Annotated in this window: 106 protein-coding genes and 2 tRNA genes (2 of these 108 running past the window's edge); 53 read left to right on the top strand and 55 right to left on the bottom strand. The window is 67.1% G+C overall.

Translation table 11 applies throughout. The features are described 5' to 3' along the window. Positions 1–404 carry the 3' portion of an arsenate reductase (glutaredoxin) gene (arsC, locus tag BM365_RS17465; protein ID WP_093490710.1) on the top strand. The gene continues 16 nt to the left of window position 1, outside the view, so only the last 404 of its 420 coding nucleotides appear in the window; the start codon falls outside the window, past its left edge; its stop codon occupies positions 402–404. A gap of 47 nt (positions 405–451) precedes the next feature. Continuing rightward, positions 452–1561: a sterol desaturase family protein gene (locus tag BM365_RS17460; protein ID WP_093490709.1), complete on the top strand. Its 1110-nt coding sequence runs from the start codon at positions 452–454 to the stop codon at positions 1559–1561. Between the two features lie 174 nt (positions 1562–1735). Here BM365_RS17460 and BM365_RS17455 read toward each other — a convergent pair whose 3' ends face one another. After that, the gene (locus BM365_RS17455; protein ID WP_093490708.1) at positions 1736–2371 is read right to left on the bottom strand and encodes a glutathione S-transferase family protein; all 636 of its coding nucleotides are present in this window, start codon (positions 2369–2371) and stop codon (positions 1736–1738) included. A gap of 53 nt (positions 2372–2424) precedes the next feature. Further along, the gene (locus BM365_RS17450; RefSeq protein ID WP_093490707.1) at positions 2425–3942 is read right to left on the bottom strand and encodes a fumarate hydratase; all 1518 of its coding nucleotides are present in this window, start codon (positions 3940–3942) and stop codon (positions 2425–2427) included. A gap of 114 nt (positions 3943–4056) precedes the next feature. Between BM365_RS17450 and BM365_RS17445 the strand changes: the two genes are divergently transcribed. From BM365_RS17445 to BM365_RS17415, 7 genes are all read left to right on the top strand, one after another. Continuing rightward, complete coding sequence (locus tag BM365_RS17445) at positions 4057–4944, top strand: RNA polymerase sigma-70 factor (protein WP_093490706.1); 888 nt, start codon at positions 4057–4059, stop codon at positions 4942–4944. Positions 4945–4987: 43 nt separating this feature from the next. Further along, positions 4988–5428, top strand: a complete 441-nt coding sequence (locus BM365_RS17440; protein WP_093490705.1) for a carboxymuconolactone decarboxylase family protein — start codon at positions 4988–4990, stop codon at positions 5426–5428. A gap of 45 nt (positions 5429–5473) precedes the next feature. Continuing rightward, positions 5474–6118, top strand: a complete 645-nt coding sequence (locus BM365_RS17435) for a trimeric intracellular cation channel family protein (protein WP_093490704.1) — start codon at positions 5474–5476, stop codon at positions 6116–6118. Positions 6119–6226: 108 nt separating this feature from the next. Further along, positions 6227–7312, top strand: coding sequence for a sensor histidine kinase (locus tag BM365_RS17430; RefSeq protein WP_158253507.1), 1086 nt, complete (start codon positions 6227–6229; stop codon positions 7310–7312). 3 nt (positions 7313–7315) lie between these two features. Then, the gene (locus tag BM365_RS17425; protein WP_093490702.1) at positions 7316–8164 is read left to right on the top strand and encodes a LytR/AlgR family response regulator transcription factor; all 849 of its coding nucleotides are present in this window, start codon (positions 7316–7318) and stop codon (positions 8162–8164) included. 319 nt (positions 8165–8483) lie between these two features. Then, on the top strand, positions 8484–11570 hold the full coding sequence (locus tag BM365_RS17420) for an efflux RND transporter permease subunit (RefSeq protein WP_093490867.1): 3087 nt from the start codon (positions 8484–8486) through the stop codon (positions 11568–11570). Between the two features lie 21 nt (positions 11571–11591). Further along, positions 11592–12692, top strand: coding sequence for an efflux RND transporter periplasmic adaptor subunit (locus BM365_RS17415; RefSeq protein WP_093490701.1), 1101 nt, complete (start codon positions 11592–11594; stop codon positions 12690–12692). A gap of 8 nt (positions 12693–12700) precedes the next feature. Here the strand turns inward: BM365_RS17415 and BM365_RS17410 are convergent, their stop codons facing one another. Beyond that, positions 12701–14197 carry a S8 family peptidase gene (locus BM365_RS17410; protein WP_093490700.1) on the bottom strand — a complete coding sequence of 499 codons (1497 nt, stop codon included), beginning with the start codon at positions 14195–14197 and terminating at the stop codon, positions 12701–12703. A 68-nt stretch (positions 14198–14265) separates the two neighbouring features. Here BM365_RS17410 and BM365_RS17405 point away from each other — a divergent pair, with 68 nt between their 5' ends. The 4 genes from BM365_RS17405 to BM365_RS17390 are packed head-to-tail and all read left to right on the top strand — an operon-like array spanning position 14266 to position 18196. Continuing rightward, positions 14266–16128 (top strand): ABC transporter ATP-binding protein, encoded by a 1863-nt coding sequence (locus BM365_RS17405; RefSeq protein WP_093490699.1) that lies wholly within the window; start codon positions 14266–14268, stop codon positions 16126–16128. Positions 16129–16152: 24 nt separating this feature from the next. Next, a complete protein-coding gene (locus BM365_RS17400) occupies positions 16153–17358 on the top strand; it encodes a PQQ-dependent sugar dehydrogenase (RefSeq protein WP_093490698.1) in 1206 nt (401 codons plus the stop codon). A gap of 2 nt (positions 17359–17360) precedes the next feature. Beyond that, positions 17361–17753, top strand: coding sequence for a hypothetical protein (locus tag BM365_RS18210; protein WP_233210843.1), 393 nt, complete (start codon positions 17361–17363; stop codon positions 17751–17753). Beyond that, on the top strand, positions 17750–18196 hold the full coding sequence (locus BM365_RS17390; protein WP_093490697.1) for a PaaI family thioesterase: 447 nt from the start codon (positions 17750–17752) through the stop codon (positions 18194–18196). Before BM365_RS18210 ends, BM365_RS17390 begins: the two co-directional genes overlap by 4 nt. A 657-nt stretch (positions 18197–18853) precedes the next feature. Here BM365_RS17390 and BM365_RS17385 read toward each other — a convergent pair. Both BM365_RS17385 and BM365_RS17380 read right to left on the bottom strand, forming a co-directional pair. Continuing rightward, on the bottom strand, positions 18854–19651 hold the full coding sequence (locus BM365_RS17385; protein ID WP_093490696.1) for an amidohydrolase: 798 nt from the start codon (positions 19649–19651) through the stop codon (positions 18854–18856). A gap of 18 nt (positions 19652–19669) precedes the next feature. Then, on the bottom strand, positions 19670–20821 hold the full coding sequence (locus BM365_RS17380) for a pyridoxal phosphate-dependent aminotransferase (protein WP_093490695.1): 1152 nt from the start codon (positions 20819–20821) through the stop codon (positions 19670–19672). Positions 20822–20856: 35 nt separating this feature from the next. Between BM365_RS17380 and BM365_RS17375 the strand changes: the two genes are divergently transcribed. The 15 genes from BM365_RS17375 to BM365_RS17305 all read left to right on the top strand — a co-directional run bounded on the left by BM365_RS17375 (position 20857) and on the right by BM365_RS17305 (position 32305). Next, the gene (locus tag BM365_RS17375; protein WP_093490694.1) at positions 20857–21399 is read left to right on the top strand and encodes a DUF3293 domain-containing protein; all 543 of its coding nucleotides are present in this window, start codon (positions 20857–20859) and stop codon (positions 21397–21399) included. Positions 21400–21516: 117 nt separating this feature from the next. Further along, positions 21517–22161, top strand: a complete 645-nt coding sequence (gene ccmA, locus BM365_RS17370; protein WP_093490693.1) for a heme ABC exporter ATP-binding protein CcmA — start codon at positions 21517–21519, stop codon at positions 22159–22161. Beyond that, on the top strand, positions 22158–22844 hold the full coding sequence (gene ccmB, locus BM365_RS17365) for a heme exporter protein CcmB (RefSeq protein WP_093490692.1): 687 nt from the start codon (positions 22158–22160) through the stop codon (positions 22842–22844). Before ccmA ends, ccmB begins: the two co-directional genes overlap by 4 nt. Before the next feature lie 15 nt (positions 22845–22859). Beyond that, positions 22860–23618 carry a heme ABC transporter permease gene (locus BM365_RS17360; RefSeq protein ID WP_093490691.1) on the top strand — a complete coding sequence of 253 codons (759 nt, stop codon included), beginning with the start codon at positions 22860–22862 and terminating at the stop codon, positions 23616–23618. Continuing rightward, positions 23615–23782: a heme exporter protein CcmD gene (gene ccmD / locus BM365_RS17355; protein WP_093490690.1), complete on the top strand. Its 168-nt coding sequence runs from the start codon at positions 23615–23617 to the stop codon at positions 23780–23782. The genes BM365_RS17360 and ccmD overlap by 4 nt, the downstream gene beginning before the upstream one ends. A 4-nt stretch (positions 23783–23786) precedes the next feature. Continuing rightward, positions 23787–24251, top strand: coding sequence for a cytochrome c maturation protein CcmE (gene ccmE / locus BM365_RS17350; protein ID WP_093490689.1), 465 nt, complete (start codon positions 23787–23789; stop codon positions 24249–24251). Between the two features lie 57 nt (positions 24252–24308). Then, complete coding sequence (locus BM365_RS17345) at positions 24309–26249, top strand: heme lyase CcmF/NrfE family subunit (RefSeq protein ID WP_093490688.1); 1941 nt, start codon at positions 24309–24311, stop codon at positions 26247–26249. Then, complete coding sequence (locus tag BM365_RS17340; RefSeq protein ID WP_093490687.1) at positions 26246–26842, top strand: DsbE family thiol:disulfide interchange protein; 597 nt, start codon at positions 26246–26248, stop codon at positions 26840–26842. Before BM365_RS17345 ends, BM365_RS17340 begins: the two co-directional genes overlap by 4 nt. Then, a complete protein-coding gene (locus BM365_RS17335; protein WP_093490686.1) occupies positions 26839–27297 on the top strand; it encodes a cytochrome c-type biogenesis protein in 459 nt (152 codons plus the stop codon). Before BM365_RS17340 ends, BM365_RS17335 begins: the two co-directional genes overlap by 4 nt. After that, positions 27297–28307 carry a tetratricopeptide repeat protein gene (locus tag BM365_RS17330; protein ID WP_093490865.1) on the top strand — a complete coding sequence of 337 codons (1011 nt, stop codon included), beginning with the start codon at positions 27297–27299 and terminating at the stop codon, positions 28305–28307. Before BM365_RS17335 ends, BM365_RS17330 begins: the two co-directional genes overlap by 1 nt. 49 nt (positions 28308–28356) lie before the next feature. Next, complete coding sequence (locus tag BM365_RS17325; protein ID WP_093490685.1) at positions 28357–29289, top strand: endonuclease/exonuclease/phosphatase family protein; 933 nt, start codon at positions 28357–28359, stop codon at positions 29287–29289. Between the two features lie 27 nt (positions 29290–29316). Further along, positions 29317–30429 carry a homoserine O-acetyltransferase MetX gene (locus BM365_RS17320; RefSeq protein WP_093490684.1) on the top strand — a complete coding sequence of 371 codons (1113 nt, stop codon included), beginning with the start codon at positions 29317–29319 and terminating at the stop codon, positions 30427–30429. Positions 30430–30527: 98 nt separating this feature from the next. Continuing rightward, positions 30528–31115, top strand: a complete 588-nt coding sequence (locus BM365_RS17315; RefSeq protein ID WP_093490683.1) for a cysteine dioxygenase family protein — start codon at positions 30528–30530, stop codon at positions 31113–31115. Between the two features lie 59 nt (positions 31116–31174). Further along, a tRNA-Leu gene (locus BM365_RS17310) sits at positions 31175–31260 on the top strand. A gap of 178 nt (positions 31261–31438) precedes the next feature. Then, positions 31439–32305 carry a class I SAM-dependent methyltransferase gene (locus tag BM365_RS17305; RefSeq protein WP_093490682.1) on the top strand — a complete coding sequence of 289 codons (867 nt, stop codon included), beginning with the start codon at positions 31439–31441 and terminating at the stop codon, positions 32303–32305. Between the two features lie 131 nt (positions 32306–32436). Here the strand turns inward: BM365_RS17305 and BM365_RS17300 are convergent, their stop codons facing one another. Next, positions 32437–33372 (bottom strand): SDR family oxidoreductase, encoded by a 936-nt coding sequence (locus BM365_RS17300; RefSeq protein ID WP_093490681.1) that lies wholly within the window; start codon positions 33370–33372, stop codon positions 32437–32439. A gap of 584 nt (positions 33373–33956) precedes the next feature. Between BM365_RS17300 and BM365_RS17900 the strand changes: the two genes are divergently transcribed. Beyond that, positions 33957–34289 (top strand): hypothetical protein, encoded by a 333-nt coding sequence (locus BM365_RS17900; protein WP_139227454.1) that lies wholly within the window; start codon positions 33957–33959, stop codon positions 34287–34289. Positions 34290–34395: 106 nt separating this feature from the next. Here the strand turns inward: BM365_RS17900 and BM365_RS17290 are convergent, their stop codons facing one another. From BM365_RS17290 to BM365_RS17255, 8 genes are all read right to left on the bottom strand, one after another. Next, positions 34396–35289 carry a hypothetical protein gene (locus tag BM365_RS17290; protein WP_093490679.1) on the bottom strand — a complete coding sequence of 298 codons (894 nt, stop codon included), beginning with the start codon at positions 35287–35289 and terminating at the stop codon, positions 34396–34398. Positions 35290–35570: 281 nt separating this feature from the next. After that, a complete protein-coding gene (locus BM365_RS17285) occupies positions 35571–36263 on the bottom strand; it encodes a hypothetical protein (RefSeq protein ID WP_093490864.1) in 693 nt (230 codons plus the stop codon). A gap of 151 nt (positions 36264–36414) precedes the next feature. After that, positions 36415–36684: a hypothetical protein gene (locus tag BM365_RS17280; RefSeq protein WP_093490678.1), complete on the bottom strand. Its 270-nt coding sequence runs from the start codon at positions 36682–36684 to the stop codon at positions 36415–36417. Positions 36685–36858: 174 nt separating this feature from the next. After that, positions 36859–38028: an acyltransferase family protein gene (locus BM365_RS17275; protein WP_093490677.1), complete on the bottom strand. Its 1170-nt coding sequence runs from the start codon at positions 38026–38028 to the stop codon at positions 36859–36861. Positions 38029–38037: 9 nt separating this feature from the next. Then, positions 38038–38724, bottom strand: a complete 687-nt coding sequence (locus BM365_RS17270; RefSeq protein ID WP_093490676.1) for an ABC-2 transporter permease — start codon at positions 38722–38724, stop codon at positions 38038–38040. Next, positions 38721–39605 (bottom strand): ABC transporter ATP-binding protein, encoded by an 885-nt coding sequence (locus BM365_RS17265; protein WP_093490675.1) that lies wholly within the window; start codon positions 39603–39605, stop codon positions 38721–38723. Before BM365_RS17265 ends, BM365_RS17270 begins: the two co-directional genes overlap by 4 nt. Then, on the bottom strand, positions 39602–40024 hold the full coding sequence (locus BM365_RS17260) for a GntR family transcriptional regulator (protein ID WP_093490674.1): 423 nt from the start codon (positions 40022–40024) through the stop codon (positions 39602–39604). Before BM365_RS17260 ends, BM365_RS17265 begins: the two co-directional genes overlap by 4 nt. 307 nt (positions 40025–40331) lie before the next feature. Next, positions 40332–41321, bottom strand: coding sequence for a cyanophycinase (locus BM365_RS17255; protein WP_158253506.1), 990 nt, complete (start codon positions 41319–41321; stop codon positions 40332–40334). Positions 41322–41568: 247 nt separating this feature from the next. Here BM365_RS17255 and BM365_RS17250 point away from each other — a divergent pair, with 247 nt between their 5' ends. Next, on the top strand, positions 41569–42264 hold the full coding sequence (locus BM365_RS17250) for an aspartate/glutamate racemase family protein (protein WP_093490672.1): 696 nt from the start codon (positions 41569–41571) through the stop codon (positions 42262–42264). 5 nt (positions 42265–42269) lie between these two features. On the opposite strand, the gene BM365_RS17245 is transcribed toward BM365_RS17250, so the two are convergent. The 5 genes from BM365_RS17245 to BM365_RS17225 all read right to left on the bottom strand — a co-directional run bounded on the left by BM365_RS17245 (position 42270) and on the right by BM365_RS17225 (position 48879). Further along, positions 42270–43355, bottom strand: a complete 1086-nt coding sequence (locus BM365_RS17245) for a PepSY-associated TM helix domain-containing protein (protein WP_255412343.1) — start codon at positions 43353–43355, stop codon at positions 42270–42272. A gap of 53 nt (positions 43356–43408) precedes the next feature. Then, a complete protein-coding gene (locus BM365_RS17240; protein WP_093490670.1) occupies positions 43409–45478 on the bottom strand; it encodes a TonB-dependent receptor domain-containing protein in 2070 nt (689 codons plus the stop codon). A 95-nt stretch (positions 45479–45573) separates the two neighbouring features. Next, positions 45574–47721, bottom strand: a complete 2148-nt coding sequence (locus tag BM365_RS17235) for a TonB-dependent siderophore receptor (RefSeq protein ID WP_233210842.1) — start codon at positions 47719–47721, stop codon at positions 45574–45576. A gap of 142 nt (positions 47722–47863) precedes the next feature. Continuing rightward, positions 47864–48235, bottom strand: a complete 372-nt coding sequence (locus tag BM365_RS17230; protein WP_093490669.1) for a YciI family protein — start codon at positions 48233–48235, stop codon at positions 47864–47866. Between the two features lie 83 nt (positions 48236–48318). Beyond that, positions 48319–48879: a dihydrofolate reductase family protein gene (locus tag BM365_RS17225; RefSeq protein WP_093490668.1), complete on the bottom strand. Its 561-nt coding sequence runs from the start codon at positions 48877–48879 to the stop codon at positions 48319–48321. A gap of 252 nt (positions 48880–49131) precedes the next feature. On the opposite strand from BM365_RS17225, the gene BM365_RS17220 reads away from it, so the two are divergent. The 5 genes from BM365_RS17220 to BM365_RS17200 all read left to right on the top strand — a co-directional run bounded on the left by BM365_RS17220 (position 49132) and on the right by BM365_RS17200 (position 53691). Continuing rightward, a complete protein-coding gene (locus tag BM365_RS17220; RefSeq protein WP_093490667.1) occupies positions 49132–51720 on the top strand; it encodes an ATP-binding protein in 2589 nt (862 codons plus the stop codon). 101 nt (positions 51721–51821) lie between these two features. Then, positions 51822–52187, top strand: coding sequence for a DUF4242 domain-containing protein (locus BM365_RS17215; RefSeq protein ID WP_199186245.1), 366 nt, complete (start codon positions 51822–51824; stop codon positions 52185–52187). Positions 52188–52247: 60 nt separating this feature from the next. Continuing rightward, on the top strand, positions 52248–52520 hold the full coding sequence (locus tag BM365_RS17210) for a DUF4242 domain-containing protein (protein WP_093490666.1): 273 nt from the start codon (positions 52248–52250) through the stop codon (positions 52518–52520). Positions 52521–52534: 14 nt separating this feature from the next. Continuing rightward, on the top strand, positions 52535–53269 hold the full coding sequence (mddA, locus tag BM365_RS17205) for a methanethiol S-methyltransferase (protein WP_093490665.1): 735 nt from the start codon (positions 52535–52537) through the stop codon (positions 53267–53269). Between the two features lie 158 nt (positions 53270–53427). Beyond that, positions 53428–53691, top strand: a complete 264-nt coding sequence (locus BM365_RS17200) for a hypothetical protein (RefSeq protein ID WP_093490664.1) — start codon at positions 53428–53430, stop codon at positions 53689–53691. A 33-nt stretch (positions 53692–53724) separates the two neighbouring features. On the opposite strand, the gene BM365_RS17195 is transcribed toward BM365_RS17200, so the two are convergent. Continuing rightward, positions 53725–54648, bottom strand: a complete 924-nt coding sequence (locus tag BM365_RS17195) for a LysR family transcriptional regulator (RefSeq protein ID WP_093490663.1) — start codon at positions 54646–54648, stop codon at positions 53725–53727. A gap of 103 nt (positions 54649–54751) precedes the next feature. Between BM365_RS17195 and BM365_RS17190 the strand changes: the two genes are divergently transcribed. The 6 genes from BM365_RS17190 (at position 54752) to BM365_RS17165 (ending at position 60465) form a co-directional block, all read left to right on the top strand. Beyond that, on the top strand, positions 54752–55501 hold the full coding sequence (locus tag BM365_RS17190; protein WP_093490861.1) for an SDR family oxidoreductase: 750 nt from the start codon (positions 54752–54754) through the stop codon (positions 55499–55501). 94 nt (positions 55502–55595) lie between these two features. Next, on the top strand, positions 55596–56525 hold the full coding sequence (locus tag BM365_RS17185) for an alpha/beta fold hydrolase (protein ID WP_093490662.1): 930 nt from the start codon (positions 55596–55598) through the stop codon (positions 56523–56525). 111 nt (positions 56526–56636) lie between these two features. Continuing rightward, positions 56637–58874, top strand: a complete 2238-nt coding sequence (locus BM365_RS17180) for a CocE/NonD family hydrolase (RefSeq protein WP_093490661.1) — start codon at positions 56637–56639, stop codon at positions 58872–58874. A 155-nt stretch (positions 58875–59029) separates the two neighbouring features. After that, on the top strand, positions 59030–59254 hold the full coding sequence (locus BM365_RS17175; protein WP_093490660.1) for a hypothetical protein: 225 nt from the start codon (positions 59030–59032) through the stop codon (positions 59252–59254). Beyond that, positions 59251–59784: a nuclear transport factor 2 family protein gene (locus BM365_RS17170; protein WP_233210841.1), complete on the top strand. Its 534-nt coding sequence runs from the start codon at positions 59251–59253 to the stop codon at positions 59782–59784. The genes BM365_RS17175 and BM365_RS17170 overlap by 4 nt, the downstream gene beginning before the upstream one ends. Positions 59785–59907: 123 nt before the next feature. Next, positions 59908–60465, top strand: a complete 558-nt coding sequence (locus BM365_RS17165; RefSeq protein ID WP_139227453.1) for a hypothetical protein — start codon at positions 59908–59910, stop codon at positions 60463–60465. Positions 60466–60480: 15 nt separating this feature from the next. On the opposite strand, the gene BM365_RS17160 is transcribed toward BM365_RS17165, so the two are convergent. Next, positions 60481–60912, bottom strand: a complete 432-nt coding sequence (locus BM365_RS17160; RefSeq protein ID WP_093490658.1) for a nuclear transport factor 2 family protein — start codon at positions 60910–60912, stop codon at positions 60481–60483. Positions 60913–61082: 170 nt separating this feature from the next. Next, positions 61083–62318, bottom strand: a complete 1236-nt coding sequence (locus BM365_RS17155; protein WP_093490657.1) for an HD-GYP domain-containing protein — start codon at positions 62316–62318, stop codon at positions 61083–61085. Between the two features lie 102 nt (positions 62319–62420). On the opposite strand from BM365_RS17155, the gene BM365_RS17150 reads away from it, so the two are divergent. The 3 genes from BM365_RS17150 to BM365_RS17140 all read left to right on the top strand — a co-directional run bounded on the left by BM365_RS17150 (position 62421) and on the right by BM365_RS17140 (position 64943). Beyond that, positions 62421–62825: a GFA family protein gene (locus BM365_RS17150; protein ID WP_093490656.1), complete on the top strand. Its 405-nt coding sequence runs from the start codon at positions 62421–62423 to the stop codon at positions 62823–62825. A 129-nt stretch (positions 62826–62954) separates the two neighbouring features. Beyond that, a complete protein-coding gene (locus BM365_RS17145; protein WP_093490655.1) occupies positions 62955–63650 on the top strand; it encodes a TetR/AcrR family transcriptional regulator in 696 nt (231 codons plus the stop codon). Between the two features lie 81 nt (positions 63651–63731). Further along, complete coding sequence (locus BM365_RS17140) at positions 63732–64943, top strand: NAD(P)/FAD-dependent oxidoreductase (protein ID WP_093490654.1); 1212 nt, start codon at positions 63732–63734, stop codon at positions 64941–64943. 187 nt (positions 64944–65130) lie between these two features. Here BM365_RS17140 and BM365_RS17135 read toward each other — a convergent pair whose 3' ends face one another. From BM365_RS17135 to BM365_RS17105, 7 genes are all read right to left on the bottom strand, one after another. Further along, entirely contained in the window at positions 65131–65568 is a 438-nt protein-coding gene (locus BM365_RS17135; protein ID WP_093490653.1) for a hypothetical protein, read from the bottom strand. A gap of 3 nt (positions 65569–65571) precedes the next feature. After that, entirely contained in the window at positions 65572–65775 is a 204-nt protein-coding gene (locus BM365_RS17130) for a PspC domain-containing protein (RefSeq protein WP_093490652.1), read from the bottom strand. 39 nt (positions 65776–65814) lie between these two features. Beyond that, positions 65815–66198, bottom strand: a complete 384-nt coding sequence (locus BM365_RS17125; protein ID WP_175502106.1) for a YfeK family protein — start codon at positions 66196–66198, stop codon at positions 65815–65817. Then, positions 66195–67265: a class III poly(R)-hydroxyalkanoic acid synthase subunit PhaC gene (locus BM365_RS17120; RefSeq protein WP_093490651.1), complete on the bottom strand. Its 1071-nt coding sequence runs from the start codon at positions 67263–67265 to the stop codon at positions 66195–66197. The genes BM365_RS17125 and BM365_RS17120 overlap by 4 nt, the downstream gene beginning before the upstream one ends. Continuing rightward, entirely contained in the window at positions 67262–68689 is a 1428-nt protein-coding gene (gene phaE, locus BM365_RS17115) for a class III poly(R)-hydroxyalkanoic acid synthase subunit PhaE (RefSeq protein ID WP_093490650.1), read from the bottom strand. The genes BM365_RS17120 and phaE overlap by 4 nt, the downstream gene beginning before the upstream one ends. 70 nt (positions 68690–68759) lie before the next feature. Then, complete coding sequence (gene pssA, locus BM365_RS17110; protein ID WP_056881239.1) at positions 68760–69374, bottom strand: CDP-diacylglycerol--serine O-phosphatidyltransferase; 615 nt, start codon at positions 69372–69374, stop codon at positions 68760–68762. A gap of 196 nt (positions 69375–69570) precedes the next feature. After that, complete coding sequence (locus BM365_RS17105; RefSeq protein WP_233210840.1) at positions 69571–71406, bottom strand: D-(-)-3-hydroxybutyrate oligomer hydrolase; 1836 nt, start codon at positions 71404–71406, stop codon at positions 69571–69573. Between the two features lie 131 nt (positions 71407–71537). On the opposite strand from BM365_RS17105, the gene BM365_RS17100 reads away from it, so the two are divergent. Both BM365_RS17100 and BM365_RS17095 read left to right on the top strand, forming a co-directional pair. Further along, entirely contained in the window at positions 71538–72305 is a 768-nt protein-coding gene (locus tag BM365_RS17100; protein ID WP_093490649.1) for a 3-hydroxybutyrate dehydrogenase, read from the top strand. Between the two features lie 10 nt (positions 72306–72315). Continuing rightward, positions 72316–72981, top strand: a complete 666-nt coding sequence (locus BM365_RS17095; protein ID WP_093299330.1) for a response regulator — start codon at positions 72316–72318, stop codon at positions 72979–72981. 497 nt (positions 72982–73478) lie between these two features. Here the strand turns inward: BM365_RS17095 and BM365_RS17090 are convergent, their stop codons facing one another. The 3 genes from BM365_RS17090 to BM365_RS17080 all read right to left on the bottom strand — a co-directional run bounded on the left by BM365_RS17090 (position 73479) and on the right by BM365_RS17080 (position 79696). Next, the gene (locus BM365_RS17090) at positions 73479–73967 is read right to left on the bottom strand and encodes an NUDIX hydrolase (protein ID WP_093490648.1); all 489 of its coding nucleotides are present in this window, start codon (positions 73965–73967) and stop codon (positions 73479–73481) included. A 55-nt stretch (positions 73968–74022) separates the two neighbouring features. Beyond that, positions 74023–77364: a hybrid sensor histidine kinase/response regulator gene (locus BM365_RS17085; RefSeq protein WP_093490647.1), complete on the bottom strand. Its 3342-nt coding sequence runs from the start codon at positions 77362–77364 to the stop codon at positions 74023–74025. 112 nt (positions 77365–77476) lie between these two features. Continuing rightward, positions 77477–79696 (bottom strand): TonB-dependent receptor, encoded by a 2220-nt coding sequence (locus BM365_RS17080; RefSeq protein WP_093490646.1) that lies wholly within the window; start codon positions 79694–79696, stop codon positions 77477–77479. Positions 79697–79866: 170 nt separating this feature from the next. On the opposite strand from BM365_RS17080, the gene BM365_RS17075 reads away from it, so the two are divergent. The 4 genes from BM365_RS17075 to BM365_RS17060 all read left to right on the top strand — a co-directional run bounded on the left by BM365_RS17075 (position 79867) and on the right by BM365_RS17060 (position 85838). Then, positions 79867–81270: a GntP family permease gene (locus BM365_RS17075; RefSeq protein ID WP_093490856.1), complete on the top strand. Its 1404-nt coding sequence runs from the start codon at positions 79867–79869 to the stop codon at positions 81268–81270. A 98-nt stretch (positions 81271–81368) separates the two neighbouring features. After that, complete coding sequence (locus BM365_RS17070) at positions 81369–83243, top strand: DUF1800 domain-containing protein (protein WP_093490645.1); 1875 nt, start codon at positions 81369–81371, stop codon at positions 83241–83243. 9 nt (positions 83244–83252) lie between these two features. Next, positions 83253–84734: a DUF1501 domain-containing protein gene (locus tag BM365_RS17065; protein ID WP_093490644.1), complete on the top strand. Its 1482-nt coding sequence runs from the start codon at positions 83253–83255 to the stop codon at positions 84732–84734. Between the two features lie 75 nt (positions 84735–84809). Beyond that, positions 84810–85838 carry a hypothetical protein gene (locus BM365_RS17060; RefSeq protein ID WP_139227452.1) on the top strand — a complete coding sequence of 343 codons (1029 nt, stop codon included), beginning with the start codon at positions 84810–84812 and terminating at the stop codon, positions 85836–85838. A 13-nt stretch (positions 85839–85851) separates the two neighbouring features. On the opposite strand, the gene BM365_RS17055 is transcribed toward BM365_RS17060, so the two are convergent. Then, positions 85852–86994, bottom strand: coding sequence for an NAD-dependent epimerase/dehydratase family protein (locus tag BM365_RS17055; RefSeq protein ID WP_093490642.1), 1143 nt, complete (start codon positions 86992–86994; stop codon positions 85852–85854). Positions 86995–87520: 526 nt separating this feature from the next. Here BM365_RS17055 and BM365_RS17050 point away from each other — a divergent pair. The 3 genes from BM365_RS17050 (at position 87521) to BM365_RS17040 (ending at position 90667) form a co-directional block, all read left to right on the top strand. Further along, positions 87521–88396, top strand: coding sequence for a hypothetical protein (locus BM365_RS17050; RefSeq protein ID WP_093490641.1), 876 nt, complete (start codon positions 87521–87523; stop codon positions 88394–88396). 76 nt (positions 88397–88472) lie between these two features. Continuing rightward, a complete protein-coding gene (locus tag BM365_RS17045) occupies positions 88473–89513 on the top strand; it encodes a Gfo/Idh/MocA family protein (RefSeq protein WP_093490640.1) in 1041 nt (346 codons plus the stop codon). Then, on the top strand, positions 89510–90667 hold the full coding sequence (locus BM365_RS17040; protein WP_093490639.1) for an NAD-dependent epimerase/dehydratase family protein: 1158 nt from the start codon (positions 89510–89512) through the stop codon (positions 90665–90667). Before BM365_RS17045 ends, BM365_RS17040 begins: the two co-directional genes overlap by 4 nt. Positions 90668–90689: 22 nt before the next feature. On the opposite strand, the gene BM365_RS17035 is transcribed toward BM365_RS17040, so the two are convergent. From BM365_RS17035 to BM365_RS16930, 22 genes are all read right to left on the bottom strand, one after another. After that, positions 90690–91016: a hypothetical protein gene (locus tag BM365_RS17035; RefSeq protein ID WP_093490638.1), complete on the bottom strand. Its 327-nt coding sequence runs from the start codon at positions 91014–91016 to the stop codon at positions 90690–90692. Positions 91017–91049: 33 nt separating this feature from the next. Next, positions 91050–91328, bottom strand: coding sequence for a hypothetical protein (locus tag BM365_RS17030; protein ID WP_093490637.1), 279 nt, complete (start codon positions 91326–91328; stop codon positions 91050–91052). A 101-nt stretch (positions 91329–91429) separates the two neighbouring features. Beyond that, the gene (locus BM365_RS17025) at positions 91430–92695 is read right to left on the bottom strand and encodes a CynX/NimT family MFS transporter (RefSeq protein ID WP_199186259.1); all 1266 of its coding nucleotides are present in this window, start codon (positions 92693–92695) and stop codon (positions 91430–91432) included. A gap of 143 nt (positions 92696–92838) precedes the next feature. Beyond that, positions 92839–94947, bottom strand: coding sequence for a polyribonucleotide nucleotidyltransferase (gene pnp / locus BM365_RS17020; RefSeq protein WP_056881227.1), 2109 nt, complete (start codon positions 94945–94947; stop codon positions 92839–92841). 184 nt (positions 94948–95131) lie between these two features. Continuing rightward, positions 95132–95392, bottom strand: coding sequence for a 30S ribosomal protein S15 (gene rpsO, locus BM365_RS17015; RefSeq protein ID WP_093490636.1), 261 nt, complete (start codon positions 95390–95392; stop codon positions 95132–95134). 153 nt (positions 95393–95545) lie between these two features. After that, positions 95546–96499: a tRNA pseudouridine(55) synthase TruB gene (gene truB / locus BM365_RS17010; protein WP_093490635.1), complete on the bottom strand. Its 954-nt coding sequence runs from the start codon at positions 96497–96499 to the stop codon at positions 95546–95548. A 120-nt stretch (positions 96500–96619) separates the two neighbouring features. Beyond that, the gene (gene rbfA / locus BM365_RS17005; protein ID WP_093490634.1) at positions 96620–96991 is read right to left on the bottom strand and encodes a 30S ribosome-binding factor RbfA; all 372 of its coding nucleotides are present in this window, start codon (positions 96989–96991) and stop codon (positions 96620–96622) included. 2 nt (positions 96992–96993) lie between these two features. Beyond that, positions 96994–99642 carry a translation initiation factor IF-2 gene (infB, locus tag BM365_RS17000; protein ID WP_093490633.1) on the bottom strand — a complete coding sequence of 883 codons (2649 nt, stop codon included), beginning with the start codon at positions 99640–99642 and terminating at the stop codon, positions 96994–96996. Between the two features lie 92 nt (positions 99643–99734). Continuing rightward, the gene (gene nusA, locus BM365_RS16995) at positions 99735–101246 is read right to left on the bottom strand and encodes a transcription termination factor NusA (protein ID WP_093490632.1); all 1512 of its coding nucleotides are present in this window, start codon (positions 101244–101246) and stop codon (positions 99735–99737) included. Between the two features lie 3 nt (positions 101247–101249). After that, a complete protein-coding gene (gene rimP, locus BM365_RS16990; RefSeq protein ID WP_093490631.1) occupies positions 101250–101861 on the bottom strand; it encodes a ribosome maturation factor RimP in 612 nt (203 codons plus the stop codon). 178 nt (positions 101862–102039) lie between these two features. Next, positions 102040–102116: transfer RNA gene (locus tag BM365_RS16985), tRNA-Met, on the bottom strand. A 126-nt stretch (positions 102117–102242) separates the two neighbouring features. Continuing rightward, a complete protein-coding gene (gene nuoN, locus BM365_RS16980; RefSeq protein WP_093490630.1) occupies positions 102243–103706 on the bottom strand; it encodes an NADH-quinone oxidoreductase subunit NuoN in 1464 nt (487 codons plus the stop codon). A 9-nt stretch (positions 103707–103715) separates the two neighbouring features. After that, the gene (locus BM365_RS16975) at positions 103716–105227 is read right to left on the bottom strand and encodes an NADH-quinone oxidoreductase subunit M (protein WP_093490629.1); all 1512 of its coding nucleotides are present in this window, start codon (positions 105225–105227) and stop codon (positions 103716–103718) included. Between the two features lie 58 nt (positions 105228–105285). Continuing rightward, positions 105286–107505 carry an NADH-quinone oxidoreductase subunit L gene (gene nuoL, locus BM365_RS16970; protein WP_093490628.1) on the bottom strand — a complete coding sequence of 740 codons (2220 nt, stop codon included), beginning with the start codon at positions 107503–107505 and terminating at the stop codon, positions 105286–105288. A gap of 16 nt (positions 107506–107521) precedes the next feature. After that, positions 107522–107827 (bottom strand): NADH-quinone oxidoreductase subunit NuoK, encoded by a 306-nt coding sequence (gene nuoK / locus BM365_RS16965; protein ID WP_056881218.1) that lies wholly within the window; start codon positions 107825–107827, stop codon positions 107522–107524. Next, the gene (locus tag BM365_RS16960) at positions 107824–108477 is read right to left on the bottom strand and encodes an NADH-quinone oxidoreductase subunit J (protein WP_093490627.1); all 654 of its coding nucleotides are present in this window, start codon (positions 108475–108477) and stop codon (positions 107824–107826) included. The genes nuoK and BM365_RS16960 overlap by 4 nt, the downstream gene beginning before the upstream one ends. Positions 108478–108487: 10 nt before the next feature. Further along, positions 108488–108976: an NADH-quinone oxidoreductase subunit NuoI gene (gene nuoI, locus BM365_RS16955; RefSeq protein ID WP_056881216.1), complete on the bottom strand. Its 489-nt coding sequence runs from the start codon at positions 108974–108976 to the stop codon at positions 108488–108490. A 3-nt stretch (positions 108977–108979) separates the two neighbouring features. Then, positions 108980–110071, bottom strand: a complete 1092-nt coding sequence (gene nuoH, locus BM365_RS16950; RefSeq protein WP_093490626.1) for an NADH-quinone oxidoreductase subunit NuoH — start codon at positions 110069–110071, stop codon at positions 108980–108982. Then, positions 110068–112302 carry an NADH-quinone oxidoreductase subunit NuoG gene (gene nuoG / locus BM365_RS16945; protein WP_093490625.1) on the bottom strand — a complete coding sequence of 745 codons (2235 nt, stop codon included), beginning with the start codon at positions 112300–112302 and terminating at the stop codon, positions 110068–110070. The genes nuoH and nuoG overlap by 4 nt, the downstream gene beginning before the upstream one ends. Beyond that, a complete protein-coding gene (gene nuoF, locus BM365_RS16940) occupies positions 112299–113669 on the bottom strand; it encodes an NADH-quinone oxidoreductase subunit NuoF (protein ID WP_093490624.1) in 1371 nt (456 codons plus the stop codon). The genes nuoG and nuoF overlap by 4 nt, the downstream gene beginning before the upstream one ends. A gap of 4 nt (positions 113670–113673) precedes the next feature. Beyond that, the gene (nuoE, locus tag BM365_RS16935) at positions 113674–114201 is read right to left on the bottom strand and encodes an NADH-quinone oxidoreductase subunit NuoE (RefSeq protein WP_093490623.1); all 528 of its coding nucleotides are present in this window, start codon (positions 114199–114201) and stop codon (positions 113674–113676) included. Next, a protein-coding gene (locus BM365_RS16930; protein ID WP_093490622.1) for an NADH-quinone oxidoreductase subunit D crosses the window boundary here: on the bottom strand, positions 114198–115343 show its 3' portion. The gene runs 159 nt beyond the window's last position; 1146 of the gene's 1305 nt are visible here — the last part of the coding sequence; its start codon lies off the right edge, out of view — the gene reads right to left on this strand; it ends in the stop codon at positions 114198–114200. Before BM365_RS16930 ends, nuoE begins: the two co-directional genes overlap by 4 nt.

The following is a 115343-nucleotide window of genomic DNA, read 5'->3' as shown; positions in this document are numbered from 1 at the left end:
TCTACCACAACCCCGCGTGCGGCACCTCGCGCAATACGCTGGGGCTGATCCGCAACGCCGGTATCGAGCCGCAGATCATCGAATACCTGCAGATGCCGCCCGACCGCACCACGCTGGTGTCGCTGATCGCAGCCATGGGTACTTCCGTGCGCGAGGTAGTGCGTACCAAGGAGACGCTTTACTCGGAACTGGGCCTTGCCGACGCCGATGATGCGGCGCTCATCGACGCCATGCTGGCCCATCCGGTGCTGATCAACCGCCCGATCGTGGTCACCGCCCTGGGCACGAAGCTGTGCCGCCCTTCGGAAGCGGTGCTCGACATCCTGCCGCAACCGCAGCGCGGCGCTTTCAGCAAGGAAGACGGCGAAGCGGTCGTGGACGCGGCCGGAAACCGCATCGTCTGACGTAAGATCGGGCGCAGGACCTGTTTCGCCTGCCAAGGAAGCCCTCCATGTCGCGCCCGCGCCGTTCGTTCTTCGCCTATGCCTCCGCCCTGTTGGGCGTGCTCAGCCTGATGGCGGTGCTGTGCTTCCACTATCCGGAACTGCTGACCAGCAAGGAGTTCCGCGCGGCCTACAACGAAGAGTTCGCCCGCCACCTGCTGCTCGTCGGGCTCGTTGCGGCGTTCGTGCTGGGCACCGTGGCCATCCTGCGCGACCGCAACAAGCGCATCGCGCTCATCGGTGTCGGCGGTGCCACGCTGGCGGTGCTGCTGGGCGGCACCAACGTGCAGTTCGACGCCATCGGCAAGACGCCGTACTCGCTGGGCCTGGACTGGTTCGTGATCTCGCTGTTCTTCTCGGCGCTGGTGTTCGTGCCGCTGGAACACTACCTCGGCAAGCGCCGGATCTCGCCGCTGCGTCCCGGCTGGCGCACCGACGTGACGTACTTTTTCATGAGCCACATGCTGGTTCAGTTCATCCTGATCCTGGTGACGGCCTCCACCTCGACCATCGCCGGCCTGGCCGCGTTCCCCGCCTTGAAGGACGCCATCCAGTCGCTGCCGGTCTGGGCCCAGTTCCTGATCGCCGTGTTCGTCGCCGACCTCGCGCAAGCGCTGCTGCACCGCGCGTACCACAACATTCCGTGGCTCTGGCGCTTCCATGCCGTGCACCATTCCAGCCGCGAGATGGATTGGCTGGCCGGCTCGCGCATCCATATCGTCGAGATCGTGCTGACCCGCAGCGCGGTGCTGTTGCCGCTGCTGGTCCTCGGCTTCTCGACGCCGGCGGTGAATGCCTACGTGATCCTGGTGGGTCTGCAGGCGGTGCTGGCGCACGCCAACCTGGGCATCCGCTTCGGCTGGCTCGAATATCTGTTGGTGCTGCCGCGCTACCACCACTGGCACCACGCGCGGCACAAGGACTACCTGGACGTGAACTACGCCATTCACCTGCCGCTGGTGGACATGTTGATGGGCACGTTCAAACTGCCGCCCAAGCAGGAAGCGTGGCCCGAAGAATACGGCGTGATGAAGCTCGAAACGGTTCCGCGCGGCATCGTGCGCCAGCACCTGATGCCGTTCCAGGGCGGCCGGAAGTTCGACGAGTACGTGGACTGAGAGAGCATCGTGCCCCATGTAGGAGCGACGTGAGTCGCGACCGCACGCCAAGGACGGGCAGGAACACAGCTCCAGGCGCTGTATTTCAGGCGCACCCCGCTCGTGGCCTCGGCTTCATGCGATTTCCCGGTCCGCGGTCGCGACTCACGTCGCTCCTACAGGGGCGACCCCCCGTCAGGTCCAGTCCGTCAATCCTTCCCGCGCATAGACGTCCTTGAAACTCGGCAGCGCCTTCATGCGCTGTGCGTAGGCCTGCAGCGCTGGCCAGGTATCGGTGGGCTTGGGCATGTTGCGCGACCAGCGCATCAGCATCGTCAGCAGGAAGTCGGCCGCGGTGCGCTGAGTGCCCAGCAGGTAAGGCCCATGCGCTTCGAGATGCTCGGCGACCTGTCCCCACGCCTTTTCCAGCTTCGCCCGTGCGTGCTGCTGGGTGGCCTCGACATTGGCTTCGCCGGCGATCTCGTCGGAATAGAACCACGCGCGGTACGCGGGCATCAGCGTGTTGGCGCAGAACAGCATCCAGCGGTAGTACTGCGCACGCTGCGTGCTCGCCACCGCAGGCGCCAGTTCGGCACGCGGATGCGTATCGGCGAGATGCATCAGGATCGCGGCCGTCTCGGTGATCACCTGCCCGTCCATCACCAGCGTGGGCACCACGCCAGCGGGGTTGAGCTTCAGGTACTCGTCGGATTTCTGGTCGCGCTTGTCGAAGTCCAGTTCATGCAGCTCATGCGGGATGCCCAGCTCGATCAGCAGCCAGTGCACCACCAGGCTGGCGGTACTGCGGGAGTAATACAACGTCGTCGTCATGCATCGGCTCCTGGAACTCACGGCCCTCGCCTGGCAGGCGAGGGAGACAGCGCTTATGCCACCACCACCGGAATCTTCCCGATCCGCGCCTGCCACTCCTTCGGGCCGGTCTGGTGCACCGAGGTGCCTTGCGAGTCGACGGCGACGGTCACCGGCATGTCCTGCACGGTGAACTCGTAGATCGCTTCCATGCCCAGGTCGGCGAAACCGACGACCTCCGCCGCTTTGATCGCCTTGGAGACCAGGTACGCCGCGCCGCCGACCGCCATCAGGTAGGCCGACTGGTGCTTCTTGATGGCCTCGATCGCCGCCGGACCACGCTCGGCCTTGCCGACCATGCCCAGCAGGCCGGTCTGCGCCAGCACCTGTTCGGTGAACTTGTCCATGCGGGTGGCGGTGGTCGGGCCCGCCGGGCCGACGACTTCATCGCGCACGGGATCGACCGGACCGACGTAGTAGATGAAGCGACCCTTCAGATCGACCGGCAGTGCCTCGCCCTTGTTGAGCATGTCGACCATGCGCTTGTGCGCGGCATCGCGGCCGGTCAGCAACTTGCCGTTGAGCAGCAGGACCTCGCCCGGCTTCCAGTTGGCGACGTCCTCGCGGGTCAGCGTGTCGAGATCGACGCGACGGCCCTTCGACGCGTCGTAGGTCAGTTCCGGCCAGTCCTCCAGCGACGGCGGGTCCAGCATCACCGGGCCGCTGCCGTCGAGGGTGAAGTGCGCGTGGCGCGTGGCGGCGCAGTTCGGGATCATCGCCACGGGCAGGTTGGCCGCGTGGGTCGGGTAATCCTTGACCTTGATGTCGAGCACGGTGGTCAGGCCACCCAGGCCCTGCGCGCCGATGCCCAGAGCGTTGACCTTCTCGTACAGCTCCAGGCGCAACTCTTCGGCGCGATTGGACGCGCCGCGTGCCTGCAGGTCGGTGATGTCGATCGGCTCCATCAGCGATTCCTTCGCCAGCAGCATCGCCTTCTCGGCGGTGCCTCCGATGCCGATGCCGAGCATGCCCGGCGGGCACCAGCCGGCGCCCATCGTGGGCACGGTCTTCAGCACCCAGTCGACGATGGAATCTGACGGATTGAGCATCGCGAACTTCGACTTCGCTTCCGATCCACCGCCCTTCGCGGCGACGATCACGTCGACGGTGTTGCCCGGCACGACCTTGACGTTGACCACGCCCGGCGTGTTGTCCTTCGTGTTGGTGCGCTTGCCGGCCGGGTCGGCCAGCACGCTGGCGCGCAGCTTGTTGTCCGGATGGTTGTAGGCGCGGCGCACGCCCTCGTGGACCATGTCCTCCACGCCCATCGTGGCGTCGTCCCAGCGCACGTCCATGCCGATCTCGAGGAACACGGTGACGATGCCGGTGTCCTGGCAAATCGGGCGGTGGCCTTCGGCGCACATGCGCGAATTGATCAGGATCTGCGCGATGGCGTCCTTCGCGGCCGACGATTCCTCGCGGTCATACGCGGACGCGAGGCTCTTGATGTAGTCGACCGGGTGGTAGTAGCTGATGTACTGCAGGCCGTCGGCGATGGACTGGATGAGGTCTTCTTGCTTGATCGAGGTCATGGGACGTGAAGCCGGGGGCTGCCGGTGGGGTAGCGGGCGGAAGCGCCCATTTTAGGCCAAAGTGACTCCTTGCCCGGCTGTCACGCCACGTCGCCCTGCCCCGTCTTTGGTCGCATGAACGCCGAAAACACCTTCGAAACCCACCGCTCCCGTCTTTTCGGGCTCTCCTACCGGCTACTGGGCAGCCGCAGCGACGCCGAGGATGTCGTCCAGGACACCTGGCTGCGCTGGCAGCAGACCGACAAGACCGGCATCCGCGACCCCGAGGCGTGGCTGGTCACCGCCGCCACCCGGCTGGGCATCGACCGCCTGCGCGCGGCGCGCGTGCAGCGCGAGCACTACACCGGCCCGTGGCTGCCCGCGCCCTCGGACATCGACGAGGCCCCAGGCCCGGAGCGCACCGCCGAAGTCTCGGAACAGGTTTCGCTGGCCTTCCTGGCCGTGCTGGAACGGCTGGGCCCGGAAGAGCGCGCCGCCTTCCTGCTGAAGGAAGCCTTCGACTACGACTACGCGCAGATCGCGCCCCTGCTGGGCCAGAGCGAGGCCAACTGCCGGCAGATGGTCCATCGCGCGCGCGAACGCGTGCAGGCCGGCCGGCCGCGTTTCGAGGTGCCGCCGGAGAACCACCGACGCCTGCTGGAGCGCTTCATGGACGCTGCGCGCCGCGGCGACCAGCCCGCGATCACCGCCTTGCTGCGCGAGGACGCGCAACTGGTCTCCGATGGTGGCGGCAAGGGACAGGCCGTCATCCGTCCGTTGCTGGGCGCGATCCGGATCGCGCGGTTGTTCTGGGCCGCGTATCGCCGGCAGGACCCGGCCATCGCCTGGCGCATGGGCACGGCCAACGGCGAACCGGCGATCCTGCGCTACCGCGATGGGGTGCTGGTCGCGGTGATCGTGGCGATGAGCGACGGCGAGCGCATCAGCGAGATCTTCACCGTCGCCAATCCGGACAAGTTGGGCACGGCTGTCACGGCGAAGGACGGTGGCGCGTCCTGGTAGTGAAGGTGGCCGGTGTGGCCGCCATTGAGGCACTGCCATGAGCATGAAGTTCCATCGCGTCGACTATCCCAAGCATGTTCCCGAAGCCTTCCGCGGCCTCTACGCCACCAGCACGGCCGTCCACAACGGCGTGCTGGGAAAGGAGTTCCTCGAACTCATCTTCCTGCGCGTCTCGCAGATCAACGGCTGCGCCTACTGCATGGACATGCACAGCAGCGCACTGGTCAAGGCCGGGGTGGAGTCGCGCAAGCTGCACACGCTGGCCGGCTGGCGAGACAGCCGTTTCTTCGATGCCCGCGAAGGCGCGGCACTGGCCTGGGCAGAGCAGCTGACCACCTTGCCCTCCGGCGCACCGGCCGACAGCACCTATGAGGCGCTGAAGGCGCATTTCGACGAACAGGGCATCGCCGAGCTGACCATGGCGGTGGCCACGATCAACGCCTGGAATCGCCTGGGCGTGGGGATGCAGCCGATCCTGGCCTGATCCGCAGCGCTCGCCGGCCCAGTGCGTGGGCGGCACAATACGGGGATGGATACCCTGGTGCTCATCCTCGACCTGGTCGGCACGTTCGTGTTCGCGCTCAGCGGCGCCATGCTGGGCGTGCGCCGCCGCCTGGACATCTTCGGCGTGCTGGTACTGTCGTTCCTCGCCGCGACCGCGGGCGGCATCACCCGCGACCTGCTGATCGGCGCCACGCCACCGGCCGCGCTCAGCGACTGGCGCTATCCGGTCACCTCGCTGGCGGCGGGCGTGGTGACGTTCTTCCGGGCCTCGCTGATCGAGAAGCTGCACCATCCGGTGCGGCTGTTCGATGCAATGGGCTTGGCGCTGTTCGCGGTCGCCGGCACGCAGAAAGCATTGGAGTACGGCATCGCCCCGCCGATGGCGGCGGCGATGGGCATGCTGACCGGCATCGGCGGCGGCATCGCCCGCGACCTGCTGTTGGCCCAAGTGCCGCTGGTGCTGCGCGCCGAACTCTACGCCGTGGCCGCGCTCGCCGGCGCCTCGATCGTCGCCGTGGGCTACTGGCTGATGCTTCCGCCCCTGCCCTGCGCGCTGGTCGGCGCGGCGGTCTGCTTCGGCCTGCGCATGGCCGCGATCACCTTCGGCTGGCATCTGCCGGTGGCGCTGCAGTCCGGCGGCGACGGCGAACCACCCGGCCCGCTGCGCTGAGCTCCGTCCCCGTGCGCCCAAGCGTGCACGGGGGCCGATGAGCCGTGCCGCATCGCGGGGTGCATGGCCTTAGCATGGCGGTATCTGCGTCCGTCCCCGTCCACCGCCATGGCCATCGCTGCATCCCATTCCCTCGACATGCCCCGCCAGCAGGCCTTCTGGCTGCTGCATCTGGGCGGCTGGGGCGCCTACTTCGCGCAGGGTTGCCTGTATGCGGTCGCGCACGGCAAGCCCTCCGGATACTGGGTGGTGCCGCTGACGGCGACGATCACCGGCGCCGTGGTCACCCTCGGGCTGCGCTACCTGCTGCGCGCCTGCTGGGGGCTGCCACCGCGCCGTCTGCTGGCGGTGATGATGCCGGCCATCCTGCTCAGTTCGGCGGTCATCGATTTCGTCACCCGCGAGGCGCTGGTCGATTTCTGCGAAACCTGCCGGCCCTCCACCCGCCTGGAATTCCTCGCGTACTCGCTGGGCTACATCTACGTGGTGCTGGCCTGGGTGGGCGCCTACATGGGCATCAAGTACTACCGCCAGCTGCAGGGCGAAACCCAGCGCGCGCTCGCGGCACGCAGCATGGCCCACCAGGCGCAGTTGAAGATGCTGCGCTACCAGCTCAACCCGCATTTCCTCTTCAACACGCTCAACGCGATCTCCACCCTGATCCTCGATCGCGACAACGCCACCGCCAATCGCATGGTGCAGGGGTTGTCGTCGTTCCTGCGCCATTCGCTGGACAACGATCCGATGCAGCGGGTGACGTTGCGCCAGGAACTGGACGCGTTGACGCTCTACCTGGACATCGAGAAGATCCGCTTCGCCGAGCGCCTGCGCATCGAGACCGATATCGACGAGGACTGCTGGCGCGCATTGCTCCCCAGCCTGCTGCTGCAGCCGCTGGTCGAAAACGCCATCAAGTACGCCGTCGCCAAACAGGTCGCCGGCGGCCTGCTGCGCATCGAAGCCCAACGCGATGGCGAGCAGTTGGTACTGCGCGTGATCGACGATGGGCCGGGTTGCAGCAGCCTGGAGGGCAGCGAACTGCCGCCGGGCAAGGGTGTGGGCCTGCGCAACACGCGCGAACGCCTGCACGTGCTGTACGGCGACACCGGCGGTTTCTCGGTGCGCAATCGCGAACGCGGTCTGGAAGTGTCGCTGCGCCTGCCCTTCGAAACCTCGCAGACGCTCGGGGACTGACGCATGGATGCTTCCACCCGATCGGACCCTGCTCCCCGCCTGCGCGCCCTCATCGTCGACGACGAACCGCTCGCGCGTCGCGGCCTTGAAATCCGCCTCGCCGCGCATCCCGACATCGAGATCGTCGGCCAGTACGGCGACGGCGCATCGGCCATCGCCGGCCTGCGCGAGCACCGCCCGGACCTGATGTTTCTCGATGTGCAGATGCCCGGCCTGGATGGTTTCCAGACGCTGCGGGCGATCCCCGCCAGCGAGATGCCGCTGGTGGTGTTCGTGACCGCCTACGATCACTACGCGATCCGCGCGTTCGAGGCGTCGGCCACCGACTACCTGCTGAAACCGGTGGAAGATTCGCGGCTGGCCCAGGCGCTGGCCCGCGTGCGCCAGGCACGCGCCCAACGCGAAGCCAGCGGCCACTGCGCCCACCTGCTCGGCCTGCTGGGCGAACTCAGCGGCCGTCCGCCGCTGGACCTGGATGAGGCCCTGAAGGCGGACGCGCTCGACCTGCTGCGCCGCGAGGAGAAGCTCGCCGTGCGCGATGGCGGCCGCACCGTGCGCGTGGACCTGCACAGCATCCGCTGGATCGATGCCGCCGGCGACTACATGTGCATCCACGTGGACGGCGACGAAGCGAACGGCACCACGCTGATCCTGCGCGCGACGATGCGCGAACTGGAGAAACAGCTGGACCCGCAGCGCTTCCCCCGCATCCACCGCTCCACTATCGTCAACGCACGCCGCGTGGTGGAAATGCGCCCGCACACCAACGGCGAGAGCTTCCTGCGCCTCGACTGCGGCCAGGAATTGAAGCTGTCGCGTAGCCATCGCGACAAGCTGGCGGTGTTGCTCTAAGCGTGTGCCGTTCTGTAGGAGCGACGTAAGTCGCGACCGTGTAGCCAGAACCTCACCAAGCCAGGCCTCGTGCGAGGCGCTAATGGCGACAGGATGTTGCCTGCTCGCTGCGGCATTCATGACCTTCAACTCGTGCGGTCGCGACTTACGTCGCTCCTACGACAGCATTCGATGCGCGTAACGAAGATTCTCAGGACTCGGTTCGTCGTCGTGCATCCACCACTCGCCGCAATGCGGCTTACCGCATGACTTCCGGGCCATAACGCCGCTTGTCACTGCGCGCATCGTGCGCACCGCCGACCACCACGCGGAACGTACGATGAAACTCACTGACGCCTCACTGCGCAATCCCGCCGCCGTCGCCGTGGTGGTGGCGATGGTCTGCGCATTCGGCCTGCTGAGCCTGGGCAAGCTGCCGCTGCAGTTGTTCCCGGACATCGAGCGCCCGCAGATGTCGATCCAGACCGGTTGGCGCGCGGCTTCGCCGCAGGAGATGGAATCCGAGATCGTCGAGCCAATCGAAACGGTGATGCAGGGCCTGCCCGGGCTGGAGGAGATGACCTCCAACGTCAACGCCGGCAACAGCTTCATCAACCTGACTTTCGCCGTGGGCAGCGACATGGACGCGATGCTGGTGGAAGTGCTCGCGCGGATGAATCGACTGCAGCCGCTGCCGCGCGATGCGACGCCCCCCGTGGTGCAGGCCGGCGCGGACAACGCCAACAACTCGCTGACCTACTTCTTCGTGCAGAAGCTGCCTGGCACGCGCGGCGACATCCTCGACTATCGCCAGCTCATCGAAGACCGGATCGTGCCGCGGCTGACGTCCGTCGATGGCGTGGCCGGCGTGGAGATCAATGGCGGTGCAGAAGAGGAGCTGACCATCACCCTGGACCTGTCGCGGGCCGCGGCACTGGGCATCCAGATCCCGGAGGTCGCCGCCGTCGCTGCGCGTGCCACCGATGTGTCGGGCGGCGTGGTGGAAGCCGGTCGCCGCGAGTATGTGCTGCGCTTCGCCGGTCGCTATTCGCCCGAGGCGCTGGGCAACCTGATCCTCGCCTGGCGCGATGGCCGGCCGGTGCGCCTGGCCGATGTCGCCACGGTCGAGGTCAAGCGCCCCGAGCAACGCTTCTTCGCCTACCAGAACGGCAATCCGGCGATCGGTTTGCGCATCCTGCGCGAGAGCGGCGCCAACGTGCTCGACACGCTGGACGAAGTGAAGCAGGTCGTCGCCGACGTGCGCGAGCAAGAACTCAAGCCACTGGGCCTGGACATCGCCCAGAGCTTCGACGCGTCGGTCTTCATCAACCGCGCCCTCGGTCTGCTGTCGGGCAGCCTGACCGCGGGCGTGCTGCTCGCCGTGGGCTGCCTCTGGTGGTTCCTGCGCGATGTGCGCGCCACCGCGCTGATCGCGTGTGCGATTCCCATTTCGCTGCTCGCCACCTTCATCGTGCTGCAGCTGACCGGGCGCAGCCTCAACGTCATCTCGCTGGCCGGCCTCGCCTTCGCCGTGGGCATGGTGATGGACGCCGCCGTCGTCGTTGCGGAGAACATCGTGCGCCTGCGCGAGCAAGGCCTGTCGGCCACGCATGCGGCGCTGGAAGGCACGCGGCAGGTCGGCGGCGCATTGGTCGCGTCCACGCTGACGACGGTGGCGGTCTTCCTGCCGGTCATCTTCATGGACGACGTCGAAGGCCAGCTCTTCGCCGACCTCGCGCTGACCATTTCCATCGCGGTGGGCATATCGCTGCTGATCGCCGTCACGGTGCTGCCCGCCGCGGCCGGCAGTTGGCTGCGCACGCGGCCTGGCGAGGAAAACCAGCATCGCTTCTGGTCGCGGCTCAGCGACTGGGCCTTGAAGACCACCGAAGGCCGGCCGCGCCAGCTCGCCTGGGTCGGCGGCCTGGTCCTCGCACCCGCCCTGCTTGCGGTAGTGCTGATGCCGCAGATCGACTACCTGCCGCCGGTGAAGCGCGCCGCGGTGGACGCCTTTTTCAACTTCCCGCCGGGGATGAGCCCCGAACGCGTGAACCGCGAGATCGCGCCCGTATTGCTGGAACGGATGCGCCCGTACATGGAGGGCGAGAAGGGACCGCAGCTCAGCAACTGGTACCTCAACCTGTGGCCGGGCGGCGGCACGCTGGGTGCGCGCGTGGTGGACCCGGACGACATCGGCGAACTCGAGCGCATCGTGCGCGACGAGATCGTGGTCGGCTTCCCCGATACGCGCGCTTTCGCCAGCGAAGGCGAACTGTTCGGCAGTTTCGGTGGCTCGGCGCGCGCCATCGCCATCCACCTGCAGCACAGCGACGGCGATGCGCTGGCGCGTGCGGCGGAGGCGGGACGAAAAGCATTGTCCGAGCGTTTCGCCGGCGCCAACGTGCAGGCCTGGCCCAATGCCGACGGCGGCACCCCGGAGCTGCGCGTCAATCCCGACGACCGGCGCCTGGCCGAAGTCGGCTGGCGGCGCCCGGAGCTGGGCACGGTGGTGCGCACGCTGGGCGACGGCCAGTGGCTGGGCGAGCATTTCGATGGCGACCGCCGCCTGGCGATCATCCTGCGCAGCAACGGTGAGGACGACATCGCGCGCTTGGGCGATGCTCCGCTGGCCACGCCGCAGGGCGGCGTGCTGAGCCTGGCCGATCTGGCGCAGGTGGATACCGTGCTGGCGCCGAACCAGCTGCGCCGCATCGATCGCCGTCGCACGGTCACGCTTACGGTCGATCCGCCCGCGGCGATGTCGTTGGAAGAAGCGCTGGACATCGTCAACGAGGAGATCGTGCCGACCCTGCGCGACAGCCTGCCGCCGGATGCGGCCATCCGCATCTCGGGCAGCGCCGACCGGCTGGGCGAGGTGGTGCGCAGCATGGGCATCAACTTCGCGATGGCGCTGGTCGTGCTCTTCATGCTGATGGCCGCGATGTTCCGCTCACTGCGCGACAGCGCTTTCGTCATGGCCACCCTGCCGATGGCGGTGCTGGGCGGTGTCGCCGGCCTGCGCGTCCTCGACCTGGTCGCCGGCCAGACGCTGGATCTCCTGTCGATGATCGGTTTCATCATGCTGCTGGGCATGGTGATCAACAACGCCATCCTGCTGGTCGCCCAGACGCGTGAAGCGCAGGCCGACGGTGCATCACTGGACGACGCGCTCAAGCAAGCGCTCGAACAACGGCTGCGTCCAATCCTCATCGCCGCCCTGACCGGTGTGCTCGGCGCGCTGCCGATGGCGATCAATCCGGGGCCCGGCGCGGTGATCTATCGCGGACTGGCCGCGGTGTCGGTCGGTGGCGTCGCGCTCAGCCTGCTGTTCACCGTGGTGCTCGTCCCTGCGCTGTTGCGCCTGGCTGGCCGCACCGCGCCACGCTTCATGGCGGAAGACCTGCCGCTCCCCCATCCCGTTTCCTGATCCCCTGCTCCGGAGAACGACATGCGTACCTTGCACAAATCCCTCATCGCCCTCGCGCTGGCCGGCGTCCTCGCCCTCCCCCTGCTCCGGCTGGACGCCGATGCCAGCGCCCCTCCTGTTGCGGCGGATGCGCCGCCCGCCATCGTCAGTGTCGCGCCGGCGGTGCGAACCGATTTCGCGCCGCGCCACTGGTCGCCCGGCAGCATCATCAGCCGGCAGGACGCACGGGTGGCGAGCGAGTTGGAAGGTCGTGTGCTGCAGGTCGCCGAGGTCGGACAGCGCGTGCGCGCCGGTCAGGCGCTGGCGGTACTGGACGACACCGCACTGCGCCTGCGCGAGCGCGAGAGCGAAGCCGACCTCGCCCGCATCCAGGCCCAGCTCGATCTCGCCGCGCGGCAGGAGCAGCGGTACGCCCAGCTCGCCGCGCAACAGAACATCGCGCGCGCGCAATACGAACAACTGCGCGCCGACCGCGACGTGCTGGCGCAGGACCGCGCACGCGTGCAGGCACAGCTCGCGCAACTCCGCCACCAGCGCTCGCAGATGGTGGTGCGTGCGCCGTTCGACGGCATCGTCGCCGAGCGGCATACCCAACGCGGCGAGTACCTGGTGACCGGTGCGTCCGTGGCGCGATTGGTGGACACCGCGGCGCCGGAAGTACGCGTGCGCGCCCCGGTGGACCTGGCCCGCCACCTGGAGCGCGGCACCCTGGTGCGCGTGCGCAGCAACGGCGCCGAGCGCGACTATCCGGTGAGTGCATTGGTCCCGGTCGGCGATGAAGCCTCGCGCCAGCTCGAACTGCGGATCGCCGTGCGGGACCTGCAGGCCCCGGTGGGCACCGCGGTGGACGTCGGTCTGCCCAGTGCGGAAACCCGCAGCGTGGTCGCCGTCCCGCGCGATGCGGTCATCCTGCGCCGCGAAGGCGACTTCGTCCTGCGCGTGGACGCCGCCGGGAAGGCAGAACGCCTGGCAGTGAAGACCGGCGCGGCGGTGGACGACCTGGTCGAAGTCAGCGGCGACGTACGCGCCGGCGATCGCCTGATCGTGCGCGGCGGTGAACGCGTCGAGCCCGGCCAGGCGGTGTCCGTGCAGTCGCTGGCGATTGCGCTGGCGATGCGCTGACGCGAGCGTCAGCGCTCGAGCACGCGGGCACGGCTGGGACGCGGCGGCGCACGCCCTTCGCCCGGCACGCGCAGTACCGGAATCGTGGCAGCAGGCGACGTTGGCGCGGGACGCGAGGGAATGAGCGGCTGCGAGCCGTTCATGCGGACGAGGAATCGCGCGGGATCGAGGATTTTCGCCGCATCCAAGCAATCCAGGAACGGATACTGCCCCCCCGAAGCGGCGTCGTTCAGTCGCAACGGCGACAGCTGCATGACCGCCATGCGTTGATACGGCGTGGCCAACGGCGCCGCTTGGTGCAGAGCCGCCGCGCAGGCGGCCACCATCGGTGCGGCCTGCGACGTGCCGCCATAGGACGAGAGGCCACCGTTCAAACCGGTCGACTGGACGAACGCACCCGCGGCGAACAACGCCGTCGTCGTGCTGCGATTGCTGAAGCAGGTCGGCTGCCGCGGTGATCGCGAAGTCTCCGTGCATCCCAGGAAGGTCGTCGACCCCGCCGTCATATCCCAGGTCGCCGCCACACCGAGCACATTGCTCAAGCAGGCCGGCGCGGCCATCCGTTGCAGATCGCCCTGGTTGCCGCTGGACGCCACCACGACGGTGCCCTGCGCGTTCAGCGTATCGACGGCGCTTTTCAACGCGGTGAGGTAGGACGCCGACGCATCGCAAGCGCCTGCAAACAGATCCCAAGTGCCCAGGCTGAGGTTGACCACGGTGGTGTCGGGATGTTGGGTCGCGATCCAGTCCAGCGCGGCGACCACGTCCGAGGTGCAGCAGAAGCCGTTGCCGCCATCCATCACCTTGATGGCGACCAGCTGCGCGGCCGGCAGCGCGCCGCGGGGCGCGACATTGCCGGCGCCGACCATGATGCCGCTGACGTTGGTGCCGTGGCCATGATCGTCTTCTGCAGCGCCTGCACCCGACTGCGTGGCCTGCCCGTTCGGACAACACCCGCCGCTGCCGGAAAGCCGCGAGCAGAAGCATTGCTGGGCCACCACGCGCGGGGCCAGATCCGGGTGATCCGTATCCACCCCGGTATCGACGACCGCGACCTTGATGCCGGTGCCATCGAGTCCCACGCCATGCAACAGGTCCACCCGGTTGAGCACGGAACTTTCGTCCGCCGCGACGGCGCCGCCGGTGCCTCCCCGGTCCACGTCCACCTTGCGCACCCACACATTGCGTTCGAGTCGGCGCAGGACATCGGCGTCGGCCTCGATCACCAGCGCGGGCACACGCGCGAAGCGCCGATGTAGCCGGTATCCGGCGGCCGGCAAGGTGCCGAGCACCGCATCACCCTGGCGGCGCAAGCGCTGTTCCTTCGCGATGGTCAGGTTGCGCGGCGTCCCCGCCGCACCCGCCCCGACGTCATCCATCAGCACCACGACACGCGCACGCCCCTGCTGTTGCGCCACCTGCTTGGCCTGGAACGACACCTTTTCCGTGGCGACCGCCTGCGCGCCCGCCAACAGCAGGCACGCCATCACGACGAGCTTCTTCATCTCGACCCCCTGTGAGTTGGGCTAGATTACCCGCTTCGCGGCATCGCCGCTGGCCAGCGCCACCCCCGATGCCGTCACCGCGCAACGCTCGAGCCACCGGACCCAACCTGCGCGAACGCTTCGATGCGATGCGCAACCTGGCGCCTTTCCTGCGACAGATCTGGCAGACCAGCCGCACGCTGACCCTCGCCAGCCTCGGCCTGCGCGTCGTGCGCGCGTTGATGCCGGTAGCCACGCTGTACATCGGCAAGCTGATCATCGACGAAGCGATCCGCCTGGTCGGGCTGGGCCTGGGGTTCGACACGCTGAGCGACGCGTGGCGCAGCGGCCAGCTCGACACGCTGCTGGGATTGCTCGCGCTGGAATTCGCGCTCGCCATCGTCTCGGACCTGTTGGGCCGGCTGGTGAGCTACGCCGATGCGCTGCTGTCGGAACTGTTCACCAATGCCACCAGCATCCGCCTGATGGAGCACGCGGCACAGCTGGACCTGGAGGACTTCGAGGACCCCGACCTGCAGGACAAGCTGGACCGCGCGCGCCGGCAGACGATGGGCCGCATGAACCTGATGAGCCAGCTGTTCGGTCAGGTGCAGGACGCCATCACCGTCGCGAGTTTCGCCGCCGGCCTGCTGGTGTACGCGCCATGGCTGATCGCGTTGCTGGCGCTGGCGCTGGTGCCGGCCTTCGTCGGCGAGGCGCATTTCAACGCGTTGGGCTATTCGCTCAACTTCCAGTGGACGCCCGAGCGTCGCCAGCTGGAATACCTGCGTCAGATGGGCGCCAGCGTGGAAACGGCGAAGGAGGTGAAGATCTTCAACCTCCACCGGTTCCTGATCGACCGCTACCGCGCGCTCGCCGAGAAGTTCTTCGCCGCCAACCGCGCGCTGGCGCGCCGCCGCGCGCTCTGGGGCGCACTGCTGGCAGGGCTCGGCACGCTGGGCTACTACGTGGCCTATGGCTACATCGCGTGGCGCACCGTACGCGGCGATTTCAGCATCGGCGACCTGACTTTCCTCGCCGGCAGCTTCCTGCGCCTGCGTCAGTTGCTGGAAGGCCTGTTGATCGGCTTCTCGCAAGTCGCCGGACAGGCGCTCTATCTGGACGATCTGTTCTCGTTCTTCGAGATCGAACCCGAAATCGCCTCGCCCGCGGATCCCGTCCCGGTGCCTCGGCCGATCACCCGTGGCTTTGTGTTCGAAAACGTCGGCTTCCGCTATCCCGATGCCGAGCGCTGGGCCGTGCGGCACCTGGATTTCGAACTGCACGCGGGCGAGGTGCTGGCGCTGGTGGGCGAGAACGGCGCCGGCAAGACCACGCTGGTGAAGCTGCTCGCGCGCCTGTATGACCCGGACGAGGGCCGCATCCTTCTCGATGGGCGGGACCTGCGCGAGTACGACCTCGACGACCTGCGCGCCAACACCGGCGTGATCTTCCAGGATTTCGTGCGCTACCACCTGACCGCGGGCGAGAACATCGGCGTCGGCCGCATCGAGGCGATGCACGACCAGGCGCGCGTGCGCGCCGCCGCCGCGCGCGCGATGGCCGACGAGGTGATCGAGGGGCTGCCGCGCGGTTACGACCAGCTCGTGGGTCGCCGCTTCAAGGACAGCGTGGATCTTTCCGGCGGACAGTGGCAGAAGATCGCCATCGCGCGGGCCTACATGCGCGATGCGCAAGTGATGATCCTCGATGAACCGACGGCTGCTCTCGATGCGCGATCGGAGTTCGAGGTCTTCCAACGCTTCAAGGAATTGTCGGACAATCGGACCGCCGTGCTGATCTCGCACCGTTTTTCCAGCGTCCGCATGGCCGATCGCATCCTGGTGCTCAATGAAGGCCGGCTGGAAGCCAGCGGCACGCATGAGCACCTCATGGCCCAGGGTGGTCGCTATGCGGAACTGTTCGAACTGCAGGCCGCCGGCTACCGCTGACCTTCCCCCACAGGAGACACGACGTTGCGCCACGTTCCCCACCGACTCGCCACCGCCCTCCTCCTCGCGCTGCCGTTGGCCGCGTGCAATTCCTCCGCCAAGAGCGATGCCGAAGCCAAGGCGCCCGCAGCGGCACAGGCCGCACCCGCCAGCCAGCCTGCGCAGACGCTGACCAGCGCCAAGGGCCAGATCCGCGTCACCCAGGTGGCGAGCGGGCTGTCCCATCCGTGGTCGCTGGCCTTCCTGCCGGACGGCGGCATGTTGGTCACCGAGCGCAGCGGCGCACTGCGCCGCGTCGGCACCGACGGCGCGGTATCCGCCCCGATCACGGGCGTGCCGAAGGTGTTCGCCACCGGCCAGGGCGGCCTGCTCGATGTGGTACTGGCGCCTGACTTCGCCAGCACACAGCGCATCTATCTCAGCTACGCCGAACCCGGCGACAACGGCACCGCCGGCACGGCGGTGGCCTACGGCACGCTGGCCGGCGATGCGCTCACCGACGTCAAGGTGATCTATCGCCAGGAGCCGAAAGTCGACGGCCCGAACCATTTCGGCTCGCGCCTCGTATTCGACGGCCAAGGCCATCTCTTCATCAGCCAGGGCGAGCGCAACAAGCGCGCGATGTCGCAGGAACTGGACAAGCTGCAGGGCAAGCTCGTGCGCCTGAACCTGGATGGCAGCGTGCCGCAGGACAATCCCTTCGTCGGCAAGAGCGGCGCACGCCCGGAAATCTTCAGCTACGGCCACCGCAACATGCAGGGCATGGCGCTGGACCCGCGCACCGGTAAGCTCTGGCAGAGCGAGCATGGCCCACGCGGCGGCGACGAGATCAACCTGCCCGAGGCCGGCAAGAATTACGGCTGGCCGATCATCACCTACGGCATCAACTACTCCGGCCAGCCGATTCCCGAGGCGGAAGGCAAGGCGAAGGACGGCATGGAACAGCCCTTCCACCTGTGGGAGAAGTCGCCGGGCGTGTCCGGCATGGCGTTCTACACGGGCCAGCCGGACAGTCCGTGGAACGACAGCGTGTTCCTCGGTTCGCTGGCCGAGCGCAACCTGATCCGTCTGACCCTGCAGGGCGACACGGTGCTGGGCGAGGAGCGCCTGCTCAACGAGATCGGCGAGCGCGTGCGCGATGTGCGCGTCGGCCCCGATGGCAACGTCTACGTGGTCACCGACGAAGAAGACGGCAAGCTGCTGCGGATCGAACCGCCGAAGGCGCCGTGACCATGCGCCCTCTGATTCGCACGACGGCACTGTTCGTCCTTGCCATGGCGGCGGCCACCGCCGCGCACGCGCAGTCGCCCACCGACTACACGCAGGCCAAGCAGCGCGCCGATGCCGATGAAGCCTCATTGCCGGCGGCCACCTCGCAGGCGATGCGCGATGCGCAATCGGGCGTACTCGGCGATGCGATCGCCGAATGCGCCACGCCCAACGCCGACACCGCGCCGTTCGTGATCGTGGCCGAGCTGGATGCCGGCGGCGCCGTTCGCCGCACCTGGCGCGACGGCGCCACGCCGCTGGCGATCTGCGTGCAGAAGCAGATCAACCACAAGACGCTGGCCGCCCCGCCCCGCGCTCCGTTCTATACGTCCTTCGAACTGAGCTTCACGCCATGACCGACGCCGCCGACATCAACGCCCTGCTGCGTGCGCGATTGCCCGCGGGCGTGCCGTTGCAGATTCCGCCGCCCTGCCTGGTCGACATGCAGGGCGAGCCGGTGGAGTACGTGGAGGGCCAGTCGCTGGCCATGCGTTTCCCGGTGCTGCCGCGCTACCAGAACCCGATCGGGCACATGCAGGGCGGTTTCATCGTCGCGGCGCTGGACAACACGCTGGGTCCGTTCTCGTACCTGATCGCCCCACCCAGCGTGACGACGTCGCTCAATACGCAGTACCTGCGCCCGGTGACGCAGGAGATGCCGCACATCACCTGCCATGCGCGGTTGGTGGAGCGCACGCGCAATCAGTTGTTCCTGGCCGGCGAGGTGCGCGACGACGCGGGTCGGGTGCTGGCGATGTGCCAGGCGGTGTGCCAGATCCTGCCGCAGAAGGCGGGCTGAGCGCGCGACATCGACGTGCGACAGCATCGCCGCTGTCATGAGCGTGATGTGCACAGGATTGCGTGAACGCATTGGGTTCACGCCTCTTGCGGTTGAACCCATGGAGACTGGTCATGGCGCCGCTCGCCGCGGAGGCCTTCTTTCTTTGCTTGTGCAAAGAAAGAATCAAAGAAACACACCCCAGGCGGCACGCCCTGCGCTTCGCTCCGGGTTCGCGAGCGATCCGGGAATTTTCGTAAGACACATCCATGTGCCATACGAAAACGCCGCCCATCCGGGGCGGCGCCCTGCGGGTTTTACCCGGCCCACTCGCCGTGCCTCATGGGGGCCCGAAAACTGGAGCAAGGGCAAAGGCGCGCGTCGATTCTTCAGTCGCGGCTCTCGGGGCCCCTGAGGTCCGGCAGGCACGGCGGGTCAAACCCCGAAGGGGCGGCGCACAGGACGTGCGCCGTTTTCGGCCGGGGCAGGATGCCCCGTCCGAAAATTCCCGTCGTGACTGCGCACCCGCCGCGCAGCGGTGGGCGGACCGCCGGGGTGTGCTTTCTTTGCTTACTTTCTTTGCACAAGCAAAGAAAGTAAGGCCTCCGCGGCCAGCGGCACCATTCGGACTTGCCGACCAACGCGACGCCGCAGGCCCCGAAAACCCGCCGTAGCAGCTCAGCGCAACTCGAACCGATCCGCATCCAGCATCGCCGGGAACTTCTCCCGATGCGCCGCCAACGCCGCCGCCGAGATCGTCGACGTCGCCACCCCCTCGCCCGCCGGCAACTCCACCACCGGCTGCCCCAGGAAATCGATCACCGCACTGTCGCCGCTGTACGCGTGCCCGTTGCCGTCCGTGCCCGCACGATTGACCGCCGCCACGTAGCACAGGTTCTCGATCGCACGCGCCCGCAACAGCGTCTTCCACGCGTAGGCGCGCGGCGCCGGCCAGTTCGCGACGAACAACTGCAGATCGAAATCCAGCTGCCCCGGCCGCTCCACGTCGTACCGGTTGCGCGCGAACACCGGGAAGCGCAGGTCGTAGCAGACCAGCGGATTGATCCGCCAGCCCTTCCATTCGAGCGTCAATCGCTCGCTGCCTGCCGCATACCGCATGTGCTCGTTGGCATAGCGGAACAGATGGCGCTTGTCGTAGTGCTGCAGATCGCCGTCGGGCGTGGCAAACAGCAGGCGGTTGAACACGCCTTCCGCCGTGCGCAGCTGCACGCTGCCGGTGATCGCCGCATTGAGCGTCGCCGCCTGCTCGCGGATCCACGCCACCGTGGCGCCGTCCATGCCTTCAGCTTGGTCGATGGCCTCGTTGCTGAAGCCGCTGGTGAACGTTTCCGGCAGGACGACCAGATCGGTCTGCCCCGCGAGCGGCGCGATCAACGCCCCGTAGTAGTCGCGGTTACCCGCCGGATCGTGCCAGCGGGTCTCGCCCTGGACGAGGGAAATGCGGAGGTCCTGCATCTGTGTCTCCGTATCCGCTTACAGCGTCTTCAACCGCGCGATCGCCGCATCCAGCGTCGCCTCGTTCTTCGCGAAGCACAGCCGCGCCAAGCGTTGGCCGGTCGGCGGCGTTTCGTAGAACGGGGACAGCGGGATCGCGGTGACGCCATGCTCGACGGTCAACCACTTCACGAACTCGGCATCCGGCAGGTCGCTGACCGCCGAATAATCGACCAGCTGGAAATAGCCGCCAGGCACCGGCAGCGGCACGAACTTCGTGCCCAGCAGCTGCTCGCGGAAACGGTTGCGCTTCTCCTGGTAGAACGCGCCCAGTTGCTCGTAGTGCTCCGGTTCCTGCCGGATCATCGCGGCGAACGCGTGCTGTGCCGGCGCGAACGTGCAGAACACGTTGTACTGGTGGACCTTGCGGAACTCCGCGCTCAGCGCCGGCGGCGCGATGGCGTAGCCGATCTTCCAGCCGGTGCAGTGGTAGGTCTTGCCGAAGCTGGAGACGACGAACGCGCGTGCGGCCAGTTCCGGATACCGCAAGATCGATTCATGGCGGCGGCCATCGAACACGATGTGCTCGTAGACCTCGTCGGAAATCAGGTAGATGCCGGTGCCTTCCAGCAATGCGGACAGCGCACGGATATCGGCCTCGTCGAACATCGCACCGGACGGGTTGTGCGGGCTGTTGACGATCAGCATGCGCGTGCGCGGGGTGATCGCGGCGCGCACGCGGTCCCAGTCCACCGCGAAGGTCTGCGGGTCCAGCGGCACGTGCACGGCGCGCGCACCGGCCAGGTCGATCGCCGGTTCGTAGCTGTCGTAGGCCGGGTCTAGCACGATGACTTCTTCGCCCGGGCGCACCACGGCGTGGATGGCGTTGAACAGCGCTTCGGTCGCACCGCTGGTCACGGTGATCTCGGTGTCCGGGTTCACCTCGCGGCCGTAGCAGCGCAGCACCTTCTCGGCGATGGCCTGGCGCAGCGGCGCCACGCCCGTCATCGGCGCGTACTGGTTGTGACCGGCGCGCATGGCGGCGTCGAGTTCGTCCACCAGCCGCTGCGGCACCGCGAAATCCGGGAAGCCCTGCCCCAGGTTGACCGCGCCGTGCTCGGCGGCGAGCTGCGACATCACGGTGAAGATGGTGGTGCCCACCTTGGGCAGCTTGGTCTGCGGCTGGAACATCCCGGTTCAGATACTCGGCGGAGGGGGAGCACGGAGTGTACGCGCTCGACGTTACGCGCGATGATGCGGCCATGGCCGAACACAGCGTTCCTGCCGACGGCACCGCGAACGGGGAAGTCCCCGATGCCGAGCGCGCGCGGCTGGCGATCGCCTGGGCCGCGGCGCACTATTTCGTCACGATCGGCCGCAAGGAATGGCTGTTCTGCACCGGCCTGTCCGCCCCCGAGGTCGAACGCCAGGTCATGGCGGACCGCTATCTGTTCATCACCGCGTGGAATCCCCCACCCGGCGAGGCGTCGCGCGCGGACAACGACGCCGCGCAGGCCCGGCTGGAAGCGCGCGTACAGACGCTTGGGTTGACGCTGCATCCGGCCCTCGGCTGCGACAACCGCGGTGGCATGGTCGAATACGGCTGCCTGGTGCTGGACGCCACGCTGGCCCAGGCCGACGCGCTGGCTCGGGAATTTGGCCAGGGCGGCACCCTCTGCTGGAGCGCGGGCGAACCGGTCCGCCTGCGGATGATGTGGCCGCGCCCGGCCGGTGCCGACGGCGATCCACACACGGACTGGGTGGGCTAAGAAGGGGCCCCGCGGGGCGCGACCGTATGTCGCAGGCGGCCTGACGGGTGACACCGTTTAGAATGGGCGGCTGAGCCCCAGGACACCCCAGCCTCCCGCCCGGGAACGCCCGATCCGATGACCGACGCCGCTCCTTCCCATCCGCCGTTGCTGGCCGCCCAGGGCCTGGCGTTCTCGCGCAACGACGAGCCGGTGTTCGGGCCGCTGGATTTCGCCGTGGACGCGGGCGAGGCCCTGCTGGTGCAGGGAGGCAATGGCGTCGGCAAGACCACGCTGCTGCGCGTGCTGGCCGGCCTGCTGCGCGCGGATGCGGGCCATATCGACATCGATGGCCATCCCGCTGGCCCCGCACGCCGCGCCCACGCCATGGCCTATTTGGGCCACCTGCCGGCGCTGAAAGGCGACCTGAGCGCGCTGGAGAACCTCAACTTCCTCTGCGGCCTGCACGGGCGGCGCGCACGCCAGATGCCGGGCAATGCGCTGGCCATGGTCGGCTTGGCCGGCTACGAGGACGCCCTGGCGCGGCAGCTCTCCGCCGGCCAGAAGAAGCGCCTCTCGCTGGCCCGCCTGTGGCTGTCGCCCTCGCCGCTGTGGCTGCTGGACGAGCCCTACGCCAACCTCGACCTGGACGGCATCACCCTGGTCAACCGGATGATCTCCGCGCACCTGCGTGATGGCGGTGCCGCGCTGGTCACCACGCATGGCGCATATGCCGCCCCGCCGGTGCAGACCCGCATGCTGCTGCTGGAGCGCCCCGCATGAACCCGGCGCCTTCGCTCTTCCAGACCGCCCGTGCGCTGATCGTGCGCGACGTGCAGTTGCTGTGGCGCCGCCGTGGCGATGCGCTGCAGCCGGCATTGTTCGCCCTGCTGGTCGTCGTGCTGTTCGCTCTCGGCCTCGGCACCTCGCCGCAGGCCTTGTCGAAGGTCGCGCCCGCCGTGCTGTGGGTCGCCGTGCTACTGGCCGGCCTGCTGTCGCTGGACACGCTGTTCCGCGGCGATGCCGAGGACGGTTCGCTCGAACAATGGATCCTCGCCCCCGTGCCGCTGGCCTGGCTGGTGTTGGTGCGCGTGCTGACCCACTGGGCCACCACCGCCCTGCCGCTGGTGCTCGCCGCGCCGTTGCTGGGCGAGATGCTGCACCTGCCGCGCAGCGACCTGCCGATGCTGCTCGCCACGCTCGCGCTGGGCACGCCGCTGCTGAGCCTGCTGGGTGCGGTGGTCGCCGCCCTGACGGTCGGCATGAGGCGCTCTGGTATCCTTGTGGCTCTGCTGGCGCTGCCGCTGTACGTGCCGGTGCTGGTGTTCGGCGCGGGCGCCGTGGCCGCCAACGCGCAAGGCCTGGATGCCTCCGGCGCCCTCCTCTGGCTGGCCGCCGGCCTGCTGCTGTCGTTGCTGCTCGCCCCGCTGGCCGCCGCCGCGGCGATCCGCATCGCCCTGACCTGAAGACCGACGCTGCGCATGAATCCACTCGTCCGCTGGTTCCACCAACTCGGCTCGCCGCCCTACTTCGACCGCTTCGCGGCGCGCTGGACGCCGTGGTGCTACCTCGCCGCCATCGTGCTGCTGGGCGTGGGCCTGTGGCAGGCGCTGTTCGTGGCCCCGGCCGACTACCAGCAGGGCGACAGCTTCCGCATCCTCTACATCCACGTGCCCAGCGCGTGGATGAGCATGTTCGTGTTCGGCCTGATGGCGTTCTACGCGGCCATCGCGCTGATCTGGCGGATCAAGCTGTGTGAGATCCTCGCGATGGCGTGCGCGCCCACCGGCGCAGCGTTCACCGTCATTACCCTGGCCACCGGCAGCATCTGGGGCAAGCCGATGTGGGGCACGTGGTGGGATTGGGACCCGCGCCTGACCACCGAACTCATCCTGTTGTTCCTCTACCTCGGCGTGATGGGCCTGTACGGCGCCATCGACGACCGCCGCAACGCCGCGCGCGCCGCCGGCCTGCTGGCCATCGTCGGCGTGGCGATCCTGCCGGTGATCCGCTACTCCGTGGTGTGGTGGAACTCGCTGCATCAGGGCCAGACCATCCGCGTGTTCGGCGAGTCCAGCATGGACAGCAGCATGGTGCTGCCGCTGGTGCTGATGGTGGTGGCCACCAAGTTCTGGTTCGCCGGCTCGCTGCTGGCCCGCGCACGCGCGGACAACCTGCGCCGCGAAGCCGGCAAGGACTGGGTCGCCAAGCTTGCCGCCGCCAAGGGAGCCACGCCGTGAGTTACCTGGAATACGTCATCGGCGCCTACGCCGTGTTCGCCCTCGTGCTGGCGTGGGATTTCCTCGCGCCGCGCCTGCAGGTGCGCCGCGAACTGCGCGCCGCCCGCCTGCGCGCATCGCGCGAGACCCGCCGCAACGCCGCCCCCGCCGACCTGGAACGCTGACCGCATGAATCCCGTCCGTCGCCGCCGCCTGCTGTTCGTGCTGCTGGCCCTGCTGGTCGCCGGTGCCGCCACCGCGCTGATCGCGATGGCCCTGCAGCGCAACGTGGCCTACCTCTACACCCCGGCCGAAGTGCTGCGCGGCGATGCCAGCGAACGTGCCCGCTTCCGCCTCGGCGGCATGGTCGAAAAGGGCTCGTTCAAGCGCGAGACCGGTTCGCTGGTGTCGCAGTTCCGCGTCACCGACGGCGATGCGCAACTCACCGTGCGCTACGAGAAGATCCTCCCGGACCTGTTCCGCGAGGGCCAGGCCGTGGTCGCCACCGGCACGATGCAGGACGGTGTGTTCGTCGCCGAAGACGTGCTGGCCAAGCACGACGAGACCTACATGCCCAAGGAAGTCGCCGACAAGATGGGCAAGGCGCACCAGAAGCACGACGTGCAGGCCGCACCGACGGGGCCGGCGAATTGATCCGGGCCTCCGTCGCCCATTTCCTTCCCGCATCCGGCGGGAAGCACGGGACTCACCATGCTGCCTGAACTCGGACAAATCGCGCTGATCCTCGCGCTGCTCACCGCCGCGCTGCAGGCGCTGTTGCCGCTGGCCGGCGCGCACCGCGGCAAGGCCGCGTGGATGGACATCGCGCGCCCGGCCGCCTATGCGCAGTTGTGGCTGGTGATGCTCACCTTCATCGCGCTGACCGTCGCGTTCGTGCAGCAGGATTTTTCGGTGAAGTACGTCGCCGACAACTCCAACTCGCTGCTGCCGATGGTCTACCGCTACACCGCCGTGTGGGGGTCTCACGAAGGTTCGCTGCTGCTGTGGGCGCTGGTGCTGGCGATCTGGACGGGCGCCGTGGCGCTGTTCTCGCGCGGACTGCCGGACGTGGTAATGGCGCGCGTGCTCGGCGTGATGGGCGTGGTCGCGGTCGGCTTCCTCGCCTTCCTGATCTTCACCTCCAACCCCTTCATCCGCCTGCTGCCGTCGCCGGGCGAAGGCCGCGATCTCAACCCGCTGCTGCAGGACCCGGGGATGATCATCCATCCGCCGCTGCTGTACGTGGGCTACGTAGGCTTCGTGGTGCCGTTCGCGTTCGCGATCGCCGCGCTGCTCGATGGCCGCGTGGATGCACGCTGGCTGCGCTGGACGCGTCCGTGGACGAACATCGCCTGGGGCTTCCTCACCCTCGGCATCGCATTGGGCAGCTGGTGGGCGTACTACGAACTGGGCTGGGGCGGCTGGTGGTTCTGGGATCCGGTCGAGAACGCCAGCTTCATGCCGTGGCTGGTCGGTGCGGCGCTGATCCATTCGCAGGCGGCCACCGAGAAGCGCGGCACCTTCCGCGGCTGGACGCTGTTGCTCGCCATCGCCGCGTTCTCGCTGTCGCTGCTGGGCACGTTCCTGGTGCGTTCGGGCGTGATCACCAGCGTGCACGCGTTCGCCGCAGACCCGAGTCGCGGCGTGTTCATCCTGATCTTCCTCGGCATCATGATCGGCAGCTCGCTGCTGCTGTACGCGTGGCGCGCGCCGCAGCTGGCCGATGAGGCATCGGAGAAGTCGTACTTCGCGGCGAACTCGCGCGAAACGCTGCTGCTGGCCAACAACCTGCTGCTGACCGCCGCCTGCGCGATGATCCTGCTGGGCACGCTGTATCCGCTGATCGCCGATGCGCTGGACCTGGGCAAGATTTCGGTCGGCCCGCCCTACTTCAGCCTGTTGTTCATCGTGCTGATGGCGCCGCTGGTGGCGCTGGTGCCGTTCGGCCCGCTCACCAAGTGGCAGCGCGACAAGGCCTCCCGCCTCGGCGCGATGCTGCTGCCGTGGGCGCTGTTGGCCATCGTGCTGGCGGTGGTCGCGTACTTCGTCGCCCCGCAGGGCAAGCTCAAGGCGGCCGCCGGCATCCTCGGCGCGGCATGGGTCGGCCTGGGCACCGTGCGCTTCATCTGGTCGCGCCTGCGCGCCAATGGCCGCTTCACCCCGGAAATGCTCGGCATGACGCTCGCGCATACCGGCATCGCGGTGTTCCTGGTCGGTGCGTTGCTGGTGGAGGCGCTCAACGTGCAGCGCGAACTGGCGGTGAAGCCGGGCCAGACCGTCGAGGTCGGCCGCTGGGGCTTCCACTTCCAGGGCGTCGATGAAACCCAGGGCCCCAACTACCTGTCCGACCGCGGCCACGTGCAGGTCCTGCGCAACGGCACGCCGGTGACGCTGCTGCATCCGGAGAAGCGCGCGTACGCCAGCGGCGGCCAGGTGATGACCGAAGCCGGCATCCGCCCGGGCGTGCTCGGCGATGTCTACGTCGCCATCGGCGAGCCGCTCGGCGATGGCGCCTGGTCGCTGCGCGTCCACATCAAACCCTTCGTCCGCTGGATCTGGCTGGGCGCGGCCCTGATGGCGCTGGGCGGCTTCGTCACCGCCGCCGATCGCCGGTTCCGGAACCACAAGACATCCGAGGCGCGCCCCGCATGAACAACGCTTCCGAACTCCCGCCGTCGCCGCCGCGTTCGCGTGGCGCACTGACCTTCGCGCTGGTCATCATCGGCCTGTTCTTCGTCGGCCTGATGGGCCTGCTGTACTACGGCGTGAAGCAATCCGACCGCGCCGGCCGCGATGCGCTGCCCTCCACGCTGATCGGCAAGCCGGCGCCCGCGTTCGATCTGCCGCTGCTGCACGAACCCGCCAAGCGCGTCACCAACGCCGACCTCGCCGGCCAGGCGTACGTGATGAACGTGTGGGGCAGCTGGTGCCCGGAATGTCGCGTCGAGCACCCGGTCCTCACCCAGTTCGCGCTGACCAAGCGCGTGCGCTTCATCGGCTACAACCTCAAGGACGAGCGCCCGGACGCATTGCGCTGGCTGGAGCAGTTCGGCAATCCCTACATGATGGTGCTGGCCGACATCGAAGGCCGCACGGCGATCGACTGGGGCATTTCCGGCGCGCCCGAGACCTTCCTGGTGGACGGCAACGGCATCGTGCGCTGGAAGCACGTCGGCGCCATCGACCAGGCGACCATCGACCACCAGCTGATTCCCGCGCTGGAAAAGATCGAAGCCGGCCGATGAGCGCCTCCCCCGTCCTCCTGGTGCGCGCCTTGCTGCTGGCCCTGCTGGTCGCCGTCGCCGCGCCGGTCTTCGCGCAGGTCAGCGATCCCACGCCGCTGCAGTTCCGCGACGATGCCGAGGAAGCCCGCTTCCACAGACTGACCGCCGAACTGCGCTGCGTGATGTGCCAGAACCAGTCGCTGGCCGATTCCAACGCGCAGATCGCCCATGACCTGCGCCGCGAAGTGCTCGACCTGATGCGCCAGGGCAAGGACGACGCGCAGGTGAAGCAGTTCCTGGTGGACCGCTACGGCGAGTTCGTGCTGTACAAGCCCGACGTCGCCCCCGGCACCTACATCCTCTGGTTCGGTCCGCTGTTGCTGCTGCTCGCCGGCGGCGTCTGGGTGGGGCGCATCGTCGCGCGCCGCGCGAAGCAGCCGGCCCCGACCACCGACGACACCGACCAGGAGTGGTGATGACCACCTTCGTGATCCTCGCCATCGTGCTGTCCCTCGCTGTGCTGCTGGCCGTGCTGTGGCCGTTGTGGCGCAAGGCCAAGCCGCTGGTGATCGGTGGTGTGGTCGCGCTCGGCATCGCCACGTTCGCGCTGTACCGCGTGATCGGCACGCCCGCCGCGCTGGAACCGCAGGCCACCGCCCCCGGCCCGGCCACGCTGGAAGAAGCCATCGGCCAGCTCGAAGCCGAACTGAAGAAGAAGCCGAACGAACCCGAGGGCTGGCGCCTGCTCGGTAAGTCCTACGCGGCGCTGCAGCGTTATGGCGATGCGCAGAAGGCGTTCGAGCGCGCGGTGCAGTTGATGCCCGACGACGCCGACCTGTTGGTGGAAGCCGCGCAGGCCCGCCTGTTCAACAACGCCGACCGCAAGCTCGATGCGCAGGCGATGGCGCTGCTGGACCGCGCGCGCCAGATCAATCCGGGCCACCAGCGTGCCGCGTGGTTCGTCGGCCTGGCCCAGCGCCAGGAAGGCAAGCCCGCCGAGGCCGCGAAGACCTGGGAGCCGTTGCTGGCCCAGGTGGATCCCAACACCGCCGCCACGCTGCGCACGCAGATCAACGAAGCGCGCGCCGAAGCCGGCCTGCCGCCGCTCGCCGATGCCGCGCCCGCGGCCGACGCATCGCCTGCGCTGCTGACGGTGACGGTCGACCTCGCACCTGCCCTGAAGGACAAGCTGGCGCCGGGCGATACGCTGTTCGTGTTCGCACGCCAGGTCGGCGGCCCGCCGATGCCGGTCGCGGCCAAGCGCCTGCCGGTGGCGGCATTCCCGATGACGGTCGCGCTGAGCGACGGCGACAGCCCGATGCCGACGCTGAAGCTCTCGCAGCTACCGCAGGTGCAACTGGTGGCGCGCATCTCCAAGGGCGGCGCCGCCACCGCGACCGCCGGCGACCTGGAAGCCACCGCCGTCACCGCCGACGTGAAACCCGGCAACGCCTACATGCTGACGATCGACCGCGTGGTGCCGTAAGCGGCTGCCTTGCCTACGCGCCCACGATGATCTGCCTCTTCGCTACGGCATGAATCGCGCGCGCGTCGTATCCCGGCTCATACCGTGGATCGCTGCGGCCGCGATGTTGGGGTTGCTGCTGCCGCTGCAGCGCGCAGCGTGGCCGGGCCAGGGATCTTTCGCGTGGGCCGTGGATCTGTTCGCGCACTGGCAGCCGCTCTACGCGGTGGCGTGGCTGCTCGCCTGCCTGCTCGGTGCGCTGCGCGACAAACGCTGGCTGATCGGCTTGCCGCTGGTGGCTTTGCCGTGGTTGACCGCGAGCCCCGCTGCGCCGCACGCCGATGGATCACCGGATCTCGTAGTGACGGTCGCGAACGTCAACATCCGCCAGCGCGATCCTGACGCCCTGTTGGCCTGGCTGCAGCGTTCGCCCGCCAACGTCGTGGTGCTGACCGAGCTCTCGCCGGACTACGCCAAGGCGTTGGAGACACGTCGCTTCGGCGGATTCCCGCACCAGGCGCTGCATCCTCTGGCCTCGCCTCCCGGACTGGGCATCCTGTCCGACCGACCCTTGCGCGATGTGCGCGTGCTGGCCGATTCGCTGGGTGCCTTGAGGATGGAGGCCACGCTGGATGTCGATGGACGTGCCGTCCAGTTCATCGCGGCGCATCCGAAGCCACCGATGGCCACCCGCAAATTCGTCGCACGCGACCGACTGCTGCGCACGCTGGCGGCGCAAGCGTCGCGCCAGCCGACGATCGTGGCCGGCGACCTCAATGCAACGCCCTGGTCGAGCGCCCTGCGGGATCCTCGCATGCGTCCATTGACGCGCATCACCGGTTGGGCACCCACCTACCCCAGTGAGGGACACGGCTTCCTCGGCGTGGGCATAGACCACGTACTGGTGTCGTCGTCGTTCGCGGGCACCGGCGCCGAACGCGGGCCGGACATCGGCTCGGATCATCTGCCCGTGCGCGCCGGGCTGCGCTGGCGGGGCGAATAGCGGCGCCCGGATCGCTACACTTGGCGGATGACCGAATTCATGCCCCCTGGCACCCGTTTCCATCCCCTGTCCTCGCCGTTCCGCATGAAGCGTGGCGGCGAGCTGCACGGGGCGCGTGTGGCGTACGAAACCTGGGGTTCGTTGAACGAACGCCGCGACAACGCGGTGCTGATCGTCACCGGGCTGTCGCCCGACGCACATGCCGCGCGCAATCCCGGCAATCCGGAGGAAGGCTGGTGGGAGCCGATGCTGGGCCCGGGCAAGCCGATCGACACGGATCGGTGGTTCGTCGTCTGCGTGAACTCGCTCGGCAGCTGCAAGGGTTCCACCGGACCGGCCTCGATCAATCCGGATACCGGCGCGCTGTACCGCCTCGACTTCCCCGAGCTGTCGGTGGAAGACGGCGCGAATGCGGCGTTCGACGTGGTGCGCGGGCTGGGCATCGAGCAGCTGGCCTGCATCATCGGCAATTCGATGGGCGGCATGACGGCGCTGGCCTACCTGCTGCTGCATCCGGGCGCCGCGCGCACGCACATCAACATTTCCGGCAGTGCGCAGGCGCTGCCGTTCTCCATCGCGATCCGTTCGCTGCAGCGCGAGGCGATCCGCCTGGATCCGCACTGGAACCACGGCCAGTACGACGACGACACCTATCCGGAATCCGGCATGCGTATGGCGCGCAAGCTGGGCGTGATCACCTACCGCTCGGCGCTGGAGTGGGATGGCCGCTTCGGCCGCGTGCGGCTGGAATCGGACCGTCCCGACGAGGAGCCGTTCGGCCTGGAGTTCCAGGTAGAGAGCTATCTGGAAGGCCATGCGCGCCGGTTCGTGCGCCGCTTCGATCCCAACTGCTATCTCTACCTGAGCCGATCGATGGACTGGTTCGACCTGGCGGAGTACGCGGACGGAGGCGTGGAAAAGGGCCTGGCCAAGCTGCGCGTGCAGCGGGCGCTGGCCATCGGCGCCACCACGGACATCCTGTTCCCGCTGCAACAGCAGCAGCAGATCGCCGACGGGCTGGCCGCGGGCGGTGCGCAGGCGGAGTTCCTGCCGCTGGAATCGCCCCAGGGCCACGATGCCTTCCTGGTGGACTACGACCGGTTCGGGCCGGCGGTGCGGGACTTCCTGGCGGGGATCTGACCCCCCGCTTCAGGAAAAGCAGACCATTTCCGCACCGCACGACGTCCTCCCCCGCCCGGGCGGCTAAAATGGCCCCACTTCCTGACCCGGGCCATGCCATGACCCTCGATTTCCCCGGCGCCGACAAACTGGTCGCCTCGCTGGATGCTGCCGTTGCCCTGGGCGACGACCGCGCCATCACCGATGCGCTGCGCAAGTCGCTGTGCGAACTGATCTGCGACGAGGACGTGCGCCTGCCGGCCTGCGTGCTGGAGCCGATCTCCGACCATTACGCGCGCCGCGAGCTGTACACCAGCCCGGAGCACGGTTACAGCGTCATCGCGATGACCTGGGGCCCCGGCCAGGGCACGAAGATCCACGATCATTCGGGCATGTGGTGCGTGGAAGGTGTGTGGCGCGGCCGGCTGGAGATCACCCAGTACGAGTTGGCCGAGCACGACGAGGTGCGCTACCGCTTCATTCCGGCTGGCACGATCGAGGCCGGCACCGGCTCGGCCGGCAGCCTGATCCCGCCGCACGAGTACCACACCATCCGCAACCCCAGCGACAAGGCGGTGGCGGTCAGTCTGCATGTCTACCAGCGCACGATGGTCCGCTGCGGCATCTACACGCCGGAAGAAGACGCGGGCACCAGCGGCTGGCAGCGCCGCGGCGAGCGCCTGTTGGGCACCGACCAGGTCAATTGAGCCGCGTGCGCCCCCGCTCTGTCGGCGAGAGGCCTTGCTCGGCTATACTTCGCGTCCGCGCCGGAGTGGCGGAATGGTAGACGCAGCGGACTCAAAATCCGCCGCCCTTAAAAGCGTGTGGGTTCGAGTCCCACCTCCGGCACCAAGATCAAACCCTGGACCTCCAGGGTTTTTTCGTTTGTGGGGCCATGCGTTGCAACTTGACCCCCGTCCTGCTCCAACCCGTGCTCGCCGTAGCAGTTGGCGAGGCCCCAATCGAGCATCGAGGCATCATGCGCTCGGACACGTGATAACCTCGCGGCCCCAATAAGGAAACGGTGCGCATGGACTACGCATACCAGGATGTTCAGCTCCCCTCCGAATCTGACCGTGACGCACTTCACGGTGCGCTCGCTACGCTGACAATCGGCAATGCCGACCCTTCGGGAATGCGCGGCTATCTCGATTCGGACTTCCTGCGGTTTCTGTACACCCTGGCGATCACGCCCGATGTGGCTGGGCGCGCGCTCGAGATCGGCTCCAATCCCTATTTCATGACTGCGCTGCTGCGCATGCACCGCCCAGGACTGGCGCTGGACGGCGTCAACTACTTCCCCAGTGAGCCGGCGACCTTCCAGCAGGACGTGCGCTGGGTCGATGGCCAGCAGCAATGGAGCGAGGTCTTCCACAGCTTCAACACAAACCTCGAGGCCGACCAACTCCCGGTCGAAGACGGCGCCTATTCGCTCATCCTGTTCTGTGAGGTGCTGGAGCACTTTACGAACGATCCGATGGCTGCCCTGCGCGAACTGTCGCGCGTGCTGCAGCCGGGTGGGCAGTTGGTGCTGACGACACCGAACGTCGCGCGTTTCGACAACGTGCGCGCAATGCTCGAGGGCTGGAGTATCTATGATCCCTACTCCGGCTATGGCCCCTACGGACGTCACAACCGCGAGTACACGCGGCATGAGTTGCATGAGCTGATGATGCACGCCGGGTTCGAGGCTGAGGTGTCGTTTACCTCCGATGTGCACCTCAACCGCGGCGGCAAGGTAGCCGACGCGGTGATCGTCGAGTTCCTACGCAACACGCCGAACCGCGAACACGATCTGGGGCAGTACCTGTTCACCCGCTGGCGGAAGGTTCGCGAACCATCGCCCGGACTGCCGCGCTGGCTCTACCGCAGCTACCCGGACTCCGCTCTCGCGTAGGACTTGTTGGGTCGTCGCTACCGTGCGTCGATCCGCGGCCCCGTGGTCGGCCTTGGCATGGCGATCCTGCCGCGAACAAAGGGGACATATGGTCCCTTTGTCGCGCGCCGCGAATCCAGGCCTTCTGCGTGCTACGCGCCTTGCGCCTTCCGACCTCCAAACCTGCCACCCGTTAGGCCCTCCGATACCTGCCACAAGCGCTCGGCGACACCGAGGTCCTCTGCTTGCGCAGGCACGCTGGCCGCGGTTGGGCGGCCGCGCGTCTCGCCCAATCTGTCGGGTCCGTAGTAACCGCCCGCCTGCGCCGTCGGCGCTGTTGCGGCGTACAACGGCGGCAACGCGCCCCGTTCGGCGGGTTGAAACAGAAACCACAGGTATCGTCGGGCCAGCGCCTGTGGACTGCTCGGGCCGGCGCCGTTGGGGAGCAGATCCGTGCGCGCGATGCCCGGATGCGCGGCGACGCTCTGGATACCCCACCCTTCCCTCGCGCTCCGGCGCTGCAGTTCGAACGCGAACAGCAGGCATGCCAGCTTTGACTGGCTGTAGGCGGTCATGGGTACATAGCGACGATACGATTGCAGATCGTCGAAGTCGATCACACCGCTGCGCGCTGCAATGCTGGACAACGACACGACCCGGGCACTGCGTCCCTCGCGCAGCAAAGGCAACAGCCGGGCCGTGAGTGCGAAGTGTCCAAGATGGTTCGTACCCATCTGCAGTTCGAAACCATCGGCGGTTTCCTTCCGCTGAGGTGGCGTCATCACTGCTGCATTGTTGACCAGCAGGTCCAGGCTGCCATGCGATCGCAGCAGCGTCTCGGCGAAGGTCTCGATCGACTCCAGGCTGGCGAGGTCGACGGCACCGAAGCGCACCCGGGCCCTGGGCAATGATCGGCTTATCTGCGCGATGGCAGCCGCGCCCTTGGCTGCATTCCGACCTGCCACGATGACGGTGGCGCCCGCGTGAGCCAGTGCCTTGGATACGTGAAAGCCGATGCCGCCTGTACCGGTGACGAGGACGGTTCGCCCGACCTGCGATGGAATATCGGATGTGTTCCAACCTGCCATGAAGGTGCCTTGTTAGGGGGAGACGCAGGCACACAAAAAACGCGATGCCTGCCATGCGGCGCAGCGCAGAAGGCAGAAAGCTTCCCCGCAATCACCGCGATGCAGTGTCGCGGCGCGACTTTAAGAAGCCTTTAAAGCATGCCGGGACGATCCAGCATCGCTCGATGGATATACGTGCGATGTTGGCAGGGCGCTGCTTGCGCGCGATATCGCAACCCGCGCGCAAGAGAAGGGAGGCGCGCTGCGCCCCCTCCTTGAAAAGCCATGGTCGTGCGGCAGGACCGTAGGCCCCGCCGACGCATCCTTCGGGATTCGCCACTTCGTACCGGGGCAGCGCCGCAGGTCAAGTTCGCGACTATCGACTCGTCGCCATGGGAGATATCGCGTTCACCACCATAGGGAAATGGCCCCGCCAGACGTCTACCTTGATGATGGGGCGCAGTTCGCGGCCCGTGCACTGTCGAACGATGATCAAAGACCACCCGAATCCGTACCTCCAGGCCTCGCTCCGCGAGCTATCCGCCGCCCTGGATCGGTGTGCACGTCAACTGCATGCGGCGAGTGGGAACGTAGTGCGCGAGGACATGGAACACCTGCTCCTCGCCGCCGCCAAGCGCCTCGCCCCCAAGGACAGCAACCCAGGAGAGCCGGTCAAACGCGTACATGCGGGTGCGGAGGTCCTTCCAGACTTCTGGTCGCGCTACGAACGTGAGAAGCGCGCAATGCGCTGGCACCTGTTCCACCAAGCCGCCGAGGCCGCCGGACTCACGCCTGCGGACTTCGGCGAGTACCTCACTCTGACGGGGCGGCCGTTAATGGATCGGGTTCTGGAAAGCGAGGAAGGCTACCGCGAAGCCCTGGATTGGATCGAAGAGGCCCGTCGCGTAGGTGGCCGGGCCTCTCGCCAAGCTGAGTAAGACTACACAGCCCTATACATGGGGCTCATGAAGTAAAGCCTCACCCCGGCCGTCCGCGTCGGGTCAGAAGCGGACGCTCCAGCTCACGCCTGACACCTGCGTATCCTCACTCCATCGCAGCGTTTGGCGCGTGCTCGGCATCCAGTACGCGATCTGGGCTCAACACCGTGAAAGCCGCGTCGCGCGCGGGGAGCTTCCTGACGAAGTTTGCGACGTCCCGCGGCACGCGCTCGAACGACAAGGCCACGACGCCGTCAGCATCGGTAGCGCCGTGTAGCTCGATCACCGGACGAAGATCAGACCAGGGAACCAACACCCTGTCGGGCCTTGAACGCAGGAAGGACCGCGGCGCGAGCTCCTCCCTCACCACGAGAACATAGTCCGTCGGCGCGGATTCGAAAGGGATACCGTCTGGCCAGACCATCATGCTGCCGACCTGCCCTTCGACGCGCGCATACATGCGCGTAGGCACGAAGCGATCTATGCCACGCTGCTCCAGCGCGGCTTCCCGCTGCGCCTTGTGGAGATTCCACTGCCATGTCCGATGAATCTCGGACTGCGGGAAAAGTCCGCCATGCTCATCGACCCCGTGTTCCTCGATGACATGGCTGATGGCCCACGCGTTGGCGGCGTTCCATCCGGACAAGAAACCATCGACGCTGAAGTCGCCCTCGCCCATGCCATGGGCCTGCAGATCCAATACAACGAGGTCGAATGCCCGCACCAATGCCGTCAGGTGCGGCGCGGCCTCCAACGCAAAGGTCGAGGGCCTGAAGAAATTGAGGTTGAACCCGATGGGGTAGCTGGACTCAGCCCCTTCATCCTCGTCCTGCAGTGCACCGATCTGCCAGCCGAAGGAGAAATACGTTCCCGTTGCTTCGTTCTGATATGCCACCTCGGCATCGTCAACCTGAAACAATGGATTCTGTGCGAAGTAAGCCTCGAACGCGGCACGATCCAATGAACCGTTGCGAGGTTTGAAATAGAGGTCGTAGCTCATGGAGGCGACTCTAAGCCATGGATGCCTTAGCCGTCACCAGGTCCATAGGCTGCCGCGAACCACGCACCTACGTACTACCTATGGCGCGCCATGTCGGCGCGTAGGGCGGCCGGATGCAGGCTCGGCACGCGCCCCTATCGGCCGCGATGGCGTGCCAATGACCAATGCATGCGACGCCCCTCTTCGCGCACACAAAAAAGGGAAGCGCGCAGCGCCTCCCTCCATGAATCCGTATAACGCAGCCATCGTGCGGCAGGCCGCGGGCTACGCTGACGCGCGCGTCACTTGCGGGCCGAGCGTCCGCGCTTCTTGCCGGCGTTTGCCGCCGAGTCCGCGCGACTCTGCGCGAACTCCGGGAAGGTTTCCTCGATCGAGTCCTTGTCCGGGAGGATGTAGAACACTCCGCCCTTCTCGAACGTCGGCTGCATGATCTGCTCGTAGAACGCCGGCGCCACGTTGATGCAGCCGTGCGTGATGCGATTGTCGTCGGGGGTGGGCGATGCGAGGCGTTCCACGCGCTTCTCGGCCGGCACACCGGTGGCGGTCGGATGGATCGAGACCGCAGACTCGTAGTCCACCCACAGCACGCGACCGGCGTCGATGGACGGACCGAATCCGCCCACGAAGCGACCTGCGGGGGTCGTGCGATCGCGGCCCGGGATCTCGCGCAGCGCAAGACCGGCTACGCCGGGCGCTGTGTGGTCGCCGACCGCCGATCCGAAGAGTCCGGGGGCTGCGCCGCGAGGCCGGCCGTCGCCGCCGAATACCAATATCTGCGCCGCCGCCTTGTCGATGATGGCGAACGGATAGCCCTGGCTGTCTTTCGTCGCGACGATCCAGCCCGCGAGCGCGATCACGGTGTCGGATACGTCCTGCCCTTCTGGCAACTGGTCGGCGGCTGCGGCCGCTTCTTGCTGGGCGTCACGCTCGGCCTTGGGTGCCGCGGCGCTCGCGAACGCCAGCGTCAGCAGCAGCGCGCCGGAAGCGGCACGGATCGCAGGATGTAGGCAGGTACGAATGGCGCAGTTCCTCACAACAAAAACCACTATCAAAAGAGAGCCCGGCGGCCAGGAGCGGCCGCCGGGGTCCGGGTCTCACGATTCCTCACGAACCGTGCAAGCGCGATCAGCCGCGCGGCACGCGGCGCGGGGCCGATTCCAGCTGGCGCACGCGACCTTCGATCTGGTCCAGGCGCTGGTTGGCCTGCTGCGCCGACTGATTCGCCGCATCGGCGCTCTGCGCCGCACCCTGCACCTTCGTGTCGAGCTGGTCGAGGCGCGAGTTGATGCCTGCGAACTCGTCGTCATAGGTGGCGCAGCCGCTGAGCGCCACGCCTGCCACCATCGCCACACCGAGCACACGCGCCGTCGTCATAAATCGCTTGTTGGTAAACATTCCAATCCTCCTTCGTCTGGGAGCTGGGAATATAGACGTGTTTCCGGCCGGTGCTGCAACGTACCTTCAGCCAAGATTGGCGTACGTGCAGGCAGCGTGAAATTGCAGGAATATTTGCGTATTCCCTGCGAATCCATTGATTCAAACACATGGAAACACAGGCGTGATTGGCGATCACACCGTATCCGTGCCGCTGATCGCAACCGGACTGACGGACGGTCGCCCCTTTCCATTCAACAACCTGCCGATCACCGTGTGCCGGACCAGCAGCTGATAGCTGGCGAACGACACCAGCAGCGTGATGACGATTGAAGACATGAACTTAACAATCCAGTGCAGCGGCATATCCAACAGTCGGTACTGGACGGCCAGCAAGACCGGCAAGTGGATGAGGTAGACCCAGTAGGCGCTGTCGGAGAGCCAGCGCATCGTCGCGCTGCGCGAACCCAGCCATCGCCGCGCAGCGAGCAGGCACCAGAGCGTCATCCAGAAGCCAGCGCAGGCCTCCAGCCAGGCCCGCACGCCACGGAGTACGACGGACGGTGGCACGTCGAGGAAGCCCTGCGTCCACAGGAACAACGCGGCGTACGCAACCACCGCACCCGTCAACAGGAAGGGAGCCAGCGGTCGCAGGCGATCAAGCAGGCTGTCGTGGTGGAAGAGCTGGTACCCGAACGCGAAGTACAACCCGAAGAACACCAGGGCCCAGAGCGCCGGCACGAAGAACTCCGGTGCGGGCCATGGCACGCCGACCAGCGCCAGTGCGGATGCCGACAGCACCGGGAACATCACGATCCATATCGCTACGGGCATCGCGGCGACCTTGCGCCCGATCCACCCCACGCCGAGGGTCGACATGATCCACACCAGCAGCGTGAACAGCATCAGGTAGAACAGGAACCACAGGTGTCCCCAACTCGGCAGCGAGGGCATGGCGCCATGCTGGTCGATATAGGTACGGATCCACGCCAGGGCCGGTGATGGATGGATGACGGTTTCCGCCGCACGTTCCGTCAACCCACGCATGCTGGCGAGGACCGGCCAGGCGAACAGCGCCAGCGGCAACAGCACGCGTGCGCAACGGTTGCGGAACAGGCCCGCCATGCCGCGACGCGCCACCAACAGAGCCGCGAAGTACCCCGCGAGCGCGAAGAACAGCGGCATGCGGAACACGTGCATGAACCACGCCACCGCATCGACGACCGTCGACCCGCCCGCATCCGCAGCGGGCCAGATCGGCCGCATCACCGGGCTGTACGCGAGCGCCGCGTGGAAGACCACGCCGGCCAGCATGGCCACGGCGCGCAGGTTGTCCAGGGAGTGGACGCGTTCGCCGCCTTCCACGTCGTTGCCCTAGAGGAAGGAGCGCTTGCGCGCATGCACCCAGCCGGCCGCAAGGATGGCGATCGCGATCACGGCGAGTTCGCCCGCGATCAGGGCCAACACCTGCGGACTCCAGACGATGGCGTCGCCCTGCAGGTGTTCGCGGATGCCCTGCAGGGTGCTGACCCAGTAGAGGAAAGGACCGATCAGCGTCATCAGCGCCAGCATCGCGAACACGTTCCAGCCTTCGGAATCCACCGCGATCACCACGCACAGCGACACGCAGAAATTGGCCAGCATGAACAACCCCACCACCACCAGCCACGGCACCGTGCCGTCGGCGCGCGGCGTGCCAAGCACCAACGCCAGCAGGCCGCCGCAGACCAGCAGGAACGGCACCAGGAAGATCGTCAGGTTGGCGAGCAATTTGCCCCAGAACACGTCCATCGGCGTGACCGGCAGGCTCATGACGAAGGGCTGCGTCTGCTCCTTGCGCTCGGCCATCACCGAGGACTGGATGGCATAGGACCCGACCACCAGCAGCAGCACGAGCAGCAGCAGCGCACCGGCCGAGGCCAGCAGCGGCGTGCCCATGCCCACCAGGCCCAGCGCCAGCAGCATCCCGCCGAGAAAACCGGCGAGTTGCTTCTGGTAAACCTGCCAGTCCTTGACGATCAGCTTGCGGACCATCGCGCCATCGGATGCGAGCCAGTTCATGCGTTGTGCCCTCCGCGGACGGTGGTGACGAAGATGTCTTCCAGCGCCATCGGCTCGACCGATTCGATGGCGAACCCGAGCGCCTGCAGCGCGGGCAGCGTGCCGGCATCGAACGCGCCGGTCTTCACTTCGACCAGGGGCGCGCTGTCGCGGACCGAGGCCACGCCCGGCAGCCGGCGGATCGCGTCCACCCCTTCGCCGCGGCACAGGATCCGCCGCCAGCCGTCGAGGAAGGATTCCTTGTCGCGCGAAGCGACGACCCGACCGCCATGCAGGAAGGTGATGGAATCGGCGATCTGCTCGATGTCGGCGGTGTTGTGCGAGGAGAACAGGATCGAACGCGCCTCATCGCGCAGCACGTCGGCCAGCGCGTCCAGCACCTCCCCGCGCGCGACCGGGTCCAGGCCGGTGGTCGGCTCATCCAGCAACAGCAAGCGCGGATGGCGCGCGAAGATCAGCAACAGCAGCGCCTTGACCCGCTGCCCGTGCGAAAAGCCGCCCAGCGCCTGCTGCGGCCGCAGGTCGAAACGCGTCAGCAGGTCCTGCGCATAGGCTTCGTCCCAGCCGGGATAGATGCTGCGGACGAAATCCATGTGCCAGCGCAGCGTCTGCCCGCGGTACAGGCGCATATCGTCGGAGGCGTAACCGATATCGCGCTTCACCGCGACCTGGGCCTGCGGCATCGACTGGCCGAGCACCTCGACGTTGCCGCCATCGGCACGGACCAGCCCCATCAGCATGCGCAGCAGCGTGGATTTTCCTGCGCCATTGACGCCCACGAGGCCCATGACCTGGCCCTCGGGAAGTTCGAGGTCGATATCGTGCAAGGCGAATGCGTCGTACTGCTTGCGCACGCCTTCGAGCGCGATGGCGGGTGTCATTCGGGTGTCCTTCGGTCGGGATTCGTGGGCTTCGGCATGGCAGGCTCGCTGGACAGCGCTTGCTCGACGCGATCGAGGACCTGTCGCGCGTCGAGCCCGAGCTTCCTGGCCGCCTCCAGCATGCCGGCCAGTTGGGATTGGAATTCCTGCGCGGCCAGCGTCTGTGTCGCGTCCAGGGTTTCGGCGACGAACGAGCCCTTGCCCTGGCGAGTGACGATCACGCCGGCGCGTTCCAGCTCCAGGTACGCGCGCTTGACCGTGATCACGCTGACCCGGCTACCCGCCGCCAGCTCGCGGATGGACGGGAGAGGCGCACCGGCCTTCCACTCCCCCGCCATCACCTTGGCGATCACCTGCTCCATGATCTGCGCGTACATCGGCGTGATCGAATGCGGCGACAGCAGCAGATCGGTATCCATGCAGCCCTTGGGTGGTGGGATTCAGCCGCGTTGCGCAGGCGTGTCTTCGCACCGATCCGCGGCCTGCGCACCTGACCCGCGCAACTAGCCGGTGGTCCTGACGCACCACAGTCTGTGCATAGTCAGTATACACAGCGATTAACAGTCGTCAACAGGCCAGGCATCCAGGCCGGGAAAGGCCTCGGCGCCTGGATCCCGCTATACCACCGACCTGGCCGTCGGCTCAGTAAGTAGAGGGGGTCAGAGTGCTGTCCTGCGTTGATCACGTATCAAGGACAGCCACTCCGACCCCTGCTTCAATCGTCGATCAGTACGCCGATCCGCCGGCCTGGGTCGAACTCAGTACGCCGACTTCGGCGGTGACCGTGTAGGTCGTTCCGCCCACCGGCGCCCAGGTAACGAGATCGAAGCCATCACCGGCGGCGATGCGCGCCACGCCGATGTTGCGATAGGTCAGCGGTTGTTTGGCCGCGCACACCTGCGGCAAGCCTGGCGCTTGCAGGAAGTACACCTTGCCCTCGCCTACCACGCTCGCGTAGCCGCCGTTGGCCACCAGCAACGCGGTCGCTTCGTCGACGGCGATGCCACGTGGCGCCGCACGCCAGCCGCTGGCCGCAACGCGGCACAGGAACGCGAGGTTGCGACCCATGCGGTCGCGCGCGGCGAAGTGAGGATCGCCGATGACGCCCTGCAACGGCGCCACCGCAGCGAAGTCGCGTTCGAAGGTCAGGTAGCGGTTGAACGGATCGGCCAACGCCTGGCTGCTGGTCGCGCCCTGGCTGGCGTTCGCGCTGTAGACGAACTGGGTCAGCACGTTGAGACCCGCACTGGTACCACCCACCGGCACGCCTTGCGCGATGCGCGCGTTGAGCGTGGACTGCACCGGCGTGCCTTTCCAGAAATTGATGTAGTTGGACTGATCGCCGCCGGCGATCCATACCACTTCCGCCTTGGCGATGATCGCTGCGACGTCCGCATGGTTCGCCGCCGCCGTGCTCGGGATGATCAGGGTGGCGACCGAATTGACGTTCGGACACAGACCTTGCACGTACGGGTTGTAGGCATCGGCACCGGTGGCGCGGATAATCAGGAAATCCCCGTTTCCACCCCGGTTGCACAACCATTGGAAAGCGGCGTCGACATCGGTGCCGCCGCCCATCAGGACGGTGCCGGCCGTCGTCGTGGGTGAGACATCGCTTGCACTGCCGACGCGGACATAAGTGTAAGGCGGGGCCTTGGCGGCGATCGCGGACGAGGCCAGGACGGAAGCGAAGAGGAACACGAGCAGACGACGCATGGAACACCTCAGGGTTGGGGTGACAACAACGCTGACGATCCAGTCGTCCCGATCCCCCATGCCCCCCTCTCCCTGCGTGTGCATCATCTTCGCAGGGCGCGGGGTGGCTTCATCGCGGCATGACGCGCGAAGCCGATAGCGTCACGGCGCCTGCAACGGAACCGGGCCACACCCTCCAAACCTCTCAACCCTCGCCCGCGTGCCAGCCCGCATAATCCGTTTCCGGTACACAGGTGGCGGAACACGCATGAAGACGATCGGCCTGATCGGCGGGATGAGCTGGGAATCGACGGTGCCCTACTACCGCCTGGTCAACGAGGGCATCAAGGCGCGACTGGGCGGCCTGCATTCGGCGCAGGTCGTGCTGTACAGCGTCGATTTCCACGAGATTGAACGATTGCAGCGCGAGGGCGACTGGCATACCGCAGGCGAGCTGCTGGCCGATGCCGCGCGTCGCGTGCAGGCCGCCGGTGCGGATCTGCTGGTGCTGTGCACCAACACCATGCACAAGGTGGCGCCGCAGATGGAGGCGGCCGTATCGATTCCGCTGCTGCATATCGCCGACGCTACCGGCGCCGCCATCACGACCGCCGGGCATCGCACCGTCGGCCTGCTCGGCACGCGCTTCACGATGGAACAGGACTTCTACCGCGAACGCTTGCGCGAAGTGCACGGCCTGCAGGTCATCGTGCCGGACGCGGACGACCGCGGCCTCGTCCACGACGTGATCTACGACGAGCTGTGCCGCGGCGTGGTGCGCGACAGCTCGCGCGAGGCCTACCGTCGCATCATGGACGACCTGGTGGCGAGCGGCGCCGACGCCATCATCCTCGGCTGCACCGAGATCGGTCTGCTGGTGGGCGCGCAGGATGCAAGCGTACCGTTGTTCGACACAACGGCCCTGCATGCGAATGCCGCCGTGGACGCCGCGCTGGCGGACTGATCCTGTCAGGTCCCGGCGTTGCGTGCTCTGCGCCGCCACCACAGCACGAACCCGGTGACGCTCGACGCGATGGTCACCACGCCGCCGAGGAAGACCAGCGCCTGCCCCGCGGGTCCGAAGGCCTTGCCCGAGTGCAACGCGTACTGCCACACGAAGAAGGTATCGCCGGCACTGTCGCCGGCGTCGTGGCGCTGGCCGAGCACGTGACCGTTCTCCATCGACACGTACGTCCAAAGACGACCCTGGTCGTCCACATCGCGGTCGTCGTAGGTCCGCACGGCGTAGGCCTGCTTGTGCGGCAGCAGCCGTACGCTGTGCACCGGCGCATCACCGGCGGCCAGCACGATGGCGTGGTCCACGCTAAGGGCGGCCGGAAGCGGTTCGCGCTCCGGCAGCGCTTCGTCCAGCCGCTCGCTCACGGGACCGACGAGACGCACCGCGTCGCGGCTCGCCTCCGGCCAGGCCAGCGTCACGCCCGTCAGCGCCAGTATCAGCGTGATGGGCAGCGCCCACATCGCCGGTGCGCGATGCCAGTCGAACCGCCGCCGACCACTGCCCGGCGTGCCACCCAGCAGGAACGCCTCGCGCCAGCGCGACAGCCGCGGCACGGCGAGCATCACCGCGAATACGTGGTCGACCAGCCACAGCAGCGACACGAAGCCGAGCAGTGCGGTCATCCACTCGCCCATCAGCAGGTCCACGTGCAGACCGTACAGCACATCCATCACGTGCCGACGGTCCAGCGCCAGCTTGCCGCTCTCGCGCCAGCCCAGCACGCGGCCATCACGCGGATCGGCGAACAGCTGGATCGGCACGCCGTCGGCGCGGCCGAGCATCCACAGCGTGCCGCCCGCCTCGGGCAGCTGCACCTGCCGTGGCTCGAAGCCGGGCACGGTGCGACGCGCTTCGTCCAGCGCATGCGCCAGCGGAATCTCGTGCGCCGGCAGCGTGCGGACCTCTTCGATCCGGCGCAGGTCGGGATTGAGCCACGTATCCAGTTCGTCGTAGTACGCGATGGCACAGCCGCTGAGCGACAACAGCACCAGCCACACCGTCGCGCCAAGCCCGAACCAGCGGTGCCAGACACGCAGCGCCGGACGCCAGCGCGATGCGCGGGCATCCGGCCACCGGGGCGCCGTCGTGCTCAGAAGCGGTACGACGCCGTGACGCGCACGTTACGGCCCGGTTCGTTGAGACCAGAGACGATCTCGTAGTCCGGAATGCCGCTGTAGTCGGCGACGCTGGCGTGCGAGCGGTAGGCGCGATCGAACAGGTTGTACACGCCGAACGCCAGGTCGAACCGCTGTGAGGCGAACGGCTGCCAATGCGCGAATACATCCACCACCGTATAGCCCGGCTTGTCGACGCGACGCGTACCGTCGATCCAGCCGAGTTCGGCCTCGCGGAACAGTACCTCGATGTTGTCCAGGTCTTCCACGCGGGTCACGCTGGCCTGCACGCCGAAACGCGTGCTGGGGTCGTAGCGCAGGGTCAGGTTCCAGTTGTCACCCATCGAATTGCCCAGCGCGATGTGCTCGTAGCCTTCGATGCGGTGGCCGTTGAGTTTCGAGTCGTAGCGGTTGTAGTAGCCATCCACGGCGAAGGCGCCGGCGCGGTAGCCGGCGCGCAGTTCGACGCCGTCGGAGCGGAAGCGGCCCACGTTCTCGTAATAGGTGGCGCCCTGCGGCGCGGGGCCGCTGCCGAGCTGGTCGAGGATCACGTCGTCGATGGTCATCTGGTAGTACACCGCCGATGCGCTGAAGCCACCGGCGTCGTATTGCAGGCCGATTTCCGCGTTCTCCACCGTCTCCGGCTGGAGGCCGGGCGCCAGCGTCAGCCGGCCCGGCCGCTGCTCCAGCGTGAACGCATCGCCGATCTCCTTGCCGCGGAACGCTTCGGCGTAGGACAGGTTGAAGGTCCACGCATCGCTGATGCGGTAGCTGCCGCCGACATTGAAGCTGACGTGGTCGCTGTCGGTGCCACCGCCGTAGGTGTCCAGGTCCAGGTCGTAGGCGTCGTAGCGCGCACCGGCGCTGAGCAGCAGCGCATCGGTCGCCTGCCACTGGTCCTGCACATAGACGCCCCACACCTGGCCGGACTCGACGAAGCGGCCGATCGCTGGGTCCCAGGCCCACGGCTGCCACTGCGCCGCCGGCGCCAGGTAACGGCTGGCGACCTGGTCGTCGCGGTGCTCCACGCCGAACACCAGGCGATGCGCGTCGGTACGCCAGGTGCCGCGCAGGTCGAAGCCCCAGGTGTCGATGTCGGCGCCATACAGGCCCCAGCGGTCGTAGCGGTCCTGGGTGAATTCGGTCTCGGTCGAGTACGCGGTCGCTTCCAGTTCCAGCGCCTCGGACAGCGCGTGGCCGTAGTTCAGTACGCCCGTGCGGCGCTCGCCTTCCACCGGGAACAGGCGCTCGCCCTCGCGCACGGGCCAGTTCGGGCGTTGGCCGAACTCGCCGTCTTCGCGGCGCACTTCATAGCTGGCGGTGACACGCTGGGTGTCGTTGAGGTCGCCGCCGATCTTGACGAACCCCAGGCGCTGGCGCGCGCCGGTGCCACGCAGCGTGTGGCCGTCGCCGTCCTGGTAGTCGTCGCTGTCCACGTGCACGAACGAGGCGAGCACGCCGATGTCGCCATGCAGGCGGCCGAAGCCGGTCGTGCTGACGCGATAGCCGTCGTTGCTGGCCCAACCGGCCTTGATGATGCCGCCGACGTCCTCGCCTTCGTCCAGCAGGTCGGTGGCATTGCGCGTGCGGAAGCGGATCGCACCGCCGATGGCACCGAAACCGGAGGTCGCCTCACCGGCACCGGCCTGGACATCCACGTTTTCCAGCAGTTCGGGTTCGATCGACACGCGGCCGACGTGATGGAACAGCGTGCCGCGTTGCGGCGCGCCGTCGACGGTGACGTTGAGCATCGAGTCTTCGAGGCCGCGCACGTAGATCTTCTGCGCGATGCCGACGCCACCACCGACCGATACCGACGGCACTGCGCGGAACAGGTCGGCCAGCGTCGCCGCCTGCGTGCGCTCGATGGTCTGGCGGTCCAGCTCCACATCCGTCATCGCGCCGACCACCACGACCTTGTCCAGCTCGGTGGTGGCGTCGGTGGCGTCCGACTGCGCCCAGGCGGCGGGCGCGGCGAGCAGCAGGCCGACCTGCAGCGCCAGGACGGTGCGACGCGGGAACGGGGAGCGGAACGATGGAGTCATGGTGGGATTCCTGAAGGTGTGGAGAAGAGGTGACGCAATCGGGTCCATCGCCGGCAGGCACGATGGCCGCCAACGGACCCGTCGACGCGCGCGGGTTACCAATCGATACGCATGTCCAGCGAGGCATTACGCGCCTCGCCGAGCATGTCGAGGTTCCAGTACTTGCGGTTGAACACGTTGTTGAGGTTGCCGGTGAGCGTGGCGCTGCGACCGCCGATCGTCATGCGGTACTGGAAGCCGGCATCGGCCACCGTGCGTGCGGGAATCAGCACGCGATTGGCGTCTTCGTAATATTGGTCGCCGGAATAGCGGACATTTCCGTGCAGGCTCAGACCCTGCAGCACCGCGGGACGGTATTCGATGTTCGCGACGTACTGGCGGCGCGAGGAACCTGCCGGCCGGTTGCCGATCAAGTCCGCGCTCTCCGGCGCCAGCTCCTCGAGACTGGCGTCCATCCACAACCCACCCACGCCGACATCGAGCCGGTCGGTGATGCCGATGCTGGCGATCGCTTCGAGGCCGCGATACAGCGTCAGGCCGTCCTGCACCAGGTAACGCTCTTCACCCCGCCACTGGTCGATCTGCGCCGCGCGCTCGACGCGGAACGCCGCGGCGGTGAAGCCGAAACGACCGGTCTGATACTTCGCGCCGATCTCGTACTGCTTGCTGGTGGTGGCATCGAGCACTTCACCGGCATTGGCGTAGGGCGGTTCGCTGTCGAAACCCACGCGACCGCCCGATTCGAGCGACTCCACGTAACTGGCATAGACCGAGACCGCATCGACCGGCTTGTAGATCAGCGCGACGGTCGGCGTGAGCGCCGAGGTGGCATACCGCGAGTCCGCCTCCGGATCGCCATCACGGTCGCGCTGTTCGTAGTCTACATAGCGGACGCCGAGGATCGCCTGCCACTGGTCACCGAAATGGATCGTGTCGCTGGCGAACACCGCCTGCTGGCGTTCGTCGTAGCTGAAAGGCGCCCAGCTGAAGTCAGGCACGTGGGTGGAGAGGAAATCCTGGCGCTGGTACAGGTTGCCGCTGAAGTCGTTGCTCCAATACCAGTCGTTGCCCCAACGCTCCCAAGTGCGCAGCGCGGACACACCGAACACCAGATCATGGCGCAGGCTGCCGGTGCCGATCTGGCCGGTGACCAGCACCTGCGCCACGCTGTTGCGCAGGTCGCCGGCGAAGTTGTACACGCTGCCGTCGTAGTCGCCGGCCTCGTTGAGCAGGTTGGCGAACATCTTGTTGGAGTAGTGCTCACGCCGCCCCGCCCCGACGGTGAAGTCGACGTTCCAGCGCGGGTTGATCCTCCATTCCAGGCCGGTGGTGACGTTGGTGGTCACGGCCTTGTAGTACGAATTGCGGACGCGGACGTTTTCGTAGTCGTAGGTGGGCGTGGGCAGGCGGTCGCCTGTGTAGTCATCCCAGTAGAAGTAGAGCGGCTCGTGCTTGAGCTTGTTGTCCTCGCGCAGCACTTCCGCGTGCCAGAGCAGGTTGTCGCCGATCGGCTGGTCGACCGCCAGCGCGATCAGGGTGCGATCAAGGCCGGCGCCGTTGTAGGCATCGCCACCTTCCTTCGCCACGTTCACCCGGTAACCCAACGAATCCGGGCCGCCGACTTGATCGCTGGCGTCGACGTGCAGGGAGAACGCGTTGTCGTTGCGCCAGCCGAGCGTGGTGGAAAACAGCGGCGCCGCAGTGGGTCGCTTGGTGCGGTAGCTGATGATGCCGCCCGGCGCACCGAACCCGTACATGAAGCCACCCAGCCCCTTGAGCGCCTGCACCGATTCCACCGCCTCCAACGGATACTCGCCGCCCCACTCCATCAGCATCGGCACGCCGTCCACATAGTGGTTGGTCACGCCGATGCCGCGGATCTGCGTGCCCCACCAGGCGGTCGTGGCCGATGGTTCGGCGGCGTAGACCGAGGGATCGTTGATGAAGACCTGGCCCAGCGTGGTGGCGCCGCGTTTCTCGATGTCTTCCTGCTCCACCACCGTCACGGAGAACGGGGTATCCAGCAACCGCTTGGTCCCCAGCGCGCCGGAGCTGGCGTCGAGATTCAGGTTCAGCCCCAGGCGTTCGCCTTTGACCTGCACGGCGTCGAGGGTCACCGCGGGATCGGATGCGCCGTCGGTAGCCTCCTGGGCTGTTGCGGAGAGGGAGGGAGCCAGCAGGAGAGCGAGCGAAAGGAACAGCGGCGTGCGCGCAGGCGCGCGCGGGATGCGGATCGGGGACACGGAATCAGCCTATGGCGCGAGGAGTGGCTGACTGCGTGGCGCAGCGGCTGATGGGCACAGTTTACCAAATGCGAACGGTTCGCAATTGATCCAGGTCAACCGGGCCCTGAGCGCCGCCGCGTCCCGGGAGTATCTCGAGGCGCTATCCGGCCAGGTAGAAATCCATCGGGATCAGCTCGACGGCCCACCCGCCCTCTTCTCCCAGGGTGGCGGCCGGGTGCATCGAGGCAATGCGCAGCGCCTCTTCGTGGCTGTCCGCCTCGATGATGAAGAGGCCGCCGACCACTTCCTTCGACTCGGTGTAAGGCCCGTCGCTGACCTGGGTCTTGCCGTTGGCTGGGCGCAGCGTCCGCCAGCCTTCCAGATCGCCCAGCGAGGCGGAGACCCGCACCTTGCCGGTTGCGCGCATCTTTTCGTCCAGGGCGGGACACTGGCTCACCAGTGCCTCGACGTCGTCCGGCTGCATCGCGGCGAACTTCTCCGGAGTGAAATAGGCGAGGCCGAGGTACTTCATGGGCGTTCCTTTGTGTGGTGATGTCTTGGCGACGAAGCGGGAGGCCCGCATTCGACACGCCGCCGAGCGTTCGGCAACCGGCGTCAGTCGTCTGAGCGTCGGTAGTGCATGGCGACTGCACCGCAGCGCAGCGGGGTCGCGGAAACCAGCTCAAGTCGTCGCGTGCCGGGGAGCCCGCTCTGGTACAGCGTCGGGCCGTGGCCGGCGATCCTCGGGTGCATGAGGAACCGGTACTCGTCAATCAGGTCCAGCCGGTCCAACTCTGCCGCCAGCGCGCCGCTCCCGAGGAGCACGCCGGCCGGTGTCGCGTCCTTCAGCTGCTGCACACCCGCGCGCAGGTCGCCGGCGATGCGATGGCTGTGCGCCCAGGGGAAGTCCTCGCGCGTCGACGACACCACGTACTTCGGCTTCGCCTCCAGCTTGACCGCCCACGCGCGGGTCGCCGGCGGTGCTTCCACTTCTCCGCACGCCACCCTCGGCCAATAGGCTTCCATCATTTCGTAAGTGACCCGGCCCCACAGCATCGCGCCGTGCTCATCCATCAGGCGGGTGAAAAAGGCATGCGTCTCCTCGTCGGCGATGCCTTCCTGGTGGTCGACGCAACCGTCGAGGGTGAGGTTGAGGCTGAAGGTCAGGAGTCCCATGGGGCGAGTACCTCGGCGCGACTGGCGCTGGATGGTGGGGATGAATGCCCTGACGACGAAGCCGGCATGCGGAAATCGACATCGAGTCTAAGCGCGCGGCATCATCGAAGGGGGTTGCCTGTGCAGCAAGACCCGCTCCCTGTCCTGATACCCGCCTGCTGCGCGTTCGTGGAAGTGGCCGCGCCGCCTTGACCGGATTCCAACGCGCCAGGCCACATCCTCCCCTGGCACCGAAGGTCCCGGCCCCGCGCGATGAACCTGCTCGAACGCGATTCCCAGCTCGATGCCCTGCGGCGCCTGCTCGAAGAGGCCCGTACCGGTGGCGGCAATGTCGTGCTGGTCGGCGGCGAGGCGGGCATCGGCAAGACGAGCCTAGTCTCCGCGCTGTGCGAACGCCGCGGCACGATGAACCTCTGGTGGGGCGCCTGCGATGCACTGGAGACGCCGCATCCCCTCGCGCCACTGCACGACATCGCTCGCGCCAATGCGGTCGGTTTCGGCGCCGACATCGACGCGCTGGGGCGCATGCCGCTGTTCGGCGCGGTCCTGACCGAACTGCAGGCGTCGCCGACGATCTTCGTCGTCGAAGACGCGCACTGGGCCGACGAGGCCACGCTCGACCTGCTCCGGTTCCTGGGTCGGCGGCTCGCACAGGTGCCCTGCCTGCTGGTGGTGACCTACCGCGACGACGAGGTCGCCGCGAATCATCCGCTGCGCCGGCTGATGGGCGATCTTCCCCGGGCCAACGTCACCCGCCTGCAGGTGCCCCGCCTGACCGCACAGGCGGTGGAGGCGATGGCGCATGGTGCGCTGCATACGCACGAAGGGCTGTACGAGGTCACCCAGGGCAACCCGTTCTTCGTCAGCGAAATGCTGCGGCGTGGCAGCGAGGCGGTGCCGCATGGCGTGGAGGATCTCGTGCTGGCGCGCTTCGCCCGTCTGGGACCGGATGCGCGGGACGTCGCGCAGCTGACCGCGATCGTGCCCCGCCACCTCCAGGGCTGGTTGATGGACGCGGTGCTGGCACCGTCGGTCACGGCGATCGAGGAATGCCTGGATGCCGGCCTGCTGCTCGCACAGCGGGAGACGTTCGCCTACCGGCACGAACTCGCGCGCGTGGCGGTGGAGCGATCGCTGTCCGGCCCGCGTGCGCGACAGCTGCATGCGCGCGTGCTTGCCGTGCTGGACGGACCACAACGGGCACGCGCGCCGCTGGCGTGGCGTGTGCATCATGCCGCCCGTGCCCATGACGGCGACGCGGTGCTCCGTCTGGCGCCGGCGGCCGCCGAAGAGGCGCGACGCAGCGGTGCGCACCGCGAGGCGGCTGCGCACTTGCGGACGGCCCTGTCGTTCGCCCACGCGCAGCCGGACCGGATCCGCGCAGCGCTATTGGAACGCCTCTCCTACGAGTGCTACCTGACCGACCAACTGACGGATGCGATCTCGGCGAGAACAGCGGCGCGTGATCTCTGGGCGAGCCTGGGTGAGCGCCTTCGTCAGGGAGATGCCACGCGCTGGCTCTCGCGCCTGAGCTGGTACAACGGGCAGACCGCCGCATCACGCGTGCATGCGGATGACGCCATCCGTTTACTGGAAGATCTGCCGGCGGGAAGCGAACTCGCTATGGCGTACAGCAATCTCGCGCAGCTCCACATGCTGCAGGGTCAACGTGTGGACGCCATCGCATGGGGAACACGCGCGCTGGATCTGGCGGTCGTACTGGGCGACAAGGAAATCGAAGTCCATGCGCTGAACAACATCGGCACGGCGCAACGGGAAGGCGGTGATGATGCCGGTGCCGCGACGCTGGCACAGAGCCTTCGCACGGCATTAGCGAATGATTTCGAAGAACATGCGGCGCGTGCCTACGTGAACCTGGCCTACGATGCCGTCGTCTGCAGGCAGCTGCCGGAGGCGCAGCATTGGCTGACGGAGGGTCTGGCCTACTGCGAAGCGCGTGACCTCGACGCCTGGGCCGGATATCTGGCAGCGATGCAGGCATGCGCGCGGTTCGCATCCGGTCACTGGGACGACGCCAGCGAACAGGCGACGCGACTGCTACGCATGCCCTACCTCGCGCCGATCAGCCGGATCATGGCGCTCACCGTGCTGGCACATGTGCGCGTAAGGCGCGGGGACCCGGACGCGGCCCCGTTGCTTGAGGAAGCGCTCACGCTGGCGCTGCCGACGCAATCCTTCCTCCGTATCGCCCCGATCGTCGCCGCGCGGCTGGAAGCGGCCTGGCTGGCGGGCGAGGCGCCGTCTCCAGGCGAAGCGATCACGGCGCTGGCTTCGGCGGACCTGGGATCGCGCTTCCACCAATGGATGGTGGACGAACTCTCGCTTTACGTCGACGTGCCGCGTTCCGACGGCGATTCACTCGTGCGCACATCGCCAGTCTCCTTGCAGCTCGAAGGGCACTGGCAGGAAGCGGCAGACGCCTGGCGCGTACTCGGATGCCCGTATGAGCGCGCACGTGCGCTCGCCGACGGAGACGACGACGCGCGACGCGACGCACTGGCCCAGTTCGAGGCCATGGGCGCGGCCCCGATGGTGGCGCGCCTGCGCCGCGAACTGCGCGAAGCCGGCGTCCGTGGCGTGCCGCGCGGGCAGCGAGCCTCGACCCAATCCAATCCCGGCGGCCTGACCTCGCGCGAGGTGGAGGTCCTGGAGCTGCTCTGCGGCGGCTTGCGCAATGCCCAGATCGCCGAATGCCTCTCGCGCTCCGTACGCACGGTGGACCACCACATCGCGGCCGTGTTCTCCAAGCTCGGTGTGGGCACGCGCACCGAGGCCATGGCCGCTGCACTGGCGCTGGGCATCCGCCCGAGAAATAGGTAATCGCGGCACCCAATCTGGGCAAGTCCGCCGACGCGGCGAGGAAGGCGGCTCCGTAGCCTTTCCCACACAGCAATCCGCTGTGACCACGACGGACTCCCGATATGAAGATTTCCCTCCATCCCCTGCGCACGCTGGCGGTGGCCGCCCTGTGCGCGCTGACGCTGAGTGGCGCCGCGATGGCGAAGGACGCAGGTACCGCGTCCAGTGCCAACCACCGCTACGTCATCCAGCGTTCCTTTCCCAAGGGCGCACTCGACGGCCTCGACGCCGCCGCCAAGGCCAAGGTCAACCAGACCAACGCCCGCTTCGGCGTGAAGTGGCTGATGTCCTTCGCCAACGGCGACAAGACCAAGACCTTCTGCGTCTACGAAGGTCCCACCGAGGACGCCATCCGCCAGGCCGCCAAGGCGAACCACCTGCCGGTGGACACCATCACCGAAGTGCCCGTCACGCTCGACGCGCACTGAGCCCCACGCGCGCGACCGCAAGGTCGCGCCGATCCAATACTCATCATCGGAGACACTCCCATGCCCCGCTACATGATCGAACGCACCTTCCCCACCGGCCTCAACATCCCCATGACCGACGTGGGCGCGCGCGCCTGCCTCGGTGTGGTCGCCACCAATGCCAAGGAAGGCGTGACCTGGGTGCATTCCTACGTGAATGCCGACAAGACCAAGACGTTCTGCGTCTACGACGGTCCGGACCCGGAGGCGATCCGCCGCGCCGCTGGCGACAACAACCTCCCGCTGGAGCGCATCACGCAGGTGAACGTGCTGGCGCCCTATTTCTACCGCTAGGCCGGAGATCGCCCATGAACCGCTCACTGGCCATGCTGTACGGCGGCGCCTGCTATACCGCGTTCCTCGCCACGTTCCTGTATGCCATCGCATTCGTCGCCGGGTTCGGCGTGCCGAAGCACATCGACAACGGGGCGCTGGCTCCGTTGTGGACCGCCTTGGCCATCGACATCGCCCTGCTCGCCCTGTTCGCCGTGCAGCACAGCGGCATGGCGCGGCCCGCCTTCAAGCGATGGTGGACGCGGTTCGTGCCGACCGCAATCGAACGCAGCACGTTCGTACTGGTCAGCAGTGCGGTGCTGGCGCTGCTGTTCTGGCTATGGCGCCCGCTGCCGCAGGTGGTCTGGCACGTCGACGCCGGCCTCGCGCGGGGCGTCCTGTGGGGTGTGTCGTTGTTCGGCTGGCTGCTGGTGTTGACCAGTTCCTTCACGATCAACCACTTCGAACTGTTCGGCCTGCGCCAGGTTTGGCTGCATGCGCGGGGACGCGTGGCGAAGGACGAGCCTTTCGTCATCCGCGCGATGTACCGCATCGTGCGACACCCGCTGATGCTGGGCTTCCTGATCGCCTTCTGGGTGACCCCGACGATGACCCTCGGGCACCTGTTGTTCGCCGCCGTCGTCACGGGCTACATCTTCGTGGCGGTGAAGTTCCTGGAAGAACGCGACCTGGTCGCGATGCACGGCGACACCTACCGCGACTACCAGCGCAAGGTGCCGATGCTGTTGCCAGGGCGGAGGCGTTCGTAGAGCTGGCGCACCGTCGGGGTCGCGGCGGACGACCGCGACCCCGCCGGTCAGGCACGAGACGTCATCGCGCACGCCTGTACCTCATCTCGCCCGCGACCGGACGGTGGCGCCGCGCTAGGCTGGGGCCATGTCCTGCTCAAAGTCCCTGGGAGCCCACCATGCCCCACTCGTCCGATCCTTACACGCCGATCAACTGCGAGTTCCACGACGTGTTGGAGGCCACCGCGACACGGAGGACGGCGGCCGTCATCCGGTTCCTGGATGACGATGGCGCGCCGCAGGAACGCGAAACGCGCATCGTCACCCTCTCCGCCCGGGACGGCGTCGAATACGCCGAGCTCGGCACGGGCGAACGCATTCGTCTGGATCGCCTGGTCGCCGTCGGCGGCAGCGTGCTGGCGGACTTCGCGCCGCCGGCCTGAGCGACGGTGATGGCGCCCTACATCGGTCGGCAATCATGTGAGCGTCGCGACATCCAGGCCTTTCACCAATCGCGACGCCAGGCGCTTGTTCTGCAATTGCGCCAACCACCACTCCAGCGCACGCCCCTGATGATCGCCGCGCCAGGCGACGTAGAGCAGGTTGGGTTCGCGCGGATCCACCATCTTCTTTTCCACCAGGTCGCCACGCTTGAGCAGCCCGGCCACGCGATCGCGCGGCAGCCAGCCCACGCCCAGGCCTTCGCATTGGGCCTGGATCTTGGCGCGCATGCTGGGTACGGCGAGCGACGGCTGCCCGCCCAGCACGCCATACCCGCGCACTTCTACCCTGCGCGACGTATCGGCCACCACGACCGCACGATGCTGGAGCACAGCGGCACGGTCGACAGGCTCATGGGCTTTGGCCAGAGGATGCCGCGGCGAGACCGCGAATACCCAGTCCATCACGCCGAGTTCAAACCAGCGCAGCCCGGGGATCACCGGCGGTTCGTTCGTCGCGCCCACCACCAGGTCGGCGCGTCCGTCGCGCAAGGCATCCCACGTGCCGGTGAGGACTTCATGGGTGATGCGCAACGTCACGCCGGACTTCAACCCGTCGAACGCACGGATCACCGGCAGCAGCGTCTCGAACTCCAGGATCTCGTCGGTGACGATCCACAGGCGGTCCTCCCAACCACCGGCGACCTGCCTGACCCGCTGCGTCAGGCGGGACACATCCAACATCAGGCGTGCGGCCTCCTGTGCGAGCAGGTGGCCTGCCGGGGTCAGCTGCAGGCGATAGCGGCGACGGTCGAACAGCAGCGCATCGAAGCGCGCTTCGAGCTGCCTTGCCGCATGCGACACAGTGGACGGCGCCTTGCCGAGCCGGGCGGCGGCTCGTGACAGGCTGCCGCTCTCGCGGATGGCTTCCAGTAGGGCCAATTCATCGGCTGACAACATGTTCGATACCTTCGAACGAGTTCGTCACGATTGTGGCACGGAAAGTCGCCAGGATCTCGCCAACATGCGCTCACAGCATTGGGCTGGCATCGAAGGAGTTACCATGAACCGCTTCAACAGCAAGACCATTCTCGTGACGGGCGGCAGCAGCGGCATCGGCCTGGCCGCTGCCAAAGCGTTCGCGTCGGAAGGCGCCCGCGTCGTCATCACCGGTCGCGACGCCGTATCGCTCGACCGGGCCAAAGCCGAGATCGGACCCGACACCGTCGCGCTGGTGAACGACGCCGGCCGCCTGGCCGACGCGAAAGCGCTGGGCGCGGCGCTGGTCGCCGCCGACCTGCGTCTGGACGCCGTCTTCCTCAACGCCGGTACGGCGAAGTTCGCCGCGTTCCCCGACGTGGACGAGGCGCTGTGGGACCAGATCTTCGACACCAATACGAAGGGCCCCTACTTCCAGGTGCAGGCGCTGTTGCCCCTGCTCAATCCGGGCGCGTCGATCGTGATCAATGGCTCCATCAACGCTCACATCGGCATGCCGAACAGCTCGGTGTACGCCGCCAGCAAGGCCGCGTTGATCTCGCTGGCGAAGACCTTGTCGGCCGAGCTGCTGCCGCGCGGCGCGCGCGTCAACGTGCTCAGCCCTGGGCCGGTGGCCACACCGCTTTACGGCAAGCTCGGCCTGGATGCCGCTTCGCTGGAGGCCACGGCAGCGCAGATCCAAAACCAGATCCCGCTGGGCCGCTTCGGTACGCCTGACGAGATCGCCTCGACCGTGCTGCATCTTTCCTCGCCCGAGTCGGCGTTCATCGTCGGCACCGAGATCATCGCCGATGGCGGCATGAGCCAGCTCTAGGCACCCCGTACCCCACCATGGCCGACGGAGCCGCGCTAGCGCATTGCCACCGTGTATCCGCCGACCCTGCGATACCTGACCTAAGGAGATCGTGATGAACAGCTTGCTGCGTTCCTTCCAGCGCGCGACCACGGCGCTGCTGGTGATCCTCGGCCTGCACCTGCCCGCCCATGCGGCAGGCAGTGCAGCCATCCACGACCACACCGCGACCGTCAACGGCGTCACCCTGCACTACCTACAGGCCGGCGAAGGCGACACGTCCCCGGTGGTATTGCTCCACGGCTACGCCGAGACCAGCCATATGTGGCGACCGCTGATGCCGAAACTCGCCGGCCGCCACGTGGTCATCGCGCCCGATCTGCGCGGCGCGGGCACGTCGTCGAAACCGGACGGCGGCTACGACAAGAAGACACTGGCGCAGGACATCCATGCGCTGGTGGCGTCGCTGGGCTATCGCAAGGTCAAGATCGTCGGCCACGACATCGGCTTGATGGTGGCCTACGCCTATGCGGCGCAATACCCCGATGAGGTGGAGAGCATCGTGTTGATGGATGCCTTCATTCCCGGCGTCGGCGACTGGACCAAGGTCTGGCTGCTGCGCGATCTGTGGCATTTTCATTTCTACGGCGAGACGCCGTTGAAGCTGGTCGATGGCCGCGAGCGCATCTACTTCGAGCATTTCTGGAACGACTTCGCCGCCGATCGCACCCGCTCGATTCCCGAGACCGACCGTCAGTTCTACGCAAAAGAGTACGCACGCCCGGGCGGCATGCGCGCCGGCTTCGAGTACTTCCGAAACTTCGAGCAGGATGCGAAGGACTTCGCGGGCTTCGCGCAGACAAAATTGACGATGCCGATGCTGGTGCTGTCGGGCGAGAAGGCCGGCGGCCAGTTCCTGATCGACCAGGGCCGGATGGTGGACGACAACGTCGAGGGCGTCATCATCCAGGGCTCGGGACATTGGCTGATGGAAGAGGCGCCCGGGCAGACGATTCCGGCACTCGTCGCCTTCCTGGACCGATAGCGTCAGGCCCCGTGCCCGTTTCGTCGCGACGGGCACGGTTTCGTCGCATCGCACTTCCCCGGCACGGTCCCGCGTGCAAAGCTCGCGCGGCCCTCCTTGCCCCGGACCGACATGAGACTGCTGCTGGGACTTCTACTGACGGCGTGCGCCTTCCCCTCCTTCGCGAAAACGAAGGACATCGTCATCCCGGCGGGCCTGCACGACGGCCCTGTGGATGCGGCGATGACCACGGTGGCACGCGAGGCGCTGGTGGTCTATCGCGACGAAGATCCCCAGCGCGACCTCGCGACCCGATTCCGGTTGCAGCTCGCCGCCGGCCGATACACGCAGGCGATCGACAGCATCGACACGCTGCGCGGCTTGCGCAAGGATCCACCGTCGCAGCCGCCGGTGTTCCTGCAGTACGAGATCCATGCGCGCGCCAAGACACTGCAGACTCAGCGCGGGATGGCCTACGCCCCGGCATGGCGGCAGGCCTTCGCCGAGCGTTTCGGCGCATTGGACGACCGGACGGCCCTGCAGGCGGAGTTCTCGTTCGGCACCTCGCTCGCCAGGGTGCGAGGCGACCTGGATGCAGCGCTGGCGAAGGTGGCCGGCCGGTCACGGCTGTCGCTGCCCGAGGCCATCGACCTGGTCCGTGCATACCAGGTGCATGCCGCGTACGCGGAGTTCCAGCCGTTGTTCGCGGCGGCATTGAAGGACGACGACGCACGCCGTTACCGGATCGACCGCGACGTGCTGGTACGGACGCCGGAAGGGGTCGGTATCGCCGCGCTGGTCGTGCGTCCCGCAAATGCGCCGCGATTGCCGACGCTGTTGCAGTTCACTGTCTACGCCAACGACGACGTGGCCTGGGGCGATGCCAAGACGATGGCCGCGCATGGCTACGTGGGCGCCGTGGCCTACAGCCGTGGCAAGGGCCGCAGTCCCGATGCCAACGCGCCCTTCCGGCACGACGGCGTCGATGCGGCCGCGGTCATCGATTGGATCGCGGCACAGCCCTGGAGCGACGGTCGCGTGGGCATGTTCGGCGGCAGCTACAACAGCTTCGCCCAGTGGTCCGCGCTGAAGCAGCGACCGCCGGCGCTGAAGGCGATCGCGACTTCGGCGTCTGCCGCACCCGGCATCGACATCCCGATGGAAGGCAATGTCTTCCTCAATTTCATGTATCCGTGGCCGCTGTACACCGCCAGCAGCCGCTGGCTGGACGATGCACGCTACGGCGACAGTGCACGCTGGGCGAAGCTCGACCGCGATGCCTACGCCAGCGGTCGCGCCTACCGGGAGCGCCCGCTGATCGACGGCAGTTCAAATCCGCTGTTCGCCGAATGGCTGCAGCACCCCGCTTACGACGCGTACTGGCAGGCGATGATCCCCCAGGGCGACGAGTTCGCCGGCATCGACATCCCGGTGCTGGCCACGACGGGGTATTTCGATGGTGCGCAGGCTGGCGTGTTGCACTACTTCCGCGAACACCTACGCCACCGCCCGGACGCCGACCACACGCTGGTGATCGGTCCTTACGAGCACATCACGATGCAGACCGGCGTGCCGCCGACCGTGCAAGGCTATGTGCCGGACGCCGCCGCGCGGATCAACCTGCAGGCCTTGCGGCTGGCGTGGTTCGACCATGTGCTCAAAGGCGCACCGAAGCCTGATCTGTTGGCTGACCGCGTGAACTGGCAAGCCATGGGAACCGATGCCTGGCGCCACGCGCACACGCTGGAGACCATGGCGACGCGGCGTCAATCGCTGTGCCTGGCACCGGGTGCGGAGACCGGCACTTATGCGCTCTCCCCGCAACCGCAGTCCGGTGTGGTGGCCAGGCAGCGCGTTGATTTCAGAGATCGCAACGATGCCGACTGGACGCCGCCGAACAACGTGCTCAATCCCGAATTGGATCCGCACGCGGGCCTAGTGTTCACCGGCGAAGCGCTGGTGCAGGACACCGAACTGGCGGGACCGTTCGATGGCATGCTCGATTTCACCCTCAATAAGCGCGACGTCGACATCGCCATCGGCGTGTACGAGCTCACTGCCGAAGGCCAGTACTTCGACCTCGCCTGGTGGTTGCAGCGCGCGAGCTACGGCGCGGATCGCCGCGAACGCCGCTTGCTTGACCCCGCCGTACTGCAGCGCCTTGCCGTGAAGGACACGCGCCTGATCGGCCGCAGGCTGGCGGCCGGTAGTCGCCTGGTGGTGACGGTGGGCGTGAGCAAGCAGCCCGATCGCCAGCTCAACCTCGGCAGCGGCAAGGACCCGTCGGAAGAAACCTTCGCCGATGCCGGCGAGCCGCTCGAGATCCAGTGGCAGGGCAGCAGCTGCCTGTCGTTCGGCGTGCGCGATTGAGGCACACGGGTGCATCGATGCGATCGATTCGGACGGGCTGAGCCCGCTTCCGTCGCCGACCTGCGGGTTTCGTCGCGAACCGGTTGTCCGCAGCGTCGGTGCGGCACGAGGATGGCGACGTACCGATGACCGGTGCCCTGCCCCTAGGAGCCTCCATGAAGACCCTCGTCGCGCTCGCCGCCTGGTGCATCCTGTTCGTGCTGTGCTGGCCGCTGGCCCTGCTGGTGCTGGTGCTGTGGCCGGTCGTCTGGCTGCTGTCGCTGCCGTTCCGCCTGGTAGGCGTGACCTTCTCGGCGCTGTTCGCCTTCCTGCATGCGCTGCTGATGCTGCCTGCGCGCTTGCTGGGCGCCGGTCCGCGCGCCTCGGCCACGCGGGCATGACCGCCGTGCGCCTGCCGGGGCATCACCCGATGAAGAAGTTCGTGCCGGTCCTGCTGGGCCTGGGGCTGTTCGCGTTCGCCGGGCGCACGGCAGCCCAAGCTCCATCGCCCGACCGCACACCACAGGATCTGTCGCAGATCGTAGCCGAGCTCGATGGCGCCGTATTCGATGCCTTCAATCAGTGCGCCGATCCGGCACAACTCGCGCGCCATGCCGCGTACTTTGATACGGGCGTGGAGTTCTACCACGACAACGGCGGCGTCACCTGGACACGCGACGAGATGATCGGCCGCACCCGCGAGAACGTGTGCGGGAAGTACCAGCGGCGCCTGGTGCCGGGCTCGCTGAAGGTCTTTCCGATCCGCGGCTACGGTGCGATCGCCCAGGGCGAACACACGTTCTGCGCGACCGGTGGCGACGACTGCGGCGGCATGGCCGACTTCACCATGGTCTGGCGCGAACAGGAGGGCCGTTGGCAGATCACCCGCGTACTGAGCTACGGCCACCGCCCCGCACCGGCCACGCCCTGAACCGGCCACGCCCTCAACCGGCAACTTCGCACTCGCTTCACACAAGCCCCCTCGCCCGCCCATGCGCGGCATGGACGCTACGCCTGCACTCCTGCAGGCTTGGGAAACATGACGATGGCGAGCATGCCGCTTCCTTCCACCACGACCCGATGGATCCGCCGACTGCGCCCGCTCGCCTGGGGTGGCGCTGCGGCGTTGCTGCTGACGCCGTGGGTGGCGATGCGGTTCACGTCCGAAGTCGCGTGGACGGGATCGGACTTCGCCGTGTTCGGCGCGATGCTGCTTGCCGGCTGCGTGGCGTTCGAGCTCGCGGCCAGCGCGGCACGCGCACCGGTCTATCTCGCGGCCAGCGTGATAGCGCTGGGCGCGGCCTTCCTGCTGGTGTGGGCGAACCTAGCGGTCGGAATCGTCGGCGAGCCATCGCATCCGGCCAATCTGGCGTTCATGGTCATTCCCTTGGCCGGCGTCATCGGCGCCCTGCTCAGCCGTCGTCGGCCGCGAGGCATGGCAGCGACCCTGGTCGCGATGGCCGTGCTGCAGCTCGCCGCGGCAGGAATCGCGCTGCCGGCGAGCGCACAGGAACCACGTGGGTTCCTGCTGAGCTATACCGCCGCGTACGTCGTGGCCTGGCTGCTGTGCGCGGCGCTGTTTCGCAAGGCGGCGGACACGGCGCCGCGATAGCCGAAGAGCACGGGATCAGCGTGGTTTGCTGTGCCACAGCGCGTTGACGATGACCCAGCGACCATCGAAACGGCCCATGTGGAAATGGTCGACGAACCACGGCGTCTCCAGGCGCACGGCCGCGGTTTCGGCGGTGACGTCGAGCACCCGGCAGCTGCGGCTCCACTGTTCTTTCGGTGTCTTCAGCACGCCCTGCCGGGTGAGCTCGACCAGTTCGTCCTTCGACATGCGGCGCAGGCCGAGGCGTTCGTACGGGGTGTCTCCCACCACGGCGCGCTTGGCCAGGTCCGGATGCAGCGCACGCGACACGCGCGCCGGGTCGCCTTCGAGCTGGCCGTCGATGTAGTCCAGGCAGGTGGCCTCGATCGCGGCCAGGGTGGCGGCGTCGGCCGAAGGGGGCGGCGTGGCGACAGCGGCGGCTGCCATGACCAGGGAAAGCAACGACATCGAGTGCTCCTTCGCGTCTGTTCGGGGGAATGGCCTGCAGGCCTGCCCGATCAGACGGGAAGGACGCGACGGGCGGGCCATGCTGGCGCATGCGTAGGCCGCGTCCACGTGCCGGAAGTTGGCCGCAGGGGGCTCTCTTAAGCCCTCGGACACCCGCCGCCGCAAGTGCCTCAGGGCAGCCAGAGCTTCTCGAGTTCGCGGAAACCCCAGGTGGCAGGGGACTCTACGCTGACGATGCGTTCACGGTCCCCGGCGGTGGCCAGGTCGATGTCCGTCATCAACAGATGGGTGCGCGACTTGGCCGAGTAGAACACGCGCACGCGCGGCGCCAGCAAGGTGGCCGGGTTCTGTTCCACCACCACGGCCAGACGGTCGCTGGAAAGGCGTACCAGGGCCCCGATCGGGTAGATGCCCACGCTGCGCACGAAGGCCTTCAGCAGCGTTTCGTCGAAGTGGCCCTGCCAGCCCGCCATGCGGCGCAGGGATTCGGCCGGATCCCAGCCGGCCTTGTAGGGCCGGTTGGAGGTGATCGCGTCGTAGACGTCGCAGATTGCGCTCATGCGCGTCAGCAGCGGCAGCTCGTCCCCGGACAGCCGCTGCGGGTAGCCAGCGCCGTTGAACTTCTCGTGGTGGTGGCGGGCGATGTGGAGGATCGCTTCCTGGGTGATCCCGCCGTCGCGCAGCAGGCGCTCGCCATGCACGGGGTGCTGGCGGACGATGTCGAACTCCTCGTCGGTCAGCTTCCCGGGCTTGTTGAGCACGTCCTGCGGCAGCAATGCCTTGCCCATGTCGTGCAGCAGACCGCCGAGCGCGGCGTCGCGCACCTGGTCTTCCGGCAGCTTCAGCTGGCGGGCCAGCATCGCCATCAACGCGCCCACGGCGACCGAATGCAGGTAGGTGTAGCTGTCGGCATCCTTCAGCCGCGCCACGCTCACCAGCGCGGTGGGGTGTCGGTCGACGGATCCCGTGATCTCGTCCAGCAGCGGCAGCACATGCTGGGCGTCCACGCCTTTCCCCAACCTCACCTCACGGAACATGGCTTCAACGGCTTCGCGCCCGTCTTCGCAGATGCGCCGGGCGCGGGCCAGCTCGGCTCCCAGGCCGACGCCGCCATCGGGAACGATGACGCGGCGGCGTTCGGGGGTAGTGGCGTCTTCCGACGCGGATTCGCCGCCGATGTCAGGCGTGGCCTCGGCTACGTCCACTCCGGCGTCCGCATCGTCCCCGACCTCGCTGCGCGCCAGGTCCACGACCACCTGTTCAATCCCGCTATCTTGTAATTCGGCCAGGCGCGCCTCGTCCAGCAGGAACGAAGTCCGCCAGAAAGGATGCTGCATCCACGGGCCGACCAGCTTCTGGACGAACATGCCAGTGCGCAGGTCGGCGACGTCGAGGGTCCTCAGCATGCATGGCTCCGGCGGGCTGGGGTCCAGTATTCTCCCTGGCGACGACCGGGAACAGCGGGGGAACCCCTACACCCCGGGATCGATATCGGCACGGGAGGCCGCATGCTGAAGACCTACACCGGCAGCTGCCACTGCGGCGCGGTCCGCTTCGAGGCGGACATCGACCTGACCCAGCCCACCTTCCGCTGCAACTGCTCGGTCTGCCGGCGCAACCGTTTCTGGCCGGCGATCGTCATGCCGGACCAGTTCCGTCTGCTTGCCGGCGCAGACGCGCTGGTCGAGTACCGGTTCAACAGCCTGCGCAACTCGCACCACTTCTGCCGAACCTGTGGCGTCAGGCCGTTCGGCATCGGCAACAACGTGCCCGACGGCGAGCGGATCTACGGGGTGAACCTGGGGTGCCTTGAGGATGCGACGCCCGAAGAACTCTCGGCCGCACCGATCACCTACGTGGACGGCGCGCACGACCGCTGGCAGGACGCCCCCGCACTCACCGGTTATTTGTAGCGACTCTCACCTACGGCCGAAAAAGCCCCCCATCCGAGGCCGCGAACGGTGTCATGTGATTGCCACACTCACGCGCCCTTTTGCTAGGCTGGACGAACGTCATCCAACGGTCGCACGCAGGAACTTTCCGTGAGCATTTCCTCTGATTTTCTGGAAAACGTTTTCAGCGACCCCCACACCGCCGGCGAATCGCCGCTGCGCCCACGCCCCCAGGTCGAATTGTGCCGGCGTGGTGAAATCCGCGCCGAGAAGTTCCTCGACGCCGCCACCGAGGTGTTCGCCGAAAAGGGATACCAGCATGCGCGACTAAGCGAGATCGTCGCCCGGGCGGGCGGATCGCTGGCCACGCTGTACCGCATCTTCGGCGACAAGGAGGGCTTGGCCAGTGCCATCCTCGAGCGCCGGCTCGACATGCATACCCACTTGCTGCGCGATCTCAACCTGACCGAGCTCCCGCCGGAACAGGCGCTGCGCCGCGTGGCCATCCGCATGGCGCAGGTCATGGCACGCACGGACTCGCAGGTGGTGTATCGCATCGTGATCGGTGAAGGACAGTCCTTCCCGGCACTGCGGGACTGGTTCTTCGACCATGCCGTCGCCTCCATCCGTTCTACCCTCGCCGAGTACTTCGAACAACAGGTGGCGGCAGGACGCATGCAGCTGGCTTCGCCGAAGGCTGCGGCCGCACAGTTCTACATGAGCCTGTTCGGCGACCAGATCGTCCGACTCGCGGCGGGCAGCAACCAGCTGCCCGACGTCGACACGCTGGAAGCGCAGGCGCTGGCGGCGGTGGAGCTGTTCCTGCAGGGCGCGCTGCCGCGCTGATACGGGGGCGCTGCACCCCCTCTTCACCTTGGCCTGAACACCGCGATGCCAGCATGGGGCATCGCGATGCACGGGCACGGCATGGACCTCAAAAGCGGATATCCCTACTGGGCCGTGAAGAATGGCCTGATGCACGCCTTCCCGGCACTGCAGGCCGACCACCGTTGCGACGTGGCGATCATCGGCGGCGGCATCACCGGCGCGCTGATCGCGGATCGCCTGGCGACGGACGGATTCGATGTTGCCGTGCTGGAACAGCGCGACATCGGATGGGGCAGCACGGCCGCCAGTACGGCCCTGCTGCAATACGAGATCGACACCCCTCTGGTGGATCTGGCACGCCGATACGGCGAAGCCGACGCGGCCCTCGCTTATCGCGCCTGTGCGCAGGCCATCGACCAACTGCGGGCGATCGCATCGCCGTGGCGCGATGTGGAGTTCGCGCGGGCGGACAGCCTGTACTACGCGAGCCGCCGCCGTGCCGTGGCGGCGATGAAGGACGAATACGAGGCGCGGCGGCGGCATGGGCTCGACGTAACGCTCCTGGACACGCGGCGCATCCGCGACGACTACGGTTTCGACGCACCGGCCGCGCTCCTCAGCACGCAGGCTGCACGCGTGGACCCGTACCGATTGACGCATCGTCTGCTTGAACGCTTGCGTCGCCGGGGAGCGGGCATCTTTGACCGCACCTGCGTGACCCACCTGACAGCGACTTCACGCAGCGTCGTGTTGCAGATCGACGGCGGAGCCCACGTCAGGGCCGCGCACGTCGTGTTCGCCGCGGGCTATGCCAGCCAACACTGGTTGAAGCCACGGGTCGCACGCAACCGCAGCAGCTATGCGCTCATCACCGACCCCCTGCCCGCCGATCGTCTGGGATTCCTGCAGGACACCCTGTTATGGGAAACCGCCCGCCCCTACCTCTACGCGCGCAGCACCGCCGATGGTCGCCTGCTGATCGGCGGCGAGGACGATGCCATCGACATCCCAGCCCGCCGTGACGCGCGCGTGCAGAAGAAGGCCCGCACGCTGGTGAAGCGGCTGCACCGACTTTTCCCAGCGCTGGACATCACCCCGGCGTTCTCCTGGGCAGGCACCTTCGCGGAGACCGCCGACGGCCTGCCGTTTTTCGGTGCGCATCCGCAATGGGGGCCGCGCGTGCACTTCGCGATGGCGTATGGCGGCAACGGCATCACTTACAGCGTGCTGGGCGCCGACTTGCTGAGCGCACGCCTGCAGCGAAGGCGCCACGCGCTGTGGCCGCTGTTTTCCTTCCAACGATTGCAGTGAGGCGCAGCGAACCCATGCCGTGCCGGATGCCGTATACGAGAAGGCCCAGTCACGTCGGGTGCATCCCGGGTGGCTGGGCCCTCCTTGCCGATCCGCATTGATAAGGGTTCTTTGCGGGATTCGGACGACACTGACGCTACGCGCACCCACGTGTGCAGGTGGTGAAAGACAGCCTACCGCTCGTCGGTCAGCCGGGCCACCAGCCCTTGCCGGTCAGCGCGTAACGGTCTGCCGCGCGCTCGAACGGATTGCGCACGCTGACGCCACCGCACAGCAGGTAGACCGGAAGGAACAACGGACCCAGCACCATGTACTGGTACACATGCGCACGCTCGTGGTCGCCCAAGCGGATGCGCGGGTGCTGCGTGCGCCCCGCGCGATGTTCATAGGTAACGCATTCCGACTCGAGCGTATCGCCGGTATGCAGGATGCTGTTGCCGAACGTGATCGCTCCGCCCGGACCCCACGGCCAGCGATGGAACACGAGGGCGAAATCGCGACGACTCCATTCCGCGCGCGCACCGAACGCCATGCCGACCCCGCCTGCGACCAAGCCGACCAGGGTATTGGGCACCGCCCACACGATGCCAAGCCCGCGCGCGACCCAGAGCCCCGCCGGCGACATGGATCAGTCCTGCTCGGTCGGCATCAACAACCAGAGAATAAGGTAGACGAGGATGCCGGGGAACGCCGCCGACGCGATCGAGACGATCACGAAGATCACGCGCAACAGCGTGGAGCTCCAACCGTAGCGATGGGCGATGCCGCCCATCACGCCCGCGATCATGCGGTCGTTCAACGACCTGGCAAACGGCTTGGATGCGGTATTCATCGCCAACTCCCCACGGTTGTCCGCGGCCAGTCTAGCGCGTCAGCGCGCCGGCGCGGCTGAACCGCGAAGCGCGTCCAGCTTCGCCTTGAACCAGGTGGCGGCCGGCTGCGCCGGTTGTCCCGGACAACGCACCTGATAGGCGCGCCCACTGATGCTGCTCTTGCTGGCGGCCCGCTCGATGAACTGCTCCGCGGTATCGGCCAGGTCGCGCTTCAGCAGGTAGTCGTACTTGCGCTGCAGGTGCTTGCGCGCCTCCTCGCGTCCGTGCCACTTACCGTTGCGCTGGAACTCGCACGACGACGCCGACAACGCGTCCATCAGCCCCTGGATCTCGCGCTTCGCCGCTGCCGAGGGCGCGGCATGTGCCGCACCAGGCAACAGCAAAGCCAGCAGGACGATGAGACGTCGCTTCGACAGGTTCATCGTGCGCGCTGGCCCAGCCAATGGTGGATGGCTGTTGGCACTTCGCGCTGGGCGCGGCTGGAGACGTAAATGCCGATGTGGCCACCCTTGAAGCTCAGCTCGGTGTAGTCCGCCGTGCCCACGACGTCCTTCAGCGCGCGCGAGGCATCCGGCGGCACCAGGTGGTCCTGTTCGGCGTAGATGTTGAGCACCGGCATGTCGACGAAGCCCAGGTCGACCGCTTCACCGCCGATCTGGATGCCACCCTTGATGAAGCCGTTGCGTTGGTAGAACTGGGTGATGAACTGCTTGAACGCTTCGCCCGCCAGGTCCGGCGAGTCGAAGATCCACTTCTCCATCCGTAGGAAATCCTCGATCGCACGCTTGTCGTCGAGGATGTCGACCAGCCCCACGTACTTCTGCAGGTTCAGCCGGAACGGCTTCAGCATCAGGTAGCAGGCGTTCATCATGTCGGCCGGCACGTTACCCAGCGCTTCGACGAACAGGTCCACGTCCAGTTCGCGCGTCCAGTGCGACAACATGTTGTCCGCGGTGTGGAAATCCACCGGCGTGACCATCGTGATCAGGTTCTTGACCTTCTCGGGATGCAGCGAGGCGTAGCACAGCGAGAACGCACCGCCCTGGCAGATGCCCAGCACGTTGACCGCATCGCGGCCGCTGCTGTCGCAGAGGTGGTCCACCGCCCCGTCGATGAAACGGTTGATGTAGTCGTCGAGCTCGAGGAAGCGGTCCGACCGGTCCGGGTAACCCCAGTCGATCACGTAGACATCCTCGCCCTGCGCCAGCAGACCCTTTACCAGCGAGCGGTCGTGCTGCAGGTCGACCATGTACGGCCGGTTGACCAGCGCGTAGACGATCAGCAGCGGCACCTTCGCCGTCGGCGCCTTTTCGCCGACGAAGCGGTACAGCACCACCTTGCCGTCGCGCCAGACTTCCTGCTTCTGGGTGGCGCCATAGTGGACGTCCTCCACTTCCGGCAGCGTATGCAGGCCGGCGGAGAGCTTCTGCGTCAGCGTGGTGGCCTCCTGGGCCAGCGCTTCGGCGGTGAAGTTGAGCGGTCCGTTCACTTGCCTTTACCCCGCTTCGCCTTCTTGGCGGCCTTGGGCGACTCGGTGGTCGCGGCGCGCGTGGCATTGCGTGCCACCCAGTCCTTCATCGAAACCACCGATGCTGGTTTGGCCGCCGCAGGCGGCGCAGGTCTGGAGCGTGGGGACGAAACCTTCTTTTGCGGTGCCTTCGCCTTGGCTACCGGCTTCTTCGACACGGCCGTGGCGGCCGCCTTCTTCGCAACCGCCTTGCGTGCGGGCGCGCGCGATTTTTCCGGCGTGGCTTCCTGTCGCGTGGCCACCGGCGCAACCGCGGCGATGGCGCGACGGGCGCGCTTCTTGGGCGCCACCTTCTTTGCGACGGAGCGCGTTTTCTTCGCGACCTTGGGCGCTGGCGCGCGACGGGCCGGCGCGCGCTTCTTCCTGGCCTTGGGCTTCGCGGGCGCGGGCGCATCCGCTTTCGCCGTCGGCTTCGCCTCGTTCGGTGGCGGGGTTTCGGGCGGTGCCGCGGTGCGCTGCACGGGTTCCCGCCGCGCGGGCACCGCCTGCGCACGCGTCAGCTTCCGCAGCGCGCGCTCCAGTTCGACGATCTTGCGATGCGCGGAATCGACTTCGGTGCGCGTGGGCATGCCGAACAGATTGCACACCTGCTCGACTTCACGCTGTACGCCCAATCGCAGGCGCGCCTGTGCGTTCGCCAACCCGCCGTAGACATGGCGGAAATCGTCGGACATCGCGACCTTCGCGTACGCCTCTTCCGCGGCGTCGATCCACAGGTCGAACAGCGCGCGCGCATTCTGCAGTTGGCGACCGGGTTCGGCATGCGTTTCGAGCTTGCTTTCGAAAAGCGTGAACGCGCTTTGCGCCACCTGCAGCATCAGCTGGTCGTATTCGCCGACCCGGCGCTGGTAGTCCTGGTACGCCTGCGCGAGATGCTGCCAACGCTCCTGGTGTTCGCGCGAGAGGCCGAACGTGGGCAGGTGCAGCCAGCGGTCGCCATCCCGTTGCAGGTTATCCAGCCACGGGCGCACCTGCTGCATCCAGCCTTCCAGGCCGTGCGCACCACCCTGCATCTGGCGGAAGATGTCGGCGAACGGGTTGTGGGCCGGCGCAGGCTCGGCCATGCCGAGCGCGGAACGCCAGGCACGCCCGATGTCGGTGGCGTCGTGGTCGCGGCCGGTGAACTGCGCCGCGACCTGCTGCATCTGGCCGAACCACTGGCTCGCCTGCTGCTGGAAGCGGCCCACCACGTCGTTGACCTGAGGTTGGCTGCCCGGCACCAGTTTCGACCACCAATCGACGGTCTGCTGCCAGCCGGGCACGGTGCCGGGCATGGACATTGTCGGCGTCGCGCCGGCCTGCCGCAGAGCATCGCCCCACAGGCTCCAGTACTGCTGGGCCACCGATTCGAAATCGCCCGGCCACGGTGGAACGTTTGTTGCCATGTGCCCTCCCTTCCCGACCGATTCTAGCCGCGGTCGGTGGCATGTGCATGACGCGTCCTCACCTCACGGCTCAGGGCTTCGGGATGCGCAGCGTCTTGCTGATCATCAGGGTGCCCGACACGGCGTACAGCAGCACTAACGGATGCAGCAGCCAGGGGCCTAGCTTCACCGCGCCCAGCCACAGCTGCGGGCCCACGTGGCCGAGGTAGGCCGCGATGGCCAGCAGCACCACGAGCAGCAGGCTGGTGGGGATCGGCGTGCCTTCGAAATACTTCACCTTGTCGCCACCCCCGGCGAGCGACTCGGCGGTGACGTTGTAGCGCGCCAGGCGGCTGACGCCGCAGGCGACGAAGTACGACAGCACCAGCCAGTCCCAACCGCCCTGCATGCCGCAAGCGTAGGCCAGTGCCGCCGGCGCCACGCCGAAGGAGATCACATCCGCCAGCGAGTCCAGTTCGCGCCCCAGCACCGATGCCTGGTTGCGCCAGCGGGCCACCCGGCCGTCGAGGGCGTCGAAGATGAAGGCCAGCGGGATCAGCGCCATGCCGATCATCAGGTCGCGCAGGATGCCCTCCTGCAGGAAGCGCATCGCGGCGAAGATGGCGCCGGTGCCGCAGAAGGCGTTGCCCAGCGTGAACCAGTCGGCCAGCTGGAAGTCGCGGATCATCGAGAAGTGTCGGGACATGGCGGCACGCGTGACCAGGAACGGCCTACAGGGTAAGCCGAACCGGGTGAATCCGTCGTGGGGGCGACCGGTTCCCTTGTAGGAGCGACGTGAGTCGCGACCGTAGACCTGGCCAGTCCACGTAGTCTGGCCATGCAGGAGATCCTGGTTGCTCCATCGCCGCGGTCGCGACTTACGTCGCTCCTACAGAGACGCTCTACCTCGGAATCGCGAACTGGCTCGCTTCGACGCTGCCGGTACCGCGCGGCTTGGCGTTGATCAGTGCGTTGGCCGGCAGTTCGCGGCTGCCGTCCAGGCTCGCGCTGACCTGGTCCAGTGCCGCGTAGACGTAGGGCAGCAGCGGCACGTAACGCGTGCCGTAGGCAGGTAGCGCTAGGAAGCCGTCGAAGTGCTGCGCGTTGCGCACCTGCCAGTAGCGCACGTCCGGGTTGGCGGCGCGCGCGGCCTGCACGTACGGCGCGCTGGAGAACGCCGGCGGCACCAGTCCATCGTCCAGGCCATGGATCACCACCACCGGCCGCCGCGTCCGCGGGAAGCGCGCGGCGGTCTGCGCGATGCCGGCCTGCACGCGGCGCGCATCGTCGCTGCTGCCGGTCTGCAGTGCGCGCAGGCACTGCAGGCCCGGCAGGGTGAAGTCCGGCGGCGCCAGCTTCGTGTCCACGATGCCCACGCCCGCGCCCGGCGGAATCCCGCTGCCGTCGGACCACCACGCCGCGCGTTCGGCGGCATTGGCCGCTCGCGCACTGAAGTCCGGGTTCTGCGCAGAGAATGCATATCCGCACGGATGCTCGCCCACGCCGTAGCGGCCATAGGCCGAGGCGTAGGTGACCGCGACCGCACGCCACAGGTCGAAGCCCACGCTCAGCGCGCCCGCCACCAAGGCTTCATCGGTCCAGCCATTCGCCTTCAATTGCGTACGTGCGGACGCAGCCTGCGCCTTGACGTCCCCACCGGTCACCAGACCGGCCGCCTTCAAGGTGGCGCAACGTGCCGTCCACAGCGGCTCGACCTGGGCACGCAGCGGCGGCTGCGGCAGCGATTCCGCCGGCAGGTCGAGCAGCGCGCACGGCATCAGCAGCGCGGCTTCGGTGGTGTAGTCGTACAGCGAACGCGCACCCGGCGCATCGGCTGCCAGGATGTTCGGTTCACCCGCGACCACGGCATCCAGCCAGCCGCCCTCCTCCTCGCTGGCGCGCAGCACGGCACCGCCGCCGTTGGAGATACCAACCGCGATGACGCGCGTGTTGTCGAAACGGAACGGCGCCGCCTGCGGGAACGCCTGGTCCAGCGCCGCCAGCGCGAACTCGGCGGCCTGCTTCACGTGGCGGCCCCAGTCCGCTTCGGGGTTGTCCTTGGAATGCGCGTGCTTGACCGCCACGCCACTGGCGCCGACCGGTGCGTCGGGCACGAAGGCCAGCGCATCGGTGCCGAGTGCACCCACAGTGCCGTCCTCACGCGCGCCCTGCTGCGCGTCGAGATCGAAGTAATCCGTGCCCGCCCCTTTGTCGGTGTAGGCGATCGCGCAGCCTTTCGGCAGGCCCCATGGGGCAGCGACGGCGATGGCGCCATAGACGCCGCGCGAACCCGATGACGCGGTGACGACGATGCAGCGCTTGGTCGCATCGAAATTGTCCGGCACCTGTACCAGCACGCGGTGCGGTTGCGTCGCACCCGGGACTTTTGCCAGCGCGGAATACTCGCGGCCGGGCACGCTGGCCACGCTGCCGTAGGCCTGGCCATAGGCGCCGGTGAGCGACAGGTCGGCGATGCCGCGCCAGTTCGCCCAGATCGCGCGGCGACGGAGTTCGGCCGCCGTCGGGTGCGCCGGATCGGCGAACGCGGGCGCGGCCATCGCGCGCAGGCCGTCGAGTCCCAGGCCCGCGGTGAGCAGGTCGTCGCCGCCGCGGTGTTCGGTGATGCGCTGGGGCTGGATCATGTGGGCCACGGCCTCGGGCTTGGGCGGCGCGCTGCTGCAGGCGGCCAGGGCCGCGCCGAGCAACAGGCCGCAGGAAATGCGCGTCTTCGCGTTCATGCGTGGAAAGCGTCCAGGGTTCCGGTCAGTGCCACGAAACTACCCTCCGCGGGAAGCGCCGTCATCGTACTTTGGTACCACGAACGGATCCTGCGTGCCTGCTACCCTAACCGCAGCACGCAGGAGCCCCCATGCAGAAGACCCACACCCTCCTCATCACCGGCGCGGCCAGCGGTATCGGCGCCGGCATTGCGGCCCAGCTTGCCGAAGCGGGCCGCCACGTCATCGTCAGCGACCTCAACCTGGCGGCCGCCGAGGCGGTCGCGGCGCAGATCCGCGCCGACGGCGGTTCCGCCGAAGCGGTCGCGCTGGACGTCACCTCCCAGGACAGCATCGATGCCGCGCTCGCGGCGGTCTCGCGCCCCATCGACGTGCTGGTCAACAACGCCGGCCTGCAGCATGTGTCGCCGCTGGAGGACTTCCCGATCGAAAAGTGGGATTTCCTGGTGCAGGTGATGCTGGTCGGCGTGGCCCGCCTGACCCGCGCCGTGCTGCCGGGCATGCGCGAGCGCGGCTTCGGCCGCATCGTCAACATCGGCAGCATTCATGCGCTGGTCGCCAGCCCGTACAAGAGCGCCTATGTGGCGGCCAAGCACGGCCTGGTCGGCTTCTCCAAGGTGCTCGCGCTGGAAACCGCCGACACCGACATCACCATCAACACCGTCTGCCCCAGCTACGTGAAGACGCCGCTGGTGGACAAGCAGATCGCCGACCAGGCGCGCACGCGTGGCATCTCCGAGGCCGACGTGGTCAGCCAGGTGATGCTGAAGCCGATGCCGAAGGGCGTGTTCATCGGCCTGGACGAACTGGCCGGCATCACCGCCTTCCTCACCTCGCCGGCCGCGCGCAACATCACCGGCCAGACGATCGTGGTGGATGGTGGCTGGACGGTGCAGTAAGCCGCACCGCATGCCCAACCTGCTGATCGCCGATGACCACCCGCTGTTCCGCGCGGCGCTGCGCGGTGCGGCCGCCGATGCCGTGGCGCAGTTGTCGGTGCGCGAAGCGGAGTCGCTGGACGGCGTCATCGCCACGCTGGAAGCGCACGACGACATCGACCTGGTGCTGCTCGACCTGCACATGCCCGGCAACCACGGCTTGGCCGGGCTGGCCGCGATCCGCGCGCAGTTCCCGGCGGTCGCGGTGGTGGTGGTGTCCGCCAACGACGATCCGCGCGTGGTCCGTCGTGCGCTGGACCATGGCGCCGCGGGCTATCTGCCGAAGAGCTCGGGCCTGGACGAACTGCGCGACGCCATCCGCAGCGTGCTCGCCTGCGAGCAGTGGCTGCCGGCGTCGCTGCGTGGCGCGGTGGCGCGCGCGCAATCGTCCGAACACGACACCGAACTGGCCGGGCGGCTCGCCAGCCTCTCGCCGCAGCAGTTCCGCGTGCTGACGCTGGTCGCGCAGGGCCTGTTGAACAAGCAGATCGCCGACCGCCTCGATGTGCAGGAGCGCACCGTCAAGGCGCACCTGTCCGCCATCTTCGACCGCCTTGGGGTGCGCAACCGCACGCAGGCCGGCGTGGTGCTGCGCGAACTGGAACTCGCCGACCCGGCACGACAGATCGAAGGCTGAGGTTCCACGCCGTTTCCACGGACGGCGCGATGACGTGGAACCAAGCGTGGATCACCGCTGATGTGCGGTGGCCATAAATTCGCCACACACCTTGACAGCGTTGTGCCGCAACGCGCATCGACGCTTATCCACATGTTGGTCGACAGACCATCCACATGCGGTGTGGACAACCCGGAAACTCGACCGTCATGCGCTGGTCAAAATTTCGCCACACACCTTGACAGGCTTGCGCTGCAAGGCGGCCGCGCGGTTATCCACATGCTTTCCCAACGCCGATCCACACGGCGTGTGGACAAGCGTACCCCGTGGAACACCGACCGCTCTTGTAGGAGCGACGTAAGTCGCGACCGTGGACCTTGGGCTCCCTTGCTCCATGGGCGCCACAGGCCAAAAGAAGCCTGATCCGTAGCCACCCTGCTGACACGACGCGCAATGATCGCTCTGCATTTCGGTCGCGACTTACGTCGCTCCTACAACAGAAACGGACGCGGGGCCGCTCAGATGCGCGAGTAGTCCCACGAGACCATGCGGCCCTCGTGGTACGGCATGACCCCATGGAAGCCACGCGGATCGTCGTCGAACACCAGCGGCAGGAAGTGGCGGTCGCCGTCCCACAGCGGCAGTTCCATGATCTTCTCCACCGGCACCCATTCCAGCGTGCCTTCCGGATTGCGTTCGAACGGCGTGCCGCTGTAGCGCGTGATGAGGAAGACGAATCCCAGCCAGTCCTCGCCGTGCTTGCCGAAGCCCGGCCAACTGATCGTGCCACGCAGCGTCATCGCGTCGCAGTCGATGCCGGCCTCCTCGTGGATCTCGCGGCGCATGCCGGCCACCACGTCCTCATCCCGCTCGATCTTGCCGCCCAGCCCGTTGTACTTGCCCAGGTGCTGGTCATCCGGGCGCGCGTTGCGATGGATCAGCAGCACCTGCGAACGATCGGGCGAGAGCACGTAGCCGAGGGTGGCGACGATGGGGGTATAAGGCATGCGCGAACTCCGGAATCCAGGCGCGCATTCTAGCGTTGGCGGTCGGGAGACCGACTCAGGAAGCCGCCACAGCCGACGCGCGCGCCGCCAGCAGCCGGTCCAGCACCGACTTCAACGCCAGCGGCCGCACCGGCTTGGCCAGCAGCGGCAGGTCGGCATCGCGCACCGCACGGCGCACCGCGTCGGTCTGGTCGGCGGTGAGGATCAGGCACGGACGAGCACCGTGCGCGGCGCGCAGGCGTTCGGCCAGCGCCACGCCGGTGTCGCCGTCATCCAGGTGGAAGTCGAACAACCACAGGTCCGCCGAACGCTCACGCAGCGCCATCTCCGCACCTGTGCTTCCACCCGCGATGGCCACGCTGCAGCCCCACCCTTCCAGCACCTGCTTCAGCGCGGACAACGCCGCCGGATCGTTGTCGACGGCCAGCACGTGGCGACCGGCGAGGCCCGGCTTGCCCACGGCCACCGGCGCAGGTGCGGGTGTCGCCACCCGCACCAGGTCCACCGCGAACACGGCACCCTGCCCCAGCCGGCTCCGCAACGACAGTGTTGCCTCCAGCAGCGCGGCGATGCGGTCGGCGATCGACAAGCCCAGTCCGAGCCCCTGCCCGGGCACATCCTCGCCACGACGGAACTCCTCGAAGATCCGCCGCTGCTCCGCTTCGGCGATACCGGGGCCGGTGTCCCACACTTCGACACGCAGCCGGTCGCCGCGACGACGCACGCCCAGCAGCACGCCACCACGCACCGTGTAGCGCACGGCATTGGCCAGGAAGTTCTGCAGGATGCGCCGCAGCAGCTGCGGATCGGTGTGCACCCACGCGCGCGTGGGCACGATATCGAACGACAGCCCGCGTTCGTTCGCCAGCACGCGGAACTCGGACGCCAGCGGTTCCAGCACCTCCATCAGCGGGAAGTCGCGCGGCTCCGGCAGCAGGCCGCCCGCTTCCAGGCGCGACATGTCCAGCAAGCCGGTCAGCAGGTCCGTGGTGGAATCCAGTGCTCCGCGCACTTGCAGTGCGGTATCGCGCTGGCGCGCTTCCGGCAGCTGCTGCGACAGCGCATCGGTGAACAGCTGCGCCGCATGCAGCGGTTGCAGCAGGTCGTGGCCGATCGCGGTCAGGAAGCGACTCTTCGCATCGTTCGCATGCTCGGCCTCGCGCTTGGCGGTCTCGAGCAGTACGGTGCGCTCGGCGACGCGTTGCTCCAGCGTCTCGTTCGCCTGCTTGAGCTGACGTTCGGCCTGGCGCGACGCGGTCACGTCGGTGTAGGTGGCGACGAAGCCGCCGCCCGGCATCGGATTGCCGCGGATCTCGACGATGCTGCCATCGGGGAACACGCGCTCGGTGAGGTGCGCCGTGCCGGCGCGCATGAAGGCCAACCTGCGCTCCAGCGCGCGCTCGTCCTGGCCGCGCTGCGGCATGCGCGCCAGCGCCCAGCGTGTCAGCTCGGCGATCGGTCGGCCGACCTGCAGCATCTCCGCCGGAAATCCGAACATCTCCCGGTAGCGCCGGTTCCAAGCCACCAGCCGTTGTTCGCGGTCGATCACGCTGATGCCCTGGCTCATGTTCTGCAGCGCCGCTTCCAGCACCTGCTGGTTGAAGCGCAGGTCCTGCGAGACCTCGCCGACGATCGCGGCCACGGTATCGAGGTCGCCACTCTCGCGGCGTGCGGCATCCAGCAGCAGGCGCGCGGACGCCGAGCCCAGCACGGCCGACAGTTCGCGCTCCAGGCGCGCTTCGATCACGCCGGGCACGGGGCCGGTGCGCGGCGCGTCGGCCAGCAGTTCCTCGACCCGTTCGCGCGGCAGGAAGCGACGGCCCGCATCGCGCAAGGTCTTGCTGTCGAAACCGCGACTGTCGGCGCGGCGCGGCGCACTGCCGCGCCAGCCCATCACCAGCAACGTCACCGCCGTGCCGCAGAACAGGCTGACGCCGACCGCGCGCCCCAGGCGGCTCCACCCGGTCAGGCCGAAGAAGCCATCGGGCGACAGCCCCGCGATGCCGAACGGTCCCTCCTGCAACCACGCCGGCGACAGTCCGCGCGCATCCATCGTCACCGGCAACAGCAACAGCCAGGCCCAGACCAGGAAACCGACCACGATGCCGGCGATCACCGCGCGCGGCGGCGTCTGCGGGCGCCAGATCGCGAAGCCCAGGGCGGGCGCGAGCGTGGCCAGCGCGGAGAACGACACCGCGCCCACGTCGGCCAGCGCATCGTTGCCGGCGACCAGCCGACTGTAGGCCCACGCCAACAGCATCACCGCGACGATGCCGATGCGCCGCTGCGCCAGCACCGCGCCGCGCAGGTCCCCGCCGGTGCCGCGCAACCAGCCACCGCGCAGCAGACCCGGCGCCAGCCAGTGATTGCCGATCATCAGGCTCAGCGTCAGTGTGCTGACCACCACCATGCCGGTCGCCGCGCTCAGGCCGCCGAGGAAGGCGAGCAGCGCGAGGCCCTGGTGCCCCTGCGACAGCGGCAGCGCCAGCACGTACAGATCGGAAGGCACCGCATCGCCGAACATCGCGCCGCCGGCACGCGCCAGCGGCAGCAGCGGCGCGGCCATCAACACCATGTACAGCGGGAACAGCCAGCGCGCCGTGCGCACATGCCGCTCATCGCGGCATTCGACCACGCCCACGTGTACCTGGTGCGGCAGGGTGAACATCGCCAGCACGCCGAGCGCGACCAATGGCAGAAAGCCGTACGTGGTCGACGGCGGCGCCTGCACCGGCGGTACTTCAGGCAGTTCGGGCAGGCCCCACCAGACGAATACGCCCAGCGCCAGCATCGCCGCCAGCTTGAACAGCGATTCGAACGCCATCGCCAACACCAGGCCGCGGTTGTGCTCCACCGCGCTGGCGCGCCGCGTGCCGAACAGCATCGCGAACACCGCCATCGCCAACGCCACGTACAGCGCGCTGTCCTGCCAAGCCGGTAGCGCATCGTTGCCGGGCGAACGCGTCAGCAGCGCGAAGCTCATCGCCACCGCCTTCAACTGCAGCGCGATGTAGGGAATCAGGCCCAGCGCCGCGACCAGGGTGATGGTAGCCGCCAGCCAGCCGTCCTTGCCCAGCCGCGTGGCGATCAGGTCGGCCAGCGAGGTCGCGTTGGACTCGCGCGCCATGCGTACCAAGCGCACCAGCAGGAAGGCGCCGAACGCATACAACAGGATGGTGCCGACGAAGGTGGGCGGCAGCGGCCAGCCGTAACGCGCGGCCTGGGTCACCGTGCCGAAGAAGGTCCACGAGGTGCAGTACACCGCGAGCGACAGCGCGTAGATGTAGGGCCACTGCACCGCAAGCACGCGCGGATGGCGTTCGGCATACAGCGCCGAACCGAACAGCACGCCCAGCCACAGCAGCCCCGCCAGCACGACCATGCCGACGCTCAGCATCCGTCCGTCCTTCGGTGGTCACGCGCGCGCATCGGCATCGCGGCAGCATAACGCAGCGACGGCGGGCTTTCGCCCGCCGCCGTTGCATCCCCAGGATGGAACCCGTGCGCTATCAGAAGTCGTAGCGCGCGGTCAGGCTGTACTGGCGCGGCGGACCGTAGAAGCCGGTCAGCACGCCATAGGCGGCGATGTTGTAGCCGGTGGTGCGGTATTCCTCGTCGGCCAGGTTGGTGCCCTGCAGCGACAGGCTCCACGCATCGCTGACTTTCCAGATCACGCCCGCATTGACCAGGCCATAGCCGTCCTGCTTGATCAGCGGGCTCAGATCGGTGGTCGGCCACACTTCGGACTGGTACGAATAGCCCACGCGCGCGGAGAGGTTGCCGCCGTTGGCCAGGTCGGTGCGGTACTCCACGTTGATCGCGCCGGAGAATTCCGGTGCGTTGGTGAAGTACTGGCTGTCGGCCACGTTGACGCCGCTGGTGATGAACTCGTCGTACTTCGCATCCAGCCAGGCCAGGTTGCCGCTGATCAGCCAGTTGGCCGTCGGCAGGAACTGATACTCGACTTCCACGCCGTTCACGGTGCCCTTGCCGGCATTGGTGAAGTCGCCGAAGAAGCTCTGCGAACCATTCGGCAGCGTGTACGAAGTGAACACCGACAGCTGGATGTCTTCGTACTTGTTGTGGAACGCCGAGAGGTTCAGGAACAGGCGCTGGTCGAGGAACGACATCTTGCTGCCGATCTCGAAGCTGTCGACGGATTCGTCATCGAACGGCTCGCCCGAGCGCGGCACCGCGGTGGTGTTGGCGCGGATGTTGTAACCGCCCGACTTGAAGCCGCGCGAGGCCAGGCCGTAGACCATGATGTCCGGGGTGATCTGGTAATCCAGCGAGACCTTCGGCGAGACGTTCTTGAAGTTGACCGTCTTGTTGAAGTTCGCCGCCGTGCCCCAGGAGGTCTCGTACTGGTTGTTGGTGTAGAAGCGGTTCAACGCGATGGCGTGCTTGTCTTCGTCCGTGTAGCGCGCACCCACGTCCAGCTTCAGGCGGTCGGTCAGGTCGAAGGTCCAGTCCGCGTACAGCGCGACGCTCTTGGTGTTGACCACGCCCTGGGTATCGCCGAACAGCGGGTTGGTCAGGCCGGTGGCCAGCAGCGGGTTCCAGAAGTAGTTCAGCACCTGGCCACCGGCATCGCCGTTGAACCAGTACAGGCCCATAACGCCGCGGGCGCGGCCGCCGCCGTCGTAGTTGGCCTGCAGTTCCTGGCTGACCTGGCTGTCGCTGTAGAACGCGCGCACGTCCACCAACGGGCGCGGCGTGGTGTCGAAGTCGATGTTGGTCTCGGTATCCGACTCGCGCTTGGCGGCGACGTACTTGAACGCCCAGTCGTCGCTCGGACGCCAGTTGACCGTCACCGAGGCGCCCTTCATCTCGGTGTCGTTGATGTTCTTCATGCCGCTGCGGATGTCGTAGCGGTCGTCGGTCGGCGGGTAGGCCGCGGCCAGCGGATTCGGCGCCAGCATCTTCGCGCCACGCACGCCGGACTGGTCGTCCATGTAGTCGAAGGCGAACTGCACGTCGAAGTCGTCCTGCGAATACGCGCCCACCTGCGCGCGGATGGCGTTGATCTCCTTGTCGCTGACTTCCTGGCCGGTGTAGGTGTTCTCGCCGAATCCGTCGCGGTTCATGCTGGCCACGGCCACGCGGGCACGCAGGCCGCTGTCCTTGCCGCCGATCTCGCCGCCCAGCGCCGCCTTGACGTCCAGCTGGTTGTAGTTGCCCACAGTGACCGAGGCGAAGCCGGTGGTCTCCTGCGGCAGGCCGCGCGAGATGTACTTGATCGCGCCGCCGATGGTGTTCTTGCCGTACAGCGTGCCCTGCGGGCCGCGCAGCACTTCGATGCGCTCCACGTCGAACACGTCGAGCAATGCGCCCTGCGGGCGGGCGATGTAGACGTCGTCCAGGTAGATGCCCACGCCCGGGTCCACGCCCCACAGCGGATCGGCCTGGCCCACGCCGCGGATGTAGGCGGTCACGGTGCTGGTGGAGCCGCGCGCCGCGTACACGGTCAGGTTCGGCACCTGCGCATCGAGGTCGCCCAGGTCCTTGATGTTGAGCTTGTCCAGCGTCTCCGGCGTGAACGCGGTGACCGCGACCGGCACATCCTGCAGGGTCTCTTCGCGCTTGCGCGCGGTGACCTTGACCGAATCGAGCGTGGTGGCGTTGGTGGCTGGCGTGCCGGCGGCCGGCGCGGCGTCCTGCGCCCATGCCACCGGCACGGACGACAACAGGACACAGCCGATGGCCAGGCTCAGGTGCTTGCGCTTCATGGGTCTCCCCCTCCCGGGTATGACGTTGGCGGCGGGCGGATGCCGCCGATTGAAGCGAACACTAGGGGGTGGCCCGCGCGGAGGGCATCGTACCTTCGTACAGTGGGACGGCCGGCATGGCCCTGCGGATACTCGCCGCACTGCAACCGGCGCTGGCCGAGGAGTGTTGGATGTCGTTCCTGATCGTGCTGGCCGCGCTGTGCTTCCTGATGTTCGTGGCCTACCGCGGCTACAGCGTCATCCTGTTCGCGCCGATCGCGGCGCTGGGCGCGGTGCTGCTCACCGATCCCTCGCTGGTCGCGCCGATGTTCACCGGCCTGTTCATGGACAAGATGGTCGGCTTCCTGAAGCTCTACTTCCCGGTGTTCCTGCTGGGCGCGGTGTTCGGCAAGCTGATCGAGATCTCCGGCTTCTCCAAGGCGATCGTGAAAGCGACCATCAAGGTGGTCGGCGCGCAGCGCGCGATGCTGTCCATCGTGCTGGTGTGCGCGCTGCTGACCTACGGCGGCGTGTCGCTGTTCGTGGTGGTGTTCGCGGTGTATCCGTTCGCGGCGGAGCTGTTCCGCCAGAGCGACATCCCGAAGCGGCTGGTGCCGGGCACCATTGCGCTGGGTGCCTTCACCTTCACCATGGACGCGCTGCCGGGCACGCCGCAGATCCAGAACATCATCCCCACCTCGTTCTTCGGTACCACCGGCTGGGCTGCGCCGGTGCTGGGCACGATCGGTGGCATCTTCATCCTGATCGTCGGCATGACGTATCTGGAATGGCGGCGTCGTGTGGCCGCGCGCAACGGCGAGGGCTACGCGGGCAGCGAGGAACTGCGCAACGAACCCGAACCCTTCAGGGGCGATCGCCTCGCGCATCCGCTGATCGCGATCCTGCCGCTGCTGCTGGTGGGCGTGGCGAACTTCCTGTTCACCCGCTGGATCCCCGGCTTCTACGGCGACAGCCAGTCCTTCATCCCGGCCGTGATCGGCAATCCCGCACCGGTGGTGCAGGAAGTCTCAAAGGTCGCCGCGATCTGGGCCGTGCAGGGCGCGTTGCTGGTCGGCATCGTCTCGGTGATCGCATTCGCGTGGAAGCCCGTGGTCGCCAGCTTCGCCGAGGGCACCAAGAGCGCCATCGGCGGCGCGTTGCTGGCCTCGATGAACACCGCCTCGGAGTATGGCTTCGGCGCCGTCATCGCCGCCCTGCCGGGTTTCCTGGTGGTGGCCAACGCGCTGCAGGCCATTCCCAATCCGCTGGTCAACGAGGCGATCTCGGTCACGGCGCTGGCGGGCATCACCGGTTCGGCCTCGGGCGGCATGAGCATCGCGCTGGCGGCCATGGCGGACAGCTTCATCGCCAACGCGAACGCGGCCGGCATTCCGATGGATGTCCTGCACCGCGTGGCCTCGATGGCTTCCGGCGGCATGGACACCCTGCCCCACAATGGTGCGGTGATCACGCTGCTGGCCGTGACCGGCCTGAGCCACCGGCAGTCGTACAAGGACATCTTCGCCATCACCCTGATCAAGACGACGGCCGTCTTCGTGGTGATCGGCGTGTTCTACGCCACAGGTCTGGTCTGAAGGCGCTTTCCGTGTAACCGGGCTGTGCGCACGGTCGCATACGCCGCGCGCGACTTGGCCAATACTCCCGGCATTCTGGGGACTGTGGGAAACACCGCATGGCGCGCTATACCCTGCCGTGGCGCCGGTTCGCTGCGCGTGGACCGATCCGCCGGACCGCCGCCGGTCCGGTCGTCCGCCGTGAAGCGGATATCGATACGCCTTCGCTACGACCCGCGGCCGACCTGGGCACGCAGGTCCGCCAGCGCCTGAACCGCCTGTACGGCTGGAAAGGCGGCGAACAACCCAGCCCCAAGGACACCTCACCTGCCCCGGAGGCTCCCGCCACCGTGGATGGCGGTGGCCGCGTGGCTGCCGGCCAGACCACGCCGCGGTTATTGACCCTGGCGCGCCCGCCGTTCGCGGTGCAGGCGCTGAACAACCTCAGCTACGGCGCCACCGCCACGACCATCGCCGAGTTCAATGCGCTGGGCAGCACCGACCGTCAGCGCCTGGCCAACTACGTGGACTGGCAGCTCAACTGGGATGCCATCGACGACAGCGCGGTCACCAATCGCCTCACAGCAGGCGGCTACACCACGCTCAACAAGTCGCTGAGCCAGCTGTGGGCCGACCACGTGGTGCCCGACCCCGAGTACAACACGCGCATGCGCCCCGCCAACGAGGTGCAGCGCGCAGCCTTCGTGCGCGCGGTGTACTCGCGCCGGCAGTTGCGCGAGGTGCTGGTGAACTTCTGGCACGACCACTTCAATGTGCTGGGCACGGACTTCAGCGTCGGCCCGGTGTTCGTCCACTACGACCGCGACGTGATCCGCGCCAACGCCAAGGGCAACTTCCGCACGATGCTGGAAGGCGTGGCCCAGAGCACGGCGATGCTGTACTACCTGGACAACATCAGCAATTCGCGCTCGGGCCCGAACGAGAATTTCGCCCGCGAACTGCTCGAGCTGCATACCTTCGGTGCGGAGAACTATCTGGGCTTCATGGACCCGTTCCAGGTCCCGCCCTGCCCCGAGGACCCGGCGTATCCGATCGGCTACACCGACATCGACGTGTACGAGACCTCGGCCGCCTTCACCGGCTGGTCGGCGAAGAACGCGCACTGGCAGTTCCCCAGCGAGAACGACGGCACCTTCGTCTATCGCCAGTCCTGGCACGACGCCGGCCCGAAGTTCCTGCTCGGCATGCTGATCTACCCCGAACAGCCGGCGATGAAGGACGGCCGCGACGTGCTGAACCGCTTGGCCAGCCATCCGCGCGTGGCCAAGTTCATCTGCAAGAAGCTGATCCGCCGCTTCGTCAACGACACGCCCAAGCAAGCGCTGATCGACAGCGCCGCGGCGATCTTCCGTGCGAACTGGCAGGCGCCCAACCAGATCGAACTGGTGATGCGCCACATCCTGAACTCCGACGACTTCATCAACAGTTTCGGCCAGAAGAACCGCCGTCCGTTCGATGCGTCCGTGGCCGCGATGCGCACGTTGGGCGGCGACTGGACGCTGCGACTGGACCACAGCCGCAGCAACGACTTCATGTGGCTGTACGGCTTCACCGGCCATGCGCCGTACAACTGGCCGGCGCCGAACGGGTATCCCGATACCGGGCTGGCGTGGTCGGGTTCCAACTCCTTCGCGATGACCTGGCGCGTGCTCGGCTGGCTCACTGAAAGCAAGGACGGCGAAGTGCCGTTGCATCCGGTGGTCGACACCACCCGCGCCAACGTGCCGGTCGCCAACTGGACGGCTACCAACCTGGTGACGTGGTGGTGCACGCGCCTGCTGGGCTATCAGCCGGAAGCAGCGCGCAAGCAAGCGCTGGTGGCGTTCATGGCGCAGAACGGCGACGCGAATACCTACGTCATCACCGACACCAACACGTGGCAAGGCAGCGATCTGAAGCGCCACTACAACCACGAGCGCCTGCGCGGCCTGGTGGCGCTGATCCTGATGACTCCCGAATTCATGAGCCGCTGAGGGCCCGCCATGCGCGATTTCAAACTGACCCGACGCGAATTCGTCAAAGGCTGCAGCAGCGCCGCCATCGTCAGCGCCACGGGCGGGACGCTGATGTTCGCCGACCCTGTGGAAGCCGCTGTGAACAGCTACGACACCGTCGTGCACCTGTTTCTGCGCGGCGGCCTGGATGGGCTGAACCTGGTCGTGCCCACGGGCGGCGTGGACCGCGGCTTCTATGAGGAAGCACGACCGAGCCTGAAGATCGAGACCAGCGGCGCCTATGGCGCGTTGCCGCTCACGCTGTCCGGCGGTGCGGACACCGGCTTCGGCCTGCACCCCTCGGCCACGGGCCTGCGGGATCTGTGGAACGACGGCAAGCTCGCCATCGTGCACGCCTGCGGCATGGCGACCACGGTGACCCGCAGCCATTTCGATGCGCAGCTGTACATCGACCTGGGCACGCCTGGGAAGTACGGCTCACCCACCGGTTGGATGACCCGCGCGTGGGAAACGCGACCGAACGGCACCGGCACCTTGCCCGCTCTCGGCATCAGCGGCACACAACCCGCCGGATTGATGGGCGCCGTAGATGCGATGACGATGAGCAGCCCCTCCGACTTCTCGCTCAACACCACGGCGTGGAGCTGGCAGCGTACGCGGTCGGATTCGCCCGCCGGGCTGCGCGGCGTGGCCGAAACCGTGGGGGCGTTGTGGAACGGCCAGACTGGGCTCGAGACTGCCGGCCGTCGCGCCGATGGCGCACTGCGCCTGATCGGCCAGCAGGGTTACGCCAGCCTGCCGGCGAGTTGGCCGACCGGCAACTTCGCCCAGCAGTTGTGGACCATCGCGCAATCGATCCGCTTCGATTTGGGCCTGCGCTACGCCACGCTCGATCTCGGCGGCTGGGACACGCACGAAGGCCAAGGCACCGCCGGCAGCGGCTACAACTACTACCAGAACAAGATCAACGAACTGTCCGCCGCGCTGGCCGCGTTCTACGCCGAACTCAACGGCACCGGCGAAATGGCGCGGGTGACCGTGGTGGTGCAGTCCGAATTCGGCCGCCGCGTGCGCGCGAACGCCAATGGCGGCACCGATCATGGTTATGGCAATCCGATGCTGGTGCTGGGCGGCGCGGTCAACGGCCGTCGCTTCTACGGCAGTTGGCCCGGCCTGAATCCGGAAACACTCTCGCCCACGTTCGGCGACGTGCCGGTGACCACCGACTACCGCCGCGTGCTCTCGGAAATCCTGATCCGCCGGATGGGCAACGCCAATCTCAGCCAGGTATTCCCGGGTTACGCCGGCTACGCGCCGTTGGGGCTCGTGCAGGGCACCGACCTCGCGCCGAAGCTGGAAGAGGCCGCCGTCACGGCATCGATTCCTTCGCTGGTCGTGCCGGGCGCGGCGACCGCGACACCCTCGGACAGCGCCACCGCCGAACGCGTCGTGCCCGACTGGCAGCGTCGCGGTCCGGTGGATCGCATGCTGGTGCGCCGGGAGCGTTGATCCGAAGGCGGCTTGCCCTCGGCGCATCGCCATGGTGAGCTAGACGCTCGCCATGGATGCCGGGAGATCACAAGGATGCCTGTATCGCGCGCGTACCGCGGGTTCTCCGCACTGTTGCTGGTATTCGCCGTGGGTGGACTGGGCTGGTGGCTGGGGCGCACCCAGGGCCCGACAACCGTGACGTCGGAAGGAGCGGATTCACCCGCGCGGGATGCCGCACGCACTGAATTGGCTCCGCCCTCGCGCCCCGTGAATGCAGGATCACGGCCGACCAACCGACCGTTGCCCGACGCCGCACGGCCTTTGCGCGACGTACTGCCCGACCTGCGCGCACGCGCGGATGCGGGCGAGCCGGATGCCGCTTGCAGGCTCGCGGCCGAGATGGAGTACTGCGACCGCATCGCAATGCAGTTGTCCAGCGTCTCGGAGGCCATGAGGTCGACGAACGTCCGCCTGCCACCCGGCACCAGGATGACCCCCGAACTGCAGGCTACGATTCGCCAGACGCAACAGGCGGTGGCTGCAGGTGCAGAACGCGTGCTGGAGGAAAGCGCGCATTGCGAAGGCGTGCCTGCGATCAGTGCTCGCCAACGCCTGCAGTACTGGCGCACCGCGGCGCTAGGCGGCAACGTCGTGGCGATGCGCCACTACGCGGTCGGCAACGCATTCCGCATGAACGAAACGCTGGAAAACCTGGACAACCTGCGCGTCTACCAGCGCGAAGCGGAAACCCTCGCAAAGCGCGCGATCGCCAAAGGCGACCTGCCCACGGTCCTCGCGCTTGCCGCGGCCCACAATCCCGCACAACCCGGCCGACGCCACCTGCTGGCGCAGGCGGTGACACCCGACCGATCGCAGGCCCTCGCGCTCTATCTGTATGCGCAGTCGCTGATGCGCGATGAAGTGCGCTTCGCTACGCCGCGGTCTTTCATCGACCAGACCGTGCGCAATCTGGAGCAGGATCTGGACGCCGCCTCCCTGGCTCGTGCGCGGGCGCAGGCGGCGGACCACCTGCGCGCGCAGCCGGCACTCCCCGCGAACGTGCGTGGCGCGGTGTTCGGACATACCCGCGACGTGGAGCGCCAGGAGTGCGGATCGCCCTGACAGCGCGCAAGCCTCAGCCCTTGCGCGCGTGCCACGCCTTCAGCAGTTCGGCTTCCTTCTCGCGCGGGATGCCCGCACCCAGCTTCGCCTGGCGTTCGGCCGGCAGGCTGCGGAACCACGCCAGCAGGTCTTCCACCGTGGTGGCGAGCGGACGGAACGTGAGCCCCGCGGCGACCGCGCGCTGGTTGCTGACCGCGCCGTAGCCCGCGTACGGGTTGTCCTTCGACGGCACCCAGATCGGCAGGCCGACCTGCTGCTCGTCAAGGAACGCGGGCGGCACGTGGGTCAGCGTCATGCCGCCGCCGGTGACGGCCTGGCAGCCGTAGAGCATGGCGTCCATCGACAGCGAATAGTCCGGGCCGCAGGCGTTGAAGGTGCCCAGCGTGCGCGCCTCGGCCAAACGGATCATCCATTCGCCCAGGTCGCGGCCGTCGATGATCTGGATGGGGTCCTGGCCATCGCCCGGCACCAGGATCTCGCCGCCTTGCGCCACGCGATGCGGCCAGTAGGTGAAACGGTCGGTCTCGTCGCGCGGGCCGACGATGTAACCGGGCCGCACGATGGTGACGTTCTTGCCGAACTGCTTGTGCGCTTCGGCTTCGCTCAGCGCCTTCAGCGGGCCATAGAGGTTCTCGATGTCGGCGCGCAGCGTCTGCTGCGTTTCGGCCATCGCATCCTTGCCCTTGTACTGCGCCAGCGGCGAGGCCTCGTTGATGCCCGGCTTGCTGCCGTCGGCATACACCGAGATGGTGGAGATGAAGAGGTAGTGGCCCACGTTGCCCTTCAGCACCTGGCCGGCATCGCGCACCCAGAACGGCAGGCTGGTGGGGTTGTCGATGCACACGTCCCACTTGCGGCCCTTCAGCGCGGCGAGGTCGCCGGTGTTGCGGTCGCCGTGCAACTGCTCGACGGCCGACGGCCACTCCGGCGACGGGCGCTTGCCGCGGTTGAACAGCGTGACCTTGTGCCCGCGCTTGAGCGCGTACTCGACCTGGAACGGTCCGGTGAAGCCGGTGCCACCGAGGATCAGGATATTCAGCGGCTTGGCCGCCTTGCCCACGGGCTTGGCCTCGCTGGCGGCGGAGGCGAACGACGGCAACGCGGCCGCGGCAGCGGCCAGCGCGCCCAGCTTGAACAGGTCACGACGGGTGGTCATGCGGTGCTCCCCAGCGGTGTCAGGAAACCGACTAGATAGCACCGCCCCGGTCGGCAAACCCCTGCCGGAAGTCGTTGTGACTTCCTGTGAACGCTCGGTATGGCCGGGACGACGGAGGCCGCGCGCGCCCGGAACACGGCGCCGATAGGCCGGCCTTCGACACCTCCCACCTCATGCGCCGCACCCCGCGTGTCATGCGCGACCCTCGGGGGCTCGTCATCGATTCTGGAAGATTCGCAGGCGAGATTCGGCCTCTGACACGTCAGCGAAAAAGACGCGCGTGCGACCTTCAGCGTTTCGCCGGCGACACGAGAATGTCGCGCACGAGCCAGATACGCTTGTCGCTTCAAGTGCCGAAGCCTCGCACGCCGCTTCTGTGGGATGAGTCGTCACCCGCACCACGTCAGTATCGACGCGCGCGGTGTCGTCTGCAGCGCGTGACGGCCGCCCTGGCCCACCGCGTGCGTTGGTCCCTCAGGGGACCCCTGCCCCATGGAGAAACACAATGCCCGCTTCGCAGTCATTGATGACCACCCGCCGCGGTGAGTTCCGCACGTTGTACCGGGCGCTCGCCCGCAAGCCGGAGGCCTTCGCCTCCACGCCGATCGTGTTCTGCGAGGGTGACTCGTGGTTCTCGACGCCGTTGTCGATGAACCTGCTGGACTGGCTGGTGTACCCCGCGCCCGAGGACGAAAAGAAGGGCGTGCCGCTGTTCGGCGCGGGCGGTCTGTTCTTCCGTACCGAGGACAGCGGTGACCTGGCGGTCGACATGTTCACCACGCGCGGCATCCGCGATCTGTCCTCGTGGTACCGCGGCTTTGCATTCGACCTGGTGTTGATCAGCGCCGGCGGCAATGACTTCGTCGATACCTTCCTGCAGACGACATTCCGCGGCGCGTCGCCAATGAGCCCCACGGCGGCGTTCCAGCGCGTCGTGGACACGGGCCGCTACGCCGAGGTGCTGGACCGCTATCGCGCCTTCGTCACCGCCTTCCAGGCCATTCGTCCGCACACGCCCATCCTGGCGCACACCTACGACTACCCACGCGAGCTGGGCCGCGCGGCGCAGCTGACCCTAGGCAACCTGGGGGCCGCCGCGCTGCTGAAGAAAGGCGTGGGCCCGTGGATCGGCAACAAGGTCGCGCATGTGCTGCCGCGCATCGAACAACAGCGCGAGTTCGCCCGTCTGCTGATCGACGGCTTCGTCGACCGCGTGCTGGTGCCGCTGCGCGACGACCGCACCACCGGCAAGGTCTTCGACTTCGTCGACCTGCGCGGCGTGCTGACCCGCAGCGACCAGTGGCTCGACGAGATGCACCCTACCGGCGCTGGCTTCGCCACGCTGGCCAACACGTTCCGCCGGCAGATGCGGGCGAAGCTGGAGATCAAGCTGGGCGGTTGAAGGCGCCACGCCTACGGCCCATGGCCGCTTTGCCCCCCTATTCCCGTATCGGATGTGTGGATAGGGGGAAGGAACCTTGACGAATCTCGATTCGAACCGGCCCGTGCGGCTGGGCATTGTCGGCTGTGGCGCGATCACCCGCGAGGCGCATCTGCCGGTCATCACCGCGGACCGTCGCGTCGAAGTCACCGTGCTGTGCGACCGCGAGCGCAGCAATGCGACGCGGACCGCGCTCACCAGCGGCCTCGATGCGGAGATCACCACCGAGCTCGCCGACCTGGCCGGCAAGGTCGACGCCGCCATCGTCGCCGTTCCGCCGCGCTTCCATGCGCCCGTCGCCCTCCAGTTGATGGAGATGGGCATCGACGTACTGTGCGAGAAGCCGCTGGCGATCACCGTCGCCGACGGCCAGAGGATGGTCGATGCCGCGCGCCGGACCGACCGCGTGTTGGCGGTCGCGCTGATGATGCGGTTCTTCCCGCACAACCGCTGGCTGGCCGACCTGGTGGACGACGGCGAGATCGGCGAGGTCCGCGAGGTGATCGTCGAGGACGGCGCGCTGTTGGACTGGCCCATGGCGAGCAACAGCTACTTCGACCGCAGCGCGACCGGCGGCGGCGTCCTCTTCGATACCGGTGTGCATCTGCTCGATCGGATGCTGTGGCTGTTCGGCGATCTCGACCACATCGCCTACGAGGACGATGCGTTCGGTGGCTTCGAGAGCAACGCGAAGCTCACCGGCACCCTGCAGATCGGCGGGCGTCCGGTGCCGGCGCGCCTGGAATTCAGCTGGTCGCACCGCCTGCGCCGCAGCATCCGGGTCGTCGGTGAGCGCGGCACGCTCGAAGCTTCGACCTCCGAACCGCGCATGCTGACCCTGCACAGGAACACGCGCCGCGGGCCGATGGAGATGCAGATCCCATGCGCCCGGCATTGGGACGCGCGTAGCCACTACCGCCTGCAGCTGGAAGACTTCATCGGTGCGGTCCGCGAACGGCGGGCGCCGTTCGTGACCGGCGAATCCGCCCTGCGTGCGCTCGCCGTCATCGAGACCGCCTATGCCCGGCGCACGCCGATGGCGCAGCCGTGGATGGCGCACAAGGAGGCCATGGCATGACGCCGACTCGGATCCTCGTCACCGGCGCTACGGGCTTCATCGGCTCGCGTCTGTGCGAACTGCTGTCGCTCCAGTACCGCGTGCCGTACCGCGCGATGGTGCGCGACTTCTCGCGCGCCGCACGCATCGCCCGGCTCGACGTCGACCTGGTGGCCGGCGACATGATGGATGCCGCCAGCCTGGCGCGCGCGGTGGAAGGCTGCGACGCCGTGGTCAACCTCGCCCACGGCGACGACGAGAGCGCCGAGAAGCAGGTACGGCAACTCGTCGATGCCTGCACGCGTGCCGGCGTCCGCCGCTTCGTCCACGTCAGTTCGATGGCGGTGCACGGGCCGTCGCCGAAGCCTGAGGTGTTGACCGAGGCCACCGCACCGATCGAGCGCTGGGGCGAGGTCTATTCCGATGCCAAGGCAGCGTCCGAAGCGGTGGTCGCGGCCGCCGGCAAGCGCGGCGCGCTCGAGACGGTCATTCTGCGCCCGACCATCGTCTACGGACCTTTCAGCTTCTTCGTCACCCCGGTGGTGCAGGACGCGCGGGCGGGCAAGATCAGCCTGATCGATGGCGGCCGCGGCATCTGCAACGCGGTCTACGTCGACGACGTCTGCGATGCGATCATGGCGTCGCTGGAGCGCGACGACGCGGTCGGCGGTGCGTTCCTGATCAACGGCGACGGCCGCACCTCCTGGGGCGATTTCATCACCACCTTCGCCGGCATGGTGGAGGGCGCGAAAACCGTCCACGACCACTCGCTCGACGAGATCTCCGCGTACTGGAAGGCCAGGCGACCGCGTGCGCGCGACAGCGTCAAGGCGGCAGTGCGGCTGGCGGTCTCCCCCGCCTTCCATGCCCAGCTCGGCACCATCCCGTCATTGGGGCAGTTGATCCGCGGCACCAAGGAAATGGTCGCCCGGCGCATCACCCCCGAGCAGAAGATCATGATCAAGTCGCGACTGCAGGGCCGTCGCCCTGCCGCGCACGTCGGGGATGCACCCTCGGTACGCATGCCCAGCGAAGGCCGGGTGGTACGCGAGGCCTACCGCTCCTGGGTGTCGAACGAACTCGCCAAAGAACGGCTGGGCTGGGCGCCGGCGCACTCGTTCGAACTCGGCGCGCAACGCACGGCGGACTGGATGCGGTTCGCGCGGATGATCTGATCGCGCCCGCCGCGTCCAGCGCTCAAGCCAGATGAGCCCTGACGTCCGCCAATGATGTAAAGAACGGATTCGATTCAAGCCGCAGGATCTCGTCGAGCGCCTCGCTCAGGGGTGCGTGATGATCGGGTTCGGCCGGTACCAGGTGATAGGTTCCGTTCCCGACAGTGAACCCACCACGCGTGTTGGGAATCGTGAATTCCGGCTGGAGGGGAGACCCGTCCGACGCCCAGAACAACCACACCGCCGCTTCCACGTCGAGTCCTTCGCAATACGCAACCGCCTCGGCTTCGCTCGGATAGACCGTAAGCGCGCGTTCTTCCGTTTCGACGACGAAGATCACGTAGGACACGCCTCGATCAAGGTCCACGACAAGGGTGCCGTGTCAGGCGCGCCCGGTCCAGCGGCGCGCCAGCCAGACGAAGCCGAGCTGCAATGCCATGGGCACGAGGCCGAAGACCATGATGCAGAACGCGATGCTGCCCAGCAGGACCAGACCGAGCTCGAAGGCCTGGACGAACCATGAGCGGGCGGGCGCCGCGTGGCGGCCGTATTCCGATTCGAATGCCAGGACCGCGAGGACGGGCACCATGCCAAAGAGGGCACCCACCGTGCCGGTGCCGATGATCGTTTGTCGGAGTTGTGCCTTGTCGATGCGCATCATGGCCACGCCGGATCAGGGGATGGGTCGAGTGAAGCCACACCCATCGCGCAACACAGGGAAGCCAGCGTGATGGGGACGCTTGCCGCTCTCCCCCATCCTACTCACGCATGCCAGGTGTCTTCCAGATACCGAGGCCGGCAGGCCAGGTAACCGCCCACCAGCAATACGCCCACGCACGCCGCCAGGAACGCCATCGGCAACGCCCAGCCATGCGTGTATTCGTGCAGCAGGCCGAACGCCAGCGGTCCCGCGCAGGACAAGGTGTAGCCCACGCCCTGCATGAAGCCCGACAGCGCGGCCGAACCCTCCGGCGTGCGCGTGCGCAGGTTGATCATCGTCAACGACAGCGGGAAGGTGCTCGGCCCCAAGCCGAGCAGCGCGACCCATAGCGCGGGCGCTGCCATCGGCGCCAGCAGCAGGCCAGCAAAAGCGGAAGCGTAGAAGCCGGCGCAGACCACGACCACGATGAAGGGGTTGCGCATGCGGACCGCGATCAACGGCATGGTGAGCGAGGCCACCAGTCCCAGCGTGGAGAACAGCGCCACCATCGTGCCGCCCAATGCAGGCGTGCCGCCGGCTTCGACCAACAGCTTCGGCAGCCAGGTGAACATCGAATAGGTCACCAGCGAGGTCATGCCGAACATCAGTGCCATGCCCCAGGCCACCGGCGAACGCCACGCGCGACCGGCGGGACGCGGTGCGGCGAGTTCGGGCGCTTCATCGTCGACGGTGACGGCTGCATCGTGCGTGCGCGCCAGGGGCGAGGCCTTGCTGCGTTCCTGCCACAGCACCAGGCACCACGGCACCGCCGATGCGGCGGCGAACACCGCCCACAGGCCCAGCGAGATGCGCCAGCCGGCGGCTTCCATCACCGGCACCGCAACCAACGCGGGCAGGATGGTGCCGGCCTGCAGCACGGTGATGTACAGCGTGCTGACCGTGCCCACGCGATCGGCGAAGTAGCGCTTCACCAGCGGCGGCAACACGATGTTGCCGATGCCCATGCCGGCGAGCGCGGTCAGCGACGCGGCCATCAACGCGGTGGTATCGCCTGCGGCACTGCGCAGCAAGAGACCCAGCATGGCCAACAGCATCGCCAGCAACGCGGTCCGCTCCAGGCCGATGCGATGCGCGAGCGCCGGCGTCGCCACGCCGAACAACGCGAACGCAGCCGTCGGCAGCATGCCGAACACGCCGGTCATGGTGGCGCCAAAACCGAATGTATCGCCCAGCGTGTCGAGCAGTGGCGTCAGCGAAGTGACGGCCGTGCGCAGGTTGAACGCGGACAGCACGATGCCGAGCAATACCAGCCCGCGGCCGGACCAGAGCGCCGCCGGTGCGCCTGCGCGTGTGTTCGTCGAATCCATGGCCGCCATTATCGTCGACGTCATGATCGCTTTCTTCGCACGCATGGAGACGCTGTGTCCTGCGTGCCTGGTGTTCGGAAGGTGGACAAAGAAAAAGCGGGCCGAAGCCCGCTTTTCCGTATCGCATCGCGATGTCGTGCGGCTTACTCGGCCGACACGCCCTCGCCTTCTTCCACGGCCTTGATCGACAGGCGGATGCGGCCCTGCTTGTCGACTTCCAGCACCTTGACCTTGACCACGTCGCCTTCCTTCAGCGCGTCGCTGACCTTCTCGACGCGATCGTTGGAGATCTGCGAGACGTGCACCAGGCCGTCCTTGCCCGGCAGGATGGTGACGAACGCACCGAAGTCCATGATCTTGGCGACCTTGCCTTCGTAGATGCGGCCCGGCTCGACGTCGGACGTGATCTGCTCGATGCGGGCCTTCGCGGCCTGGCCGGCGGCGCCGTTCACCGAGGCGATGGTGATGGTGCCGTCGTCCTGGATGTCGATCTGGGTGCCGGTTTCCTTGGTGATGGCCTGGATCACCGAACCGCCCTTGCCGATCACTTCGCGGATCTTGTCGGGGTGGATCTTGATGGTGATCAGGCGCGGCGCGAACTCGCTCAGTTCCTGGCGCGGTGCGGTCATCGCGTGGGCCATTTCGCCCAGGATGTGCAGTCGGCCGGCCTTCGCCTGCGTCAGCGCCTGCTTCATGATCTCTTCGGTGATGCCTTCGATCTTGATGTCCATCTGCAGCGCGGACACGCCGTTGGCGGTACCGGCGACCTTGAAGTCCATGTCGCCCAGGTGGTCTTCGTCACCCAAGATGTCGCTCAGCACGACGAAGTCGTTGCCTTCCTTCACCAGGCCCATCGCGATGCCTGCGACCGGTGCGGTGATCGGCACGCCGGCATCCATCAGCGCCAGCGAGCTGCCGCAGACCGAGGCCATCGAGGACGAACCGTTCGACTCGGTGATTTCCGAGACCACGCGGATCGTGTACGGGAAGGATTCCATCGTCGGCATCACGGCGAGCACGCCGCGCTTGGCGAGGCGGCCGTGGCCGATTTCGCGACGCTTCGGGCCCATCATGCGGCCGGCTTCGCCCACCGAGAACGGGGGGAAGTTGTAATGGAACAGGAAGTGGTCCTTCCACTCGCCGCCGACGGCGTCGATCACCTGGCCATCGCGTGCGGTACCGAGGGTGACGGCGACGATCGCCTGCGTCTCACCACGGGTGAACAGCGAGGAGCCGTGCACGCGCGGCAGCACGCTGACCTTGGAGGAGATCGGGCGAACGGTGTCGAGCGCGCGGCCGTCGATGCGGACCTTGGTGGCCAGCACGGAACCGCGCATGGTCTGGTATTCCAGCTCGCCGAATTCCTTCGACAGCGCACCGGCGGCCCAGCCGTCGGCTTCGGCACGACCGGCCAGCTGCTGCAGGACATCCTTCTTGATGGCCGAGATCGCGTCGCGGCGCTGCAGCTTGTCGCGCACCTGGAAGGCGCTGTCGAGCTGGGTGCCCACGGCTTCCTTCAGCGCGGAGACCAGCGCTTCGTTCTTGGCCGGTGCGGACCAGTCCCAGTTCTTCGTGCCGGCTTCGACCACCAGCTCGTTGATGATGTTGATGACCTTCTGCATTTCGCGGTGGCCGAACATCACGGCGCCCAGCATCACGTCTTCCGACAGCTCGGCGGCTTCGGATTCGACCATCAGCACGGCGTTGGAGGTACCGGCGACGACCAGCTCGAGCTTGGAGTCCTTCAGCTCGCTGACGGTCGGGTTCAGCACGTACTCGCCGTTGATGTAGCCGACCTTCGCGGCGCCGATCGGGCCGTTGAACGGCGCGCCGGTCAGGGCGACGGCGGCGGAGGCGCCGATCAGGGCCGGGATGTCGCCGTCGATTTCCGGGTTCAGCGACATCACCGTGGCGATGACCTGCACTTCATTGCGGAATTCTTCCGGGAACAGCGGACGCAGCGGGCGATCGATCAGACGGGAGATCAGCGTCTCCTTCTCGGTCGCGCGACCTTCGCGCTTGAAGAAGCCACCGGGGATGCGGCCGCCGGCGTAGAACTTCTCCTGGTAGTCGACCGTCAGGGGGAAGAAGTCCTGGCCTTCACGGGCCGACTTCGCCGCCACGGCGGTGACCAGCAGCACGGTGTCGTCGAACTTGACGATGACAGCGCCGCCGGCCTGACGGGCGATTTCGCCGGTTTCCAGGGTGACCTGGTGCTTGCCGTACTGGAAGGTTTTGGTGATTTTTGCCACGGGGGTTTCCTTGGGATGCCTTGTTCGGGTTGGACCTCACGCGACCCTTGTCGCGTGCGGCTGGCCGGATGCGTCCGGCCGATGAAACTGAGGAGGGCGGGCCCGGTGCGGCCAGCGGATGCAGCGCATTCCGTTCCCTGAAATGCAAACCGCGGCGCATCTCTGCGCCGCGGTCGGGGGTATATCAGCGACGCAGACCGAGCTTTTCGATCAGGGTCTTGTAGCGCTCGTTGTCTTTCTTCTTGAGGTAATCAAGCAGGCTGCGGCGGCGGTTGACCAGCTGCAACAGACCACGACGGCTGTGGTGATCTTTCTTGTGGGTCTTGAAGTGGCCGCTCAGGTGCTCGATGCGAGCGGTGATCAGGGCGACCTGCACTTCCGGGGAGCCGGTGTCGTTGGTGCCACGGGCGTTCTCGGCGATGACTTTCTGGGTATCGATGGACATGGTTTCTCTCTGTTGTGATGCGTGGCCTGCAGGAACGCGGGCTGTCCTCCGCGCGCACCGCCTGGCTCGCCATTCTTGAAACGGGAAATAACTGAGGTGCCGGCATAAAACCGGCGGCGTAGTGTAGCCGCCGGGCCCTTGTGAAACAAGGTTTTATTGACTGTTGCCGCCCTTGGTGGCCGTGCCAGCGACCGTCCAGGCGAACAGGCGCTGAGGCGACAGTGTTCCGTCTCCCGACACGGCGCCAAGCCCCAGGACGCGCCCTTCCGGCCCATGCACCGCGACCGGCCCGTCACTGACGGGATAGCCGGGCAGACGCTGGCCTTGGGCCAGGCGACGCGCGCCGGTAGCGTCGACATCGACACGCGGGAATCCGGTAAGACCTGACTCTATAGGCAGCAGACAGGCCTGGAGTGCGGCTTCGCCACCCTGTTCAGCCAGCGCCTGTAGGTCGTCCAGGCGATACATCTGCGGCTGCCTGAACGGCTCGACCCACAGACGTCGCAACGCCCCAACATGCGCCCCGCACCCCAACGTTTCGCCGAGGTCGCGCACCAAACTACGCACGTAGGTGCCGGAACCGCATTCCACCCGCAGCGACAAGCGTCCGGGTGCGATGTCCAGGATCTCGATGCCGTGGACCTCGACGTCGCGCTCGGGCGCTTCGATGACGTCGCCGCGACGGGCCTTGGTGTAAAGCGGCTCCCCACCCTGCTTTAGGGCCGAGTAGATCGGGGCGCGCTGGCGGATGCGGCCGATCAGCGGCGCCAGCGCGGCCTCGACGCTCGCGCGGTCCAGCGGCGGCACCGGGCGTTCGCGCAGCGGCGCACCATCGGCGTCATCGGTATCGGTGGTGGTGCCCAGCACCGCGACGGTGTCATAAGCCTTGCGGGAACCCAACAGCAAACCGGCGATCTTGGTCGCCTCGCCGAAGCACAGGGGCAGCAGGCCGGTCGCCAACGGGTCCAGGCTGCCGGTATGCCCGCCCTTCTCCGCCCGGAACAGGCGCCGCGCGACCTGCAGGGCCGCGTTCGAACTCATGCCCTGGGGCTTGTCCAGCAGCAGTAGGCCATCCAGCGGACGGAATTTGAGCTTCGGCAGCGACATCGGAGCGCGCGCATTCCTTGGTGGGAGCAGGCATCCTGGCCCGCATGGGGTCCATGCCCGCGATGCTGATGCACCGACGCCGCCATGGCCACAGGCCAACGGAGAACGTGGGCTACCGCTTTACGCGTTGTCGTCGTCGGCCGGCGGCGGCGGCAGGTCGCGCAGCAGGTTCTCGATGCGTTCGCCGCGATCGACGGAATCATCGTAGTGGAAATGCAGCTCCGGCACGTGGCGCATCTTCACGCGACGCGCCAGTTCCATGCGCAGGCCCCAGGCGAGTTCCTTCAGGCCCTTCACGGCCTCGATGGAACGCTCGGGCATCAACGCGGTAACGAACACCTTGGCGTGCGCCATGTCGCGGGTGACTTCGACGTCGGACACGCTGACCGACGGCAGGCCGTGCTCGCGCACGGCCTCGTGCACCAACGTACCCAGCTCCCGGCGGAGCTGGGCGGACACGCGGTCGGTGCGATGGAACGACTTGGTCGGCATGATCAGAGCGTGCGCTGCACTTCGATGCGCTCGAAGCACTCGATCTGGTCGCCCGGCTGGACGTCGTTGTAGGCCTTCACGCCGATACCGCACTCGGTGCCATTACGCACTTCGTCGACGTTCTCCTTGAAGCGGCGCAGCGATTCCAGCTCGCCTTCGAACACCACGGTGCTCGCGCGCAGCACGCGGATCGGCTTGTTCCGCTTGACCGTGCCTTCGACCACCATGCAGCCCGCGACCGCGCCGAACTTGGAGCTGCGGAACACGTCGCGCACTTCGGCGATGCCGATGATTTCCTCGCGGATCTCCACGCCCAGCAGGCCGGACGCCACCTGCTTCACCTGGTCGATCACGTCATAGATGATCGAGAAGTAACGCAGGTCCACGCCGTTGGCTTCGATGATGCGACGCGCGGAGGCGTCGGCACGCACGTTGAAGCCGATGACGGTGGCCTTCGAGGTGACCGCGGAGTTCGCGTCGGACTCGGTGATGCCGCCCACGCCGGAGTGGATGATGTTGATGCGGATCGATTCGTTGGACAGCGCCGTCAGCGAATGACGCAGCGCCTCCACCGAACCCTGCACGTCGGCCTTGACGATCAGGTTGAGGCTGAGCTGGCCTTCGCCCTTGCCCAGCTGCGCCATGATGTCTTCCATGCGGCTGCCGGCGGACTGCACCAGGCGCGACTCGCGGCGCTTGGTGTCGCGCTGCTGCGCCACATCCTTGGCCAGGCGCTCGTCGCCGACGACGACGAAGTCGTCGCCCGCTTCCGGCACGCCGGAGAGACCCAGCACCTGCACCGGGATCGACGGACCCGCCGAAGCCGGCTGGCTGCCGGTTTCGTCGAACAGCGCACGCACGCGGCCGTACTGGATGCCGCAGACCAGGTAATCGCCCTTCTTCAGGGTGCCCTGCTGCACCAGCACCGTCGCGACCGGGCCGCGGCCCTTGTCCAGCGAGGATTCGATGACCACGCCGCTGGCGCGACCGTCTTCCACGGCCTTCAGTTCCAGCAGTTCGGCCTGGATCGAGATGGCGTCCAGCAGGTTGTCCACGCCCTGGCCCGTCTTGGCGGAGATCTCCACCATCTGGGTGTCGCCACCGAAATCTTCGGCAACCACTTCCTCGGCCAGCAGCTCGTTCTTCACGCGCAGCGGGTCGGCGTCGGACTTGTCGATCTTGTTGACGGCCACGATCAGCGGCACCTTGGCCGCCTTCGCGTGCTGGATGGCTTCGCGGGTTTGCGGCATGACGCCGTCGTCCGCGGCCACGACCAGCACCACGATGTCGGTCAGCTTGGCGCCACGGGCACGCATCGCGGTGAACGCGGCGTGGCCCGGGGTATCCAGGAAGCTGATGACGCCCTTCGGCGTTTCGACGTGGTAGGCGCCGATGTGCTGGGTGATGCCGCCGGCTTCGCCGCTGGCGATCTTGGTGCGGCGGATGTAGTCCAGCAACGAGGTCTTGCCGTGGTCGACGTGGCCCATGATGGTGACCACCGGCGGACGCGCGACCTTCTCGCCCTGCTGCTCTTCGGAGTGCGCGAGCAGTTCGTTCTCGACGTCGTTGGCGTCGGCGTGCACGGCCTTGTGGCCGAGCTCTTCGGTGATCAGCGCAGCGGTGTCGTGATCGATGGACTGGGTGATGGTGGCCATCACGCCCATCTTGAACAACGCCTTCACCACGTCGCCGCCCTTCAGCGCGAGCTTCTGCGCCAGATCGGCCACGGTGATCGTCTCGCCGATCGCCACTTCGCGCACGATCGGGGCCGTCGGACGTTCGAAGCCGTGCGCACCGCCGCCACCGCGGCTCTGCTCATGGCGGCGCGGCGGCTTGGGCTTGCCGCGCGAAGCACCGCGACGGGCACGATCGGCCGCGGACAGGTGCAGCTGGCCGGCGAAACGGCTGGTGTTGTCGTCGTCCTCGACGCCGGCCACCATCGCGTGGGAACCACGGGTCTTGTGCTTGGCGGCGGCGGCATTGTTGCGATCGTCGGTGCGCGGCGGATCCTTGCGCACGACCATCTTCGGCACGTGGTGCCCCGGGGTACCGGTCTTGGCCGGACGCGCGGTCTCGTCGCCATCCACGGCCACGGCACCGGCCGCCAACGCGGCGGCTTCGGCATCGGCCTGCGCGCGCGCGGCATCGGCCTCGGCGCGGGCAGCGGCCTCTTCCTGGCGGCGGCGCTCGAGTTCCTCGGCGCGCTTGGCATCTTCCTGGGCCAGGCGTTGCTGTTCGTCGAGGTTGCGCTGGCGGGACTCCTCCAGCTTGCGCAGGATCTCGGCGCGTTCGGGATCGGCCTCGTTCTGCCAGTTGGTGCTGGCGGATTCGGCGTCGGTCGGCTTCACGTAGGTGCGCTTCTGGCGCACTTCGACGTTGACGGTCGTCTTGCTGCGACCGGCGGCGACCGTCACTTCCTGGACCTTGCGACGGGCCAGGGTGATCTTCTTGGGCGCGGCATCATCCGCAACGCTCTCGGTCTTGCCGTGCGAGCGCTTGAGGAAGCCGAGCAGCTTCACTTTTTCCATGCTGGTCACGACCTGGTCGGGGCCGCTGAAGCTCATGCCGGCCTCGGCCAGCTGCTCCAGCAGTTTCTCGACCGGCGTGTTGACCAGTTCGGCAAGCTTGCGGATGGTGGTTTGCTGCGACATTCGGATCCTAGGTTCTGTGTTGCGCCCCTCCAACCCAGAAGGGAACGCGGATTCTAAGCCCTGCGGGTGCCAGGGCGGTGTTCATCGCTGGCTCATGCGCCGCGTTCCAACCGGGCGATCTCCTCGGCGCGGGCGGCCAGGATCAGCGCGGCGGCGCGCGTGCCGTCCAGGCCCTCGATGCCGAACTCGACCACTTCGTCGGCGGCCAGGTCGGACAGGTCCTCGCTGGTGCGGACGCCGTGCGAAGCGAGCGCGAATGCGGTCTCCTCGTCCATGCCTTCCAGGGCCAGCAGGTCCTCGGCCGGGTGGTTCTCCTCCAGGCCTTCTTCCTCGGCCAGCGCCTCATTCAGCAGCGCATCGCGGGCACGCGAGCGCAGCTCTTCGACGATGTCCTCGTCGAAGCCTTCCACGGCCAGCAGTTCGCCGACCGGCACGTAGGCGATTTCCTCGACCGTGCTGAAGCCTTCGGCGACCAGGATGGCGGCGATTTCGTCGTCCACTTCCAGCTTGTCCATGAACAGCTGGCGGGCGACGGCCTGCTCGGCCTCGCTCTTGGCCTGGACCTGGTCGGCGGTCATGACGTTGAGCTGCCAGCCGGTCAGGCGGCTGGCCAGGCGGACGTTCTGGCCGCCCTTGCCGATCGCCTGCGCCAGGCGGTCTTCCGCCACGGCCAGGTCCATCGAGTGTTTCTCTTCATCGACGATGATCGACTGCACTTCGGCCGGCGCCATCGCGTTGATGACGAAGGTGGCCGGATTGTCGTTCCACAGCACGATGTCCACGCGCTCGCCGTTGAGCTCGTTGCTCACGGCCTGCACGCGCGAACCGCGCATGCCGATGCAGGCACCGATCGGATCGGTGCGGGTGTCGTGCGCGAGCACGGCGATCTTGGCGCGGTCGCCCGGATCGCGCGCGCAGGCCTTGATCTCGACCAGGCCCTGGCCCACTTCCGGCACTTCGAGCTTGAACAGCTCGATCATGAATTCCGGGGCAGCGCGGCTGATGAACAGCTGCGGGCCGCGCGGTTCGTAACGCACGTCGAACAGGTAGCCGCGGACACGGTCGCCGGCGCGCAGCACGTCGCGCGGGATGCCCTTGTCCTTCGGGATGAAGGCCTCGGCGTTACCGCCCAGGTCCACGTAGATATTGCCGCGCTCGGCGCGCTTGACGACACCGGTGACCAGCTCGCCCACGCGGTCCTTCCAGGCGTCGACCACCTGTGCGCGCTCGGCCTCACGCACGCGCTGCACGATGACCTGCTTGGCGGCCTGCGCGGCGATGCGGCCGAAATCCGGGTTCTCGATCTTCTCTTCGATCCAGTCGCCCACTTCGGCGCCTTCGGCTTCGTCCTCGGCGTCCATCAGGCGGATCTGGCGATCCGGCGATTCCATCACCACGTCGTCGGCCACCACTTCCCAGCGGCGGAACGTCTCGTAGCTGCCGTCCTTGTGGTCGATGGTGACGCGCACCTGCACGTCCTGATCCAGGTAGCGCTTCTTGGCGGCGGACGCCAGGGCGGCTTCGATGGCATCGAAGATGACTTCGCGCGGCACGCCCTTCTCGTTGGCTACCGCGTCCACGACCAGCAACAATTCCTTACTCATTGATCACTCCGCGCGCGGCTTGCGGGCCGCCGGTTGGTTGGGTTTTTTCTTGGCTTTCTTGGCCGGCGCACGCTTGGCGTCGCCCGCCTTGGCGGGAGCCTTGCGGGCACCACCGGGTTTCTCGGGCGCCAGGCCCAAAGCCGCCCAGTCGGGAACCAGGCGACCCTTGTCGATGTTGTCGAAAGCGACTTTCAGCTCGGCGCCATCGACGGTGAACACGATGTCGCCACCCTCGATGCGGCTGATCACGCCCTGCAGGCGGCGACGGCCATCCTGCGGAAGCTTCATGACCACCTTGGCCGAGTCGCCCACGAAGCGGACGTACTGGGCCAGGCTGAACAGCGGGCGATCCACGCCGGGCGACGACACTTCCAGCGTGTAATTGCCGGTGATCGGGTCTTCGACGTCCAGCTGCGCGGAAACCTCGCGGCTGACGGCTTCGCAGTCCTCGATGTTGACGTGGCGGGTGGCGCGCTCGGCTTCCTGCACGTCGATGTACAGGCGCAGCGTCGCGCCGCCGGGGGCCGGCAGGTATTCGATGCCGAGCAACTCAAGCCCCAGCGCCTGGACGGTCGGGGCGAGCAGTTCGACGATGTGGTTGGCCTTCTCGCTCACGTGGTCTGTGCCGTGGTGTCGTGGATGCGGATCGGATGACGCCAGAAACGACAAGGGGCCCTACGGGCCCCTTGTCCGATAACGCTGGATGTCGGTGCAACGACGGGAACATGCGTCGTTGCGTGCCCGAGTTGCCCGGACATCGAATCGGCAGTACCGACCGATGAACCGGAAAACTTGGTAGCGGGGGCAGGATTTGAACCTGCGACCTTCGGGTTATGAGCCCGACGAGCTGCCAGACTGCTCCACCCCGCAGCAGAAGCGAAATTATGATGAATACGGCGGTGCATTGCAAGCCTTGCCATGCACCAAATTGAAACAACGCGTTCATCGCGCGTCGCCGGTGTAACGCCACCGGCAGCAATCAAGGGCTTGCGCGCCTCAGCCGGCGAACGCCAGCTTGCACCACGCCATGATCGGGTTCCAGGCAATACCCAAGGCCAGCAGGGCCAGCGCGTTGACGCCAAACACCAGCGGCACCACACGATCCGCACGCGGCGGCGGCAACTCGCCCACGGGTTCGTCGAAGTACATCACCTTGATCACACGCAGGTAGTAGAACGCACCGATCACCGCGCACAGCACGCCCAGGATCGCCAGCCACAGGAAACCGCCATTCAGCGCGGCACCCAGCACCACGAGCTTCGCCCAGAAGCCCAGGAACGGCGGAATGCCTGCCAACGACGCCATCACGCAGAGCACCAGGCCGGCCTGCCAGGGGTTGCGGGCGTTCAGGCCCTTGAAATCATCGATCTTGTCGGCCTCGAAACCCTGGCGCGACAGCACGATGATGGCGCCGAAAGCGGCAGCCGACATGATGGCGTAGCTGATCGCGTAGAACAGGGCCGCCGAGTAACCGACTTCGCCACCACCGGCGAAGCCGACGAGCAGGAAGCCCACGTGCGACACCGTGGAGTACGCCAGCATGCGCTTGAGGTTGGTCTGCGCGATGGCGATGACGTTGCCGATCACCAGTGAGGCCGCGGCCAGGCCAGCGAGCAACCATTGCCACTGGGCGGCCGCGGGGCCGACGCCGTCCTGCAGCAGGCGGAACGCCATGCCGAACGCTGCGAGCTTGGGCGCTGCGCTGATGAACAGCGTCACCGGCGTCGGTGCGCCTTGGTAAACGTCCGGCAGCCACATGTGGAACGGCGCCGCACCCAGCTTGAACGCCACGCCCGCCACCATGAACACCACGCCCGTAAGCAACAACAGACGCTGGTCGCCGCCACCGGCAAGCGCATCACCCGTGGCCTGGAAGATCGCGGGCAGGTGCAGCGAACCGGTGGCGCCGTACACCAGCGACATGCCGTAGAGCAGCAGGCCCGATGCGAGCGAACCGAGGACGATGTACTTCATCGCCGCTTCGGTCGACAGCCCGTCGTCGCGGTTCAACGCGACCAAGGCGTAAGAGCACAGCGCCAGCAGTTCCAGGCCCAGGTACATCATCACCAGGCTGCCCGCGGACACCATCATCATCATGCCGGCGGTGGCGAACATCACCAGCACGGGCGCCTCGCCCGGATACAGGTTGCGTTCGCGCAGGTAGGGCCAGCCGTAGACCAGCGACAGCGCGCTGACCGCGACGATCACGACCTTGCTGACGTCGGCCAGGGTGTCGCGCACGAACATGCCGCTGAACACACTGCCCTGCCCGCCCACGCCCGTGGCCAGCATCCACACCACGGCGACCATCACGGCCAGCGCCAGGGCGTGGGTGAGCACGCGACGGGAAGCATCCAGGAACAGGTCCAGCATCAGCAGTGCGAACGCACCGGCGATGAGGGTCAACTCAGGCAGCAGCGGCTGCAGGTCGGCGGCGGAGATGGGCATCGGCGTCGTCATGGTTCTTCCTTACAGCTTGCTGTTGGCGAGCTGCATCGCCAGTTGCGCGATCGACGGCTCCATCAGGTCGGTCAGCGGCTTGGGGTACACGCCCAGCGCCAGCACGCACAGTGCGAAGCCACCCAGCACCACCGCCTCGCGCAAGGAGACGTCCTTCAGTTCGGCCACGTGGGCATTGGCCACGTCGCCGAGGATCACGCGTTTCACCAACCACAGCGTGTACGCGGCGCCGATCACGAGCGTGGCGGCGGCGAAGAAGGCGATCAACGGGTGCTGCTGGAAGCTGGCCAGGATCACCATGAACTCGCCAACGAACCCGCTGGTACCCGGCAGACCCGAATTGGCCATGCCGAACAGGATGAAGAATGCACCGAACCACGGCATCGTGTTGATGACGCCGCCGTAGTCTTTGATCATGCGCGTGTGCATGCGGTCGTACAGCACGCCCACGCAGGTGAACATCGCGCCCGAAATGAAACCGTGGCTGATCATCTGCACCATCGCGCCTTGCAGGCCCAGTCGCGCGCCGTCCAGGTTGCCGTAATCGCGCACCAGGGTGAAGGCGATGAAAATGCCCAGCGTGACGAAGCCCATGTGCGAGACCGACGAATAAGCGATCAGCTTCTTCATGTCGTCCTGCACCAGCGCCACCAGGCCCACGTAGACCACCGCGATCAGCGACAGCACGATGACGAAGGTAGACCACTCGTGGCCGGCGTCCGGCACGATCGGCAGGCTGAAACGCAGCAGGCCGTAACCGCCGATCTTCAGCGCGATCGCTGCCAGGATCACCGAGCCCGCGGTCGGCGCTTCCACGTGCGCATCGGGAAGCCACGTGTGCACCGGGAACATCGGGATCTTCACCGCGAACGCGATCAGGAAGGCAAAGAACAGCCAGGTCTGCTCCTTCGCGGACAGCGGCATCGCGTACAGGTCGGCCAGCTGGAAGCTGCCTCCCTTGACGTACAGGTACACCAGGCCGACCAGCATCAGCACCGAGCCTAGGAACGTGTACAGGAAGAACTTCAACGACGCGTAGATGCGGCGCGGACCGCCCCAGACACCGATGATGAGGAACATCGGTATCAGCATCGCCTCGAAGAACACGTAGAACAGCACCGCGTCGCTGGACGCGAAGATGCCGTTGGTCAGGCCTTCGAGGATCAGGAACGCGGCCACGTACTGGGCCACCCGCTTGTTCACCGAACCCCACGCACCCGCCAGCGTCAGCACCGTGATCAGCGTATTGAGCAGCAGCAGAGCGACGGCGATGCCGTCGGCGCCCAGGTTGTAGTGGATGTCGAAGCTCGGGATCCACGCGTGGCTTTCGACGAACTGCAGGCCCGGGTTGGCGTAGTCGAAGCCGCTCAGCAGGCCCAGGCTGAACACGAAGGTCAGCACCGCGACCGCGAAGCTCAGCCAGCGGGCTGCGTTCGCGCGGGCGTTGCCGAGCGCGAGCACCAGCGCGCCGCCCAGGATGGGCAGCCAGATCAGAACACTAAGCAGGGGCCAGTTCGACACGTTGTGATATCCGTTGAGTTCTTCGCCAGGACGTTCCGCGAGCGGCTACGTCAGGTCGTTACTGCCAAAACTTGATGACCGCGCCCAGCAGCAGGATCAGGCCGATGATCATCGCGAACGCATAGTGGTACAGGTAGCCGGACTGGGTCTTGCGCAGCAGCTGCGCACCCACGTCCACCAGCTTCGCCATGCCGTTGACCGCCGCGCCGTCGATGACATGACTGTCGATCGCACGCGAGGCCTGGCCCAACTTGATGCCGCCGCCCGCGAAGCCGTTGATCCATAGATGATCGGCCCAGTACTTCTTGTCCAGGATATTGGTGAAGAAGGCACCGATGGCGCTGCTGCGGATCTTGCCGGGCAGCTCGGGCTTAAACAGGTACAGGAACGTCGCCAGCGCGAAGCCGCCGAAAGCCAACCAGAACGGCGGCATCTGCATGCCATGCCAGGCATAGCCCATCGGGCCGTGCCAGAACTCTTCCTTGAGCGCCGCCACCGTGTCCGATGCGGGAGTGATGAAGTCGATAGCGCCCAGGAAGAACGGGGTCACCTCATGGTGGCCCGCCCAATCGGTACCGAACAGCATCGGACCGATGGTGAAGAAACCGATCACGATAGACGGAATCGCCAGCAGCACCAGCGGCAAGGTGACGACCCACGGGGACTCGTGCGGCTCGTGCGCGCCGTGATGGCCATGCCCGTGATCGTCATGGGCATGGTCGTCGTGCGCGTGATCGTCATGCGCCTCGTGGCCGTGGGCATGATCGTCGTGCGCGTCGCGGAATCGTTCCTTGCCATGGAAGGTCAGGTAAAGCAGCCGGAAGCTGTAGAAGCTGGTGACGAACACGCCGAGCAGCACGGCCCAATAACCATAGTTGGCGATCCAGACGCTCGGGCCGTGCACGTCTTGCGGCGCCATCATGCCCATCTCCGCGATCTGGCCGCCGAACTCGTGCGCCACGTGCTGGTGGTGCTTGGCGGCCTCGATGATGGTGTCCTTCGAGTAGAAACCCGAGAAGAACGGCGTGCCGACCAGGGCCAACGTGCCGATCAGGCTGGTGATCCACGTGATGGGCATGTACTTGCGCAGGCCGCCCATCTTCCGCATGTCCTGTTCGTGGTGCATGCCGATGATGACCGAACCGGCCGCCAGGAACAGCAGCGCCTTGAAGAAGGCGTGCGTCATCAGGTGAAACACCGCCGCCGAATAAGCCGACACGCCCAACGCCACGGTCATGTAGCCCAGCTGCGACAGCGTGGAATACGCCACTACGCGCTTGATGTCGTTCTGCACGATGCCGATCAAGCCGGTGAACAGCGCCGTGGTCGCGCCGATGAAAAGCACGAAGTCCAGCGCGGTCTGCGATAGCTCGAACAGCGGCGACATGCGCGCCACCATGAAGATGCCCGCGGTCACCATCGTCGCGGCGTGGATCAGCGCGGAGATCGGCGTGGGGCCTTCCATCGAATCCGGCAGCCATACATGCAGCGGCACCTGGGCGGACTTGCCCATCGCACCGATGAACAGACAGATGCAGGTCAACGTGGCCATCGACCAGACGACCGGCTGGTCGAGGATCTGCGTGGTGTGGCCGAACATCGTGATGGCGCCGGACCAAACCGGGGCGACCTTGCCCGCCAACATGGGCGCATTGGCGAACACGGTGGCGTAGTCGAGCGTGCCGAACATCAGCAGCACGCAGCCGATGCCCAGCAGGAAGCCGAAATCACCGACGCGGTTGACCAGGAACGCCTTCATGTTGGCGAAGATCGCCGTGGGGCGCTTGAACCAGAAGCCGATCAGCAGGTAGGACACCAGGCCGACGGCTTCCCAGCCGAAGAACAGCTGCAGGAAGTTGTTGCTCATCACCAGCATCAACATGCTGAAGGTGAACAGAGAAATGTAGCTGAAGAAGCGCTGGTAACCCGGGTCCTCGGCCATGTAGCCGATCGTGTAGACGTGGACCAGCAGCGACACGAAGGTCACCACGACCATCATCATCGCGGTCAGCTTATCGATCATGAAGCCGACGTGGCCGGTGTAATTGCCGACTTCGAAGAACGTGTACAGGTTCTCGTTGAACGGCGACGCGCCCTGCGCCACCAGCTGATACAGCACCCAGCATGAGAGCGCGCAGCTGACCGCCACACCCAGGATGGTGGCCGTGTGCGCGCCCGCGCGGCCCACCAGCCGCCCGAACAGGCCGGCGATGATCGAGCCCAGCAGCGGCGCCAGCACGATGGCCAGCAGCACGTTCTTGGAGAGGAGGACTTCCATACCGGTCATCGGTGCATCAGCCTTTGAGCGTATCGACTTCGGCCACGTTGATCGTGCGCCGGGTGCGGAACAGGGTGACCAGGATCGCCAGGCCGATCGCGGCCTCGGCTGCGGCCACGGTGAGGATGAAGAACACGAAGATCTGCCCGGCGGCGTCGCCCAGCTCCCGCGAGAACGCGACGAAGTTGATGTTGACCGACAGCAGCATCAGTTCGATCGACATCAGCAGGACGATGACGTTCTTCCGATTGAGGAAGATGCCGGCCAGGCTGATGCAGAACAGCACCGCACCCAGCGCCAGCAAGTGGCCTACGGAAATCATGCCTTGCCCTCCCCTTCCACCGGCGCGCTGGCCGGCACTTCGCGCACCGGCTTCTCGGCCGGCATCGACACCATGCGGATGCGGTCGCTGGCCTTGACCCGCGACTGCTCCGCCGGGTCCTGCGTCTTGTTGCCCGTGCGCTTGCGCAACGTCAGCATGACGGCGGCCACGACGGCCACGGTCAGGATGACGGCGGCGAATTCGAACGGCAGCAGGAACTCGGTGAACAGCGAGCGCGCCAACCAGGCCGTGTTCGAAACGTCGGCGGCAGCGGAAGCGGCGTTATCCGGGAACGGCGTGGCGGTGCGCGCCTTGATGCCGATCAGCACCAGCATCTGACCCAGCATCACCACAGCCACCAGCAGGCCGATGGGCAGGAACTTCACCCAGCCCTCGCGGATCTTCACGATGTCGATGTCCAGCATCATCACCACGAACAGGAACAGCACCATCACCGCGCCCACGTAGACGAGGATCAGGGCGACGCCCAGGAACTCGGCGCCCACCAGCAGCCATGTGCAGGCTACCGAGAAGAACGTCAGGATGAGGCACAGCACGGCATGCACCGGGTTGCGCACGCTGATCACCGCGCCGGCGGCGATGACCGCGACGGTGGCGAAGGCGTAGAAACTGATCAGGACCCAATCCATGCTTCAGACCTCAACGGAAGGCGGCGTCGGCGGCGCGGCGCTCGGCGATCTCGGCTTCCAGCCGGTCTCCGATCGCCAGCAGCTGCGGCTTGGTGACGATGTTCTGCCCGCGCTTGTCGAAGTGGTACTCCAGCACGTGCGTTTCCACGATCGAGTCCACCGGGCAGCTCTCTTCGCAGAAGCCGCAATAGATGCACTTGAACAGATCGATGTCGTAGCGCGTGGTGCGGCGCGTGCCGTCCTCGCGCGGGGCCGAATCGATGGTGATCGCCAGCGCAGGACACACCGCTTCGCACAGTTTGCAGGCGATGCAGCGTTCTTCGCCGTTCGGATAGCGGCGCAGCGCGTGCAAGCCGCGGAAGCGCGGCGACTGCGGGAACTTCTCCATCGGGTACATCAGCGTGTACTTCGGCTTGAAGGTGTACTTCAGCGTCAGCCACAGGCCCTGGAGCAGCTCCAGCAGCATCAGGCTCTTGAAGTAGTGCACAACGTTGCTCATGTCTTACACACCCTTCTCGAACACGCCGAAGAACACCAACAACGCCGTCACCGCGATCCAGAAGATCGTCAGCGGAATGAACACCTTCCAGCCCAGTCGCATGATCTGGTCATAGCGATAGCGCGGGAAGCTGGCGCGGAACCAGATGTAGGCGCTGGCGAAGAACAACACCTTCAGCAGCAGCCACGGCCAGCCACCCGTCCAGATCCAGTTGACCCACGGCGACACGTCGGCGGTAATCAGGCCCTGCAGCGGGCTGAGCCAGCCACCGACGAAGAAGATCGAGATCAGGAAGCTGACCAGGATCATGTTGGCGTACTCGGCCAGGAAGAACAGCGCGAATGCCGCACCGGAGTACTCCACCATGTGGCCGGCCACGATCTCCGACTCGCCTTCCACCACGTCGAACGGAGAGCGGTTGGTCTCTGCCACGCCGGACACCCAGTACACGATGAACAGCGGGAACAGCGGGAACCAGAACCACTCGAACGGGCCCGCGTTGCCGGCCTGGGCCATGACGATGTCGGTCAGGTTCAGGCTGCCGGCGGCGATCAGCACGCCCACCAGCGCGAAGCCCATCGCGATCTCGTAACTGACGACCTGCGCAGCGGAGCGCATCGCACCCAGGAACGCGTACTTCGAGTTGGACGCCCAGCCGGCGATGATGATGCCGTACACGCCCAACGAGGTCATCGCCAGCAGATACAACAAGCCGGCATTGGCGTTGGACAGCACCAGTTGATAGTCGAACGGCACCACCGCCCACGCGGCGAACGCCGGTGCGAGCACGATCAGCGGCGCGATCACGTACATCGCCTTCTGCGCGCTGCTGGGCTGGATGATTTCCTTGAACAGCAGTTTGAAGACGTCGGCGAAGGCCTGGAAGATGCCCATGCCCACGTACATCGGCCCGTGGCGCACGTGCATCCAGCCGATCAGCTTGCGTTCCCAGACCACGTAGAACGCGACCGAGATGATCACCGGCATGGCGACCACCAGGATCTTCAGCACGATCCACAACACCATGCCGATGTCGCCCAGCCCGAAGAACCACTCGCGCAGGGGGCCGACGGCGTTGATCAACAGTTCGTTCATGCGCTCACCACCGTCACGCGTCCGGCACCCAGGGGGGCCGTGGCGCCGTAGCCACTTTCGATCCAGGCCGCACCCGCCGCGACGCGGGCATCGACCACCACCGGCAGCGCCGCGGTACCGATCCCGTTGCCGACCTTCGCGACCTGGCCATCGGCCACGCCGGCGGCCTGCGCGTCGGCCGGGTTGAGCACGATGCGCGCGCCGACATTCAACGGATGCGCCTGCAACGCTTCGGCGCGGCGGACCGTGCCGTCCGTGCGATAGATCGCGGCGCTGACTGCGAGTTCCAGACCTTGCCCTTGCGCCGCGGGAGCCGCGGACTTGGCGACGGAGACCGTCTTCAGATGCGCGATTGCGTCGCGCATCCCTGCGGCGTCGGCAAACTCGAAACCGGCCAACTGCAGCTCGCCACCCAGGGCACGCAGGACCTTCCAACCTTCACGCGCTTCGCCCGGCAGCTTGCCGGAGGCCTGCGTATGCTGGTTCTTTCCATCGAGATTGGTCAGCGTGGCCTCGATTTCCGGCAGTGCGCCGATCGGCAGGATCACGTCGGCCACGTCGCGCGTGGACTTGCAGGCGAAGTGGCTGAACGCCACGACCTTCGACGAAGCCAGCGCCTTGGTAGCAGCCGGCGTATCGGCGAAATCCAGGCCCGGCTCGATCCCGTAGATGACGTAGGCGTTGCGCGGCTCGGCGAACATGCCGGCCACGTCGCGAGCGCTCGGCAGCACACCGTGGCGCGCCAGGCCGACAGCATTGGCGCCCTGCGGGATGCGGCACAGCGAGGCGCCCGTCGCGCCAGCGAACTCGCCGGCGGCGGCGCGCAGCGCAGCGGCCTGCGGATGGTTCTCGACGATCCCGCCGACCAGCACGACAGTGCGGTTGGCGCCTTTCGCGACATCGCGCAACGCGGCGTCATTGAGGGCGCCGCCCAGCTGCGACGGCGCGACGATGTGCTTGCCGGCCACGCTGAAGGCGAAATCGAAATCGACCGGATTGACCACATGCACCTTGGCGCCCTTGCGGACGGCCTTGCGGATGCGCTGGTGCAGCAGCGGCAATTCGTGGCGCACGTTGGTGCCGAACAGCACGATGACGTCGGCCTGCTCGATCTCCGCCAGCGGCAGCGCGAACGGCTCGGCGACGGCGCCGTCGGAGAAGTCGCGATTGTTGATGCGGTGGTCCAGGTTGCCGGTACCGAGGCCTTCGGCCAGCTTCGCCAGCAGGCCGCCCTCCTCGTTCGACACCGCCGGGTGCACCAGCACGCCAAGGCTGTCGCCGCGGTTCGCGCGCAGGATCTCGGCGGCGGCGGACAGGCCTTCGGCCCAGGAGACTTCTCGCCACTCGCCGTTGACCTTCTGCAGCGGCTTCACCGCGCGGTCCTCGGCGTACAGACCCTGATGCGAATAGCGGTCGCGATCCGACAACCAGCACTCGTTGACCGCCTCGTTCTCGCGCGGCACGGTGCGCAGCACCTGGCCACGACGGGCGTGGTGGAACACGTTGGAGCCCATCGCGTCGTGGAAGCCGATGGATTCGCGTGCGATCAGTTCCCACGGACGGGCGCGGAACTGGAACACCTTGTTGGTCAGCGCGCCCACCGGACAGACGTCGATGACGTTGCCGGAAATCTCGGTGGTCAGCGGCTTGCCATCGTAGGTGCCGATCTGCAGGTTCTCGCCGCGGTACATGCCACCCAGCTCATACGTGCCGGCGACGTCCGCGGTGAAGCGCACGCAGCGCGTGCACTGGATGCAGCGGGTCATCTCGGTGGCGACCAGCGGACCGATGTCCTCGTCCGGCACCACGCGTTTGCGTTCCTGGAAGCGGCTGACCGAACGGCCGTAGCCAAGCGACAGGTCCTGCAGCTCGCATTCGCCGCCCTGGTCGCAGATCGGGCAGTCCAGCGGGTGGTTGATCAGCAGGAATTCCATCACGTTGCGCTGCGACTTCAACGCCTTGTCGCTGCGCGTGGCGATCTTCATGCCATCCATCACCGGCGTGGCGCAGGCCGGCGCCGGCTTCGGCATCTTCTCGACTTCCACCAGGCACATGCGGCAGTTGGCCGCGATCGGCAGCTTCTCGTGGTAGCAGAAGCGCGGGATCGGTATGCCGGCCTTGTCGGCCGCCTGGATGATCATCGAACCCTTGGGCGCGGCCAACTCCTGTCCGTCGATGAAGACGGTGACGTGGTCGGGCGGCAGGTTGGGATTCACGGGCTGCGCACTCACGCGGCCACCTCCAGGTTGGAACGGACCACCTTGCCGTCCCGCTCGTCATCGACGAGGAAACGCTTGTTGACGATCGCGTATTCGAATTCGTGCCAGAAGTGGCGCAGCATGCCCTGCACCGGCCACGCGGCGGCTTCGCCGAACGCGCAGATGGTATGGCCTTCGATCTGACCCGCCGCCGCACGCAGCGTCTGCAGGTCTTCGATCGTGGCCTTGTGCTCGGCCACGCGGGTCAGCATGCGGTACATCCAGCCGGTGCCTTCACGGCACGGCGTGCACTGGCCGCAGCTTTCCTTGAAGTAGAAGCGCGCGATGCGCTGGCACGCACGCACCATGCAGGTGGTGTCGTCCATTACGACCACGGCACCCGAACCCAGACCGGAACCGGCCTTCTGGATGCTGTCGTAGTCCATCGTCAGGCCCATCATCACCTCGCCCGGCAGCACCGGCATCGAGGAGCCGCCCGGGATGACCGCCTTGAGCTTGCGGCCTTCGCGCATGCCGCCGCAAAGCTCCAGGAGGTCGGCGAACGAGGTACCCAGGCGGATCTCATGGTTGCCCGGACGTGCGACGTGGCCGGAGACCGAGAAGATCTTGCAGCCGCCGTTGTTCGGCTTGCCGAGGCTCATGAACCACTCGGCGCCATTGCGCACGATCGCCGGCACCGACGCATAGGTCTCGGTGTTGTTGATCGTGGTCGGCTTGCCGTACAGGCCGAAGTTGGCCGGGAACGGCGGCTTGAAGCGCGGCTGGCCCTTCTTGCCTTCCAGCGACTCCATCAGCGCGGTTTCTTCGCCGCAAATGTAGGCGCCCGCGCCGAGCGCGTTGTACAGGTCGATGTCCACGCCGGAGCCGAGGATGTTCTTGCCCAGCCACCCGTGCTTGTAGGCTTCCGCGGTCGCTTCTTCCAGGTGCTCGAAGGGCTCGTGGTGGAATTCGCCGCGCAGGTAGTTGTAGCCCACGGTCGAACCGGTGGCGTAGCAGGCGATCGCCATGCCTTCGATCACCGCATGCGGGTTGTAGCGCAGGATGTCGCGGTCCTTAGCGGTGCCCGGCTCGGATTCATCCGAATTGCAGAGGATGTACTTCTGCATGTCGCCCTTGGGCATGAAGCTCCACTTCAGGCCGGTCGGGAAGCCCGCGCCGCCACGGCCGCGCAGGCCGGATTGCTTGACCATCTCGACGACGTCGGCCGGCGGGATCTTCTCTTCGATGATCTTGCGCAGCGCGGCGTAGCCGCCGGTCTTCAGGTAGTTCTCGTACGACCACGGCTTGTCGAAATGCAGCGTGGTGTAGACGGCCTGATGCTCTTTCGGAGCAGGGCCGACCGGGCCGTAGCCTTCGGAATAGTGGGAATGGCCTGCCATGCGCTTACTCCAGCCCGTCCAGCAGCTCGTCGACCTTCGCCGGCGTGAGATTCTCGTGGTAGTGGCCGTTGATCACGACCACCGGCGCGCCGCAGCACGCGGCCACGCACTCTTCTTCGCGCTTCAGGTACACGCGGCCGTCGGCGGTGGATTCGCCGAGCTTGCAGCCGAGCTTCTTCTCGGCATGCGCGACCAGGTCCTGGGCACCGTTGAGCCAGCAGCTGATGTTGGTGCAGAAGGCCACGTTGTTGCGGCCGACCTTCTCGGTCTCGAACATCGAATAGAAGCTGGCGACCTCGTAGGCCCACACCGGCGGCAGGTCGAGATACTTGGCTACGGCGGCGATCAGCTCGTCGGTCAGCCAACCTTCGTTCTGCTCCTGCGCGGCATGCAGGCCCTGCAGCACCGCGGAGCGCTTGCGGTCCGGCGGGAACTTGGTCAGCCAATGATCGATGTGCGCGCGCGTCTTGTCGCTCAACGCCACCAGCGGATCGACGTTCTGCGCCGCCTCGAAATTACCCGTGGCCCTCATCGGTCCACCTCACCAAAGACAAGATCATAGGTACCGATCATCGCGACGACGTCGGGGAGCATGTGGCCGCGCACGATTTCGTCCATCGAGGACAGGTGCGCGAAGCCCGGTGCGCGAAGCTTCACGCGGAACGGTTTGTTGGCACCGTCGGACACCAGGTAGCAGCCGAATTCGCCCTTCGGCGCTTCGACCGCGGCATAGGTTTCGCCGGCCGGTACGCAGTAGCCTTCGCTGAAGAGCTTGAAGTGATGGATCAGTGCTTCCATGTCGTCCTTCATCTCCTCGCGGGAGGGCGGAGCGACCTTGAAGTTCTGCACCATGACCGGGCCGGGGTTGGCCTTCAGCCACTTCACGCACTGCTGGATGATGCGGTTGGACTGGCGCATTTCGGCGACGCGGACCAGGTAGCGGTCGTAGCAGTCGCCGTTGACGCCGACGGGGATGTCGAAATCGACCACGTCGTACTTCGCGTACGGCTGTTTCTTGCGCAGGTCCCACGCGATGCCCGAACCGCGCAGCATCGCACCGGTCATGCCCAGCGCGCGCGCCTGCTCCGGCGAGACCACGCCGATGCCGACGGTGCGCTGCTTCCAGATGCGGTTGTCGGTCAGCAACGTCTCGTATTCGTCGACGCGCTTGGGAAACTCGTTGGTGAAATCTTCCAGGAAGTCGAGCAGCGAACCCTCGCGCGCCTGGTTGAAGTGGGCCAGGGCCTTGCCCTTGCGCCACGGCGATTCCTTGTACTTCGGCATGCGGTCCGGCAGGTCGCGGTAGACGCCGCCGGGACGGTAGTACGCCGCGTGCATGCGCGCGCCACTGACCGCTTCGTAGCAGTCCATCAGCTCTTCGCGTTCGCGGAACGCGTACAGCATGACCGCCATCGCGCCGAGGTCGAGCGCGTTGGAGCCGATCCACATCAGATGGTTCAGGATGCGGGTGATCTCGTCGAACATCGTGCGGATGTACTGTGCACGCTCCGGCGCTTCGATGCCCATCAGGGTCTCGATGGCGCGCACGTAGGCGTGCTCGTTGCACATCATCGACACGTAGTCCAAGCGATCCATGTAGCCGATCGACTGGTTGAACGGCTTGGACTCGGCCAGCTTTTCGGTACCCCGGTGCAGCAGACCGACGTGCGGATC

This window comes from Pseudoxanthomonas sp. YR558, assembly GCF_900116385.1.
Classification (GTDB): Bacteria; Pseudomonadota; Gammaproteobacteria; order Xanthomonadales; family Xanthomonadaceae; genus Pseudoxanthomonas_A.
This window is presented reverse-complemented; position numbering and strand designations above follow the sequence as displayed.

Excerpts from the sequence above, each read along its gene's own strand:
- BM365_RS17460 (WP_093490709.1), top strand. The coding sequence starts at position 452 with ATGTCGCGCCCGCGCCGTTCGTTCTTCGCCTATGCCTCCGCCCTGTTG.
- BM365_RS17455 (WP_093490708.1), bottom strand. The coding sequence starts at position 2,371 with ATGACGACGACGTTGTATTACTCCCGCAGTACCGCCAGCCTGGTGGTG.
- BM365_RS17450 (WP_093490707.1), bottom strand. The coding sequence starts at position 3,942 with ATGACCTCGATCAAGCAAGAAGACCTCATCCAGTCCATCGCCGACGGC.
- BM365_RS17445 (WP_093490706.1), top strand. The coding sequence starts at position 4,057 with ATGAACGCCGAAAACACCTTCGAAACCCACCGCTCCCGTCTTTTCGGG.
- BM365_RS17440 (WP_093490705.1), top strand. The coding sequence starts at position 4,988 with ATGAAGTTCCATCGCGTCGACTATCCCAAGCATGTTCCCGAAGCCTTC.
- BM365_RS17435 (WP_093490704.1), top strand. The coding sequence starts at position 5,474 with ATGGATACCCTGGTGCTCATCCTCGACCTGGTCGGCACGTTCGTGTTC.
- BM365_RS17430 (WP_158253507.1), top strand. The coding sequence starts at position 6,227 with ATGGCCATCGCTGCATCCCATTCCCTCGACATGCCCCGCCAGCAGGCC.
- BM365_RS17425 (WP_093490702.1), top strand. The coding sequence starts at position 7,316 with ATGGATGCTTCCACCCGATCGGACCCTGCTCCCCGCCTGCGCGCCCTC.
- BM365_RS17420 (WP_093490867.1), top strand. The coding sequence starts at position 8,484 with ATGAAACTCACTGACGCCTCACTGCGCAATCCCGCCGCCGTCGCCGTG.
- BM365_RS17415 (WP_093490701.1), top strand. The coding sequence starts at position 11,592 with ATGCGTACCTTGCACAAATCCCTCATCGCCCTCGCGCTGGCCGGCGTC.
- BM365_RS17410 (WP_093490700.1), bottom strand. The coding sequence starts at position 14,197 with ATGAAGAAGCTCGTCGTGATGGCGTGCCTGCTGTTGGCGGGCGCGCAG.
- BM365_RS17405 (WP_093490699.1), top strand. The coding sequence starts at position 14,266 with ATGCCGTCACCGCGCAACGCTCGAGCCACCGGACCCAACCTGCGCGAA.
- BM365_RS18210 (WP_233210843.1), top strand. The coding sequence starts at position 17,361 with ATGCGCCCTCTGATTCGCACGACGGCACTGTTCGTCCTTGCCATGGCG.
- BM365_RS17390 (WP_093490697.1), top strand. The coding sequence starts at position 17,750 with ATGACCGACGCCGCCGACATCAACGCCCTGCTGCGTGCGCGATTGCCC.
- BM365_RS17385 (WP_093490696.1), bottom strand. The coding sequence starts at position 19,651 with ATGCAGGACCTCCGCATTTCCCTCGTCCAGGGCGAGACCCGCTGGCAC.
- BM365_RS17380 (WP_093490695.1), bottom strand. The coding sequence starts at position 20,821 with ATGTTCCAGCCGCAGACCAAGCTGCCCAAGGTGGGCACCACCATCTTC.
- ccmA (WP_093490693.1), top strand. The coding sequence starts at position 21,517 with ATGACCGACGCCGCTCCTTCCCATCCGCCGTTGCTGGCCGCCCAGGGC.
- ccmB (WP_093490692.1), top strand. The coding sequence starts at position 22,158 with ATGAACCCGGCGCCTTCGCTCTTCCAGACCGCCCGTGCGCTGATCGTG.
- BM365_RS17360 (WP_093490691.1), top strand. The coding sequence starts at position 22,860 with ATGAATCCACTCGTCCGCTGGTTCCACCAACTCGGCTCGCCGCCCTAC.
- ccmE (WP_093490689.1), top strand. The coding sequence starts at position 23,787 with ATGAATCCCGTCCGTCGCCGCCGCCTGCTGTTCGTGCTGCTGGCCCTG.
- BM365_RS17345 (WP_093490688.1), top strand. The coding sequence starts at position 24,309 with ATGCTGCCTGAACTCGGACAAATCGCGCTGATCCTCGCGCTGCTCACC.
- BM365_RS17340 (WP_093490687.1), top strand. The coding sequence starts at position 26,246 with ATGAACAACGCTTCCGAACTCCCGCCGTCGCCGCCGCGTTCGCGTGGC.
- BM365_RS17335 (WP_093490686.1), top strand. The coding sequence starts at position 26,839 with ATGAGCGCCTCCCCCGTCCTCCTGGTGCGCGCCTTGCTGCTGGCCCTG.
- BM365_RS17330 (WP_093490865.1), top strand. The coding sequence starts at position 27,297 with ATGACCACCTTCGTGATCCTCGCCATCGTGCTGTCCCTCGCTGTGCTG.
- BM365_RS17325 (WP_093490685.1), top strand. The coding sequence starts at position 28,357 with ATGAATCGCGCGCGCGTCGTATCCCGGCTCATACCGTGGATCGCTGCG.
- BM365_RS17320 (WP_093490684.1), top strand. The coding sequence starts at position 29,317 with ATGACCGAATTCATGCCCCCTGGCACCCGTTTCCATCCCCTGTCCTCG.
- BM365_RS17315 (WP_093490683.1), top strand. The coding sequence starts at position 30,528 with ATGACCCTCGATTTCCCCGGCGCCGACAAACTGGTCGCCTCGCTGGAT.
- BM365_RS17305 (WP_093490682.1), top strand. The coding sequence starts at position 31,439 with ATGGACTACGCATACCAGGATGTTCAGCTCCCCTCCGAATCTGACCGT.
- BM365_RS17300 (WP_093490681.1), bottom strand. The coding sequence starts at position 33,372 with ATGGCAGGTTGGAACACATCCGATATTCCATCGCAGGTCGGGCGAACC.
- BM365_RS17900 (WP_139227454.1), top strand. The coding sequence starts at position 33,957 with ATGGAACACCTGCTCCTCGCCGCCGCCAAGCGCCTCGCCCCCAAGGAC.
- BM365_RS17290 (WP_093490679.1), bottom strand. The coding sequence starts at position 35,289 with ATGAGCTACGACCTCTATTTCAAACCTCGCAACGGTTCATTGGATCGT.
- BM365_RS17280 (WP_093490678.1), bottom strand. The coding sequence starts at position 36,684 with ATGTTTACCAACAAGCGATTTATGACGACGGCGCGTGTGCTCGGTGTG.
- BM365_RS17270 (WP_093490676.1), bottom strand. The coding sequence starts at position 38,724 with ATGAACTGGCTCGCATCCGATGGCGCGATGGTCCGCAAGCTGATCGTC.
- BM365_RS17265 (WP_093490675.1), bottom strand. The coding sequence starts at position 39,605 with ATGACACCCGCCATCGCGCTCGAAGGCGTGCGCAAGCAGTACGACGCA.
- BM365_RS17260 (WP_093490674.1), bottom strand. The coding sequence starts at position 40,024 with ATGGATACCGATCTGCTGCTGTCGCCGCATTCGATCACGCCGATGTAC.
- BM365_RS17255 (WP_158253506.1), bottom strand. The coding sequence starts at position 41,321 with ATGCGTCGTCTGCTCGTGTTCCTCTTCGCTTCCGTCCTGGCCTCGTCC.
- BM365_RS17250 (WP_093490672.1), top strand. The coding sequence starts at position 41,569 with ATGAAGACGATCGGCCTGATCGGCGGGATGAGCTGGGAATCGACGGTG.
- BM365_RS17240 (WP_093490670.1), bottom strand. The coding sequence starts at position 45,478 with ATGACTCCATCGTTCCGCTCCCCGTTCCCGCGTCGCACCGTCCTGGCG.
- BM365_RS17230 (WP_093490669.1), bottom strand. The coding sequence starts at position 48,235 with ATGAAGTACCTCGGCCTCGCCTATTTCACTCCGGAGAAGTTCGCCGCG.
- BM365_RS17225 (WP_093490668.1), bottom strand. The coding sequence starts at position 48,879 with ATGGGACTCCTGACCTTCAGCCTCAACCTCACCCTCGACGGTTGCGTC.
- BM365_RS17220 (WP_093490667.1), top strand. The coding sequence starts at position 49,132 with ATGAACCTGCTCGAACGCGATTCCCAGCTCGATGCCCTGCGGCGCCTG.
- BM365_RS17215 (WP_199186245.1), top strand. The coding sequence starts at position 51,822 with ATGAAGATTTCCCTCCATCCCCTGCGCACGCTGGCGGTGGCCGCCCTG.
- BM365_RS17210 (WP_093490666.1), top strand. The coding sequence starts at position 52,248 with ATGCCCCGCTACATGATCGAACGCACCTTCCCCACCGGCCTCAACATC.
- mddA (WP_093490665.1), top strand. The coding sequence starts at position 52,535 with ATGAACCGCTCACTGGCCATGCTGTACGGCGGCGCCTGCTATACCGCG.
- BM365_RS17200 (WP_093490664.1), top strand. The coding sequence starts at position 53,428 with ATGCCCCACTCGTCCGATCCTTACACGCCGATCAACTGCGAGTTCCAC.
- BM365_RS17195 (WP_093490663.1), bottom strand. The coding sequence starts at position 54,648 with ATGTTGTCAGCCGATGAATTGGCCCTACTGGAAGCCATCCGCGAGAGC.
- BM365_RS17190 (WP_093490861.1), top strand. The coding sequence starts at position 54,752 with ATGAACCGCTTCAACAGCAAGACCATTCTCGTGACGGGCGGCAGCAGC.
- BM365_RS17185 (WP_093490662.1), top strand. The coding sequence starts at position 55,596 with ATGAACAGCTTGCTGCGTTCCTTCCAGCGCGCGACCACGGCGCTGCTG.
- BM365_RS17180 (WP_093490661.1), top strand. The coding sequence starts at position 56,637 with ATGAGACTGCTGCTGGGACTTCTACTGACGGCGTGCGCCTTCCCCTCC.
- BM365_RS17175 (WP_093490660.1), top strand. The coding sequence starts at position 59,030 with ATGAAGACCCTCGTCGCGCTCGCCGCCTGGTGCATCCTGTTCGTGCTG.
- BM365_RS17170 (WP_233210841.1), top strand. The coding sequence starts at position 59,251 with ATGACCGCCGTGCGCCTGCCGGGGCATCACCCGATGAAGAAGTTCGTG.
- BM365_RS17165 (WP_139227453.1), top strand. The coding sequence starts at position 59,908 with ATGCCGCTTCCTTCCACCACGACCCGATGGATCCGCCGACTGCGCCCG.
- BM365_RS17160 (WP_093490658.1), bottom strand. The coding sequence starts at position 60,912 with ATGTCGTTGCTTTCCCTGGTCATGGCAGCCGCCGCTGTCGCCACGCCG.
- BM365_RS17155 (WP_093490657.1), bottom strand. The coding sequence starts at position 62,318 with ATGCTGAGGACCCTCGACGTCGCCGACCTGCGCACTGGCATGTTCGTC.
- BM365_RS17150 (WP_093490656.1), top strand. The coding sequence starts at position 62,421 with ATGCTGAAGACCTACACCGGCAGCTGCCACTGCGGCGCGGTCCGCTTC.
- BM365_RS17140 (WP_093490654.1), top strand. The coding sequence starts at position 63,732 with ATGGACCTCAAAAGCGGATATCCCTACTGGGCCGTGAAGAATGGCCTG.
- BM365_RS17135 (WP_093490653.1), bottom strand. The coding sequence starts at position 65,568 with ATGTCGCCGGCGGGGCTCTGGGTCGCGCGCGGGCTTGGCATCGTGTGG.
- BM365_RS17130 (WP_093490652.1), bottom strand. The coding sequence starts at position 65,775 with ATGAATACCGCATCCAAGCCGTTTGCCAGGTCGTTGAACGACCGCATG.
- BM365_RS17125 (WP_175502106.1), bottom strand. The coding sequence starts at position 66,198 with ATGAACCTGTCGAAGCGACGTCTCATCGTCCTGCTGGCTTTGCTGTTG.
- phaE (WP_093490650.1), bottom strand. The coding sequence starts at position 68,689 with ATGGCAACAAACGTTCCACCGTGGCCGGGCGATTTCGAATCGGTGGCC.
- pssA (WP_056881239.1), bottom strand. The coding sequence starts at position 69,374 with ATGTCCCGACACTTCTCGATGATCCGCGACTTCCAGCTGGCCGACTGG.
- BM365_RS17105 (WP_233210840.1), bottom strand. The coding sequence starts at position 71,406 with ATGAACGCGAAGACGCGCATTTCCTGCGGCCTGTTGCTCGGCGCGGCC.
- BM365_RS17100 (WP_093490649.1), top strand. The coding sequence starts at position 71,538 with ATGCAGAAGACCCACACCCTCCTCATCACCGGCGCGGCCAGCGGTATC.
- BM365_RS17095 (WP_093299330.1), top strand. The coding sequence starts at position 72,316 with ATGCCCAACCTGCTGATCGCCGATGACCACCCGCTGTTCCGCGCGGCG.
- BM365_RS17090 (WP_093490648.1), bottom strand. The coding sequence starts at position 73,967 with ATGCCTTATACCCCCATCGTCGCCACCCTCGGCTACGTGCTCTCGCCC.
- BM365_RS17085 (WP_093490647.1), bottom strand. The coding sequence starts at position 77,364 with ATGCTGAGCGTCGGCATGGTCGTGCTGGCGGGGCTGCTGTGGCTGGGC.
- BM365_RS17080 (WP_093490646.1), bottom strand. The coding sequence starts at position 79,696 with ATGAAGCGCAAGCACCTGAGCCTGGCCATCGGCTGTGTCCTGTTGTCG.
- BM365_RS17075 (WP_093490856.1), top strand. The coding sequence starts at position 79,867 with ATGTCGTTCCTGATCGTGCTGGCCGCGCTGTGCTTCCTGATGTTCGTG.
- BM365_RS17070 (WP_093490645.1), top strand. The coding sequence starts at position 81,369 with ATGGCGCGCTATACCCTGCCGTGGCGCCGGTTCGCTGCGCGTGGACCG.
- BM365_RS17065 (WP_093490644.1), top strand. The coding sequence starts at position 83,253 with ATGCGCGATTTCAAACTGACCCGACGCGAATTCGTCAAAGGCTGCAGC.
- BM365_RS17060 (WP_139227452.1), top strand. The coding sequence starts at position 84,810 with ATGCCTGTATCGCGCGCGTACCGCGGGTTCTCCGCACTGTTGCTGGTA.
- BM365_RS17055 (WP_093490642.1), bottom strand. The coding sequence starts at position 86,994 with ATGACCACCCGTCGTGACCTGTTCAAGCTGGGCGCGCTGGCCGCTGCC.
- BM365_RS17050 (WP_093490641.1), top strand. The coding sequence starts at position 87,521 with ATGACCACCCGCCGCGGTGAGTTCCGCACGTTGTACCGGGCGCTCGCC.
- BM365_RS17040 (WP_093490639.1), top strand. The coding sequence starts at position 89,510 with ATGACGCCGACTCGGATCCTCGTCACCGGCGCTACGGGCTTCATCGGC.
- BM365_RS17030 (WP_093490637.1), bottom strand. The coding sequence starts at position 91,328 with ATGATGCGCATCGACAAGGCACAACTCCGACAAACGATCATCGGCACC.
- BM365_RS17025 (WP_199186259.1), bottom strand. The coding sequence starts at position 92,695 with ATGGATTCGACGAACACACGCGCAGGCGCACCGGCGGCGCTCTGGTCC.
- rpsO (WP_093490636.1), bottom strand. The coding sequence starts at position 95,392 with ATGTCCATCGATACCCAGAAAGTCATCGCCGAGAACGCCCGTGGCACC.
- truB (WP_093490635.1), bottom strand. The coding sequence starts at position 96,499 with ATGTCGCTGCCGAAGCTCAAATTCCGTCCGCTGGATGGCCTACTGCTG.
- rbfA (WP_093490634.1), bottom strand. The coding sequence starts at position 96,991 with ATGCCGACCAAGTCGTTCCATCGCACCGACCGCGTGTCCGCCCAGCTC.
- infB (WP_093490633.1), bottom strand. The coding sequence starts at position 99,642 with ATGTCGCAGCAAACCACCATCCGCAAGCTTGCCGAACTGGTCAACACG.
- nusA (WP_093490632.1), bottom strand. The coding sequence starts at position 101,246 with ATGAGTAAGGAATTGTTGCTGGTCGTGGACGCGGTAGCCAACGAGAAG.
- nuoN (WP_093490630.1), bottom strand. The coding sequence starts at position 103,706 with ATGACGACGCCGATGCCCATCTCCGCCGCCGACCTGCAGCCGCTGCTG.
- nuoL (WP_093490628.1), bottom strand. The coding sequence starts at position 107,505 with ATGGAAGTCCTCCTCTCCAAGAACGTGCTGCTGGCCATCGTGCTGGCG.
- nuoK (WP_056881218.1), bottom strand. The coding sequence starts at position 107,827 with ATGATTTCCGTAGGCCACTTGCTGGCGCTGGGTGCGGTGCTGTTCTGC.
- BM365_RS16960 (WP_093490627.1), bottom strand. The coding sequence starts at position 108,477 with ATGGATTGGGTCCTGATCAGTTTCTACGCCTTCGCCACCGTCGCGGTC.
- nuoI (WP_056881216.1), bottom strand. The coding sequence starts at position 108,976 with ATGAGCAACGTTGTGCACTACTTCAAGAGCCTGATGCTGCTGGAGCTG.
- nuoH (WP_093490626.1), bottom strand. The coding sequence starts at position 110,071 with ATGAACGAACTGTTGATCAACGCCGTCGGCCCCCTGCGCGAGTGGTTC.
- nuoF (WP_093490624.1), bottom strand. The coding sequence starts at position 113,669 with ATGGCAGGCCATTCCCACTATTCCGAAGGCTACGGCCCGGTCGGCCCT.
- nuoE (WP_093490623.1), bottom strand. The coding sequence starts at position 114,201 with ATGAGGGCCACGGGTAATTTCGAGGCGGCGCAGAACGTCGATCCGCTG.